This window comes from Mesocryomonas lacus (genome assembly GCF_055730135.2).
The window spans coordinates 225,944-338,083 of sequence record NZ_JBUZWE020000003.1; the positions used below are offsets into that span (position 1 = coordinate 225,944).

At 67.3% G+C, this 112,140-nt stretch carries 101 protein-coding genes, 1 tRNA gene and 1 riboswitch (2 of these 103 only partly in view); of the genes, 59 read left to right on the forward strand and 43 right to left on the reverse strand.

All coding sequences use genetic code 11. The annotated features are described in order from the left end of the window. From ACZLZY_RS06225 to ACZLZY_RS06250, 6 genes are all read right to left on the reverse strand, one after another. Positions 1–32: the 5' end (the start) of a VWA domain-containing protein gene (locus ACZLZY_RS06225; RefSeq protein ID WP_472932740.1), read on the reverse strand. It extends 883 nt beyond the left edge of the window; only the first 32 of its 915 coding nucleotides appear in the window; its start codon is at positions 30–32; the stop codon falls past the left edge of the window. Next, the gene (locus tag ACZLZY_RS06230) at positions 29–1,099 is read right to left on the reverse strand and encodes a VWA domain-containing protein (protein ID WP_472932742.1); all 1,071 of its coding nucleotides are present in this window, start codon (positions 1,097–1,099) and stop codon (positions 29–31) included. The genes ACZLZY_RS06225 and ACZLZY_RS06230 overlap by 4 nt, the downstream gene beginning before the upstream one ends. Continuing rightward, positions 1,099–1,578: a DUF4381 family protein gene (locus ACZLZY_RS06235; RefSeq protein ID WP_472932744.1), complete on the reverse strand. Its 480-nt coding sequence runs from the start codon at positions 1,576–1,578 to the stop codon at positions 1,099–1,101. Before ACZLZY_RS06235 ends, ACZLZY_RS06230 begins: the two co-directional genes overlap by 1 nt. Continuing rightward, entirely contained in the window at positions 1,562–2,470 is a 909-nt protein-coding gene (locus ACZLZY_RS06240) for a DUF58 domain-containing protein (RefSeq protein WP_472932745.1), read from the reverse strand. The genes ACZLZY_RS06235 and ACZLZY_RS06240 overlap by 17 nt, the downstream gene beginning before the upstream one ends. Positions 2,471–2,478: 8 nt before the next feature. After that, entirely contained in the window at positions 2,479–3,477 is a 999-nt protein-coding gene (locus tag ACZLZY_RS06245; protein WP_472933135.1) for an AAA family ATPase, read from the reverse strand. 204 nt (positions 3,478–3,681) lie between these two features. Continuing rightward, positions 3,682–4,833, reverse strand: a complete 1,152-nt coding sequence (locus ACZLZY_RS06250) for an MFS transporter (RefSeq protein WP_472932747.1) — start codon at positions 4,831–4,833, stop codon at positions 3,682–3,684. Positions 4,834–4,992: 159 nt separating this feature from the next. On the opposite strand from ACZLZY_RS06250, the gene ACZLZY_RS06255 reads away from it, so the two are divergent. The 3 genes from ACZLZY_RS06255 to ACZLZY_RS06265 all read left to right on the forward strand — a co-directional run bounded on the left by ACZLZY_RS06255 (position 4,993) and on the right by ACZLZY_RS06265 (position 7,621). Next, positions 4,993–5,607, forward strand: a complete 615-nt coding sequence (locus ACZLZY_RS06255; protein WP_472932749.1) for a TetR/AcrR family transcriptional regulator — start codon at positions 4,993–4,995, stop codon at positions 5,605–5,607. A gap of 115 nt (positions 5,608–5,722) precedes the next feature. After that, the gene (locus tag ACZLZY_RS06260) at positions 5,723–6,619 is read left to right on the forward strand and encodes a CehA/McbA family metallohydrolase (protein WP_472932751.1); all 897 of its coding nucleotides are present in this window, start codon (positions 5,723–5,725) and stop codon (positions 6,617–6,619) included. Between the two features lie 246 nt (positions 6,620–6,865). Further along, the gene (locus ACZLZY_RS06265; RefSeq protein WP_472932753.1) at positions 6,866–7,621 is read left to right on the forward strand and encodes a hypothetical protein; all 756 of its coding nucleotides are present in this window, start codon (positions 6,866–6,868) and stop codon (positions 7,619–7,621) included. Positions 7,622–7,790: 169 nt separating this feature from the next. Here ACZLZY_RS06265 and phnF read toward each other — a convergent pair whose 3' ends face one another. Beyond that, positions 7,791–8,513: a phosphonate metabolism transcriptional regulator PhnF gene (phnF, locus tag ACZLZY_RS06270; protein ID WP_472932755.1), complete on the reverse strand. Its 723-nt coding sequence runs from the start codon at positions 8,511–8,513 to the stop codon at positions 7,791–7,793. Between the two features lie 158 nt (positions 8,514–8,671). Between phnF and phnG the strand changes: the two genes are divergently transcribed. The 4 genes from phnG to ACZLZY_RS06290 all read left to right on the forward strand — a co-directional run bounded on the left by phnG (position 8,672) and on the right by ACZLZY_RS06290 (position 11,960). Beyond that, positions 8,672–9,148, forward strand: coding sequence for a phosphonate C-P lyase system protein PhnG (gene phnG / locus ACZLZY_RS06275; RefSeq protein ID WP_472933137.1), 477 nt, complete (start codon positions 8,672–8,674; stop codon positions 9,146–9,148). Beyond that, a complete protein-coding gene (gene phnH, locus ACZLZY_RS06280; RefSeq protein WP_472932756.1) occupies positions 9,148–9,753 on the forward strand; it encodes a phosphonate C-P lyase system protein PhnH in 606 nt (201 codons plus the stop codon). Before phnG ends, phnH begins: the two co-directional genes overlap by 1 nt. 1 nt (position 9,754) lies before the next feature. Beyond that, positions 9,755–10,933 carry a carbon-phosphorus lyase complex subunit gene (locus ACZLZY_RS06285; RefSeq protein ID WP_472932757.1) on the forward strand — a complete coding sequence of 393 codons (1,179 nt, stop codon included), beginning with the start codon at positions 9,755–9,757 and terminating at the stop codon, positions 10,931–10,933. A 139-nt stretch (positions 10,934–11,072) separates the two neighbouring features. Continuing rightward, positions 11,073–11,960, forward strand: a complete 888-nt coding sequence (locus ACZLZY_RS06290; protein WP_472932759.1) for an alpha-D-ribose 1-methylphosphonate 5-phosphate C-P-lyase PhnJ — start codon at positions 11,073–11,075, stop codon at positions 11,958–11,960. Positions 11,961–12,079: 119 nt separating this feature from the next. Here the strand turns inward: ACZLZY_RS06290 and ACZLZY_RS06295 are convergent, their stop codons facing one another. Then, positions 12,080–12,388, reverse strand: a complete 309-nt coding sequence (locus ACZLZY_RS06295; RefSeq protein ID WP_472932760.1) for an endonuclease domain-containing protein — start codon at positions 12,386–12,388, stop codon at positions 12,080–12,082. A gap of 194 nt (positions 12,389–12,582) precedes the next feature. Here ACZLZY_RS06295 and phnK point away from each other — a divergent pair, with 194 nt between their 5' ends. The 9 genes from phnK (at position 12,583) to phnN (ending at position 20,484) form a co-directional block, all read left to right on the forward strand. After that, a complete protein-coding gene (gene phnK / locus ACZLZY_RS06300) occupies positions 12,583–13,362 on the forward strand; it encodes a phosphonate C-P lyase system protein PhnK (RefSeq protein WP_472932761.1) in 780 nt (259 codons plus the stop codon). Position 13,363: 1 nt separating this feature from the next. Next, the gene (gene phnL / locus ACZLZY_RS06305) at positions 13,364–14,068 is read left to right on the forward strand and encodes a phosphonate C-P lyase system protein PhnL (protein WP_472932762.1); all 705 of its coding nucleotides are present in this window, start codon (positions 13,364–13,366) and stop codon (positions 14,066–14,068) included. Continuing rightward, entirely contained in the window at positions 14,069–14,686 is a 618-nt protein-coding gene (locus tag ACZLZY_RS06310; RefSeq protein ID WP_472932763.1) for a DapH/DapD/GlmU-related protein, read from the forward strand. It begins immediately after the preceding gene. Between the two features lie 226 nt (positions 14,687–14,912). Beyond that, on the forward strand, positions 14,913–15,761 hold the full coding sequence (gene phnC / locus ACZLZY_RS06315) for a phosphonate ABC transporter ATP-binding protein (protein WP_472932765.1): 849 nt from the start codon (positions 14,913–14,915) through the stop codon (positions 15,759–15,761). A 43-nt stretch (positions 15,762–15,804) separates the two neighbouring features. Continuing rightward, a complete protein-coding gene (gene phnD, locus ACZLZY_RS06320; protein ID WP_472932767.1) occupies positions 15,805–16,797 on the forward strand; it encodes a phosphonate ABC transporter substrate-binding protein in 993 nt (330 codons plus the stop codon). Positions 16,798–17,243: 446 nt separating this feature from the next. Then, on the forward strand, positions 17,244–18,053 hold the full coding sequence (phnE, locus tag ACZLZY_RS06325; protein ID WP_472932768.1) for a phosphonate ABC transporter, permease protein PhnE: 810 nt from the start codon (positions 17,244–17,246) through the stop codon (positions 18,051–18,053). 3 nt (positions 18,054–18,056) lie between these two features. Continuing rightward, the gene (locus ACZLZY_RS06330) at positions 18,057–18,728 is read left to right on the forward strand and encodes a DUF1045 domain-containing protein (RefSeq protein ID WP_472932770.1); all 672 of its coding nucleotides are present in this window, start codon (positions 18,057–18,059) and stop codon (positions 18,726–18,728) included. A gap of 54 nt (positions 18,729–18,782) precedes the next feature. Continuing rightward, complete coding sequence (locus tag ACZLZY_RS06335; protein ID WP_472932771.1) at positions 18,783–19,922, forward strand: alpha-D-ribose 1-methylphosphonate 5-triphosphate diphosphatase; 1,140 nt, start codon at positions 18,783–18,785, stop codon at positions 19,920–19,922. Further along, entirely contained in the window at positions 19,915–20,484 is a 570-nt protein-coding gene (gene phnN, locus ACZLZY_RS06340; protein ID WP_472932773.1) for a phosphonate metabolism protein/1,5-bisphosphokinase (PRPP-forming) PhnN, read from the forward strand. The genes ACZLZY_RS06335 and phnN overlap by 8 nt, the downstream gene beginning before the upstream one ends. A gap of 81 nt (positions 20,485–20,565) precedes the next feature. Here the strand turns inward: phnN and ACZLZY_RS06345 are convergent, their stop codons facing one another. Further along, entirely contained in the window at positions 20,566–21,153 is a 588-nt protein-coding gene (locus tag ACZLZY_RS06345; protein ID WP_472932775.1) for a TetR family transcriptional regulator, read from the reverse strand. 109 nt (positions 21,154–21,262) lie between these two features. Here ACZLZY_RS06345 and ACZLZY_RS06350 point away from each other — a divergent pair, with 109 nt between their 5' ends. The 5 genes from ACZLZY_RS06350 to ACZLZY_RS06370 all read left to right on the forward strand — a co-directional run bounded on the left by ACZLZY_RS06350 (position 21,263) and on the right by ACZLZY_RS06370 (position 29,568). Further along, entirely contained in the window at positions 21,263–22,495 is a 1,233-nt protein-coding gene (locus ACZLZY_RS06350; protein WP_472932776.1) for an efflux RND transporter periplasmic adaptor subunit, read from the forward strand. Beyond that, positions 22,492–25,641 (forward strand): efflux RND transporter permease subunit, encoded by a 3,150-nt coding sequence (locus tag ACZLZY_RS06355; protein WP_472932777.1) that lies wholly within the window; start codon positions 22,492–22,494, stop codon positions 25,639–25,641. The genes ACZLZY_RS06350 and ACZLZY_RS06355 overlap by 4 nt, the downstream gene beginning before the upstream one ends. Before the next feature lie 203 nt (positions 25,642–25,844). Continuing rightward, positions 25,845–27,740 carry a potassium transporter Kup gene (locus ACZLZY_RS06360; protein WP_472932778.1) on the forward strand — a complete coding sequence of 632 codons (1,896 nt, stop codon included), beginning with the start codon at positions 25,845–25,847 and terminating at the stop codon, positions 27,738–27,740. A 204-nt stretch (positions 27,741–27,944) separates the two neighbouring features. Beyond that, entirely contained in the window at positions 27,945–28,664 is a 720-nt protein-coding gene (locus ACZLZY_RS06365) for an exopolysaccharide biosynthesis protein (RefSeq protein WP_472932779.1), read from the forward strand. Between the two features lie 154 nt (positions 28,665–28,818). Beyond that, the gene (locus ACZLZY_RS06370; protein ID WP_472932780.1) at positions 28,819–29,568 is read left to right on the forward strand and encodes a Crp/Fnr family transcriptional regulator; all 750 of its coding nucleotides are present in this window, start codon (positions 28,819–28,821) and stop codon (positions 29,566–29,568) included. Between the two features lie 138 nt (positions 29,569–29,706). Here ACZLZY_RS06370 and ACZLZY_RS06375 read toward each other — a convergent pair whose 3' ends face one another. The 6 genes from ACZLZY_RS06375 to ytfQ all read right to left on the reverse strand — a co-directional run bounded on the left by ACZLZY_RS06375 (position 29,707) and on the right by ytfQ (position 36,197). Beyond that, positions 29,707–30,150 carry an NUDIX hydrolase gene (locus ACZLZY_RS06375; protein ID WP_472932781.1) on the reverse strand — a complete coding sequence of 148 codons (444 nt, stop codon included), beginning with the start codon at positions 30,148–30,150 and terminating at the stop codon, positions 29,707–29,709. Positions 30,151–30,513: 363 nt separating this feature from the next. Beyond that, positions 30,514–31,257, reverse strand: a complete 744-nt coding sequence (locus tag ACZLZY_RS06380) for a FadR/GntR family transcriptional regulator (RefSeq protein ID WP_472932782.1) — start codon at positions 31,255–31,257, stop codon at positions 30,514–30,516. Then, the gene (gene yjfF, locus ACZLZY_RS06385; RefSeq protein ID WP_472932784.1) at positions 31,254–32,288 is read right to left on the reverse strand and encodes a galactofuranose ABC transporter, permease protein YjfF; all 1,035 of its coding nucleotides are present in this window, start codon (positions 32,286–32,288) and stop codon (positions 31,254–31,256) included. Before yjfF ends, ACZLZY_RS06380 begins: the two co-directional genes overlap by 4 nt. Beyond that, positions 32,288–33,298: an ABC transporter permease gene (locus ACZLZY_RS06390; RefSeq protein ID WP_472932786.1), complete on the reverse strand. Its 1,011-nt coding sequence runs from the start codon at positions 33,296–33,298 to the stop codon at positions 32,288–32,290. The genes yjfF and ACZLZY_RS06390 overlap by 1 nt, the downstream gene beginning before the upstream one ends. A 199-nt stretch (positions 33,299–33,497) precedes the next feature. Then, entirely contained in the window at positions 33,498–35,012 is a 1,515-nt protein-coding gene (locus tag ACZLZY_RS06395; RefSeq protein WP_472932788.1) for a sugar ABC transporter ATP-binding protein, read from the reverse strand. 207 nt (positions 35,013–35,219) lie between these two features. Continuing rightward, positions 35,220–36,197 carry a galactofuranose ABC transporter, galactofuranose-binding protein YtfQ gene (gene ytfQ, locus ACZLZY_RS06400; RefSeq protein ID WP_472932790.1) on the reverse strand — a complete coding sequence of 326 codons (978 nt, stop codon included), beginning with the start codon at positions 36,195–36,197 and terminating at the stop codon, positions 35,220–35,222. Between the two features lie 293 nt (positions 36,198–36,490). Here ytfQ and ACZLZY_RS06405 point away from each other — a divergent pair, with 293 nt between their 5' ends. Both ACZLZY_RS06405 and ACZLZY_RS06410 read left to right on the forward strand, forming a co-directional pair. Further along, positions 36,491–37,204 carry a hypothetical protein gene (locus ACZLZY_RS06405; RefSeq protein ID WP_472932792.1) on the forward strand — a complete coding sequence of 238 codons (714 nt, stop codon included), beginning with the start codon at positions 36,491–36,493 and terminating at the stop codon, positions 37,202–37,204. A gap of 214 nt (positions 37,205–37,418) precedes the next feature. After that, positions 37,419–38,207: a pyrroline-5-carboxylate reductase gene (locus tag ACZLZY_RS06410; protein WP_472932794.1), complete on the forward strand. Its 789-nt coding sequence runs from the start codon at positions 37,419–37,421 to the stop codon at positions 38,205–38,207. Positions 38,208–38,259: 52 nt separating this feature from the next. Here ACZLZY_RS06410 and ACZLZY_RS06415 read toward each other — a convergent pair whose 3' ends face one another. Together ACZLZY_RS06415 and ACZLZY_RS06420 are read right to left on the reverse strand one after the other, a co-directional pair. After that, positions 38,260–39,522, reverse strand: a complete 1,263-nt coding sequence (locus tag ACZLZY_RS06415) for an ATP-binding protein (RefSeq protein ID WP_472932796.1) — start codon at positions 39,520–39,522, stop codon at positions 38,260–38,262. Beyond that, entirely contained in the window at positions 39,519–40,280 is a 762-nt protein-coding gene (locus ACZLZY_RS06420; RefSeq protein ID WP_472932798.1) for a response regulator transcription factor, read from the reverse strand. Before ACZLZY_RS06420 ends, ACZLZY_RS06415 begins: the two co-directional genes overlap by 4 nt. A gap of 339 nt (positions 40,281–40,619) precedes the next feature. Here ACZLZY_RS06420 and ACZLZY_RS06425 point away from each other — a divergent pair, with 339 nt between their 5' ends. The 4 genes from ACZLZY_RS06425 to ACZLZY_RS06440 all read left to right on the forward strand — a co-directional run bounded on the left by ACZLZY_RS06425 (position 40,620) and on the right by ACZLZY_RS06440 (position 46,720). After that, the gene (locus tag ACZLZY_RS06425) at positions 40,620–41,726 is read left to right on the forward strand and encodes an efflux RND transporter periplasmic adaptor subunit (RefSeq protein ID WP_472932800.1); all 1,107 of its coding nucleotides are present in this window, start codon (positions 40,620–40,622) and stop codon (positions 41,724–41,726) included. Continuing rightward, entirely contained in the window at positions 41,723–44,821 is a 3,099-nt protein-coding gene (locus ACZLZY_RS06430) for an efflux RND transporter permease subunit (RefSeq protein WP_472932802.1), read from the forward strand. The genes ACZLZY_RS06425 and ACZLZY_RS06430 overlap by 4 nt, the downstream gene beginning before the upstream one ends. A gap of 204 nt (positions 44,822–45,025) precedes the next feature. After that, a complete protein-coding gene (locus tag ACZLZY_RS06435; protein WP_472932803.1) occupies positions 45,026–45,856 on the forward strand; it encodes a DUF2076 domain-containing protein in 831 nt (276 codons plus the stop codon). Between the two features lie 84 nt (positions 45,857–45,940). Then, positions 45,941–46,720, forward strand: a complete 780-nt coding sequence (locus tag ACZLZY_RS06440) for an SDR family oxidoreductase (RefSeq protein WP_472932805.1) — start codon at positions 45,941–45,943, stop codon at positions 46,718–46,720. A 585-nt stretch (positions 46,721–47,305) separates the two neighbouring features. Here ACZLZY_RS06440 and metH read toward each other — a convergent pair. Next, positions 47,306–51,079, reverse strand: coding sequence for a methionine synthase (gene metH, locus ACZLZY_RS06445; RefSeq protein WP_472932807.1), 3,774 nt, complete (start codon positions 51,077–51,079; stop codon positions 47,306–47,308). Between metH and ACZLZY_RS06450 the strand changes: the two genes are divergently transcribed. Beyond that, positions 51,078–51,776, forward strand: coding sequence for a DNA-3-methyladenine glycosylase (locus ACZLZY_RS06450; protein WP_472932809.1), 699 nt, complete (start codon positions 51,078–51,080; stop codon positions 51,774–51,776). The two genes, metH and ACZLZY_RS06450, sit on opposite strands and share 2 nt — an antisense overlap. Before the next feature lie 32 nt (positions 51,777–51,808). Here ACZLZY_RS06450 and ACZLZY_RS06455 read toward each other — a convergent pair whose 3' ends face one another. Beyond that, complete coding sequence (locus ACZLZY_RS06455; protein WP_472932811.1) at positions 51,809–52,546, reverse strand: hypothetical protein; 738 nt, start codon at positions 52,544–52,546, stop codon at positions 51,809–51,811. 333 nt (positions 52,547–52,879) lie between these two features. Between ACZLZY_RS06455 and ACZLZY_RS06460 the strand changes: the two genes are divergently transcribed. The 4 genes from ACZLZY_RS06460 (at position 52,880) to ACZLZY_RS06475 (ending at position 56,598) form a co-directional block, all read left to right on the forward strand. After that, positions 52,880–54,253, forward strand: coding sequence for an aspartate aminotransferase family protein (locus ACZLZY_RS06460; RefSeq protein WP_472932813.1), 1,374 nt, complete (start codon positions 52,880–52,882; stop codon positions 54,251–54,253). 117 nt (positions 54,254–54,370) lie between these two features. After that, positions 54,371–55,156, forward strand: a complete 786-nt coding sequence (locus ACZLZY_RS06465; RefSeq protein ID WP_472932815.1) for a nitrilase-related carbon-nitrogen hydrolase — start codon at positions 54,371–54,373, stop codon at positions 55,154–55,156. Between the two features lie 67 nt (positions 55,157–55,223). Next, complete coding sequence (locus tag ACZLZY_RS06470; protein WP_472932817.1) at positions 55,224–55,937, forward strand: HAD family hydrolase; 714 nt, start codon at positions 55,224–55,226, stop codon at positions 55,935–55,937. Positions 55,938–56,079: 142 nt separating this feature from the next. Beyond that, positions 56,080–56,598, forward strand: coding sequence for a L,D-transpeptidase (locus ACZLZY_RS06475; RefSeq protein WP_472932819.1), 519 nt, complete (start codon positions 56,080–56,082; stop codon positions 56,596–56,598). Between the two features lie 22 nt (positions 56,599–56,620). Here the strand turns inward: ACZLZY_RS06475 and ACZLZY_RS06480 are convergent, their stop codons facing one another. After that, positions 56,621–57,301: a Crp/Fnr family transcriptional regulator gene (locus ACZLZY_RS06480; RefSeq protein ID WP_472932820.1), complete on the reverse strand. Its 681-nt coding sequence runs from the start codon at positions 57,299–57,301 to the stop codon at positions 56,621–56,623. Between the two features lie 154 nt (positions 57,302–57,455). On the opposite strand from ACZLZY_RS06480, the gene ACZLZY_RS06485 reads away from it, so the two are divergent. Next, positions 57,456–59,675: an ice-binding family protein gene (locus ACZLZY_RS06485; RefSeq protein ID WP_472932821.1), complete on the forward strand. Its 2,220-nt coding sequence runs from the start codon at positions 57,456–57,458 to the stop codon at positions 59,673–59,675. 61 nt (positions 59,676–59,736) lie between these two features. Here the strand turns inward: ACZLZY_RS06485 and ACZLZY_RS06490 are convergent, their stop codons facing one another. Both ACZLZY_RS06490 and ACZLZY_RS06495 read right to left on the reverse strand, forming a co-directional pair. Then, positions 59,737–60,642: a DMT family transporter gene (locus ACZLZY_RS06490; RefSeq protein WP_472932822.1), complete on the reverse strand. Its 906-nt coding sequence runs from the start codon at positions 60,640–60,642 to the stop codon at positions 59,737–59,739. A 206-nt stretch (positions 60,643–60,848) separates the two neighbouring features. Further along, complete coding sequence (locus ACZLZY_RS06495) at positions 60,849–61,229, reverse strand: RcnB family protein (RefSeq protein ID WP_472932823.1); 381 nt, start codon at positions 61,227–61,229, stop codon at positions 60,849–60,851. A gap of 277 nt (positions 61,230–61,506) precedes the next feature. Here ACZLZY_RS06495 and ACZLZY_RS06500 point away from each other — a divergent pair, with 277 nt between their 5' ends. Further along, a complete protein-coding gene (locus ACZLZY_RS06500; RefSeq protein ID WP_472932824.1) occupies positions 61,507–61,929 on the forward strand; it encodes a hypothetical protein in 423 nt (140 codons plus the stop codon). Positions 61,930–61,994: 65 nt separating this feature from the next. Here ACZLZY_RS06500 and ACZLZY_RS06505 read toward each other — a convergent pair whose 3' ends face one another. Further along, positions 61,995–62,453 (reverse strand): Lrp/AsnC family transcriptional regulator, encoded by a 459-nt coding sequence (locus tag ACZLZY_RS06505; RefSeq protein WP_472932826.1) that lies wholly within the window; start codon positions 62,451–62,453, stop codon positions 61,995–61,997. A gap of 132 nt (positions 62,454–62,585) precedes the next feature. Between ACZLZY_RS06505 and alr the strand changes: the two genes are divergently transcribed. From alr to ACZLZY_RS06525, 4 genes are all read left to right on the forward strand, one after another. After that, on the forward strand, positions 62,586–63,734 hold the full coding sequence (alr, locus tag ACZLZY_RS06510) for an alanine racemase (RefSeq protein ID WP_472932827.1): 1,149 nt from the start codon (positions 62,586–62,588) through the stop codon (positions 63,732–63,734). Between the two features lie 21 nt (positions 63,735–63,755). Continuing rightward, on the forward strand, positions 63,756–65,009 hold the full coding sequence (locus ACZLZY_RS06515; RefSeq protein WP_472932828.1) for a D-amino acid dehydrogenase: 1,254 nt from the start codon (positions 63,756–63,758) through the stop codon (positions 65,007–65,009). 301 nt (positions 65,010–65,310) lie between these two features. Next, a complete protein-coding gene (locus ACZLZY_RS06520) occupies positions 65,311–66,954 on the forward strand; it encodes a flagellin N-terminal helical domain-containing protein (RefSeq protein WP_472932830.1) in 1,644 nt (547 codons plus the stop codon). Between the two features lie 224 nt (positions 66,955–67,178). Next, complete coding sequence (locus tag ACZLZY_RS06525; protein WP_472932831.1) at positions 67,179–68,408, forward strand: MFS transporter; 1,230 nt, start codon at positions 67,179–67,181, stop codon at positions 68,406–68,408. 257 nt (positions 68,409–68,665) lie between these two features. Here the strand turns inward: ACZLZY_RS06525 and ACZLZY_RS06530 are convergent, their stop codons facing one another. Further along, complete coding sequence (locus ACZLZY_RS06530; RefSeq protein ID WP_472932833.1) at positions 68,666–68,929, reverse strand: DUF2934 domain-containing protein; 264 nt, start codon at positions 68,927–68,929, stop codon at positions 68,666–68,668. Positions 68,930–69,123: 194 nt separating this feature from the next. Between ACZLZY_RS06530 and ACZLZY_RS06535 the strand changes: the two genes are divergently transcribed. Beyond that, on the forward strand, positions 69,124–69,324 hold the full coding sequence (locus tag ACZLZY_RS06535) for a hypothetical protein (protein WP_472932835.1): 201 nt from the start codon (positions 69,124–69,126) through the stop codon (positions 69,322–69,324). A gap of 100 nt (positions 69,325–69,424) precedes the next feature. Here the strand turns inward: ACZLZY_RS06535 and ACZLZY_RS06540 are convergent, their stop codons facing one another. Together ACZLZY_RS06540 and ACZLZY_RS06545 are read right to left on the reverse strand one after the other, a co-directional pair. After that, positions 69,425–69,754, reverse strand: a complete 330-nt coding sequence (locus ACZLZY_RS06540) for a hypothetical protein (protein ID WP_472932837.1) — start codon at positions 69,752–69,754, stop codon at positions 69,425–69,427. A 227-nt stretch (positions 69,755–69,981) separates the two neighbouring features. Continuing rightward, a complete protein-coding gene (locus ACZLZY_RS06545; protein ID WP_472932839.1) occupies positions 69,982–70,269 on the reverse strand; it encodes a hypothetical protein in 288 nt (95 codons plus the stop codon). 186 nt (positions 70,270–70,455) lie between these two features. On the opposite strand from ACZLZY_RS06545, the gene ACZLZY_RS06550 reads away from it, so the two are divergent. Then, complete coding sequence (locus tag ACZLZY_RS06550) at positions 70,456–71,118, forward strand: helix-turn-helix domain-containing protein (RefSeq protein ID WP_472932841.1); 663 nt, start codon at positions 70,456–70,458, stop codon at positions 71,116–71,118. Between the two features lie 111 nt (positions 71,119–71,229). Here the strand turns inward: ACZLZY_RS06550 and ACZLZY_RS06555 are convergent, their stop codons facing one another. Further along, the gene (locus tag ACZLZY_RS06555) at positions 71,230–71,688 is read right to left on the reverse strand and encodes a hypothetical protein (protein WP_472932843.1); all 459 of its coding nucleotides are present in this window, start codon (positions 71,686–71,688) and stop codon (positions 71,230–71,232) included. A gap of 167 nt (positions 71,689–71,855) precedes the next feature. Further along, the gene (locus ACZLZY_RS06560) at positions 71,856–72,431 is read right to left on the reverse strand and encodes a hypothetical protein (RefSeq protein ID WP_472932845.1); all 576 of its coding nucleotides are present in this window, start codon (positions 72,429–72,431) and stop codon (positions 71,856–71,858) included. Between the two features lie 172 nt (positions 72,432–72,603). Here ACZLZY_RS06560 and ACZLZY_RS06565 point away from each other — a divergent pair, with 172 nt between their 5' ends. Then, positions 72,604–73,296 carry a CHASE3 domain-containing protein gene (locus ACZLZY_RS06565; RefSeq protein WP_472932847.1) on the forward strand — a complete coding sequence of 231 codons (693 nt, stop codon included), beginning with the start codon at positions 72,604–72,606 and terminating at the stop codon, positions 73,294–73,296. 289 nt (positions 73,297–73,585) lie between these two features. Here the strand turns inward: ACZLZY_RS06565 and ACZLZY_RS06570 are convergent, their stop codons facing one another. After that, positions 73,586–74,983 carry a sensor histidine kinase gene (locus ACZLZY_RS06570; protein WP_472932849.1) on the reverse strand — a complete coding sequence of 466 codons (1,398 nt, stop codon included), beginning with the start codon at positions 74,981–74,983 and terminating at the stop codon, positions 73,586–73,588. Continuing rightward, positions 74,980–75,645 carry a response regulator gene (locus ACZLZY_RS06575; RefSeq protein ID WP_472932851.1) on the reverse strand — a complete coding sequence of 222 codons (666 nt, stop codon included), beginning with the start codon at positions 75,643–75,645 and terminating at the stop codon, positions 74,980–74,982. The genes ACZLZY_RS06570 and ACZLZY_RS06575 overlap by 4 nt, the downstream gene beginning before the upstream one ends. Before the next feature lie 347 nt (positions 75,646–75,992). On the opposite strand from ACZLZY_RS06575, the gene ACZLZY_RS06580 reads away from it, so the two are divergent. The 3 genes from ACZLZY_RS06580 to ACZLZY_RS06590 are packed head-to-tail and all read left to right on the forward strand — an operon-like array spanning position 75,993 to position 78,444. Beyond that, complete coding sequence (locus tag ACZLZY_RS06580; protein WP_472932853.1) at positions 75,993–76,727, forward strand: glycosyltransferase family 2 protein; 735 nt, start codon at positions 75,993–75,995, stop codon at positions 76,725–76,727. Beyond that, entirely contained in the window at positions 76,724–77,005 is a 282-nt protein-coding gene (locus ACZLZY_RS06585) for a lipid-A-disaccharide synthase N-terminal domain-containing protein (protein ID WP_472932855.1), read from the forward strand. Before ACZLZY_RS06580 ends, ACZLZY_RS06585 begins: the two co-directional genes overlap by 4 nt. Further along, positions 77,002–78,444 carry an ArnT family glycosyltransferase gene (locus ACZLZY_RS06590; RefSeq protein WP_472932857.1) on the forward strand — a complete coding sequence of 481 codons (1,443 nt, stop codon included), beginning with the start codon at positions 77,002–77,004 and terminating at the stop codon, positions 78,442–78,444. Before ACZLZY_RS06585 ends, ACZLZY_RS06590 begins: the two co-directional genes overlap by 4 nt. Before the next feature lie 32 nt (positions 78,445–78,476). Here the strand turns inward: ACZLZY_RS06590 and ACZLZY_RS06595 are convergent, their stop codons facing one another. Both ACZLZY_RS06595 and ACZLZY_RS06600 read right to left on the reverse strand, forming a co-directional pair. Further along, positions 78,477–79,232 (reverse strand): methyltransferase domain-containing protein, encoded by a 756-nt coding sequence (locus tag ACZLZY_RS06595; RefSeq protein ID WP_472932859.1) that lies wholly within the window; start codon positions 79,230–79,232, stop codon positions 78,477–78,479. Beyond that, entirely contained in the window at positions 79,229–80,302 is a 1,074-nt protein-coding gene (locus tag ACZLZY_RS06600) for a type III polyketide synthase (RefSeq protein WP_472932861.1), read from the reverse strand. Before ACZLZY_RS06600 ends, ACZLZY_RS06595 begins: the two co-directional genes overlap by 4 nt. 332 nt (positions 80,303–80,634) lie before the next feature. Here ACZLZY_RS06600 and ACZLZY_RS06605 point away from each other — a divergent pair, with 332 nt between their 5' ends. The 3 genes from ACZLZY_RS06605 to ACZLZY_RS06615 all read left to right on the forward strand — a co-directional run bounded on the left by ACZLZY_RS06605 (position 80,635) and on the right by ACZLZY_RS06615 (position 85,934). Then, positions 80,635–82,554, forward strand: a complete 1,920-nt coding sequence (locus ACZLZY_RS06605; RefSeq protein WP_472932863.1) for a methyl-accepting chemotaxis protein — start codon at positions 80,635–80,637, stop codon at positions 82,552–82,554. A 155-nt stretch (positions 82,555–82,709) separates the two neighbouring features. Continuing rightward, positions 82,710–82,786: transfer RNA gene (locus tag ACZLZY_RS06610), tRNA-Ile, on the forward strand. A 520-nt stretch (positions 82,787–83,306) separates the two neighbouring features. Further along, the gene (locus tag ACZLZY_RS06615; protein ID WP_472932865.1) at positions 83,307–85,934 is read left to right on the forward strand and encodes an HWE histidine kinase domain-containing protein; all 2,628 of its coding nucleotides are present in this window, start codon (positions 83,307–83,309) and stop codon (positions 85,932–85,934) included. Positions 85,935–85,987: 53 nt separating this feature from the next. Here ACZLZY_RS06615 and ACZLZY_RS06620 read toward each other — a convergent pair whose 3' ends face one another. The 3 genes from ACZLZY_RS06620 to ACZLZY_RS06630 all read right to left on the reverse strand — a co-directional run bounded on the left by ACZLZY_RS06620 (position 85,988) and on the right by ACZLZY_RS06630 (position 88,289). After that, positions 85,988–86,152, reverse strand: coding sequence for a hypothetical protein (locus tag ACZLZY_RS06620; protein WP_472932867.1), 165 nt, complete (start codon positions 86,150–86,152; stop codon positions 85,988–85,990). Between the two features lie 108 nt (positions 86,153–86,260). Continuing rightward, a complete protein-coding gene (locus tag ACZLZY_RS06625; protein WP_472932869.1) occupies positions 86,261–87,499 on the reverse strand; it encodes an FAD-linked oxidoreductase, L-gulonolactone oxidase family in 1,239 nt (412 codons plus the stop codon). Between the two features lie 22 nt (positions 87,500–87,521). Then, positions 87,522–88,289, reverse strand: a complete 768-nt coding sequence (locus ACZLZY_RS06630) for an SDR family NAD(P)-dependent oxidoreductase (protein WP_472932871.1) — start codon at positions 88,287–88,289, stop codon at positions 87,522–87,524. 559 nt (positions 88,290–88,848) lie between these two features. On the opposite strand from ACZLZY_RS06630, the gene ACZLZY_RS06635 reads away from it, so the two are divergent. Further along, positions 88,849–89,346 carry a Ros/MucR family transcriptional regulator gene (locus ACZLZY_RS06635; protein ID WP_472932873.1) on the forward strand — a complete coding sequence of 166 codons (498 nt, stop codon included), beginning with the start codon at positions 88,849–88,851 and terminating at the stop codon, positions 89,344–89,346. Positions 89,347–89,509: 163 nt separating this feature from the next. After that, a complete protein-coding gene (locus ACZLZY_RS06640) occupies positions 89,510–90,253 on the forward strand; it encodes an SIMPL domain-containing protein (protein WP_472932875.1) in 744 nt (247 codons plus the stop codon). Positions 90,254–90,418: 165 nt separating this feature from the next. Here the strand turns inward: ACZLZY_RS06640 and ACZLZY_RS06645 are convergent, their stop codons facing one another. Next, positions 90,419–90,763: a hypothetical protein gene (locus tag ACZLZY_RS06645; protein ID WP_472932877.1), complete on the reverse strand. Its 345-nt coding sequence runs from the start codon at positions 90,761–90,763 to the stop codon at positions 90,419–90,421. A 406-nt stretch (positions 90,764–91,169) separates the two neighbouring features. Between ACZLZY_RS06645 and ACZLZY_RS06650 the strand changes: the two genes are divergently transcribed. Next, positions 91,170–92,702, forward strand: coding sequence for a putative bifunctional diguanylate cyclase/phosphodiesterase (locus tag ACZLZY_RS06650; protein ID WP_472932879.1), 1,533 nt, complete (start codon positions 91,170–91,172; stop codon positions 92,700–92,702). On the opposite strand, the gene ACZLZY_RS06655 is transcribed toward ACZLZY_RS06650, so the two are convergent. From ACZLZY_RS06655 to ACZLZY_RS06670, 4 genes are all read right to left on the reverse strand, one after another. Continuing rightward, positions 92,666–94,123, reverse strand: coding sequence for an aldo/keto reductase (locus ACZLZY_RS06655; protein ID WP_472932881.1), 1,458 nt, complete (start codon positions 94,121–94,123; stop codon positions 92,666–92,668). The genes ACZLZY_RS06650 and ACZLZY_RS06655 overlap by 37 nt on opposite strands. Before the next feature lie 95 nt (positions 94,124–94,218). Further along, entirely contained in the window at positions 94,219–95,478 is a 1,260-nt protein-coding gene (locus tag ACZLZY_RS06660) for an ABC transporter substrate-binding protein (protein WP_472932883.1), read from the reverse strand. A gap of 40 nt (positions 95,479–95,518) precedes the next feature. After that, entirely contained in the window at positions 95,519–96,574 is a 1,056-nt protein-coding gene (locus ACZLZY_RS06665) for an aldo/keto reductase (RefSeq protein ID WP_472932885.1), read from the reverse strand. Beyond that, positions 96,571–96,933: a TIGR04076 family protein gene (locus ACZLZY_RS06670; protein WP_472933139.1), complete on the reverse strand. Its 363-nt coding sequence runs from the start codon at positions 96,931–96,933 to the stop codon at positions 96,571–96,573. Before ACZLZY_RS06670 ends, ACZLZY_RS06665 begins: the two co-directional genes overlap by 4 nt. Before the next feature lie 290 nt (positions 96,934–97,223). On the opposite strand from ACZLZY_RS06670, the gene ACZLZY_RS06675 reads away from it, so the two are divergent. The 4 genes from ACZLZY_RS06675 to ACZLZY_RS06690 are packed head-to-tail and all read left to right on the forward strand — an operon-like array spanning position 97,224 to position 100,580. Continuing rightward, positions 97,224–97,964, forward strand: a complete 741-nt coding sequence (locus ACZLZY_RS06675) for an ABC transporter ATP-binding protein (protein ID WP_472932887.1) — start codon at positions 97,224–97,226, stop codon at positions 97,962–97,964. Further along, positions 97,961–98,734 carry an ABC transporter ATP-binding protein gene (locus ACZLZY_RS06680; RefSeq protein WP_472932889.1) on the forward strand — a complete coding sequence of 258 codons (774 nt, stop codon included), beginning with the start codon at positions 97,961–97,963 and terminating at the stop codon, positions 98,732–98,734. The genes ACZLZY_RS06675 and ACZLZY_RS06680 overlap by 4 nt, the downstream gene beginning before the upstream one ends. Continuing rightward, the gene (locus tag ACZLZY_RS06685) at positions 98,731–99,639 is read left to right on the forward strand and encodes a branched-chain amino acid ABC transporter permease (RefSeq protein WP_472932891.1); all 909 of its coding nucleotides are present in this window, start codon (positions 98,731–98,733) and stop codon (positions 99,637–99,639) included. The genes ACZLZY_RS06680 and ACZLZY_RS06685 overlap by 4 nt, the downstream gene beginning before the upstream one ends. Next, the gene (locus ACZLZY_RS06690; RefSeq protein WP_472932893.1) at positions 99,639–100,580 is read left to right on the forward strand and encodes a branched-chain amino acid ABC transporter permease; all 942 of its coding nucleotides are present in this window, start codon (positions 99,639–99,641) and stop codon (positions 100,578–100,580) included. Before ACZLZY_RS06685 ends, ACZLZY_RS06690 begins: the two co-directional genes overlap by 1 nt. Before the next feature lie 39 nt (positions 100,581–100,619). Here ACZLZY_RS06690 and ACZLZY_RS06695 read toward each other — a convergent pair whose 3' ends face one another. Further along, positions 100,620–101,579, reverse strand: coding sequence for a 2-hydroxyacid dehydrogenase (locus ACZLZY_RS06695; protein ID WP_472932895.1), 960 nt, complete (start codon positions 101,577–101,579; stop codon positions 100,620–100,622). Between the two features lie 207 nt (positions 101,580–101,786). Here ACZLZY_RS06695 and ACZLZY_RS06700 point away from each other — a divergent pair, with 207 nt between their 5' ends. The 5 genes from ACZLZY_RS06700 (at position 101,787) to ACZLZY_RS06720 (ending at position 109,711) form a co-directional block, all read left to right on the forward strand. Continuing rightward, positions 101,787–103,067, forward strand: coding sequence for an NAD(P)/FAD-dependent oxidoreductase (locus ACZLZY_RS06700; RefSeq protein ID WP_472932897.1), 1,281 nt, complete (start codon positions 101,787–101,789; stop codon positions 103,065–103,067). Between the two features lie 121 nt (positions 103,068–103,188). Next, a riboswitch (guanidine-I (ykkC/yxkD leader) is annotated at positions 103,189–103,301 on the forward strand. 228 nt (positions 103,302–103,529) lie between these two features. Then, positions 103,530–104,360 carry an urea amidolyase associated protein UAAP1 gene (locus tag ACZLZY_RS06705; RefSeq protein ID WP_472932899.1) on the forward strand — a complete coding sequence of 277 codons (831 nt, stop codon included), beginning with the start codon at positions 103,530–103,532 and terminating at the stop codon, positions 104,358–104,360. Positions 104,361–104,370: 10 nt separating this feature from the next. Beyond that, positions 104,371–105,024, forward strand: a complete 654-nt coding sequence (locus ACZLZY_RS06710; RefSeq protein ID WP_472932901.1) for an urea amidolyase associated protein UAAP2 — start codon at positions 104,371–104,373, stop codon at positions 105,022–105,024. A gap of 2 nt (positions 105,025–105,026) precedes the next feature. Continuing rightward, complete coding sequence (gene uca / locus ACZLZY_RS06715; RefSeq protein ID WP_472932903.1) at positions 105,027–108,551, forward strand: urea carboxylase; 3,525 nt, start codon at positions 105,027–105,029, stop codon at positions 108,549–108,551. Positions 108,552–109,267: 716 nt separating this feature from the next. Continuing rightward, positions 109,268–109,711, forward strand: coding sequence for a DoxX family protein (locus tag ACZLZY_RS06720; RefSeq protein ID WP_472932905.1), 444 nt, complete (start codon positions 109,268–109,270; stop codon positions 109,709–109,711). A gap of 88 nt (positions 109,712–109,799) precedes the next feature. On the opposite strand, the gene rpoD is transcribed toward ACZLZY_RS06720, so the two are convergent. After that, positions 109,800–111,776, reverse strand: a complete 1,977-nt coding sequence (gene rpoD, locus ACZLZY_RS06725; protein ID WP_472932907.1) for an RNA polymerase sigma factor RpoD — start codon at positions 111,774–111,776, stop codon at positions 109,800–109,802. Between the two features lie 338 nt (positions 111,777–112,114). After that, positions 112,115–112,140: the end of a DNA primase gene (gene dnaG, locus ACZLZY_RS06730; RefSeq protein WP_472932910.1), read on the reverse strand. 1,936 nt of this gene lie beyond the right edge of the window; only the last 26 of its 1,962 coding nucleotides appear in the window; its start codon lies off the right edge, out of view; its stop codon occupies positions 112,115–112,117.

Genomic DNA, 112,140 nt, shown 5'->3' on the forward strand with positions numbered 1-112,140 from the left:
CGGAGCAGCCCGGCATGCTCGACCGCGATCATGCCGCCCTCCCCATGTCCTGCCGTCCGGCACGGGTCGGTCCGCCGGCGCCGCTCGCGCCACGGCGGCGGCGTTTCAGCCCGCCGCCGAGACGCGCGAACGCAGCGAGCGACGGGCGCCGCCGGCCGAGCATCATCGCGGCCACCACGAGAAGCGCAAGCAGGCCGGGAATGGGCCAGAGGCTGGCATGGACGATGGTCGCGGGCGCAGCGCTCGGGCTGGTCTCGAGCGCGTCGATCGCGTCCATGACCTCGCGCAGCTGTTCGGTGTTGCGCACGCGGAACGTCTGCCCGCCTGCCTCGCTCGCCACCGCCGACAGCGTCGCCGTGTCGACCCCCTCGTCGCCGCGCTCGCCCTCGGCAAGGTCCAGCGGGCCCATGGCGATCGTATCCACTTTGATCCCCAGTGCCTTCGCCAGCGCGGCCGCCGAATCCGGCTGCACCGTGCCGGCATTCTGCGCGCCGTCGGAGAGGAGGATCACCACCTTGGCCTTCGCGTCGCTGTCCGACAGCTTCTTCAGCGCCAGCCCGAGGCCCTCGCCGATCGCCGTCGAACGACCGGCGAGGCCGACGTCGATGCCGTCGACCACCTTCGCTACCGCCTCCACGTCGTAGCTTAGCGGTGAGGCGACGTAAGCGCGCTCGCCGAAAATCACCAGCCCCACCCGGTCTCCCGCTCGCCGCAGCACGAAGTCGCGCGCCAAAAGCTTCAGCACGTCCATCCGCCGCCGCTTGGCGCCATCGAGTTCAAAGTCCGGCCGCTCCATCGAGCCCGACACGTCGAGCGAAAGGATGATGTCGCGGCCCGATGCGGGCGCTGCCGGCACCGCCACCACCGTTCGCGGCCCGGCGATGGCCGTGACCAGCAGGATCCACAACAGCCAGGCGAGCAGCAGGCGCCGCTTTTCCGCCGAGAGCACGGCATCGCCGGCGGCAAAATCGGCCGTCAGCGTCGCCGGCACGCGCAGCGCGCCGCCTGCCTCGCCGACCGGCTTCAGCCAGCGAAGAGCGAGGAAGGGCAGCGGCAGGAGCAGAAAGGCGAGCGGGAAGGCGAAGTCGAAATTTCCCATCAAGCGCGAACCCCGCCAAGAAGGTCTTTCAGCCCCTGCCCCACCACGTCTGCCTCGGCGCGGTCCGGCGTGTCCGGCGCATAGAGGGCGATCAGCCGCCGCCCGGCGCCCGCGGTGAAGAAGTCGGTGCCGAAACGCTGGTCGAGATGGGCGGCATAGGCCGCGCCCTCGAGACGTGCTGCCGCCGCGCCATCACGCAGCGCGACGAAGCGCCGGATGAGGCGCGCTTCGGCCAGGATAGCGTCCGCCGGCGGCAGCGCCCGCGCCGCCTCGAGCTCGCTCAGAACCCGCAGCGACACCCGACGGCGTCCCTTGATCCGCCGCGGCCAGAGAAGCGCGACGAGAAGCGCCAGCAGGAGGCCGAGCGCCACCGGCAGCATGAGGTCGGCCCAGCCGAAGGCGGCCGCCGGCGGCAGGTGCGCCGGGCGCAGGGCTTCCAGGATCTTCGCCGTCTCCGGCAGCTCAGCGGCGTCTGGCATCGAACCCCTCGATCAGGCCGGCCAGCGCCAACGGCTCCTCGGCCGCCGGCAGCACGATGACGCGGGCGCCGAGCCGTTCCAACTGCCGGACACGCCGGTCAAGGTCGCGCTCGGACGGCCGCCCCGAGACCTCGCCGGTCTCCCGCCGGCCGGACGGCGCGAGGTAGGGATAGCGCCCCGCCGGCATCGCCGCCTCGAAGGCGTCGGCGATCAGAAACACGTCGAGCGCCGCCCGGTGCACCACGTCGCGCATCACGGCCTCGAAGTCGGCACCGGGATGGTCGAGCGCGGTGGCGAGCAGCAGCGTGCCGTCGTGCGGCAGCGCCCGCGACGCCGCCTCGAGAATGCGGTCGAGCGGCGGATCCTCCACGGGCTTGGCATCGAGGGCTGCGGCATGCGCAGCCGACAGCCGCCCGGCCACCGCCTTCATCGCCCGGTCGCCGGCGCCCGGCCGCTGGAAGAAGGTTTCCGCCGCGGTCGCCGCGAAGACGCCGACGCGCCCGCCTTGCCCCGCCGTCCGCCAGCCGGCCAGCGCCAAAGCCTCGGCGGCCGCCACCGAACGGAACGCCCGCTGCGTGCCGAACAGCATCGACGGGCGGAAGTCGGCGACGAGCAGCACCGAGCGCTCGCGCTCGTCGCGGAAGGTGCGCACATGCAGCTTGCCGGTCCGCGCCGTGGTGTTGCGGTCGATGTGGCGGACGTCGTCGCCATAGAGGAAGGGGCGGATGTCGTCGGTCTCGAGCCCGCGCCCGCGCCGCCGCGTGACGATGCCGCCCGGCAGCATCATGGTGCGCGCCCCCGCCCCCGCCTCGCCGGCGTCGATGAGGTGGCGCATCCACAGAAGCCTGTCGGTCGGGAGCGTGACGCCGTCGCTGATCGCCTCGTCGAGCATGTCTCGCCTCAGAGCGGCCGGACGCGGTCGAGCAGCATCTCGATCACCCCGCGCGGCGTCGCCCCGTCGGCGGTGGCGCGCCAGGTCAACAGCGTGCGGTGGGCGAGGATGTCGGGTGCGAGGTCCGCCACGTCCTCGGGCACCACGAAGTCCCGACCATAGAGATAGGCCCGGGCCTTGGCAGCCGCCGCCAGCGCCAGCGTGCCGCGCGGCGAGGCCGGGTGCTCGATGATCCGGCCGATCTCAGAATCCTTGGCGGCCTCCCGCGGCGCCGTCACCAGCCGCACGATGAAATCCTTCAGCGCCGGCGACAGGTGCACGCGCATCGCCGCATCACGAGCCGCCCGCACCTCGGCAAGGCTGAGCTTCATCGCCATCGCCCCGGAATGCGTCACTGTCTCGGCCTCGACCAGATCGAGGATCTTTCGCTCCGAGGCGGCATTCGGCAGGCCGACGACGACGTGCATCAGGAACCGGTCGAGCTGCGCCTCGGGCAGCGGGAACGTGCCTTCCTGGTCGATCGGGTTCTGCGTCGCCACCACCATGAACGGGTCGGGCAGGACATGCGTCTCACCGCCCGCCGTCACCTGGCGCTCGGCCATCGCCTCGAGCAGCGCCGACTGCACCTTCGGTGGCGCGCGGTTGATCTCGTCGACCAGCACCAGCGAGGCGAAGACTGGCCCCGGCGCGAACTCGAAGCCGCCCTTGTCGGGCTGCCAGATCGGCGTTCCCGTAATGTCGGCGGGCATCAGGTCGGGCGTGCACTGGATGCGGTGGAAGGTGCTCTCCAACCCCTCGGCTAGGCGCTTGACGGCGCGCGTCTTGGCCAGCCCCGGCATGCCCTCGACCAAGAGATGCCCACCTGACAGAAGCCCGATCAACAGCCGCTCGACCAGCGCCTCGCAGCCGATCAGCCCGTCCTGCAGGCCTTCCTTCAGCTGCAAAATCCGCCCCCGGATCGCCGCGTCCGCGCCAGGCCTGCCGGCCGTCGCCGCGCCGCCCGCCATCTGGCCGGGATCCGTCAAAGGGGCACGCACCGAGGGTGAATCCACCACATCGCCTCCATCCGGGTGCCCAATCCGGACCTATGGCTTACGAAGGGATAAGCCGTAGGTCAACAGGCGGGGATGGGGATCGCGGCGAGTTGAGGGCGCGGGGGCGGTTGGAAGAGCGAGGCGCCCCATCCTCAACGGGGTTGCGACGATGGCGGATCACGCGACGGCGCGGGCGCCCGGCTTGAAGCCGTGATGGCGCGAGACGGTGACGAGGGCGAGCGCCGCACCGACGAGGACGAGCATGGTCCAGGGAAACGCCCCGGCGCCCCAGCGGTCAAGAAGGATGCCGCCGACAATGCCGCCCGCAGCGATCGCCGTGTTCCAGACCGTGGTGATCATCGCATTGGCGATATCGACGCCGTCCCCGGCCGCATCGGCGGAAGCCGTCTGGAGAAGCGTGGCGGCGCCGCCGAACGACAGGCCCCAGAGGATGATTCCCGTGACGGCGACGGGCGCGATGTCCCCGGCGACGCCGAGGAGAAGCGTCACGCCCCCGAAGGCGGTGAGGCTGATCAGCACCAGCGCGCGCAGCATGCGGTCCACCAGGATGCCGGTGACCCAGATGCCGGCGAGCGCGGCGATCCCGAAGGCGAGCAGCAGCAGGTCCACCCGTTCCGCCAAGCCACTGCGGGCGGCGAAGGGCGCGACATAGGTGTAGAGGATGTTGTGCGCCGTCATCCAGGCGAGGATGGTGAGGAGGATGGGCCGGATCCCCGGCGTCCGGAACACCTGCCCGACGGAGAGCCGCTCGCCGCGGGGCTGACCGGCAAAGTCCGGAACCTTCCACATCACCCAGGCGACGAGGGCGATGGTGGTCGCCGACATTACCAGGAAGGACGATCGCCAGCCGACCGCCGCTCCTAGAAAGGAGCCCGCGGGCACCCCGAGCGAGAGGGCGATGGGCGTGCCGACCATGGCAATCGCCAGCGCCTTGCCCTTCAGGCGATCGACGACCATCCGGCGCGCATAGCCCGCCAGGATGGCCCAGGCGAGGCCCGCGGCGACCCCGGCGATGAAGCGCGCCACCAGCGTCAGGGCATAGTCGCCGGACAGGGCGGTGACCGTGTTGAAGACGAGGAAGCCGACGATGGCGGCCAGCAGCGTCGGCTTGCGCCGCAGGCCCTGCGTCAGAAAGGTCAGGGGAATCGCGGCGATGAGGGATCCTGCCGCGTAGAGGGTGACGAGCTGTCCCGCGAGCGCCTGGGACACGTCCAGTCCCTCGGCGATCTGCGGTAGGAGACCCGCGGGCAGGGTTTCGGTGAGGATCGCGGTGAAGCCGGTCATGGCGAACGCCAGCAGCGCTGCCATCGGCAGCCTCTCCTGTTCGGCATATGGCTCGGGTGGCGACGTGACGGATGACATGAAGCAAAACCTTTGTGGATTGATTGATCCAGAAGTGAGCGAAGGCCTCCCGCTTGTCAACGATTTCTGGAACGTTTAATTCAGAAGTCAACAATGGGAGGTTTCATGGCCCGGACCGGTCGCCCCAGAGGCTTTGATCGCGATGATGCGCTGACGAGCGCCATGCATCTGTTCTGGCAGCATGGCTATGACTTGACCTCGCTGGATCAGCTAAAGCGGGCCATGGGGGGAATCTCATCGGCCAGCTTCTACGCGGCGTTCGGCTCCAAGGAGTTGCTCTACCGCGCGGTGCTGGCGCGCTACCGCGAAACGCACGGCCAGGTCACGGCGTCGCTGCGGGATGAGACCCTGGCGCCCCGCGTGGCGATCGAACAGGCGCTGCGGCTCTCGGCGCGCATGCAGACGGATCCCTCGCATCCGACGGGATGCCTGATTGTCCTGTCGATGAGCGTTTCCGCTGGGGAGAGCGAGGTCCTTGGGGCGCTGTCCGCGGCCGAAAGGCTGGTCAACCGCACGGCGATCCACCGCTGCGTCGTGAGGGCGATCGCCTCCGGGGAATTGCGGGAGGAGACCGATCCCGTGGGCCTTGCGACCCTGATCGAGGGCCTGCTCCTCGGCTTCTCGCTCCAGGCGCGCGACGGCATTGCGCCGGAGGCCCTCGACGCCGCGGTCAGCACCGTCCTCGCCGTCTGGGACGCCCAGCGGCCCGTCGCTCCCTGATGCTCCCGCCACCGGCTGTCGACGATCGCCGCCGGCCCATCTCCCCGCCCGCCGTCATACCCCCGACAACACCCGGCGCTATTGCCCCGTCATCGCTGGATTCGAGGACATTGCCATGGGCCAGACCGCCTTCACCGCCGCCGGCACCTTCTGGCGCGGCAACATCCACACCCATTCCACCGCCTCGGACGGCGTGCTGTCGCCCGAAGCCGTCTGCCGGACCTATGCCGAGGCCGGCTACGACTTCCTCTGCCTCTCCGACCATTTTCTGGAGCGCTTCGGCTTCCCCGTGGTCGACACCACGCCGTTCCGCACGAAAACCTTCACGACCATTTTCGGCGCCGAGATCCATGCACCTCAGAACAGCCATGGCGAGATCTGGCACCTTCTCGCCTGTGGCCTGCCGCTGGATTTCGCGCCGCTTGGCGAGAATGAGGATGCCGTGGCGCTGGCCAAGCGCGCGGTGGCGGCCGGCGCCTTCCTCGGCATCGCGCATCCGCAATGGTCGCAGCTGACCATCGAGGACGGGCGGCAGATGGCCGGCATCGCCCATGCGGTGGAGATCTACAACACCGGCTGCCACCTCGAATGCGACCGGCCGGACGGCACCGCCCTCCTCGACGCGCTGCTCTCGGAAGGGTTCCGCCTCACCGGCTACGCCGCCGACGACGCGCATTTCAAGATCGACGATGCGCTCGGCGGCTGGATGATGGTGAAGGCGGAAGTGAACGAGCCGCAGGCGCTCCTCGCCGCCATCAAGGCCGGCGCCTTCTACTCCTCGCGTGGCCCGGTGATCACCGACATCGCGGTCGCCGGGAAGATGCTCTCGGTCGACTGCGAACCCGCCGCAGGCATTGCCCTCGTCGGCCGCGGTTCCCGCGCCGAATACCGCGGCGGCCCCGGCATCACCCATGCCGACCTGCCGATCGAACGCTTCGCCGGCGACTGGTGCCGCGTGGTGGTGATGGACGCGGCGGGAAAGCAGGCCTGGTCGAACCCGATCTGGCTTTAGAAACGCGCCGCTGCCGCGAATGTGATGGCCGTGCCGCGCCTGCCTGAAGGAGCCCTGCGAAGGGCATTTTGAAAGCTTCGGCTGGCGTGCCATCCGTTCGGAAAAGGCACGAAGGGTCCGCCCCCACCTTGATTTCAAAGCGTCTTTCCTCGATGGGGTGGACCTATTCAATCGCGAATGTTCTTCGGCAGAGCAGCGATCAGACGAGTGGCCAGGATGCTATCGACAAGCCTTCGAACGAACGAAATGGGAGCGGCCGGAAACGACTGGCAGACGCCAGCAAACGGGCTCCGCATCCATCAGGCCTTGCCCCGGCCGGTGCGACAGATCCAGATCTTCGGGCAGCGCTGTAGCGGAACGAATGTCCTCACCAAACTGCTCGCCGCCAACTTCGGCTGGGAGACCATCACCGATCGCTACGGCTTCAAGCATTGGTTCGTGCCGGATCAGATCCTGTTTCCGAGCGACGTCCTCGTCTGCGTCGTCGCACGTCATCCGGTCAACTGGATCCGCAGCCTCCACCGGCAGCCCTGGCACGCGCACGCCGATCTCAAGGCCATGCCCTTTTCCGACTTCATCCGCGCGGAATGGCACAGCTATTGGGATCACGAGGTTGGTGGCATCGATGAGCACCATCCGATGTACAACCGGGAAATGCTGCACGAGCGCGATCCCGCGACCGGCCGTCGGTTTGCCAATCCGCTGCGCAAGCGGACTGCCAAGCTGCACGCCTGGAGCGGGCTCTACGCGCGCAGCGCCAATCTGTGCCTGCTCGACCTGGCGCTCCTGACCTCCGCCCCCGACACCATCCTTTCGGTTTTCGGCGATCTCCTGCAGCGCACCCCCGCGGGAGATCTCGGCGCCCTCCAATCCTACAAGGGCAACGGGTTCAACCGCTTCGTCGAGCGGCAATACGAGCCTCTGTCGCCGGCGGATGAAGCTTTCGTACGCTCGCAACTCGATCCCGACGTCGAGCGGCAGTTCGGCTACGCCCTCGGCTGATCCGCCAGGACTGGCCGCCGCAAAGCTGGACCTTGGTTTTCGACAGCCGCAACGGGAGTCCAGCTCGCCCGGCAACCGCGAGTATCCGTCCACCGGCGCTGGACTGCGACCGATGCCGCGACGGAATCGCCGGGGTGGCAAATCGCCAGCGCCTTGCCGTTGATGGTTCTCACGTCCGGAACACCAGCTCGATCCGCTCCGCCAGGAAACGCGCCCGCGACAGCTGGATCGGCGTGTCATCGGGATCGCAGTTCAGCGAATCGGTCACCAGCACCACCGCGTCGCGCGGGCAGCCGAGATGTTCGGCGTCGGTGGGGGTGACCCGCGATGCGGTGACGCGCGTCTCTTGGCGGCGGTAGTCGGCGACGCCCTCGGCGGCGAGCGCCCGGGTGATCGAGCCGCTCTCGGCATAGGCGGCGACGATGCCGGGAAAGCGCTCGGCCGGAAACCAGGAGGTGGCGAGCGACATCGCCACGCCGTCGGCGACGCTCAGCGTCTCCAGCCGGTGCAGCGGCGCGCCGGTGCGGATCTTCAGCGAGGCGGCGATCCGGGCGGTCGCCGCCTCGCGTTTCGAGGCGATCAGCCGCCCCGCCGGCTGGCGCGACTGGCTGGTGATGTTCTCGGAGAAGCGCGTGCGGGCGCCGACGGGGTAGGCAAGCCGCTCCGGCAGCCGGTCGACGAAGGTGCCGCGCCCCCGCTCGGCGCGCACCAGGCCCTCGGCCGAGAGCGCGGCGATCGCCCTTCGCACGGTGTGGCGGTTGACCTGGAAGCGCTCGGCCAGTTCCGCCTCCACCGGCAGCTTCTCCATCGCGCCCGCCGCGTCGGAGATTAGCGCGCGGATGCCGTCGGCAACGCTGCGCCAGCGCGCGATCCCCTCTTCGCCCCCGATCATGCCCGTCCTCTCCTGCGTCCGCCGGCAAAACCTTGCGGCGTCATTGTCCTGTCACGTCTCGGGGTGTAGATATCAGGATATAGATATAGTTGTCTATACCAATAGACAACTGGCTGCAGAAGCAGGCGGCCGAAGACGCAGAGACAACCGAGGGCGAGATGATCGAAGAGAGCAACGCCATTCCCGAGACCGACGCGACGGCGGCCCGCCAGCGCGCCATCGGCGCCTTCGCCGCCGCGGCCACGCCGGTGCTGGCCGAAGGTTGGCAGGCCATTGGCGGCGGCATGGCGGCGCTGCCGGTGCGCGGGCCGGAGGCCGGGCTCGTCATGCTGCGCGGCCGCATCGGCGGCGGCGGCGCACCGTTCAACCTCGGCGAGGCCAGCGTCACCCGCGCGACCGTTCGCCTTCCCTCCGGCGAGGTCGGCCACGCGATGGTGCTCGGCCGCGACGCCGACAAGGCGCGCCTCGCCGCCACGCTCGATGCCGCCTGGCAGCGGCCGGACTGGCGCGCGGCGATCGAGGCCGAAATCGTCGGCCCGGTCCTTGCCGCGCAAGCCGAGGACGACCGCAAGGCCGCCGAGGAGACCCAGGCGACGCGGGTCGATTTCTTCACCGTCGTACGCGGAGACGATTGATGGGCAAGGATATGAACGGCATCGACGGGGGCTTCACCGACCCGGTCTTCGACAGCCAGGCGGTCTTCGCCGGGGTCATGCAGGCCCTGTCGCGGCCGGGCACGGCGGTCGAGCTCGGCGCGCGCGTCAAGGCGCCCGGCGCCCTCGCGCCGGCCGCCGCCAGCATCCTCGCGGCGCTCGCCGACTACGACACGCCGGTCTGGCTCGACGCCTCGCTGCGCCAAGCGCCGGACGTCGTCCAATGGATCGGCTTCCAGACCGGCGCGATCCAGGTGAAGGCGCCGGGCCAGGCGCGCTTCGCCGTCGCAAGCGCCGGCGAGGACCTTCCCAACCTCTCCGACTTCGCGCTCGGCACCGCCGACTATCCCGACCGCTCGACGACGCTGATCCTGGTGCTGGACGACCTCGCCACCGGCGCGCCGCTGACGCTTTCCGGTCCCGGCATCGAAGCCTCAGTGACGATCCGCCCGCGCGGGCTGACGCCGGCCTTCTTCGCCGACTGGGCGATCAACCAGGCGCTGTTCCCGCGCGGCATCGACGTGCTGCTCGTCGCCGGCAGCCAGGCGCTCGGCCTGCCGCGCACCACCCGCATCCGGAGCGCCTGACATGTACGTCGCCGTGAAGGGTGGCGAAGCCGCCATCCAGAATGCCCACCGCCTCCTTGCCGACCGCCGCCGCGGCGCCCGCGACGTCCCGGCCCTGACGCTCGAGCAGATCGCCGGCCAGCTCGCGCTCGGCCTCGACCGGGTGATGGCCGAGGGCTCGCTCTACGACGTCGAGCTTGCCGCCATGGCGGTGCGCCAGTCGCGCGGCGACCTGATCGAGGCGATCTTCCTCCTGCGCGCCTACCGCACCACGCTGCCGCGTTTCGGCAACTCCGTGCCGGTCAATACGGGCAAGATGGCCATCGAGCGCCGGGTCTCGGCAACCTACAAGGACCTGCCGGGCGGGCAGTTGCTGGGGCCGACCTTCGACTACACCCACCGGCTGATCGATCCCGCCATGGCCGGCGACGAACCGGTCGAGACCGGGCTTCGCCGCGCGCTGTCCGGCGACGAGGGTTTTTGCCCACGCGTCACCGACCTTCTCGGCGACGAGGGGTTGATCGAGCCGGACCGACGCGCCGACGCGCCCGCGACCAATGTCAGTCCCGACGCTGGCGCCGGCGAGCACGAGAACGACACCCTCGGTCTTCGCACGACTGAAGACGCCGAGCCCGGCGACCTCACCCGCGAGCCCCTCTCTTTTCCCGCCGGCCGCGACCTCCGGCTGCAGGCACTCGCCCGCGGCGACGAGGGATTTCTCCTCTCGCTCGCCTATTCCACCCAGCGCGGCTTTGCCCGCACCCACCCCTTCGTCGGCGAGATCCGCATCGGCCTCGTCGATGTCGAGGTCGAGATGCCCGAGCTCGGCTTTCCCGTCACCATCGGCCGCGTCCGCCTCACCGAATGCCAGATGGTCAACCAGTTCTCCGGCTCGGCCAAGGAGCCGCCGCAGTTCACGCGCGGCTACGGGCTGGTGTTCGGCCAGTCCGAGCGCAAGGCGATGGCGATGAGCCTCGTCGACCGCGCGCTTCGGGCCGACGAGTTCGGCGAGGAGCGCATCGCGGTGGCGCAGGACGAGGAGTTCGTCATCGCCCACTCCGACAACGTCGCCGCCACCGGCTTCGTCGAGCACCTGAAGCTGCCGCACTACGTCGACTTCCAAGCCGAACTCGACCTCGTCCGCCGCCTGCGCGCCGAGCACACGGCGTCGGTGGTCGAGCTGAAGGACGCGGCGGAATGAGGCCCGCTTTAATGCCCGCCGCGCCGCAAGAAATACCAGGCGGCGGCAAGGCCGATCAGGATCACCGTCAGCTCGCCGAGCACGATCCAGCCACTCATTCCCGCTTCCTCCCCGACGCCCCGCAGCAAGGTCCGGCATCATGACCGCAGCCCTTCCCGTCTACAACTTCGCCTATCTCGACGAGCAGACGAAGCGGATGATCCGCCGGGCGATCCTGAAGGCGATCGCCATTCCCGGCTACCAGGTGCCGTTCGCCAGCCGCGAGATGCCGATGCCCTACGGCTGGGGCACCGGCGGCGTGCAGGTGACGGCGGCGATCCTCGGGCCGGACGACGTCCTGAAGGTCATCGACCAGGGCGCCGACGACACCACCAATGCCGTCTCGATCCGCGCCTTCTTCCAGAAGACCGCGGGCGTCGCCACCACGACGAAGACCGCGGAGGCGACGATCATCCAGACCCGGCACCGTGTCCCCGAGACCGCGCTGACGGAGAACCAGACGCTCGTCTACCAGGTGCCGATCCCCGAGCCGCTGCGCTTCCTCGAGCCGCGCGAGACCGAGACGCGGGTGATGCACGCCCTTGAGGAATACGGCCTGATGCACGTCAAGCTCTACGAGGACATCGCCCGGCACGGTCACATCGCCACCACCTACGCCTACCCCGTCAAGGTCGAGGACCGCTACGTCATGGACCCCTCGCCGATCCCAAAATTCGACAACCCGAAGCTCCACCGCTCAGCCGCCCTGCAGCTCTTCGGCGCCGGCCGCGAGAAGCGGATCTACGCTCTGCCGCCCTTCACCGACGTCGTCAGCCTCGACTTCGAGGACCACCCTTTCGAGATCCAGCATTTTGCCAAACCCTGCGCGCTCTGCGGCGGCACCGGCGCCTATCTCGACGAGGTCATCACCGACGACCGCGGCGGGCGCATGTTCGTCTGCTCCGATACCGACCATTGCGAGACGCGCCGGGCCGAGGGGCACGTCGGCGACGGCGGGCCGAAGGGCTACGAGGAGGCGGCGGAATGAGGGCCGGATCGGTAAAGCCCGGCGCCCGCAACCGCCGATCTCCCCCCTTGAGGGGGAGATGTCCGGCAGGGCAGAGGGGGGTGAGTGCCGCATCCCCGCCGACGGGTTGGGTTACATCTTCACCGATCCTCCGCCTCGATCACCGCCAGGATGTGCCGGCAGACTCCCTCGATATCCTGCAGGACGTCGTCGTTCCAGAACCGAACAACCGTCCAGCCGGCCATCTCGAACCTCGCCGTGCGCGCGGCGTCGCGCACCACAATGGCCTCCCCTCCATGCTGCACGCCGTCGATTTCCACAATGAGGCGATGCGCGGGACAAGCGAAATCGACGATATGGCCCGCGATCGGCACCTGTCGGCGAAAGCCGAGGTTCATCAGGCGATGGGCGCGGACGGCCGTCCAGAAGCGCAGTTCGGCCTCGGTCATGGCGTGGCGCATCGTCTTGGCATGGGCACGGTGCTTCGTCGGAACGAGATGATGCGCCATGTCCCTCGCCCTGCCCGTGGGTCCGGCACCGAGCTTACACAGGTTCCCGCCGCGATCACCCCCCTCTGCCTGCCGGCATCTCCCCCTCAAGGGGGGAGATCGGCGGTGTCTTCAGCGCCGCGAAGGAGTTCCGTATGAGCGACGACACCCCCATCCTCGACGTCCGCGGCGTCACCAAGCGCTATGGCGGCAGGATCGGCTGCGAGGACGTCTCGTTCCAGGTCCATCCCGGCGAGGTGCTGGCGATCGTCGGCGAGAGCGGGTCGGGCAAGACCACGCTGCTCAACTGCATCTCCGCCCGCCTGCCGCGCACCTCAGGCGCAGTGCTCTACCGCATGCGCGACGGTGAGGCGCGGGACCTCGAGGACCTCAGCGAGGCCGAGCGGCGCTTCCTCGCCCGCACCGATTGGGGCTTCGTCCACCAGAACCCGGCGGACGGCCTGCGCATGCGCGTCTCGGCCGGCGCCAATGTCGGCGAGCGGCTGATGGCGGTGGGCGAGCGGCACTACGGAGAGATCCGCGCGACGGCGACGGACTGGCTCGGCCGCGTCGAGATCGCCGGCGACCGGATCGACGACCAGCCGGTCGCCTTCTCCGGCGGCATGCGCCAGCGGCTGCAGATCGCCCGCAACCTCGTCACAGCACCGCGCCTGGTCTTCATGGACGAGCCGACCGGCGGCCTCGACGTCTCGGTGCAGGCACGGCTTCTCGATCTCCTGCGCCAGCTCGTCGCCGATCTCGGCTTGTCGGTGGTGATCGTCACCCACGACCTCGCGGTGGCCCGCCTCCTCTCGCAGCGGATGATCGTCATGAAGGACGGCCGCGTCATCGAGACCGGCCTCACCGACCGCGTCCTCGACGACCCGCAGCATCCCTATACCCAGCTGCTCGTCGCCTCGATCCCGGAGAGCTAGAATGTCCGCTCAGCCTATTCTCGTCGTCGAGAACGTCGCGAAATCCTTCACCGTGCACTTGCGCGGCGGCATCCGCTTGCCGGTGGTGGAGAACGTCTCCTTCCAGCTTGCACCCGGCGAATGCGCGGTGCTCGGCGGGCCGTCCGGGGTCGGCAAGTCGTCGATCCTGCGCATGGTCTACGGCAATTATGCCGTCGACACCGGCCGGATTCTCGTCGGAGAGGCGGGCGAGGACCTCGCCTCCGGCGATCCGCGCCTTGTCATGCGGCTGCGGCGCGAGCGCATCGGCTATGTCAGCCAGTTCCTGCGCGCCGTGCCGCGGGTGCCAGCCGTTGACGTCGTCGCCGAGCCATTGTTCGCCCGCGGCGTCGACGCAGACGAGGCCCGCACCCGCGCGGCCGACCTGCTTCGCCGGCTGAACCTGCCGGAGGCGCTGTTCGACTTGCCGCCCGCCACCTTCTCGGGCGGCGAGAAGCAGCGCGTGAACATCGCCCGCGGCTTCATCACCGATCATCCGATCCTCCTCCTCGACGAACCCACCGCCTCGCTCGACGGCGTCAACCGCGACACCGTGGCGGCGATGATCGAGGAGAAACTCGGCCTCGGCGTCGCCATCCTCGGCATCTTCCACGACGAGGTGGTGCGCGCCCGCGTCGCGACGCGGGTCATCGACGTCACCGGTTTCTCCGCCCGAAAGGCCGCCTGAATGCCCCGCCTCTCCGAACACGTCCCGCTGATCCACGAGACCGCCATCGTCGAGACCACGCGCCTTGGCCGCTATGTCGAGGTCGACGAGCGGTGCCGCGTCGCCGAGTCGGAGATCGGCGACTATTCCTACATGATGCGCGATTGCGGGGTCTGGGGCACAACGATCGGCAAGTTCGTCAACATCGCCGCGAGCGCCCGTCTGAACGCCACCAACCATCCGGTCGAGCGCGCGACGCTGCACCATTTCACCTACCGCGCGAACGATTATTTCGACGATGCCGAGGAGGAATTGCCGTTCTTAGCCGCGCGCCGGGCCCGCCGCGTGACCATCGGCCACGACGTCTGGATCGGGCACGGCGTCACGGTCCTGCCGGGCGTTTCCATCGGCAACGGCGCGGTGGTCGGGGCCGGGGCCGTCGTGTCGAAAGACGTCGCCCCTTACACCATCGTCGGTGGCGTTCCGGCCAAGAAAATCCGGGATCGCTTCGCCCCGGGCATCGGTGAGCGCATGGACAAGCTCGCCTGGTGGGACTGGCCGCACGACCGTCTTCGGACCTGTCTCGACGATTTCCGGACCCTTGGCGCCGAAGCCTTTCTCAACCGCCACGAGCACTGATTCAGAAGGGGCTGGAACCCTTGCGGCGCGGGGCTTTCGGGCGTCACTGAACGGTCACCCTGGCGTCACGCGCAGTACATCGAAGGAGGCTAGGCCTAGCGGCAAGACAGCCGGAAGAGACCGGCGAAACGGCCAGACAGCGGATGAATTCGGACGGCGTTTCCGACCGGTTCGTCACCCGTGACGGAAGCGCAGTCCGGCCTGGTTTTCGCAAAAGGGACACCGCATGAACGCGATCCGCGTCAGCACACTCTCCAAGCGCTTCGGCAAGAAGCAGGCGCTGAAGAGCATCGATATCGAAATCTCAGCCGGCGAGATGGTGGCGCTGATCGGCGCCTCCGGCTCCGGCAAGTCGACCTTGATGCGGATCATCGCCGGGCTGGAATTTTGCGACAGCGACGGCGGCAAGATCGAGATCCTCGGCCGCACGCTGCAGCAAGGCGGCAAGCTCGATCCCAAGGCGCGGGAAATGCGACGAGAGATCGGCGTGATCTTCCAGCAGTTCAACCTCGTCGGCCGCCTGCCGGTGCTGACCAATGTCCTCACCGGCCTGCTCGGCCGCATTCCGCGCTGGCGGGGCACGCTCGGCCTGTTCAGCAAGGCGGAAAAGCTTCTCGCCCGCGATGCCCTCGGGCGCGTCGGCATTCCGGAAGTCGCCTGGCAGCGCGCCTCCACCCTTTCCGGTGGCCAGCAGCAGCGCGCCGCGATTGCCCGCACCTTGGTGCAGAAGTCGAAGATCCTCCTTGCCGACGAGCCGATCGCCTCGCTCGACCCGTCCTCCGCCCGCCGCGTGATGGACGTGATCGCCGACATCAACCGGACCGACAAGATCACCGCCGTCGTCTCGCTGCACCAGGTCGAATACGCCCGCCGCTACTGCCCGCGCACCATCGCGCTCCGGGACGGCATCGTGGTGTTCGACGGGCCCTCGCTGGCGCTGACCAACGATTTCCTGCGCGAGCTCTACGGCACCTCGTCGGAAGAGCTGATCCTGCCCGATGCGGCCGAGCCGCCGCGCGAGCTGCGCCCGACCCAGGACCTCACCGCGGCCTTGCGCGCGCTCGCCTCGGCCTGACCCTTTCCACGCAGACCCAACCCAATCCACCCAGGAGCTTTCGATGAACCTCTTCGCCAAGGGCCTCGCCGCCCTCTCGCTGGCCGCCGTGTTTGCCACGCCGGTGATCGCCGAGCCGATCAATTTCGGCATCATCTCGACCGAGTCCCAGTCGAACCTCCGCCCGCTTTGGGAGCCCTTCCTCGCCGACATGGCCAAGGAGACCGGCCTGGAGATCAAGCCCTTCTTCGCCTCCGACTATGCCGGCGTCATCGAGGGCATGCGCTTCAACAAGGTGCAGGTCGCCTGGTACGGCAACAAGGCCGCGATGGAGGCGGTCGACCGCTCCGACGGCGAGGTCTTCGTGCAGACCGTCGCCGCGAACGGCGAGGCCGGCTACTACGGTCTCATCCTCGCCCCGGCCGACAGCAAGCTGAACTCTGTCGACGACCTCCTGACCTGCGACAAGTCGATGAACTTCGGCATCGGCGACCCGAACTCGACCTCGGGCTATCTGGTGCCGATGACCTTCATCTTCGCCGCCAAGGGCATCGACCCGAAGAACTGCTTCAAGAACGTCACCAATGCCAACCACGAGACCAATGCGATGGCCGTCGCCAACAAGCAGGTCGATGCCGCCGCCAACAACACCGAGAACCTCGCCAAGATCGAGATGAACCGTCCGGACGACTTCAAGAAGATCAAGGTGATCTGGAAGTCGCCGCTGATCGCCTCCGATCCGATCGTCTGGCGCAAGGACCTGTCCGCTGAGACCAAGGAGAAGCTGAAGACCTTCTTCCTCGACTACGGCACCGAGCGCTCGAAGGGCGATGCGACCGCGGAGAAGAAGACCCTCGAGGGCCTTCAGTGGGCGCCCTTCCGCGCCTCGACCGACGCCCAGCTGCTGCCGATCCGCGTGATGGAGTTCACCAAGAAGATCGCCGGCATCGAAGCCGACACGACGCTCGCCGCCGACGCCAAGAAGGCGCAGATCGACGAACTGACCGCTAAGAAGGCCAAGGTCGAGGCCGAGATCGCCAAGAACCCGCAGAGCTGAGGCTGGGTTTTTGAAACGGCACGCGGCCGGCGACGGCCGCGTGCACTGCTGCCGCCGTGAGGATGCGCAACACGTCCGGTCAGGCGCAACGGCCACGCTGCTTCTTCTCCCCTCCGGGGAGAAGGTCGCGGCAGCGGGATGAGGGGCGTTTCGAGGCGAAGATAGTGCGTTGCGCGCTGATACGACGCGTCTCATGAGAACGTCCGTCAACTTTTCAGAACGTCGCCCACCCTTTCAGATCGTCATCCCGGACTTGATCCGGGATCCATTCCTCTCCGCGTCAACCCCACTCCGGTGCGGAAGGGAATGTCCACCGTCCTCGACGGGGACGGCGATTTGGAATGGATCCCGGGTCAAGCCCGGGATGACGAAGCACCTAGTTCCCGCTCGTCGCGTCCGCCTGACTTACGCAAGCCCCCTCGCCATCACCGCCAGGAACCACCGCCATGTCCGACGCCGCCCACACCGCCCCCGCCAAGTCGATGATCGAGCGGAACTGGTCCGAGGCCGCCTGGGGCTATGTGATCTGGATCGCGCTCATTGCCTTGCTCGTCTGGAGCTGGGGACCGGCCGAGATGGGGCGCTGGACCTATCTGTTCACCGATGCCGACAACATGGCGCAATACGCCTCCGGCTTCCTGTCGCCGGACTTCAAGGACTGGAACTATTACGTCCGCGAGATGATCGTCACCATCCAGATCGCCCTCTGGGGCACGGTGCTGGCGACGCTTCTGTCGATCCCCTTCGGGATCCTGTGCGCCCACAACATGGTGCCTTGGTACATCCTGCAGCCGACCCGCCGGCTGATGGACGCCTTCCGGGCGATCCACGAGGTGGTGTTCGCCGTGCTGTTCGTCGTCGCCGTCGGCCTCGGTCCGTTCGCCGGCGTCATGGCGCTGTTCATCCACACCACCGGCATCCTCGCCAAGCTGTTTTCGGAAGCCGTCGAGGCGATCGATCCGCGCCCGGTCGAGGCGATCCGCGCGACGGGGGCATCCAAGCTGCAGGAGATCGTCTACGGCGTGATCCCGCAGGTGCTACCGCTGTGGATGTCGTACACGCTCTACCGCTTCGAATCGAACGTCCGCTCGGCGACGATCCTCGGCCTGATCGGCGCCGGCGGCATCGGGCAGGTGATGTTCGAATCGATCCGGGGGTTCTACTACGCGCAGGCAGCCGCCATCCTCCTGCTCGTGGTGATCAGCGTGACCTTGACCGACCTTCTCTCCCAGCAGCTGCGCAAGCGGGTGATGTAGCCCTTGCGCACTGCCATCTACTTCACGCCGCCGGCGGGTGCGCCGCTGACGCGCGCCGCCGCCCTCTGGCTCGGCCGCGACGCCTTCACCGGCGAGGCAACGCGCGAACCGGACGCCGAGATCGACCCGGTCGTCGCCGAGCCGGCGCGCTACGGCTTCCATGCGACGATGCGCGCGCCGTTCCGCATTGCCGAGGGTTTCGACCTCGCCGATGTCGACGAGCGGCTGGCACGCTTTGCCGCGTCGCGCCCGGTGGTGACGCTGCCGGAGATGGCGCTGCGCCGGCTCGGGCCGTTCTTCGCGCTGGTGCCGGCGACGCCGAGCGAGCCGCTCGCAGTGCTCGAGGCGGACCTCCTGGAAGCCTCCGACGGCCTCCGTGCGCCGCTGACCGAGGCTGAGATCGCCCGCCGCCGTCCGGACCGGCTGAGCGAACGCCAGCGCGCGCAGCTGGACCGCTGGGGCTATCCGCACGTGCTGGAGGATTTCCGCTTCCACATGACCTTGACCGGCCCGGTCGAGGCGGCGAGGATCGATGCCGTCGACGCCTTGCTGCGCGAGCGCTTCGCCGACTTCGATGGCGCGCCGCTGGCCATCGACGGCCTTGCGGTCTTCATCGAGCCCTCCCCCGGCGACGCCTTCCGGGTGCATTCGCTTCACACCTTCGGCGGCGCCTGACCGCGCCGCGCCCGGGCTCTCCGCCGAGCGCCCCTCTTATGGCAGACCCCTCCCATGCCCCATGAAACCGTCCTGTCCAACGCCCGCATCGTCCTTGCCGACCAGGTCATCCACGGCCATGTCGTGCTGCGCGACGGGCTGATCGCCGAGGTCACCGAGGGCAACAGCGTCATCGGCGAGGACCTCGGCGGCGAGACGCTGGTGCCGGGCTTTGTCGAGCTGCACACCGACCACATCGAAGGGCACTACCTGCCGCGGCCGAAAGTGCGCTGGAACAAGCTCGCCGCGATCCAGGCGCACGACGCGCAGATCGCCTCCTCCGGCATCACCACCGTGTTCGACGCGCTGCGCGTCGGCATGGACGAGAACGCCGACATCGGCGCCACCGACATGCGTGACATGGCCGACAGCATCGCCCGCTCGGTCGACGAGGGCCGGCTGAGGGCCGACCACTTCATCCATCTGCGCTGCGAGGTTTCGGCCGCCGACGTCATCGAGGGCTTCGAGGCGATGCTGGGCAATCCGCTGATCCGGCTGGCCTCGCTGATGGACCACGCGCCGGGGCAGCGCCAGTTCGTCAACATCGACACCTACCGTATGTACTACCAAGGCAAGATGAAGCTCACCGACGCCGAGTTCGACCGCTTCTGCCAGCGGCGGACCGAGGAGTCAGAGGCGAATGCGCCGAGAAGCCGCGACCACATCGCCGCCCGGGCCCATGAAGTCGGCATCGCCCTCGCCTCGCACGACGACGCGACGCTCGCCCATGTCGAGGAGGCCGTGAACTACGGCATCGCGCTCGCCGAATTCCCGACGACGCTCGAGGCGGCGCGCGCCTCGCACGCCGCCGGGCTCAAGGTGCTGATGGGCGCGCCGAACGTCGTGCGCGGCGGCTCGCATTCCGGCAACATCTCGGCCGCCGAGCTGAAGGCGGCCGGGGTGCTCGACATTCTCTCCTCCGACTATGTCCCGTTCAGCCTGATGCAGGCGGTGTTCCAGCTCGGCGAGGAGAGCGACGCCGCGCTGGTCGACGCCGTCCGGCTGGTGACGCGCAACCCCGCCGATGCCGTCGGCCTTGCCGACCGCGGCGAGATCGCCACCGGCAAGCGGGCCGACCTCGTGCGGGTGCGGGCGGTCGCGGGCGCACCGCCGGTGGTCGGCGCCGTCTACCGCGAAGGCCGGCGCGTTGCCTGATCAGCCCGGCGCCTTCATCGCCGTCGTCGGCCCGAGCGGTGCCGGCAAGGACACGATCCTCGGACTGGCACAGCAGTCCCTCTCGGAAGAGACCCGGCTGCGCTTCGCCCGGCGGGTGATCACCCGGGTGTCGCAGGTCGAGGCGGAGGACCACGACTGCCTCAGCGAGACCGAGTTCGCGGCGGCGGAGTCGGCGGGCGCCTTCTGCCTCACCTGGGGCGCCCATGGCCTGCGCTATGGCCTGCCGGCCGCCCTCGCCTACGATTGCAGCGGCGGCACGACGGTGATCGCCAATGTCTCTCGCCGCGCCCTGGTGCCGGCGACGCTGCGCTTCGGAAATGTTCATGTCGTCGAGATCACCGCGCCGCGCGAACTCCTGGTGCAGCGCATCGCCGGGCGCGGGCGCGAGAGCGCCGAAGAGATCGAGGCGCGGCTGGCGCGGAGTGTCCAGCTGACGGTGCCAACGTCCGCGCACGGTCCCCACCGCATCGACAATTCCGGCGCAGCCGAGGATGCCGCGGCGTCCTTCGTGGCGCTGGTGCGGCGGGTGATGGCGGGCTGATCTCAGATCATCAGGGGCGTCCCGAACGCCTCGGCGCGCCGAACTCCACTGCGGAAACCGCCGCTGCCGCCTCGACGGCGATCAGCCGCGATAGCTGGCGAACAGACTGTCGATCAACGGAGTCGCGGTCTCCAACAGGTCGAACTCACCTTCGAGCCGCAGCCATTCCGAAAACAGGCCGACCACGGCGCAGAGATAGGCGTTGGCCGCGGTCGAGGGCTGCCAAGGGCGCGACAGCTGCTGCAACGCGCTGGCACGGTCGAAGACGGCCAGGATCGTGTCCTTCATCTGATGGTCGGCTTCGCGCCGCTTGAGCAGCGCATCCCCCATCTCGCCCACATATTCACAACGGAATAAAATGATCGTGTAGACCCGCTGGGCGCGTGTGTCGGCTGCGAAGCTGCGCAGCGCTTCCAGCGTCGTCTCCTGAAGCAAGTCGAGACACCGGTCGGAGCGGGACATCTCCCGGCTCTGAAAGAACTCTTCCTGCGGCATGCGGACCCTGTCCTGCATGGCCTTGAACAGTTCGACCTTGTTGGCGAAGTGCCAGTAGATCGCGCCACGGGTGACGTCGGCGGCTGCGGCGATCTGGGCAAGGCTGGTCTGGCCGACGCCGCGCTCGTGGAACACGGCTTCCGCCGCGTCCAGGATCGCTGCTCGCGTTTCCATCGCTTCCTGCTTGGTTCTGCGCAACCCGAGGCTCCTTGCTTACATGCATCTATGAATGTAAGGATGCTGCATTGCAATAGGCCGCGTGCCGTATCGTCTGGACCCTTCCATGAGTTCGTTCCGTCTTCCGGCCCTCGGCACCGTCCTGGCTTCCCTCCTTGCAACCGCCGGCATCGCCGTGGCCCAGGCACCCGGTGGCGCCGCGCCGCCGCCGCCCGTGGTGAGCGCCGAGACGGTCGAGGCGAAGACGTTGCCGATCTCCTATGAATATGCCGGGCGGGTCGCCGCCTCGCGCGAGGTCGAGGTGCGGGCGCGGGTCGCCGGCATCCTGCTCGACCGGACCTTCGAGGAAGGCGCGGTGGTGGCGCCCGGGCAGACCCTGTTCAAGATCGACGCGCGCGAGTTCGAGGCCCAGGTGGCGCTGGCCGAGGCGCAGCTGCGCCAGAGCCAGGCGACCCTTGGCCAGGCCCAGCGCACTGAGGACCGCCAGCGCTCGCTGACCCGAAGCGGCGCGGTCTCGACCGCCCAGCTCGACGATGCGACCTCCAGCCGCGAACTGGCGGAAGCCCAGGTCTCCGCCGCGCAGGCGACACTCGAGACGGCCCGGCTGTCCTTGACCTATGCCACCGTCAACGCACCGGCCGGCGGCATCACCAGCCTCGAGCAGGTGCCCGAGGGCAGCCTGCTCAGCGTCAACACGCTGCTGACCCGGATCAGCCAGCTCGACCCGATCTACGTCAACTTCTCGGCCGCCGACACGGAGGCGATCGCCATTCGCCGGCTGATCGAAAGCGGCGCGGCCGGCGGCGCCGCGGCCAACCTCTCGGTCGAGGTGCTGTTCGGCGATGGCAGCGTCTACGACAAGAAGGGCTCGATCGACTTTACCTCGGCGTCGATCGACGCCGAGACCGGCACCATCCTGTCGCGCGCCGTTCTCGCCAATCCCGAGAGCCAGCTGCTGCCGGGACAGTTCGTGCGGGTCAAAGTCGACGGCCTCGTCCTGCCGGATGCCATCACCATTCCCGATGCCGCGCTGATGCAAGGCGCGCAAGGGACCTTCGTCTACACCGTCGACGACAAGAGCGTCGCACAGGTCCGCCCCGTCGAGGTCGGTCGCCAGCTCGGCGACCGCATCGTCATCTCCAAGGGCCTGAAGACCGGTGACAAGGTAATCACCGTCGGCGTCATCAAGGCGCGGCCGAACGCCCCCGTCAACGTCGACAGCACGCCGGCCTCCGTCCCCGCCGCCGAGCCTGCGCCGGCCGCCGACGCGCCGACAGGCGACGCGCAGAAGCCGACCGCGACCGTCGCACCGGCCAATACCGAGGGCTCGGCCCAATGAATTCCCGCTTCTTCGTCGACCGGCCGGTCTTTGCCGCCGTCATCTCGATCGTCATCGTGCTCGCCGGCGTCATGGGCCTGCGCGCGCTGCCGATCGAGCAGTACCCGCAGCTGGTCCCGCCGGAAGTGGTGGTGACCGCGACCTATCCCGGCGCCAGCGCCGAAACACTCGCCCAGACCGTGTCCGCGCCGCTCGAAGAGCAGATCAACGGCGTCGAGGACATGATCTACATGAAGTCGACGAACTCCTCGTCGGGTTCGGCCTCGGTGACCGTGACGTTCCAGAGCGGCACCGATCCCGACCAGGCGACGATCAACGTCAACAACCGCGTGCAGCAGGCGGTCTCCTCACTGCCGTCCGAAGTGCAGCGCCTCGGCGTCACCGTGGTCAAGCGCTCCTCGTCGATCCTCTCGGTGCTGACGATGACCTCGTCGGACGAGCGCTACGACGCGACCTACGTGTCGAACTACGCCCTCCTCTACGTGCTCGACGAGCTGAAGCGCCTGCCGGGCATCGGCGAGGCGCAGCTGTTCGGCCAGCGCGACTATTCCATGCGCATCTGGCTGCGGCCGGACCAGCTGGCGCAGTACAATTTGACGCCGACCGATGTCGCGACCGCCATCCGCGAGCAGAACGCGCAGTTCGCCGCCGGCCAGTTCGGCGCCGAGCCGAACCCGAACCCGCTCGCCTTCACCTATTCGGTGACCACCGGCGGGCGCCTGCCGGACGCCGCAGCGTTCGAAAACATCATCCTGAAGTCGGACGCCAACGCCGCATCGCTCCTCCTCAAGGACGTCGCGCGGGTCGAGCTCGGCGCCCAGGACTACGGCTTCAACGCGACCTATAACGGCCGCTCGACCGTCCCGATCGGCATCTACCTGCAGCCGGGCGCCAACGCGCTGGACACGCTGGCCGGCGTGCGCACCCGCATGGACGAGCTGACCAAGCAGTTCCCCGACGGCATCACCTACGCCATCCCCTACGACACCACGAAGTTCATCTCGGCCTCGATCGAGGAGGTGATCCACACCTTCATCGAGGCGATGGTGCTCGTCTTTATCGTCGTCTTCGTCTTCCTGCAGAGTTTCCGGGCGACGCTCATCCCGATGATCGCGGTGCCGGTGTCGATCATCGGCACTTTCGGGCTGCTCTTGGCCTTCGGCTTCTCGATCAACCTCCTCACCCTCTTCGCGCTGGTGCTGGCGATCGGCATCGTCGTCGACGACGCCATCGTGGTGCTGGAGAACGTCGAGCGGATCATGACGACGGAGAAGCTGCCGCCGAAGGAGGCGACGGCCAAGGCGATGGGCGAGGTGACGAGCCCGGTCATCGCGATCGTCTTGGTGCTCTGCGCCGTGTTCATCCCGGTCGCCTTCCTCGGCGGTCTCGCCGGCACCATGTACCGCCAGTTCGCCATCACCATCGCGGTGTCGGTGACGATCTCCGGCATCGTCGCGCTGACGCTGACCCCGGCGCTGTGCGGCCTGATCCTGCGCGAGACGCATTCCAAGCCCTGGGCGCCGTTCCGCTGGTTCAACGCGGGCTTCGACAAGGTGACCAACGGCTACGGCCATGGCGTCGCCTTCCTGATGCGCCATTCGATCATCGCGCTGGTGCTGTTCGCCGGCGTCTGCGGCGGGACCTACTATCTCTTCACCGCGCTGCCATCGTCGCTGGTGCCCGACGAGGACCAGGGCTCGAACTTCGTCGTCGCCATCCTGCCGCCGGCGGCCTCCCTGGCCCGCTCGACGGCGGCGATGGCGACCGTCAGCGAGAACCTGCGCGAGAACCCGGCCGTCGCCGACGTCGTCTCCTTCGCCGGCTTCGACCTTCTCGCCGGCACCCAGAAGACCTCGGCCGGCGTCGCCTTCGTGACGCTGAAGGACTGGGGCGAGCGCACCGATCCGGCCCAGGACGGCCGCAACCTGCCGGGCGCCTTCATCGGCGCCAATGCCGGGGTGCAGGATGCCATGGTGCTCGCCTTCAACCCGCCGCCGATCCAGGGTCTGTCGACCACCGGCGGCTTCGACCTGTACGTCCAGGACCGCACCGGCGGCGGCGCCGACAAGCTGATCGAGGCGACCAACGCGCTGGTGGCGGAAGCCGCCAAGCGGCCGGAACTTGCGGGCGTGCGCACCACCTTCACCGCCGCCGTCCCGCAGTACAAGATCGATGTCGACCGCGAGAAGGCGAAGGCGCTGGGCGTGCCGATCGAGCAGATCTTCACGACCATGCAGGCGACCTTCGGCAGCCTCTACGTCAACGACTTCACGCTGCTCGGTCGCAACTACCAGGTCAGCCTGCAGTCGGAAGCGCGCTTCCGCGAGCGGCCGGAGGACCTGAAATACACCTTCGTCCAGGCGACGTCGGGATCGATGATCCCGCTGGATTCGCTGCTCAAGGTCACCCGCATCGTCGGTCCCGACCTCATCGAGCGCTACAACGCCTTCACCGCGGCCAAGGTCAGCGGCGGCCCCGCCCCGGGCTTCTCGTCCGGACAGGCGCTGCAGGCGATGCAGGAGTTGTCGACCTCGATGCCGGAAGGCTACGAGATCGCCTGGACCGGCTCGGCCTATCAGGAGATTGAGACCAGCGGCACCGGCGCCATCGCCATCGGCTTCGGCATCTTCATGGTGTTCCTGATCCTCGCGGCGCAGTACGAGAAGTGGTCGCTGCCGATCGCCGTCATCCTGGCGGTGCCCTTCGCGATGCTGGGCGCCCTCGGCGCGATCTGGCTGCGCGGGCTCGAGAACGACGTCTACTTCCAGATCGGTCTGGTGACGCTGGTGGGCCTTGCGGCGAAGAACGCCATCCTGATCGTCGAGTTCGCGGTGCTGAAACGGGCCGAAGGCCTCAGCGCCTTCGACGCGGCGCTGGAAGGCGCAAAACTGCGCTTCCGGCCGATCGTGATGACCTCGCTCGCCTTCATCCTCGGCGTCGTGCCGCTGGCGATCTCGAGCGGTGCCGGCTCGGCCAGCCGTCACTCCATCGGCACCGGCGTGATCGGCGGCATGCTGTTCGCGACCTTCATCGCGATCTTCTTCATCCCGCTTTTCTACATGCTGCTGTCCGGCCGCGACAAAAAGCCGAAACCGACCGACACGGCCATCGAGAAGGGCCCGGCCACAGCGCCTGCCGCGTCCTGACAGGTACCCGACAGGCGCCATTTGTGTTGCAGTGCGGTATCGCGGGCTGGTCCCGGCGATACCGCCGGTTCGCATCACGGTTGCGATTCCCCGCGACTGCCGCTAGCAAGCTCGCCCAAGGTGGTGTCCCGGCCAATCGTTCAATGCGATGATGCCGCCCGGACCACGGGCCGCTCCCTCGGGAGCGCGGCGGAGAACAACGCTTGTCGGCTACACAAGAGACGATGCATCCGGCTGCGGTGCAGCACCAGACCAGCGGGTTCTGGACCTTGCTTCTCGGCTGCATCGGCGTCGTCTACGGCGACATCGGCACCAGCCCGCTCTACGCCCTGCGCGAAGCGCTGGTGCATTCCGCCTCCGACGGGCTGCTCAACTCGGAGATCGTCGGCGTCGTCTCGATGCTGCTCTGGGCGCTGACGCTGATCGTCACGATCAAATACGTGCTCTTGATCCTCAACGCCGACAACAACGGCGAAGGCGGCACGCTGTCGCTGCTGGCGCTGGCGCAGAAGGTGATGGGTCGGCGCAACTTCCTGATCATCGTCGGCATTCTCGGCGCCTCGCTGTTCTACGGCGACGCGGTGATCACCCCGGCGATCTCCGTCCTCTCCGCGGTCGAGGGCCTAAAACTCGTCGCGCCGAGCCTCAGCGAGTGGGTGCTGCCGATCACCACGGTGATCCTGGTGGTGCTGTTCATGGTGCAGAGCCGCGGCACCGGCAAGATCGCCGCCTATTTCGGCCCGATCACCCTCGTCTGGTTCGTGGTGATGGGCGTCCTCGGCATCATGAACATCGGCGACGAGCCGGCGATCCTCGCCGCGGTCAACCCGCTCAACGCCATCAGCTTCGTGATCGACCACGGCTGGATGGCGCTGATCATCATCGGCTCGGTCTTCCTCGCCATCACTGGCGCCGAGGCGCTCTATGCCGACATGGGCCATTTCGGCCGCAAGCCGATCCAGCTCGCCTGGTTCTCGCTGGTCTTCCCCGCACTGGCGCTGAACTATCTCGGCCAGGGCGCGCTGATCATGGCGCGGCCTGAGACGCTGGAGAACCCCTTCTACCTTCTGGCCCCGGCCTGGGCGCTGCTGCCGCTGGTGATCCTCGCGACCATGGCCACCGTCATCGCCAGCCAAGCGGTGATCACCGGCGCGTTCTCGCTGACCCAGCAAGCGATCCAGCTCGGCTTCATCCCGCGGCTCGAAATCCGCCACACCTCGGAGGAGCAGTTCGGCCAGATCTACATCCCGAAGGTCAACTTCATCCTCTTCGTCGGCGTGATGGTCCTCGTCTGGACCTTCCAGTCCTCCGGCCGCCTCGCCAGCGCCTACGGCATCGCCGTCACCGGCAACATGGTGGTCACCTCGATCCTTGGCTTCGTCGTCTTCTGGAAGTGCTGGAAGTGGTCGCCCTGGCTGTCGGGCATCGTCGTGCTGCCGTTCATCCTCATCGAGTTCATCTTCCTCGGCTCGAACATGCTGAAGGTGCTGGACGGCGGCTATGCCCCGCTTGGCCTTGCCGCCGTGCTCTCGCTGATCATGTGGACCTGGATCCGCGGCACCCGCATCGCCTATTCCAAGGCGCACCGCGAGAGCATTGCGCTCACCGACCTCACCCGCATGCTAGAGCGCTCGACGCCGATGCGCGCGCGCGGCACGGCAGTGTTCCTGACGTCGGATACGACGCTTGCGCCGAGCGCCCTGATGCACAACCTCAAACACAATGGCGTCATCCACGAGCGCAACATCATCATGACCATCAAGGTCGAGAACACGCCGCGGGTGGCCCCGGAGGACCGCGTGCAGATCGAAGAGGTCTCGGAACTCTTCACCCGCGTCTTCCTGACCTTCGGCTACATGGAGGAGCCGAACGTGCCGAAAGCGCTGACGCTCGCCAAGAAGAAGGGGCTGAAGTTCGAGATCATGTCGACCTCGTTCTTCCTGTCGCGGCGCGCTTTCCGCGCGACCTCGGCCAACGGCATGCCGCTCTGGCAGGACCGGCTCTACATTTCCATGGCACTCTCGGCCGCCGATACGTCAGGATTCTACTGCCTCCCGACAAACCGGGTGGTTGAGATGGGACAACAATTCACCATTTAGAGCGAGCATATCCCGGTCGACGGCGCGGGCGGCCGGGAGAAGATGATGGATGCAGCAGATCACGAACGGAAGCGACGTGCCGAGGAGGCGCCGGTGAGCGCGGCAGCTCAAGATGCCTTGGCGTCGAAGAGCACTGCCGTCTTCCCCCAAGATCGCAATGCTGCAGCCGGCACAGGAAACGTCGGGCCGCGAACGGCTTCGGCGATGCTCCCGGGGGAGGTCGCCGGTTCGACCGAGCCTGATCCGTCGGCTTATACCCCTTCCCCCCTCACGGAAGCAGACTCGGCCCTAGCCGTCCCGTCGGATACTGAAACCGTTCCGATCAAGCGGACGCTCGCGGCGATACTCATCGCGCTGGCGGACGACACCTCGCGCGAGCGCGTCTCGGTCGCCGATCTTGTCGCCGTGATGAAGGACCGGGCCTTCGGGGCGCTGATGCTGATCTTCGCCATGCCCAACGCCTTGCCGACGCCGCCCGGCACCTCGGCCATCCTCGGCGCCCCGCTGGTCTTCCTGGCGGCGCAGCTGATGCTCGGCCGCAAGCCGTGGCTGCCGAAGATCATCGCCAACAGATCGATGGCCCGCGGCGACTTCGCCACGATGATCGGCAAGGCGGCGCCTTGGATCGCCTGGGCGGAAAAGCTGCTGAAGCCGCGCCTCGAGGGACTGGCGCTGCCGCCGGCCGAATATGTCGTCGGCGCGGTCTGCCTCTTGATGGCGACAATCCTGTTCCTGCCGATCCCACTTGGCAACATGCTGCCGGCGCTGGCGATCTGCCTCTTTTCGCTCGGCCTGCTCGAGCGGGACGGGGTCTGGGTGCTGGCGGGACTCGTGGCTTCCGTCGTTTCCTGCATCCTGGTGTCCGGCGTAGTCTTCGCCCTCGTCAAAGGCGGGCTCTTCCTGTTCTCCCAGGCCTTCGGCTGACGGACCGCCGCCAGGGCGACGTCGATCTGCCACCGACATTTCCGTTTTTGCCGAGAAAGACTGGCCGATGAACCGGCACACCTTGCCGTCAGACGGCGTGTGCGGCATGCATCGGGCCCGCCGTCTTCGGCGCTGCGAGATTGGGGAGCGCCCCTTGAGCAAGACCACTCCCCTCGGCACGAGCCATATGTTCGCCCGGCTGTCGAACATTTTCGACCTCTCGCCGGAGGACCAGGCGGCGATCGAGACGCTGCCGGTGACGGTGCGCGAGTATGCCGCCGACCAGGACATCGTGCGCGACGGCGAGCGGCCGACGCATTGCTGCATCGTGCTCGATGGCTTCACCTGCCGCTACAAGGTGATCAGCGACGGTCGCCGGCAGATCCTCGCCTTCAACATTCCCGGCGATGTGCCGGACCTGCAGAGCCTGCATCTCGACGTCATGGACCACAGCCTCGCGACCGTGGTGGCAAGCCGTCTCGGCTTCGTCGCGCATTCCGACATGCGGACGCTCTGCGAGGCGCGCCCGGGGGTGGCAGCGGCGTTCTGGCGCGAGACGCTGATCGACGGGGCGGCGTTCCGCGCCTGGATTACCAATATCGGCCGGTTGTCGGCGCGCGCCCGGCTTGCCCACCTCCTCTGCGAACTGCTGCTAAGGCTCGACGCGGTCGGCCTTGCCGACGGGTTCCGCTACCGGCTGCCGCTGACCCAGGCCGAGATCGGCGATGCGCTCGGCCTCAGCGTCGTCCACGTCAACCGGCTGCTGCAGGACCTCAAGGCCGAAGGGCATATCGTCACGGAGAAGAAGACGGTGACGATCCAGAACTGGGAGACGTTCAGCGCGATCGCCCAGTTCGACCGTGACTATCTCCATCTGAAGCCGCGGGCGACATCGATCCGCTAAGCGGCCGGCGGGGGCAGGAGAACTGTGCCCAGCCAGAATTCACGGCATCCGGGCATCGGGTCTAAAGAGGACACACAGCCTCGTCCGTCGGGAAAATCTCCTCGGCGGGGTCATTTCGCCCCCCCCCGCGCGGATGCCTCAGGAGCCCGCCAAGGCCTTGTTTCCGGGCCGGTAGTTCTCGAGAAGAGCACTCAGCTCCGGCTCGGCCACCAGCCTTGCCGCCTCGCCGGGCGTGAACCACTGCCGCTCCCGCTCCAGGGCTTCCTTCCACCGCTTGTCGAGCGAGCGTACTTCCAGCGGAAAAACCGTCACGGTGCACCGGATCGACAATCCGTCATCCGTCAGCTTGTCGTACTGGTAGTCGCCGATCGGGCGCTTCTGCGGCTTGCCGACGACGCCAGCTTCCTCCAGCGCTTCCTGCGCGGCGGCCTGGTGCGGCCGGCGGAGCTTCATCGGCCAGCCTTTCGGGATGATCCAGCGACGGGTCGTCCGCGACGTCACGAGAAGGATGCGCAGCTCGCCATCCTTGCCGACAGCGTAAGGCAACGCGCCGTATTGAACGTTCCCTTTCTTCTGCGGCACGTGATGACTCCTTCGGCTTCCGGCGACTCGCCATGCGATCATATACTTAGCCGCATATGCCAAATGTCCGTTTACGACATTAAGCTTGCCTGGCACCTAATTTAATGTTTGCTGATTTTTGCAGCAGACGGCTCCCCGTTCTTCACGGAAAGCAAGCTCGTCACACTAATTAGGTGGATGGCTAGATATCGCAAGAGCGCAAGCTGTGCGCTTTTTGCCGGTCTGCGATGCACAGAGTGCGCTTTCTCGGTTCACCACCGTCCAGACAAGGCGTTTCCGGCACGGAGCAGCGACCCGATCAAACAAAGATGATCCAGTTGCGAGAAAATGGGATCGTCTGCGCGGTTCCGGACACAGGCGGCGCTATGCGGGGCCGAACGTCCGGCGGGCGCGCTCTACGCCGACGTCGATGACATGCAGCATGGCCTGCCGCGTCGCTTCCTCGTCGCGTGACGCGATCGCGTCAACGATTTTCAGGTGGTTGGCGGCGCATTCGGCGATCTTGTCGAGATCGGAAGCCGGCGAGCTCAGCTTGAACGAGATCGCCAGCGCCGCCTCGATGAGGCTCGACACCGAGCGCATGAACGGGTTTTTCGACACGTCGGCGATGGCGAGGTGAAACTCGAGGTCGACATTGGCGATGCTGACCCTGTCATGGCAGGGGTCCCCCAGCCGCCGGGCGATCTCGTAGAGTTTTTCGATGTCCTCCGGCGTCGCACGGCGGGCCGCCATGGCCGCGGCCGCCGGCTCGAAGGCGGCCCGCATCTCGGCGAGATCCCGCACCAGTTCCTCGTCCAGCCCCACTTCGAAGCGCCAGATCAGGATGTCGGAATCAAACAGGTTCCAGCGGTTGCGCTCCAGCACCCGCGTGCCGACGCGGGCTTTCGAGAGGATCAGGTTCTTGGCCGCCAGCGTCTTCATCGCCTCGCGCAGCACGGTGCGGGAAAAGCCAAAACGCGCGCAAAGCTCCTCGTCGCCCGGCAGGATCGAGCCGACCTCGAACACGCCGGAAACGATGTTGCGGCCGAGTTCGCCAACGACGTGCGCATGGCTGTTGCCGGGCCGTCCGCCGGTGATCGCCGTGTGCAGGAGGCCGCTCTCGCTCATCTCACAGCGCCTCCCGGCAAGGCTGCAGCCTTCGGCAGGGGGCCGGCCGGCAAGGGGTCGGCACGGGCGGGCACCGGCTGGCGGGCGGAGGCCCACAGCATCACCCGCTGCAGCGCGATGAAGACGAAGAGGAGGACGCCGATGACGATCTTCGTCCACCAGCTCGAGAGCGTGCCGTCGAAGACGATGTAGGTCTGGATCAGCCCCTGGATGAGGACGCCGAGCAGTGTGCCGGCGACGAAGCCGGAGCCGCCGGTGAGCAAGGTCCCGCCAATCACCACGGCAGCGATGGCGTCGAGCTCGACGCCGACGGCGGCGAGAGAGTAGCCAGCCGAGGTGTAAAGCGAGAAGACGATGCCGGAGAGGCCAGCGAGAAAGCCCGACAGCGCGTAGATACCGATCGTCGTGCGGGCGATCGGCACGCCCATCAGCTGCGCCGACTGTAAGTTGCCGCCGAGCGCGTAGACATTGGTGCCGAAGCGCGTGCGCTGGGCGATGAGCGCCCCGACGGCGAAGACCACCAGCATGGTGATGCCGACGAAGGTCAGCCGGCCGCCGCCGGGCAAGCGGATGTAGAGCTGCTGCAGCGTCTCGTAGAAGGGGTGCAGCACTGGCACGGAGTCGGTCGACAGCACAAAGGCCATGCCGCGGGCGAAGAACATGCCGGCAAGCGTGACGATGAAGGCCGGCATCTGGAGGTAGTGGATGATCGCCCCCATCAAGGCGCCGAAAGCGGTTGCGATCATCAATGCCAGGGCGAAGGCCAGCAGCGGGTGTATCGAGGTGTCGCGCAGCACGACGGCGAGGAAGACGCCGGTGAAGGCGATGACCGAGCCGATCGAGAGATCGATGCCGCCCGACAGGATGACAAAGGTCATGCCGACCGCGGCGATGCCGAGGAAGGCGTTGTCGGTGAGGAGGTTGCCGACCACCCGCGTCGACAGGATGTTCGAAAACTGCAGCGCGCAGGCGGCATAGGCGAGGACGAAGATCAGCGCCGTCGTCGCCAGCGGCAGATAGCGGGACTTCATCACGACGGCACCTGCTTCGTCTCGGCCGGCTTGCGGCGCTCGACCTTGAAATAGCCGAAGAGCACGCGGCTCGCCGGCGACTGGATCACCAGGATGACGACGATGATCGCGGCCTTGATGATCAGGTTGAACTCCGGCGGGAAGCCCGACAAGAGGATGCCGGTATTGACCGACTGGATGATCAGCGCGCCGAGCAGCGAAGCGATGATCGAGAAACGGCCGCCGAACAGCGAAGTGCCGCCGATGACCACCGCAAGGATCGCGTCGAGTTCCAGCCAGAGGCCGGCATTGTTGGCGTCGGCGCCGCGGATGTCGGCGGTGGCGATGATGCCGGCGACCGCGGCGCAAAGGCCGGACGCGGCGTAGACGGCGAAGAGCAGCAGGCCGGCACTGACGCCGGCAAGGCTCGACGCCCGGCGGTTGACGCCGACGGCCTCGATCAGCAGGCCGAGCGCGGTCTTGCGGACGAGCAGCGTCACGAGAAGCGCCAGCGCCAGCGAGATCAGGACGGGGAGCGGGAAGCCGAGGAAGGCGCCGGAGCCGAGATAGATGAAGCTCGGCTCGTTGAAGGTGAGGATGACGCCCTCGGTGACGAGCTGCGCGATGCCGCGCCCGGCGACCATCAGGATCAGCGTCGCGATAATCGGCTGGATGTCGAGAAGCGCCACCAGCGCCGCGTTCCAGAGGCCGCAGACGAGGCCGACGCCGAGGGCGGCGGCGATGGTGACAGGCAGAGGATAGCCGGCGGCGACCAGCGAGGCGGCGACGGCGCCGGCGATCGCCATGACGGCGCCGACGGAGAGGTCGATGCCGCGGGTAGCGATCACCAGCGTCATGCCGATCGACAGGATCGCCACCGGCGCGCCGCGGTTGAGGACGTCGATCACGCTGCCGTAGAGCCGGCCGTTCTGCACGACGACATCGAAGAAGCCGGGGAAGAGGATGCCGTTGAGGGCGAGCACGACGGCGAGCACGACGAGCTGCGGGGCGAGGCGTTTCAGCGTGGTCATGGGCGCTCCGCGGTGGCGGTTGTTGGCGGGGCGTGGCGGCAGCTCACCCCCCTCTGGGCTGCCGCCCATCTCCCCCTCAAGGGGGGAGATCGATAGAAGCCGGCCTTGGCGCGCTTGATCTCCCCCCTTGAGGGGGAGATGCACGGCAGGGCAGAGGGGGGTGTGCACCGCGTCGTGTCCGACATCGTCAGATCCGCCGTCATGCCGCCGCCCCCACAGGCGCCGCGATGGCCTGCATGATGCGGCCGGGCGTCACGGCCGCGCCGGTGAGCTCGGCGACGTGGACGCGGTCGGCCAGCACGACGATGCGGCGGGAATAGACGACGAGTTCTTCCAGTTCGGAGGAGATGACGAGGAGCGACATGCCGTCCGCGCAGAGGCTATTGATCAGCCGGATGATCTCGGCATGGGCGCCAACGTCGATGCCGCGGGTCGGCTCGTCGAGGATCAGGAAACGCGGTTCGGTGGCGAGCCAGCGGGCGAGGATCACCTTCTGCTGGTTGCCGCCGGACAGGAATTTGATCGGCTGCTCCGGGCCCGAGGTGCGGATGTCGAGCGCCTTGATGTAGCGGTCGGCGAGCTCTCCTTGCTCGCGGCGCGAGAGCGGCTTCGACCAGCCGCGGCGGGCCTGCAGCGCGAGGATGAGGTTCTCGCGCACCGAGAGCTCGGCGATGATGCCGTCGGTCTTGCGCTCCTCCGGGCAGAAGCCGAAGGCGTGGCCGATGGCCTCGCGCGGCGAGGACAGCGTGACGGGCTTGCCGTCGATCTCGGCGGTGCCCGTGTCGGCGCGGTCGATGCCGAAAAGGAGGCGCGCCGTCTCGGTGCGGCCGGAGCCGAGGAGGCCGGCGACGCCCACCACCTCGCCGCGGGCGATGTCGAGGTCGAAGGGCTGGATGCTGGTGCGGCGGCCGTAGTTCCGGAAGCGGATGGCGGGCGTGCCGGTGGTCGCGCCGGAAGCGGGCGTCGTCGCGTCGTGCTCCTCGGTCAGCGCGCGGCCGAGCATCAGCTGGACGATGGCAAGCCGGTCGAGGCCGGCGACGGGATTGGTCGCAATCAGCCTTCCGTTGCGCAGCACGGTGACGGTGTCGGCGATCTCGAACACCTGGTCGAGGAAATGCGTGATGAAGACGACGGCCAGGCCCCGGGCGCGCAGCCCGCGGACGACGTCGAACAGCACCTTCACCTCGGCGGCGTCGAGGCTCGCCGTCGGCTCGTCGAGCACCAGCACCTTGCCGGACAGCTCGACCGCGCGGGCGATGGCGATGATCTGCTGCACGGCGACGGAATAGCGGCCGAGCGGCGCGCCGACATCGATGTCGAGGCCGTACTGGGCGAGGATTTTCCGCGACAGGCGGCGCATTTCGCCGTGGCGTGTCAGGCCGAAACGCGTCGGCTCGCGGCCGAGGAAGAGGTTCTCGGCGACGGTGAGGTTCGGCAGGAGGTTGACCTCCTGGTAGACGGTGCCGATGCCGAGATCCTGCGCATCGGAAACGCTGCGCGGATCGATCGGCGCGCCGTCGAGGAAGACGTCGCCGGCATCGCGGCGGTAGGCGCCGGTGACGATCTTGATCAGCGTCGACTTCCCCGCCCCGTTCTCGCCGAGCAACGCATGCACCTCGCCCGCGCGGATGACGAGGTCGATGCCGGAAAGCGCGGGAATGCCAAGAAAGGATTTCGAGACGCCGGCGATGCGCAACAAGGGGGTGTCTGTCATGGGTCCTCGCGGGGTGGGACGCGCGTCAGCTGACAGGCGGCGGGCGGCACCCCCCTCTGTCCTGCCGGACATCTCCCCCTCAAGGGGGGAGATCGGCGGTGTCGACGCCGGCGATGATCGATCTCCCCCCTTGAGGGGGAAATGAGCGGCAGCCCAGAGGGGGGTGTGCGGCACGACGCCCAAAAGCGCCCGCCGCACAGATGCCTCTTAGTAGCCGAGACCCTTCTTGGACTCGTACACCGCTTTCGGATCATCCGCCGGGGTATAGAGCTTCGACTCCGTCTGGATCCACTTCGCCGGCAAAGTGCCGTCGGCCTTGAACTTCTCGATCACGTCGAAGGCGGGGCCCGCCATGTTCGGGGTCAGCTCGACGGTGGCGTTCGCCTCGCCGTCGACCATGGCCTGGAAGATGTCCGGCACGGCGTCGATCGAGACGACCTTGATGTCGGTGCCCGGCTTCAGGCCGGCTTCCTTGATCGCCTGGATGCCGCCGACGGCCATGTCGTCATTGTGCGCGTAGAGGGCGCAGATGTCCTTGCCGCCGTTGGAGGACTTGATGAAGCTCTCCATCACTTCCTTGCCCTTGGTGCGGGTGAAGTCGCCAGTCTGGCTCTTGACGATCTTGATGTTCGAGGCCGCCGCGATGCCCTCCTCGAAGCCCTTCTTGCGGTTGATCGCGGGCGAGGAGCCGGTCGTGCCTTGCAGCTCGACGACGTTGCACGGCTTGTCGCCGATGTCCTTGACTAGCCAGTCGCCGGCGACCTTGCCCTCGTGCACCTGGTCGGAGGTGACGGCGGTGAGGTAGAGCGAGTCCGGCGCGTCGATCTGGCGGTCGAGCAGCACGACCGGGATCTCGGCCTCCTGCGCTTCCTTTAGGACGGCGTCCCAGCCGGTGGCGACGACCGGCGCGATCAGGATGGCGTCGACGCCCTGCGCGATGAAGCCGCGGACGGCCTTGATCTGGTTTTCCTGCTTCTGCTGCGCATCGGCGAACTTCAGCGTGATGCCGCGCTTCTCGGCTTCCTGCTTGGTGACCGAGGTCTCGGCGGCGCGCCAGCCGGACTCCGAGCCGATCTGCGAAAAGCCGACGGTCAGGCCGGCGGCCATCGCGGTCGAGGCCATCAACGTCGCGGCCGTCAAGGTTGCGGCCACGAGCGTACCCGCCCGGAGTTTCCAGGTGTTCATGCGTGTTCCTCCCAAAACTGTTCTCTTTCGAGACCGATCCTCCAACCGGTGGCCATTGATAGTATTATATGACTTTTCACGTCCAGTGAAAAGAAATGCGACTTTGGGTGGAGGCTATGGGTTCCCTGCACGCGGTCCCCGGCTTCTGCAAATGCCTCCGCGGCGAGGTTTGTCGGCGCCAGCGATGTTCCGTAACAAAACACCGGGATCCCGCCACAAAACGCTATCTGAAGGCCCGACTTTCGCCGCGCCCTCCGCCCAGTCTGGCTGCACCGGACGCGAAGGAGACAAGGATGAACAGGACGACATTCAGGCAAGGTCTCGGCGGCGTTGCAGGGCGCGCTTCGATCACCATCGCCGCTTCGGCGGTGCTGATGGCCGGGCTGCACTACGCTCCGCTGCGTGGCTTCTCCCCGGGCAAGATCCTGCTCGGGCACGAGAGCGAGACGGCAGCGGTCCAGAGGCCACAGCCGAACATCCGCTTCGTCGCCATTCCCGCCCGTGACGCGTTCCCGCCCGCGGCCGCGGCAGCCGCCGTGGCGCCGGCCGTCGAGAGCCCCTCGGCCGCGCTTCCCACCGAACCAGCCGCCGCCACCGTCATCCCGACGCCGCGGCCAGCCTTCGTTGCAGCGACGGTCCGGCCGAGAACGCCGGCAACGGCAACGCCGCCCACAACGCTCGCCCGGACGGCAACGCCTTCCACCGCCGTGCCGGACCGGCAGGCTGCCGTTCCTGGCGACGCCGCGACACCCTTGAGGCAGCACCGCCTGCCGGCGGACGACGCGCTGATGGCGTCGGCCGGTTCCGCGCCGGAACTTCAACGCACCGAAAACCCCGTCCCCTACCCCGCAGGACCGGAGGATCGTAGTTTTGAGCTCGCCGATCTCGTGCCGAGTGGTACCGGCGTCCTCAACGGCGTCGTCTCAGTTGGCCGGACCGTCGGCGACGGCGCGATGTTCGCGGTAAACGGCATCACCGACGGCGCGCTCGCCATCGTCGGGCACTGACGGCCTCGTCGGAACGCGCACCGAAAAGCGGAGCGGGTGCGGCTGGTTGCTGTCGCGGGACCAACGTCGCGACGCTAGACGTCTCCGCCGCCGGCTGCCGCGACGGTTTACCTGCCGTGCCAGCCGTGAAACATTTCGCCGCCGCCGTTCGCGCGAATCCGGGCAAGCGGCAACGGACGCGCAGCGCGCGCAGGCATCGCAGAGGCGGAACATCATGAAGCTGGGTTTCATCGGCACGGGCGCGATCGTCGAGGCCATGGTCACCGGGTTGCTGACTGCCCCCTCCCCGGACCTTGCCGTCCTCCTGTCGCCGCGCAATGCCGAGACGGCGGCGCGGCTCGCCGCCCGCTTCCCCGACCAGGTCCGCATCGCCGCCTCCAACCAAGCAGTGCTCGACGGCTGTAGCCTTGCCGTGATGGCGGTGCGCCCGCAGATTGCCGCCGACGTGCTGCCGAGCCTCAGCTTCCGGGCGGATCACCACGTTCTCAGCCTAATCGCCACCTTCTCGCTGGCGACCCTCTCCGGCATGGTCGCGCCGGCAACGCTGATCACCCGCGCGGTGCCCTTGCCCTCGATGGCGCTGGGCGCCGGACCGACGGTGCTGACCCCGCCGGATCCGACGGTCAAGGCGCTGTTCGAGCGCGCCGGCGTCGCGATCGAGGTGCCGGACGAGCCGGCCTACGACGCACTCACCGCCTCCTCCGCAATCATGGCCGCGCATTTCACCGCGGGGCAGACGATCGTCGACTGGCTGGCCGGCCAGGGCATTCCCGCCGAGGACGGGCGCCGCTACATCGGCCAGGTGTTCTCCGGGCTTGCCAAGACCGCCGACCTCCACGCCGGCTCGAGCTTCCACGCGCTCTCGGTCGAACACCGGACGGTCGGCGGCATCAACGAGCAGGTCGAGCGCCACCTCTCCGAGCACTGCGCCTATGCCGCGCTGAGCGAAGCGCTCGACGGCGTGCTTGCGCGGCTGCGGGGCACGCCGCGGGCGTCAACCTAACCCGGCCAGGCTTGCTCTGCGGGAGGCCGGGCGACGGGACGGATCCGCCCCCTCACCCCGCCATCTCCACCGTCTTCAGCCGAACCGTCTGGCGCAGGCCACCCTCGGGCCGGTTGGCGATGTCGATGGTGCCGCCGACCTGATCGAGGATCTCCTTGGCGATGGCAAAGCCGAGGCCGGCGCCGGGAACGGTCTGGCGGCGGCCGGCATCGACGCGGAAGAACGGCTCGAACACGCGCTCGAGTAGGTTGTCCGGAATGCCGGGTCCAGAATCGTCGATCTCCAGCACCGTCGTCTCGCCGTTGAGTCGCAGCCGGACGCTCGCCCCTCCACCATGGGTCGCGGCGTTGTCGATGAGGTTGCGCAGCGCTCGCTTCAGCGCCAGCGGCCGGGCCTCGACGCAGGCCGGCTCGTCCGCGACCACGCTGACGCTCCGGCCGACTTCCGTCAGCTCGCGGCCGATCTCGGCCACCAGCCGGTCGAGCCGCACGCCCTCCTCGCCGGCTTGGTCGGCGACCTCCTCGCGCACAAGGCGAATGGCGCTGTCGGCGATCCGGTCGAGTTCCTCGAGATCCTTCAGCCAGGTCTCCTGCTCCTCCGGCGGCAGGAACTCCGCCCGCAGGCGCATCCGCGTCATCGGCGTGCGGAGGTCGTGGCCCGCCGCCGCGACGAGCCGCATGCGGCTGTCCATCGCCGACCGCAACCGCGACGACAGCCGGTTCAGCGCCTGGGCGGTCGCCCGCACCTCGACCGGCCCCTTCTCGTCGATGCGCAGGAGGTCGCCGTCCGGCCCGACCGAGGCGATCGCATGCTCCAGCATCTTCAGCGGACTGACGATCTTGTTGGCGGCGAGGATCGCGACGGCGATTGAACCGATCACGACGATGGCGAGATAGGCAAAGAGCGGCGGGATCGGCGACGGCGGCAAGGTCGGGAACGCAAGGTAAATGAAGACGCCGGCCGACAGCGGCACCACGAGATAACCCGTCTCGGCGTCGCTTGGCAGACCGAGGACCACGCTGACTTCAAAGCCCGCACCGTCCTCGGCGAGCTGCCGGTTGACCCCCTCGGTCTGTTCCGCAACGATGCGCGCGGGGTCGGGCGGACCGCCGAGGGTCAGGCCAATCATCCGCGCCCGCTCGACCGAGCCGCCGAGCAGCGTCGTCGTCACCCGCGCCTCCTCGGCGAAGGCGCGGTCGAAGCTCTGGCGCAGCGGGCGGCCGATGATGTTGTAGGTGACGAGAGCGGCCAGCATCGCGACGGCGACGATGGCGACCATCAGCAGCAGGACCAGCCGGGCGCGGAGCGAGTTCACGTGTTGGCGTCCAGGCTGGCAGGGCTCACAGGGCCAGCCGGATCGATGCGCTCGACCCGGGCGGCGAACTGGTAGCCGCCGTTGCGCACGGTCTTGAACAGGCGGAAGACGCCGTTGTCGCCGAACTTGCGCCGGAGCCGGCTCATGGTGACGTCGATCGAGCGGTCGAACGGGTCAATGGCACGGCCATGCAGGAGGTCCAGCAGCACGTCGCGCGACAGGACGCGGCCCGGGCGTTCGAGGAAGATCTGCAGCAGATCGAACTCGGCCCCCGTCAGATCGACCTCGCTGCCATCGGCGGCCGAGACGCTGCGGCGCTCCGGATCGACGCCGTAGCCCTCGAACCGGTAGCCGGCAGCCGGCGGTGCGGCGGACTCGGTGCCGCCGCCGCTCCGGCGCAGCACGGCCTTGATGCGCGCCGAGAGCTCGCGCGGGTTGAAGGGCTTGCCAAGATAGTCGTCGGCGCCGAGCTCGAGGCCGACGATGCGGTCGACGTCTTCCTTCAGGGCGGTGAGGAGGATGATGGCAAGGTCCGGCCGGCGGTCGCGCAGCTCGCGGCAGATGTCGAGGCCGGAGCCGTCGGGCAGCATGACGTCGAGCACCACAAGGTCGATCTCGGCGTCGGCAAGCTTCTGCTCGCACTCTCGGCGGCTGCCGGCGAGCACGGTCTGGAAACCCTGGCCGTCGAGATACTTGCCGAGCAGGCGCCGGATTTCTAGATCGTCGTCGACGACCAGCACTTTGATCTTGGGGTCCATGGCAACGTCCTCGGCTTCACCACCCTCTATCCCGCATCGCCGGCGGAGGGGCGACCGGAAACTTGTTGCGAACTGTTTCGCCTAATTGGCTGCCGGGACAGGACTGAAGACCTTGGCCGCCGCCCTGATATCTTTCGTAACACATTGACATTGCCGGGCCATACTGCCGCCCGGCAGGACCGCTTATGTCAGGGCCACGAGATCGAGCGGAGCCGGGCCCTTGCCTGCCGCAGCACAGTTCGGCGTGTCGCCTGACCCCTCAAGGCACGCCGAAAAACGCCGGGACGTTCGCCACCGAGCGTCCCGGCACTCCTTTTCCGCGACCCTGGAAAGACCCTGATGTCGACACCCGCCGCGCTGCTGCTCGCATCCGCCCTGCTGCTTGCGCAAGGCCTTCCGGCTGCGGCACAGGGCAGCGCGGCCGCAGCCGCGCCGCCGGCACCCGCCAGCCTGACGGTGACGGTCGACCCGGTGCGGCGCGAGACGGTGGCGCAGGCGATCACCGGCACCGGGCTCGTCATCGCCTGGCAGGAATCCACCATTTCCGCGACCACCAGCGGCGTCGCGCTGACCGAGATGCTGGTGCGCGAGGGCGACCGGGTCGCCGCCGGTCAGGTGATCGCGCGCCTCGACGACGCGCTGATCAAGGCGGAGATCGCCGAGCAGCAAGCCGCCATCGAGAGCGCCGAGGCGAGCTTTGAGACCGCGGTTTCGTCCAACACCCGCGGCCAGCGCCTGTCGAAGACCGGCGCGCTGTCGGCCGAGACGGCGGAGGAGCGCGAGACAACGGTGAAGACTGCCGCCGCCACCGTCGCAAAAGCGAAGGCCGCGCTGAACACGCTTGCCGTGCAACAGGACCGCACCGTCATCCGCGCGCCGTTCGCCGGCATCGTCTCGTCACGGCCGGCGACGCTTGGCATCACCGTGCAGACCGGCACGGAAATCGCCAAGATCCAGCGCGACGGCGCACTCCGGGCCGCGATCGACGTACCCGAGCACTATCTGCCGAAGCTGTCGGCGGGCGATGCCGCCGAGGTCTCCGGACCATCGGGAACCGCCATCCCCGGCGAGATCGCCGATATTGCCGAGACGGTGGATTCCGCCACCCATCTCGGCCGGGTCGAGATCGCGCTGCCGGCGGGCTCGGGCCTGCGCGCCGGCATGTTCGTGCGCGCGACGATCTCGGCCGGCGGTGCCGAAGCGATGACCGTCGCCGACAGCGCGCTCACCTGGCGCGACGGCAAGACCGCGGTCTTCATCGTCACCGACGCCAATGCCGTCGCCATTCGGCCCGTCACCGCCAGCGAACGGCGCGATGGGCGCGTCGCCGTGACAGGCGACCTCGCCGAGGGCGAGCGCGTCGTCACCACCGGTGCCGGCTTCCTCAACGACGGCAACACGGTGCGCGTCGTCTCCGAGCAGGCCGCCGCGGGAGCCGCCCGATGAACGGCATCTCCGCCTGGTCGATCCGCAACCCGGTCCCGACCATCGTGATGTTCCTCGCGCTCGCTTTCGCCGGCTGCTGGGGCTTTACCCAGCTGCGCATCAACAACATGCCGGACATCGACTTTCCCATGGTGACGGTGACGGTGACGCAGACCGGTGCCGCGCCGACCGAGATCGAGACGCAGGTCACCGACATCGTCGAGAACGCGGTCAACACGCTGTCGAATGTCGAGAGCGTGACCTCGACGGTCAGCGAGGGCGCCTCGACGACCACCATCGAGTTCGCGCTGGGCAGCGACCTGACGCAGGCGACCGACGACGTGCGCAACGCCGTGACCTCGGTCGAGAGCGACTTGCCGCCCGCCGCCGACACGCCGCTGGTCGCCCGCGTCAACGCCGGCGACAATTCGGTGCTGACCTATGTCGTCGACGCCCCGTCGAAGAACCCCGACGATCTCTCCTGGTACATCGACAACGACATCTCGAAGGCGCTGCTGAAGGTCGACGGCGTCTCCAAGATCACCCGCTCGGGCGGCGTCAGCCGGGCGATCCTGGTCAAGCTCGACCCCGACCGGCTGACCGCCCTCGGCGTCACCGTTCAGGACATCTCGCAGGCGCTGGCCGCGCAGAATGCCAACCAGTCGGGCGGCCGCACCGTGGTCGGCCGGTCGGAGCAGTCGGTGCGCACGCTCGGCCGCGTCGACACCATTGCGGGCCTTGCCGATACGCCGATCGCGCTCGCCAACGGCAAGTCGATGCGGCTCGCCGACTTCGGCGAGATCGAGGACAGCTGGGAGGAGCCACGCTCGCGCGCCCGGCTCGACGGGCGCGAGGTGGTCGCCTTCTCCGTCTACTCCGCCAAGGGATCGAGCGAAATCGGCGTCACCCACGCCGTCCGCGACGCCATGCAGGCGATCGACGCCACCGATCCCGAGGCCAGCTTCACCGAGGTGACCTCGTCCTCGACGTTCGTCGAGGAGAGCTACGACGCCGCCATCGAGGCGCTCTGGCTCGGCGCGGTACTGGCGATCGTCGTCGTCTTCCTGTTCCTGCGCGACCTCCGCGCGACGCTGGTCGCCGCGACCGCGCTGCCGCTGTCGCTGATCCCAACCTTTGCCGTCATGGCCTGGCTCGACCTCTCGCTGAACAACATCACGCTGCTCGCGCTGTCGCTCGTCGTCGGCATCCTCGTCGACGATGCCATCGTCGAGATTGAGAACATCGTCCGCCACATGCGCGAAAGCGGCCGCACCGCCTACCAGGCGGCGATCGAGGCGGCCGACGAGATCGGCCTCGCCGTCGTCGCGACCACCATGACCATCGTCGCCGTCTTCGTGCCGGTGGCCTTCATGCCCGGCATTCCCGGCAAGCTGTTCACGAGCTTTGCGATCACCGTCTGCGTCTCCGTGCTGTTCTCGCTGCTCGTCGCGCGCACCCTCACGCCCCTCCTCGGCGCCTTCTTCGTCAAGGCGAGCGATGCCAGCCACGACGACACGCCGGCCTGGGTTTTTGGCTATCTCGCGGTGCTCCGCCAGGCGATGCGCTTCCGCTGGCTGACGGTGCTCGCCGGCATCCTCTTTTTCGCCGGCTCGATCTTCCTCGCACTGCAGCTGCCGACCGAGTTCATGACCGCCGCCGACCGCGGCCGCTCGATCGTCTCGGTCGAGCTGCAGCCCGGCTCGACGCTCGCCGAGACCGACGCGGCGGCGATGGCGGTCTCGGCGAAGCTGAAGGCGCAGCCCGAGGTCGCCTCGGTGTTCACCGCCGTCGGCGCGACCACCGAAGGCGGCGGCGGGCCGGTGCGCGTCAGTACGGCGGCCTCGGTCACCGCCGCGACGGTCACCGCCAACCTCAAGCCGCGGGCCGATCGCGATGTCAGCCAGCAGGCCTTCGAGAAGCGCTCGGCGCGGCTGTTCGACGATATTCCGGGCGCCCGCATGCAGTTCGGCGCCGACGGGCAATCGGGCGCGAAGGTCTCGATCACCCTCGTCGGCGCCGACAGCGCGCTCCTCGAGACGACGGCCTCGCAGCTGGCGACCGAGATGCGCGGCATCGAGGGGATCAGCAACCCGATCTCCTCGGCCGCTGCCGCCAAGCCGGAACTGGTGATCACCCCGGACAAGCAGCGCATGGCGAGCGCCGGCGTCACGTCGAGCCAGATCGCGACGCTCGTCAACGTCGCCACCATCGGCGACGCCGACCGGTCGTTGGCGAAATACAATCTCGGCGACCGGCAGATCTATGTCATCCCGACGCTGTCGGACGCGGCGCGCGGCGATCTCGCCCGTCTGAAATCGCTGATGGTCAAGGGCACGGCGGCGACCGTTCCGCTCGATGCGGTGGCGACCTTCTCTTTCGGCGCCGGGCCGACCAGCATCTCGCATGTCGACGGCGACCGGACGATCGCCGTCGAGGCCGAGCTCACCGGGCTGACGCTTGGCGAGGCGCGCGCGGCAGTGGCGGCGCTGCCGGTGATGCAGAACCTGCCGGCCGGTATTTCCGAGCGGGCCGAGGGCGATGCCAAGCGAATGGCCGAGCTGTTTTCCGGCTTCGTCATGGCGATCGCCGTCGGCATTCTCCTGATGTTCGCAACGCTGGTGCTCCTGTTCAATTCCTTCGTCCAGCCGATCACCATCCTCACCGCTTTGCCGCTCTCGATCGGCGGCGCCTTCGGCTTCCTCTACCTCACGGGGTCGACGGTGGCGGTCTCGGTGCTGATCGGCGTGCTGCTGCTGATGGGCATCGCCGCGAAGAACTCGATCCTGCTGGTCGAATACGCCATCATCGCCCGGCGCGGCGGCATGGCGCGGACGCAGGCGCTGGTCGAGGCGGCGACCAAGCGAGCGCGGCCGATCGTGATGACCTCGATCGCCATGGCCGCCGGCATGGCTCCGATCGCACTCGGCATCGGCGCCGACGCCGAAAGCCGCGCGCCGATGGCGATCGCGGTGATCGGCGGCCTCCTGTCCTCGACGGTGCTCAGCCTCGTCTACGTGCCGGTGGTCTACACGGTGATGGACGATTTCGAGCGCGTCCTCGGCCGACTCCTGTCGAAGCTGCTGCCGACGCCGGCGAAGGTGCAGCCGGCGGAGTAGCAGGGCCGGCGGCCGCGGTAGAAAGACGCGACGCAAGCGGTGGGACAGGCCGCCCGGCAGCCTGACGAAAGCGTCAAAGGAATGTCAGCCGAACGGTGCGCGCGGCGCCTTTCCAGCCGTTGCGCAACGGCGCCGGCGTTCTCATCTCTTGCTCATCGGCACGCCAACGTGCCGCCCGATCAACGGTAGTGGGAGCGACAGACGATGGACAACAACGACCGCCAGGCGATCCAGGGCCTCTTTTCCAAGCTCGGCGACGTCGAGCGCCAGGCCGGCCCGCGCGATGCCGAGGCCGAGCGTTTCATCGCCGACAGCCTGAACCAGCAGCCGGGCGCGCCCTACTACATGGCGCAGACCATCGTCATGCAGGACATGGCGCTCGCCAACCAGCAGAAGCGCATCGAGGAACTCGAGCGGGCGGCGCAGTCGGCAAGCCAGGCTTCGCAGGCCTCTTCCGCCCCGCAGTCCTCGGCCTTCACGCCGGCCGCCCCGGCGGCACAGGCGGCCGCAGCCCCCGAAAGCGGCGGCATGCTCTCGCGCATCTTCGGCGGCGGCGCCTCGCGCTCGGTCCCGTCGGTCGGCGGTGCCCGCCCGGGTGAAGCCCGTCCCGGCGGCGCCTGGGGCAATGCCGGCGGCCAGCAGGGCGACCCCCAGACCACGCCCGCCGGCTACGCCCCGCAGGGACGCGGCTTCGGGGGCGGCATGGGCGGTGGCATGGGCGGCGGCGGCTTCCTGGCCGGCGCGGCGCAGACCGCCATGGGCGTCGCCGGCGGCGTCCTCCTCGGCAATGCCATCGGCAACATGTTCGGCGGGCATGAGGCGAAGGCCGCCGAGCCGGCGGCCGATGCGACACCCGCGGCCGCCGACACCGCTGACGCCGACAAGGCCGACACCAACACGGCTGACAGCAACACCGCGGATACGGGCCAGGACGCCGGCAACGAGCCGGAGGTACAGAACGCCTCGGACGATGGCGGCTGGTTTGGCGGCGACGATGGCGGCAGCTTCGACGATGGCGGCTTCGACGACATCTGACCGGCATTGCCAGACCGGGGCCGTCCGCCGTAAGCCGTGGCGCACCGCCGCGCCCGCCGGGCGGCCCCGTCTGGAGACTTCGCCATGGATCTCGGTCTGATCGGTCGCAACGCCATCGTCTGCGCGTCGAGCCGCGGTCTCGGGCGCGCCTGCGCCATGGAACTGGCGCGGGCCGGCTGCCGCGTGGTGGTGAACGGCCGCGACGCGGCAGTGCTCGCGGAAACCGCCGAGGCGATCCGCTCCGAGACCGGCGCCGAGGTGGTCGCCGTGGTCGCCGACGTCAGCACGCGGGAGGGCCAGGACGCGCTGCTCGCCGCCCTCCCGCACGTCGACATCCTCGTCAACAACAATGGCGGTCCGCCGCTGCGCGACTTTCGCGAGATCGACCGCGACGCGATGCTCGCGGGCGTCACCGCCAACATGGTGGCGCCGATCGAGCTCGTGCAACGGGTGATCGACGGCATGGTCGAACGCAAATTCGGGCGGATCGTCAACATCACCTCCGCCTCGGTGAAGATGCCGCTCGCCGGCCTCGACCTTTCCAGCGGCGCCCGCATCGGCCTCACCGGCTTCCTCGCCGGCGTCGCCCGCACCGTGGCGCACGCCAACGTCACCATCAATTCGCTGCTGCCGGGCTCCTTCGACACGCGGCGGCTGCAGTCCGGCCAGCAGGCGGCGGCCGAGCGGACAGGTGTTAACATCGAGGTGATCCGCGACGAGTGGCGGTCGGAGATTCCGGCCAAACGCTTCGGCGACGCTGCCGAGTTCGGCACGGCCTGCGCGTTCCTCTGCTCGGCGCAGGCCGGGTACATTACCGGCCAGGCGCTGCTAATCGACGGCGGGGCCTATCCGGGGGTGCTGTAGGGAAGCGGCCTCGGAAAACCTCTGCGAAGAGCGACGTCGGACCGAACCGCCGCGACGACGACGCGCCTTCTTCGCCCCTCCGGGGAGAAGTGCCCGGCAGGGCGATGAGGGGGCGCCACCGCGGATCGCCTCAAGCGCCGCCCCGCCGCTGCGCGGCGGCCCCTCACCCGCCTCGCTGCGCTCGGCACCCTCTCCCCGTCGGGGCGAGGAAGGGCGCCATGTTCGGCAATGGAGCGCTGTTCGATCGGTTGTCCCGGGAGCGACCCGCCGCGTCGAAACACCGGCAACCCATCAGAACTTTCGTCATCCCGGTCTTGAACCGGGATCCATGCCAAGCCGTCGAACAAGCGGAGTAACGGTCGACATTCCCGAGTGTTCTGAACCGGAGGGCTATTGACGCGGAGAGGAATGGATCCCGGATCAAGTCCGGGATGACGAAGCTTTGGCTGTTGCGGCCTGTCCTTTGAGGTCGCCAGGCTTAACGCCGGGACGATGAGATTTCAGGTGTCGCGGCAGCTTTTTCGGGGCCTCTAGAGCAAGAGGGATGACGACGCGGTGGGAGCCGCGCCTTCTTTTGCAACCTTCCTACTCCGCTGCCTCCGCCACCGGCACGTAATTGAGGATCGGCCCGAGCCAGCGTTCCACCTCCGCCAACGGCATCTTCTTCCGGGCGGCGTAATCCTCGACCTGGTCCCGCTCGACCTTGGCGACGCCAAAGTAATGCGACTCGGGGTGGGAGAGGTAGAGGCCGGCGACGGAGGAGCCGGGCCACATGGCGTAGCTCTCAGTCAGCGTCACACCGATCGCCGCCTCGGCGTCGAGGAGGCCGAAGAGCGTGCGCTTTTCGGTGTGGTCGGGCTGGGCGGGATAGCCGGGCGCCGGGCGGATGCCGCGATAGGGCTCGCCGGCGAGCTCGTCGGGCTTGAACGTCTCGTCGGCGCCATAGCCCCAGAACTCGCGCCGGACTTTTTCGTGCATGGCTTCCGCGAAGGCCTCGGCGAAGCGGTCGGCGAGCGCCTTGACGAGGATCGCGGCGTAGTCGTCGTTGTTGCGGGCGAAGCGCTTGGAGATTTCCTCCTCCTCGATGCCCGCGGTGACGACGAAGCCGCCGACATAGTCCGCAGGGCCCGAACCCACAGGCGCGACGAAGTCGGAGAGCGCCATGTTGGGGCGGCCGTCGCGCTTGGAGAGCTGCTGGCGGAGGGTGTAGAAGGTCGCCTTCTCCGCCTCGCGCGTCTCGTCGGTGAACAGGCGGATGTCGTCGCCGACCGCACCCGCCGGCCAGAAGCCCACCACGGCCTTGGGGTGGAACCACTTCTCCGCGATGATCTGCTTCAGCATGGCCTGCGCATCGGCAAAGAGGGCCCGCGCGGCCTCGCCTTGCTTCTCGTCCTCGAGGATCGCGGGATAGCGGCCCTTCAGCTCCCAGGTCTGGAAAAAGGGCGTCCAGTCGATGTAGTCGGCAAGGCCCGCGAGGTCGTATTCCTCGAAGACGCGGGTGCCGAGGAAGCTGGGCTTGGGCGGAGCATAGGCCGCCCAGTCGAGCTGCATGGCGTTCTCGCGGGCACGCTCCAGCGGCAGGCGCTTCTTCTCGGATTCGCTGCGGGCGTGGTTCGCCGCGACCTTCACGTATTCGTCGCGGATGCCGGAGATGTAGGCGTCCTTGCCCTCGGGCGAGAGGAGGTTGGAGACGACGCCGACGGCGCGGCTGGCATCGGTGACGTAGATGGTCTGGCCGGCATTGTAGCGCGGGTCGATCTTCACCGCGGTGTGGACGCGGCTGGTCGTCGCCCCGCCGATGAGGAGCGGGATGTTGAAACCCTCGCGCTCCATTTCGGCGGCGACATGCACCATCTCGTCGAGCGAGGGCGTGATCAGGCCGGAGAGGCCGATGACGTCGACATTGTGCTTCTTCGCCTCCTCGAGGATGCGCGTCGCCGGCACCATGACGCCGAGGTCGATAATCTCGTAATTGTTGCAGGCCAGCACGACGCCGACGATGTTCTTGCCGATGTCGTGCACGTCGCCCTTGACGGTTGCCATCAGCACCTTGCCCGCGGCCTGGCGCTCGGCGCCGCCATTGGTGAGCTTTTCCGCCTCCATGTAGGGGAGCAGGATCGCCACCGCCTGCTTCATCACGCGGGCCGACTTCACCACCTGCGGCAGGAACATCTTGCCGGCGCCGAAGAGGTCGCCGACGACGTTCATGCCGGCCATCAGCGGACCCTCGATGACGTGCAGCGGGCGGGCAACGCCAAGCCGCGCCTCCTCGGTGTCGACGTCGATGTATTCGGTGATGCCATTGACGAGGGCGTGCGCCAGACGCTTGTCGACCGGCCATTCGCGCCAGGCGAGATCCTGAACGCGGGCCTCCTTGCCGGCGGTGCCGCGGTATTTCTCGGCCTGCTCCAGGAGGCGGTCGGTGGCGTTGCCCTCGCCCTTCGGCGTGCGGTTGAGGACGACGTCCTCGCAGGCCTCGCGCAGCTCGGCGTCGATGGTCTCGTAGACCGCGAGCTGGCCGGCATTGACGATGCCCATGTCCATGCCAGCCTGGATGGCGTGGTAGAGGAAGACCGCGTGCATCGCCTCGCGCACCGGCTCGTTGCCGCGGAACGAGAAGGAGAGGTTGGAGATGCCGCCGGAAATGTGGACGTGCGGCAGCGTCTCGGTGATCCGCCGGGTCGCGCCGATGAAGTCGACGCCGTAATTATTGTGCTCCTCGATGCCGGTGGCCACCGCAAAGACGTTGGGATCGAAGATGATATCTTCCGGCGGGAAGCCGATCTCCTCGGTCAGGAGCTTGTAGGCGCGGGTGCAGATCTCGACCTTGCGTTCCTCGGTATCGGCCTGCCCCTCCTCGTCGAAGGCCATGACGACGACGGCGGCGCCATAGGCGCGCACCAGCCGCGCCTGGTGCAGGAAGGCCGCCTCGCCCTCCTTCATCGAGATCGAATTGACCAGCGGCTTGCCCTGGACGCATTTCAGCCCGGCCTCGATGATCGACCATTTGGAACTGTCGATCATCACGGGGACGCGGGCGATGTCGGGCTCGGCGGCGACGAGGTTCAGGAACTCGACCATCGCGCGTTCCGAGTCGATCAGGCCCTCGTCCATGTTGATGTCGATGATCTGGGCGCCGTTCTCGACCTGGTCGCGCGCGACGACGAGGGCGGCGTTGAAGTCGCCGGCGGTGATCAGCTTGCGGAATTTCGCCGAGCCGGTGACGTTGGTCCGCTCGCCGACGTTGACGAAGGGAATGTCCGAGCTCAGCGTGAACGGCTCGAGGCCGGACAGGCGCATGACCGGGACGTGCTCGGGCACCGCCCGCGGCGGCTTGCCGGCGACGGCCGCGGCGATGGCGCGGATGTGGTCAGGCGTCGAGCCGCAGCAGCCGCCGACGATATTGAGAAGCCCCTCGTCGGCAAAACCGGCGATCTGCGCGGCCATCTCCTCCGGGCTCTCGTCGTACTGGCCGAACTCGTTGGGCAGACCGGCATTCGGATAGGCGCAGACCAGCGTGTCGGCGACGCCGGAGATCTCGGCGAGGTGCTCGCGCATGGCGGCGGCACCCAGAGCGCAGTTGAGGCCGACGGTGAACGGCCGGGCATGGCGCACCGAGTGCCAGAATGCCGTCGGCGTCTGGCCGGACAGGGTACGACCGGACAAGTCCGTGATGGTGCCGGAGATCATCACCGGCAGGTCGACGCCCTTTTCGAGGAAAATCTCGTTGCAGGCGAAGATCGCAGCCTTCGCGTTCAGCGTGTCGAAGATCGTCTCGATCAGGATGAGGTCGGCGCCGCCGTCGATGAGGCCGCGCAGCTGCTCGCCATAGGCGAGGCGCAGCTCGTCGAAGGAAGTGGCGCGGAAACCGGGATTGTTGACGTCGGGCGAGATCGAGGCGGTGCGGTTGGTCGGCCCGAGCGCGCCGGCGACGAAGCGTCGCTTGCCGTCCTCCTGCTCGGCGCGGAGGCAGGCGCGCCGAACGAGGCGCGCGCCGTCGCGGTTGAGCTCATAGACCTGGTCCTCCATGCCGTAATCGGCCTGGGCGATCGAGGTGGAGGAGAAGGTGTTGGTCTCGATGATATCCGCGCCGGCAATGGCGTAGGCGTAGTGGATCGCCTCGATCGCCTTCGGCTGGGTCAGGATCAGGAGGTCGTTATTGCCCTGCAGGTGGCAAGCGCAGCCCTCGAAGCGATCGCCGCGGAAATGGCTCTCCTCGTAGCCGAGCCCTTGGATCTGCGTGCCCATGGCCCCGTCGAGGATCAGGATGCGCTCCGACGCCGCCTTCATCAGCGCGGTCCGGGCGTCGTCGCGCGGCGCTTGGGCAGCGTCGAACAGATGATCGGTGATGTCGGTCATGGGTCACCTCGGCGCAATGCCACTTCATATAAACATATCCTTATATCACTATAAGGCCTATGGCGAGCCGTCTCGACGACGCTATCTCGCTGGCAACATTACGTCGGCGCGGCCGGGGGGAAAAGAGCGGGTGCTGGAACGGGACTTCTTCGATCGGCCGGCGGCCGTGGTGGCGGCTGACCTCATCGGCTGCACTCTGACGGTGGACGGGGCCGGCGGCGTGATCGTCGAGACCGAGGCCTATGACGGCACCGACCCTGCCTCGCACAGCGTCAACGGCATGACGCCCCGCAACGCCGCGATGTTCGGACCGCCGGGCCACGCCTATGTCTACCGCTCCTACGGCATTCATTGGTGCCTCAACTTAGTGTGCGAGCCGGAAGGCGACGGCGCGGCAGTGCTGATCCGGGCGCTCGAGCCGACCGCCGGGATCGACGCGATGCGCGCGCGACGGCGCATGGAAGACGTGCGCAAGCTCTGCGCCGGTCCTGGGCGGCTGTGCCAAGCGCTGGCGGTCGACCGCGGGCACGACGGGATGGCGCTCGATGCGCCGCCTTTTGACATATCACCCGCAATCTCGCCGCCGCTTGTCATAAGCGGTGTCCGTATTGGTATCACGCGTGGCGTCGATAGGGCTTGGCGCTTTGGAGGCTCTGGATCACGCTTCCTTAGCCGGCCGATGCCGAGCAGCATTTGAAGCGCTAGCAGCGTGCGGACCACAACCACCGATTAATATACGCTTCCGCACTGAATAATGTTTTCACCAGTTGGTTGCCCGCCGACGCACCATGAGCCGAGATCGACGACATAAGCGTCAGGCCGGTGCATTCTGGAACGAACGTCCTGAAGGTTTCCACCAGCCTCTTGGCGCGTGCCGAACGGAATAACCGTCCTGTAGGAATTCAGCCGTTGGTAAAGCTTCGCTTGCGGATATCCGGCCGAAAGCGCGCGCCTCAGTTCAATGCTGGCCGCCGATTCCGCTGAATTGCCGCCAGCGACGATGCCCCATTGCGACAAACCGGCTTCATTCCCGATAAGCGCCGTATTGGCGGTGAATGTGTTTTCGGCGGCCGCCACAGCTTGGTTGGCCGCGTCGATCGCTGCTGCGTTATCTTCGACAAGTTTTCGGTCAGCTTGAACGGCGGTAGCACTCTGGTGGATGGTAGACGTTGTCGCCTCCCCGCTGAGGGTCGACATCGAGGGCGAGATCGATAGCGCCTTGCTGGATTCTTTCAGTTGGGCCGACAAATCAATGACATTACTTTTAAGATTTGCAACAGTAGCGTCATTAATTGCCAGTTGCTTCTTCCACTTGAATCCCCAGACGTCTCCCTCCACCAATCCCATTCTATCTAAAGCATTCCCGATCGATGCGGGGTATAACAATAGAAAGGCAATTAACGCAAATACTACAACACGCTGAAGCAATTCAAAGACTGCTATCGCAATGTCTAAAGCGCTCTTCATGCCATAAACTCCGCCAGTCCAGAACTAGACAAATCGTACGCGGACTGATTTTCAGCACAAGATCTTTATAGGATTTCTATTATTAGGTAGCAACGAGCTTACGTTGCAAGCTCGACAAGCCGCACTCAATACACCGGCCGTTGCGCGACAAGAGAATGCGTTCAGCGCATGTCGCATGACGTTTTGACTGGACGCAGTCGCGCTTTTTCAGCCCCCGATTCCAAATATTGGGCGACGCCAAAAAATAGGCAGGAAATAGTTCCGGGAGGTTTTGCGGAGCCGCGGGCGGCAGTGCTAGGATCGCTTGATCGAAGCGTTGGAAAGCCCTGTCCCATGAAGCCGCTGCCGAATTCCATCTATGCCCGCGACGTCGAATACGTGCTGCATGCCGCCACCAATGCACGCAAGCACGAGGAGATCGGGCCGATTGTCATCGACCGCGGCGAGGGCATCCATGTCTTCGACGACCAGGGCAACAAGTATATCGAGGCGATGGCGGGCCTCTGGAGCGTCGGCGTCGGCTTCGGCGAGAAGCGGCTGGCGGATGCTGCCTACAAGCAGCTGCAGAAGCTGCCCTACTATCACTCGTTCAGCCACAAATCGAACGAGCCGGCGATCAACCTCGCCGAGCGCCTGGTGAAGATGAGCCCGGAGAAGCTCACCAAGGTGTTCTTTACGAATTCCGGCTCGGAAGCCAACGATACCGTCGTCAAGCTGGTCTGGTACTACAACAATGCCCGCGGCAGGCCGGAGAAGAAGACCTTCATCTCCCGCGTCAACGCCTATCACGGCATCACCATGGCGTCGGCCTCGCTGACCGGCCTGCCGACCAACCACCGCGACTTCGACCTGCCGATCATTCCGGTCAAGCACGTCACCTGCCCGCATTTCTACCGCTACGGCCTTGCCGGCGAGACCGAGGCCGAGTTCACCGATCGCCTCGCGGCAGAACTCGAGCAGACGATCCTCGACGCCGGCCCGGAGACCATCGCCGCCTTCATCGGCGAGCCTTTGATGGGAGCGGGCGGCGTGCTGCCGCCGCCGGAAGGCTACTGGGCGAAGGTTCAGGAGATCTGCCGCAAGTACGACGTCCTCATCGTCGCCGACGAGGTAATCAACGGTTTCGGCCGCCTCGGCACCATGTTCGCCTGCGAGTATTACGGCATCGAGCCGGACATGCTGGTCGTGTCGAAGCAGATCACATCGTCCTACCAGCCGCTCGCCGCGGTCCTTTTATCGGACGAGATCTACCAGGGCATCGCCGACAACACCGCCAAGATCGGCACGCTCGGCCACGGCTACACCGCCGGCGCGCACCCGGTGGCGACGGCGGTCGGCCTCGAGAACCTCGACATTATCGAGGAGAAGGGTCTTGTCGCCAACGCCAAAGCGATGGGCGAAATCCTGCAGTCGGAGCTGCGCCGGCGTTTCACCGACCACCCGCTGGTCGGCGAGGTCCGCGGCGTCGGCCTGATCGCGGCGCTGGAGCTGGTCGCCGACAAGGCGAACAAGACCCGCTTCGACCCGGTCGGCAAGGCCGGCGGCTTCGTCTTCCAGAAGGCGCACGAGCACGGCCTGATCATCCGCGCCATCGGCGACCAGATCGCCTTCTGCCCGCCGCTGATCATCACCGAGGCGGAGATCATGGACATGCTCGACCGGTTCGCCCTGACGCTGCAGGATACGGTAACGTTTCTGCGGGGCTGACGGCCACGATCCCGACGCAAGGCGACGGTAGTCCGGCGCCATCGGCCCGCACTGCGGGCCATCGGTTCGCGCTGCGGGCCATAGAGACCGGGTGCGCCTGGAGACAAGGACCTTTCGATGCAGGTGCGTGCCTGTCAGCTCGGCGCCGACATGGGCGATCCCGTCGCCCGGCTGGCTGCCATCCGGTGGATGATCATCGATGCCGCGTCGGATGGCGCCGACGTCATCGTCCTGCCCGAGCTCGCCTTGACCGGCTACGGCGCCGGCGACCCGATCCGCGACGCCGCCGAGACGATCGACGGCGAGACGGTCCGCGAGCTCAGCAAACTCGCCGATGCGAACGGCATCACGGTGGTGACCGGCATCGCGCTCCGCGAAGGCGAGGGCGTGATCAACGCCGCGGTGATCGTCCGCCCGCGGCTGCCGCCGCTCGTCTACGCCAAGCAGCACCTCTTCGGACCCTACGAGAAAACGCTCTTCGTCGCCGGCAACCGGTCCTGCGAGGTGTTCGAGGTCGGCGGCCTGAAGGCGGCCGCGCTCGTCTGCTTCGACGTCGAGTTTCCCGAGCGGGTGCGCGAACTCGCCCAGGCCGGCGCGCAGGTGATCTTCGTGCCGACCGCCCTCCCCGCCGGCGGGTCGGGGCGGATGGTCGCGGAATACGTCGTGCCGACGCGGGCGTTCGAAAGCCAGGTCTTCATCGTCTACATCAACCATGTCGGACATGACGGCCGCTTCGTCTACCAGGGCCTCTCCTGCATCGCCGCCCCCGATGGCAGCCGCATCGTGGTGGCGCCCGACGACAAGCCGCAGCTGTTGAGCGCAACGCTCGATCCAGAGGACTTCGCCCAGAGCATCGCCGACAATCCCTACCTTGCCGAACTCGCGCTGCACCGCCGCCCCTGAAATGTCCGGAGAGAGTTGCCGGGCCCCTGAGCCCAACAGGGGCAGGACCGGTCGACAGGATGAGAACATGAGAGAGATTTCCGGCGTGTTGTTCGACAAGGACGGCACGCTTCTCGACTTCGAGGCGACCTGGGGACCGGCGACGGCAGCGGTGCTCGGTGAACTCGCCGGCGGCGACGCCGCGTGCCTTGCCGACATGGCGGCGGCGGCCGGCTTCCTGCCGGCAACGCAGCGCTTCACCGCGACCTCGCCGATCATCGCGGGCGCAACGAGCGACTTCGCACCGCAATGGGCCGCAAGGCTGGGACTCGCGCATGACGATGCCTTCGATGACCGCGTGAACACGCTCTACCGCGCTGCGAGCCTTGCCTCGCTGACCGGCTATGACGACAACGCCGAAGCGCTTGCCGCCCTCCAGCAGCGCGGCATCGCCATCGGCCTTGCCACCAATGACTCCGAGCAGAACGCCCGCGCGCATCTTTCCGCGCTGGGGATCGAGCAATGGTTCGGCTTCGTGGCAGGCTATGATTCAGGCCATGGCGCCAAGCCCGGCCCCGGCATGGTGACGGCCTTCGCCCGGCATGTTGGCGTCGCGCCGTCGGCGATCGCCCTGGTCGGCGACTCCACCCACGACATCGATGCCGCCCGGGCCGCCGGCGCGCTCGCCATCGGCATCGCGCGCACCGAGGCGGCTGCAGAGGCCCTCGGCACGCATGCCGATCACCGCGTGGACGATCTCAGCGCCTTGCTGGCTCTCCTCGGCACGCCGTCTGAGGACTGATCTTGGGATGCCTATGCCCGGCCAGGTGTCCTGCGGGCATCACGGCTGCGGCGAAGAGTTTGCTTTTCAGCTGCGCCCGGCCCATGTGGAGGGCTCCCGACCGCACGACGGCCGCGGAAATTCCCACAGAAACCGGTTCCGTTTGCCTCTTCGCTCTTCCCTCGTAGCGCTCGGCCTGTCGGCAGCCTTGCTATTGGCGATCAGTGCCGACGCGTCCCATGCCGGCGAGCGCGTCACGTTCGAGGATACCGGCATCGCCCGCGGCACCATCGTCATCCACACCACCGAACGCCGGCTGTTCTTGCTGCTGGGATCCGGCAAGGCGATGGCCTATCCGGTCGGCGTCGGACGGGCGGACCGGCAGTGGACGGGCCTGTCGTCGATCACCGGCAAGTATGTCCGTCCCAACTGGGCGCCGCCGGCCGCGGTGAAGCGCGACAGCCCGAACCTTCCCGACGTGATCCCCGGCGGCGCGCCGAACAATCCGCTCGGCGTTGCCGCACTGACGCTCGCCGGCGGCGAATACGCCATTCATGGTACGAACAGACCGAACTCGGTTGGCGGATTTGTTTCCTACGGCTGCATCCGCATGACAAACGAGGACGTTATCGACCTCTATGACCGCGTCCGCGTCGGCACGCCGGTGATGGTCCAGCGCTAGGGCGCTTGGCGGCGCGCCCGGATCAGAGTTCCAGGCTGCCCTCGGACGAGCGGTCGTAGAGGATCACGGTCAGCAGCGAGGGATGGACCTCCAGCGTCTCGCCATAGCTGATGAAGCCGAGCCGGCGGAACTTGTTCATGAAGAAGCTGACCCGCGAGCGGGTCGTGCCGATCATCTCGGCAAGCGTCTCCTGGCTGACCTTGGCGACCACCGCCGAGGAGTTGCCGTCAATGCCGAAGTTCGCCAGCATCATCAACGTGCGGGCCAGTCGCTTCTCGCTGGAATTGAACATCTGGTCGATCAGGCTCTCCTCCACCCGGATCGTCCGGCGCAGGAGATAGGCAACGAAGAACTCGGAAAACACCGGCTCGGTCTGAAGCAGGCGGGCGAACACGGCACGGTCAATCCGGATGAGATCGCAGTCGGTCATGCCAGCAGCGGTCGCCATCCGGTTGGGCTGACCCGCAAGACACCCCTCACCGCAAAACTCCCCGACGTTCAAGATAGCAACGACGGCATCCTTGCCTTGCTGCGAAACGACGGACAGCTTTACCTGTCCGCGCGAGATGAAAAAGATCGTGTCGGCGACCTCGCCCTGCACGAAAATTCTCTCGTTCTTTAAAAATTTTGCTGGATTCTTAGCCAGACCGGCTTGGACTAGAAAATTCTTCACATCAAAATCGTCCGGCAAAATATCTTGCACGTTACGACCTCCCGAAAATGTTAACCTAGACTCTCGGAAAATTATTTCGAGTGAGCAATTTTGCTCAGACGAATCTAAAAGGAAATCTAAAAAAGACAGGAATTACTACGTCTTGGAGCAGGGCATGCGCAGAAATTCAGTAAAAAAACTTGGTATGGCAGGATTGGTTCCACTTGCCGTGGCGGCAGGTTTTTCGAGTGTCGCGCAGGCGGAAGATCTGACGAGCTTTGCCATTCTCGCCGGATCAACGGTGACGAACACCGGTCCGAGCGTCATCACCGGCAATATCGGCCTCAGCCCCGGCACCGCCGTCACCGGCTTCTTCTCGCCGGGCATCGTCACCGCGCCCTACAGCATCTTCATCAATGACGGCGTCGCGGTGCAGGCGCAGATCGATCTTGTCGCCCAGTACACCGATCTCGCCAACCGGCCGGCGACCCGCAACCTGACCGGCCGCGACCTCGCCGGCCTGGTTCTGGCACCCGGTGTCTATTCCTACGACACCTCCGCCCAGCTGACCGGCACGCTGACGCTCGACGCCCAGAACAATCCCAATGCGGTCTTCGTGGTGAACATCGGCAGCACGCTGACCACCGGCAGCGCCTCGCGCGTCGCGCTGATCAATGGCGCGCAAGGCGCCAACGTCTTCTTCGTCGTCGGCAGCTCGGCAACGCTTGGCACCGGTTCGGTCCTGTCCGGCCAGGTCCTTGCGCTGACCAGCATCGCGCTGAACACCAGCGCCAGCATCAACTGCGGCGCGGCGCTCGCCCGCAACGGCGCCGTGACGCTCGACACCAACACGATCTCGGTCTGCACCGCGACGACGGCGCCGATCGCGCCGATCGTGTCGCCGACGACGCCCGTCGTGACCGTCCCGGCGGGAACGCCCGTCACCACCACCCCCGACGGCACGCCAGTGGTCACCTTGCCCGACGGCACCCCCGTCACCGTTCCCGCGGGCACACCCATCGTCACCGCGCCGGATGGCACACCGGTCGTCAGCACGCCGGTGGTCGTACCCACACCCGTTGTCGTGACACGGCGCGCAACGCGCAACGAACTCGCCGTCGCCCGCGGCATCGACAATGCGGTCCGCCGCGGCGGCCGACTGCCGCTGGTGTTCGCGCTCCTGACACCCAACCAGCTGCTGGACGTGTTGGGCCAGCTGACCGGCGAGATCGGCACCTCCGTTGCACCCGCCGGCCGGGAGGCGATGAACTCGTTCCTGACCCAGATCTTCGACCGCATCAACGGCGACCGTGGCCCGTTCGGCGATCGCCCGGGTGCGCCCGGCGGCCCTCGCGGCCCTGGCCCCGACGGTGGAAACGCGCCGCCGGAGGACGATGGCCTCATCCCGGCCAACGAGCGCTTCAACAGCCAGCAGCCGACCGGACCGTCGCCGACGATCCGCGCGCTCGGCTACGGTCCTGGCGACGCCGCGCCGCTCGGCGCTATGGCGACGCTGCAGTCGCGCGAGCCGCTGCTGCCGCTGACACGGCCAGATCCCCGGCTCTGGAGCGCGTGGATTTCCGGCTATGGCGGCACGACGTCGACCGACGGCGACAACCGCATCGGCAGCCATGACCGCGACATCAACACGGCGGGCTTCGCCGGCGGTATCGATTACCTCATTGATCCCGACACGCTGGTCGGCTTCTCGATCGGCGGCTCGAACAGCCAGTTCGATCTTTCCGGCGGGAACGGCTATGGCAGCATCGATACGGTGAGTGCCGCGCTCTACGGCCGCAGGAACTTCGATGCGGCCTACGTGTCGGCGGCTCTGGCGGCCAGCTACAACGACGTCTCGACCGAGCGGAGCGTCATCATCGGCGCCATCGACCGGTACAGCGCGGACTTCTCCGCCTATGACGTCGCCGCGCAGATCGAGGCGGGCTACCGGTTCGACGTGCCGGACTTGATCGCCTTGCCCGGCTCGGGCTGGGTCACGCCTTACGCCTCGCTGCAGGTGCAGACCTTCTTCACGCCCTCCTACGGCGAGAAGACGTCGGCCAGCGGCGCGCTGTTCGCGCTCGACACCTCCTCCGACCAGACGACGTCCACCCGCACCGAACTCGGCGCGCGCTTCGGCCGGAGCATCGTGCTCGACGACACCGCGATGCTGGCGCTTCGGGGCCGGCTGGCCTGGGCGCACGACGAAGGCGAGGACGCTGAATCCGATGTCAGCTTCCGGGCGCTGCCAGGCTCGAAGTTCCGCGTCGAGGGCGCTGACGACAGTGGCGATGCGCTGCTCGCCTCAGCCGGGGCAGAGGTCCGCTTCACCAACGGCTTTGCCGTTGCGGGCTTCGTCGACAGCAAGCTGTCGGGAGACAGCCAGAGCTATTCCGGAACGGGACGGCTTAGCTACAGCTGGTAAATCGCCGGCAGCGAACCTTACACCGTCGGCGGCGAAGGCTGCCGGCGGCCTTCCGGCCCCATCAATCGGCGGCCATGGCAGGAGCCCGCCGGGAATCGGCGTGCTCGCGCCAGATCAGCACGAGGCTGGAGGCGACGATGACCAGCGCGCCCGCCACCACCTGCAGCGTCGGCACGTCGGCCCAGACGAGATAGCCGTAGAGGAAGGCCCAGACGAGGCCGGTATACTCGACCGGGGCCACCGCCGAGGCCGGCGCGAACCGGAAACCCTCGTACAGGAAATACTGGCCGAGCCCGCCGGCGAGCCCGAGCCCTGCCAGCATGGCGAGATCCGCTGCGCCCGGCGTGACCCAGACGAAGGGCAGCATGGCGAGGGTCGCGAGGACGAACAGGATGTTGCTGACGACCATCTGGTTGGTGGTCGACTCGGTGCGGCTGATCATCCGCACCAGGATGACGCTGAGCGCCCAGCAGCAAGCGGCGAACAGCGCTGACAGCGCGGGGTAGAGCACGAGATCGCCGCCCGGATCGGCCGCTAGGACCACGCCACCGAAACCGGCGATGACGCAGACCCAGCGGACCAGCGTCACCTTTTCCTTGAGGATCAGCACCGAGAGCACCACGACGACGATCGGCGCGGCGAAGTAGATCGTGGTGAGCTGGGCAAGACCGAGATCGCGGGCGGCGGAATAGAAGCACAGCCAGGCGACCAGCATCAGCCCGGCCCGGACCGCGAGGGCGCGCTTGTTGGGGCTGTGGGCGACGGCGCGGAGACCGGACCGGCCGCCGATGGCGAGCGCCATGGCGATGATGATGAGGCTGCGGAAGAACAGCACCTGCGGCACGGCATAGGTGGTGACGAGGAGCTTCACCAGCACGTCCTGCACCGAGAACAGGCTGTAGCCGAGGGCGCAGTAGCCAATCCCGCCGAGACGGCGGGCGGGGTCGTCTTGTATGGCGGCGGTCAAGCAAGGCTCCCTGCACCCTTCGGCGGGGGAGCCGGGCATGTCCGACCCCTTGCGTCCGATTCGGCGGGCCTCACGACCAGCGTTCAGAGAGATGCCATTCCGATACCGGCAGGAGAAGGGGTCTTCTCGCCGCGGTTGAGGCGGGCGCATGAAAAAGGCCGCCGTCATCCTCTGATGACGGCGGCCCGCGGGTCGTTGCGGCGGCTTTACCGGCCGGCGATGATGCTGGCGATGACGCCGCTGGTGATGCCGACGAGGATGTAGGTGTTGTCGACCTTCACCCAGCGCTGGTTGCGGCCCGGCGCGCGCAGGCCGTAGCGCTTGTAGTCGCTGACGCGGGTGCCGCCGCGCTGGTAACGGCCTCCCTGCTTCATCCAGGCCGGGCGACGCGACTCGCGGACTTCCTTGCGGCTCTGACGAACCTCACGCTTGCTGTCGCGGACGTCGCGCCGGTCCTCACGCAGCTCGCGCTTGTCCTGGCGCAGTTCCTGAACCTGCTGGCGGCTCTGGGCGGAGGCCTCGACTGCGGTCAGCACCGGCGCGGCAAAGAAGGAGAGGGCAAGGGCGACGATGAGCGATTTCTTCATGGGAGGTGGTTCCTGTGGGAGCGCCGGAAAAGCCCGGCGCTGCTGTTTCGATGAGGGGACCATGGACCTCAGGAGATGAACGCGGGGTGAGGATGACATTAAGATATCGTAAGTTTTGCTGACGAGTGCGGTGGAGTCGCGCTGTGGTTGCCGGGGGCGGCTCACTGCGGGCTCGCCGATGCTGCGAAAGCGAGCCTCGCGGAGCCGGCAGGACAGTTTCAGGCAATGGTGTCGCGCGAAGGTTGTGCTTTCGAAGGGCATCCATGCGAGGGGGACCATGACCAGCAAGCCAGGCTCGACCTTGGTCGGCGTCGGCCGCAAGGGTGCGTGGGAGATTCTCGAGGCGCCGCCGCCTGCGCCGGTCCCGTCGCTGCCACGCCTGTCGAACGACGAGGTGGTCGCGATCTTCAGCCCGGACAGCCCGCCGATGTCGGCGATCAAGCTGGTCTGGGACAATCCGGAGAAGCTGGACCTCGAGAAGATGCGCCAGCGCCTGCAGGAACTGGCCCGCATCCTCCGGGCCAAGCCGCTCAACGACAGCATCGACGTGATGATCGCCGCCGTCGACGTCGCCATCGCGCAGATCGAACGCGATCCGGCCGGGCTGACGCTCGAACAGGCGCGCGCGCTGCGCACCGCTGCCGAACAGCTGCGCCATCTCATCGCCGGCGGCGCGCCTTTCGCCAACAGCAACGGTTGACGGCAGCGGCGCACAGGCGAGGAGAATTGCCCCTCGCCGGCCGTGACAGAACGGCAAGCCTTTCCTCAGCCAGGGCGGCGCGAGATGCCGACCTTGCGGATGGTGAAGTTGGACTGGATGCGCGACACGCCCGGCAGCCGCGAGAGCACGTCGGTATGGATGCGCTCGTAGTGGCCGAGGCTGCGCGCCTCGACCTTCAGCAGATAGTCCGCGGACCCGGTCATCAGGTAGCATTCGAGGATCTCGCCGCATTTGCGCACGGCCGCCTCGAACTTGCGCAGAAACTCCTCGGTCTGCCGCTCCAGCGTGATCTGGATGATGATCACGGTGGCGTCCTCGGGACCCGGCAGATCGATCAACGCGGTATAGCCGCGGATGACGCCGCTGTTTTCCAGCGCACGCAGCCGGCGCAGGCAGGTCGAGGGCGACAGGCCAACGGCCTCGGCAAGCTTCGCATTGGTCATCCGCCCATCTACGCTCAGCTGGTCGAGGATCCGGCGGTCCGCTTCGTCAACGATGGCCATGGCAGCATTCTCCAAACAGGTGGTACTAATTGCCAACCAGGCGCCAAGATTGGCAGAACCTGCGATAGTTCGGCGTGAAATGCCAGGATGGAGCCAATAGCGTAGGTGCTGGAATTCATCCAGGAGTGCGCGATGGCCGTCGACGACCAAGCTCTTGCCGAAACGGCCGGGAGCCTTGCCGGAAGCGGTGAGGATTGTCGCACCGCGGGCGGCGTTTTGCGCGTCGATGCCGATGCGGTGGCGGAGAATTTTCGGCGTCTCGAGGCCAAGGTCGGTGCGGGTCGCTGTGCCGGCGTGGTGAAGGCGGACGCCTATGGTCTCGGCATCGATGTCGTCGTGCCCGCTCTCGTCGAGGCCGGTTGCCGCGACTTCTTCGTGGCGCAGCTGAACGAGGCGCTGGCAGTGCGGCAGATCCTGCCGCTGCCGACGCGGATTTTTGTCCTCAACGGGCTGATGCCCGGGGCGGAGGAGGCTTGCGCAGCCGCCGGCATCATCCCCGTCGCCAACCATTTCGGCCAGGTCGCCGCCTGGGCCGCCCTCAGCCGGCGCACAGGCCAGCGCCTGCCGATGGCGCTGCAGCTGGACAGCGGGATGTCGCGTCTCGGCCTGTCCTTCGACGAGGTCACGCGTCTTGCCGCCGAGCCCGGCCTGCTCGCGGCGGTCGACCTGCAACTGGTGATGAGCCACCTCGCCTGCGCCGACCAGCCGGACCATGCCGCCAGCCGCGAGCAGCTGGCCGCCTTCGATGCCGCCCGGGCGCTGCTGCCGGCGGCCCCGGCCTCGCTCGCCAACTCCGCCGGCATCTTCCTCGGCGACGAATTCCACCTCGACCTCTGCCGGCCGGGCGCGGCGCTCTACGGGATCAGCACCGGCCCCGCCTCCCCGCGCCTTCGCCCGACGGTCGCGCTCTCCGGCCGGGTCGCGCAGGTCCGGGAGATCGAGGCCGGCCGCCATGTCGGCTACGGCTACGCCTTTCATGCAACGAGACCGATGCGGCTCGCGACGATCGCGGTCGGCTATGCCGATGGCTGGCCGCGGCACCTCGGCGATGTCGGCGCGGCGTTCTGGGGCGATGCGCGCCTGCCGATCGTCGGGCGGGTGTCGATGGACAGTTTCGTCGTTGACCTCGCCGCCACTGGGAACGCGCCGCCGGTGCCGGGTGACTTCGTCGAACTGATCGGCGAACATCAGAGCGCCGACGACGTGGCCGAGGCCGCCGGCACCATCGGCTACGAGATCCTCACCCGCCTCGGACACCGCTTCCACCGCATCACCGCCTGATCCTTTCCCGGAGCGCCTGCCATGCAAGTCCTGATCCTCGGTGCCGGCGTCATCGGCGTGACCTCCGCCTACGAACTCGCGAAAGCCGGGCACGAGGTCACCGTCGTCGATCGGCAACCGGCGCCGGCGCTGGAAACGAGCTTTGCCAATGCCGGCGAGATCTCGCCCGGCTACGCCTCGCCCTGGGCCGGGCCGGGCGTGCCGATGAAGGCGCTGAAATGGCTGTTCATGCGCCACGCGCCGCTGGTGCTGCGGGCCAATCCCGACCCGAAGATGTGGCTCTGGATGGCGCAGATGCTGCGCAACTGCACGGCGGAGCGCTATGCGGTGAACAAGGGGCGCATGGTGCGCGTCGCCGAATACAGCCGCGACCGGCTGATCGCGGTACGGGCCGAGACCGGCATCGCCTATGACGAGCGCACACGCGGCACGCTGCAGCTGTTCCGCACGCAGAAGCAGGTGGACGGCACCGCCGGCGACATCGCCGTGCTCCGGGACTACGGCGTGCCCTACGAGGTGCTCGACGCCGACGGCTGCATTGCCGCAGAGCCGGGCCTTGCGGGCGTGCGCTCCCTCGTTGCCGGCGGGTTGCGCCTGCCGAACGACGAGACCGGCGACTGCCACATTTTCACCCAGCGCCTCGCCGCCGAGTGCGAGCGGCTCGGCGTCACCTTCCGGTTTAACACCTCGATCGAGGCGATCGAGGCGTCCGGCGGCAGCGTGACGGGGGTGCGCACCGACAAGGGCATGATGACGGCTGACACCTACGTCCTGGCGCTCGGCAGCTATTCGCCGCTGCTGACGCGGGCGCTCGGCTTCGCGCCGCCGGTCTATCCCGTGAAGGGCTATTCGATCACCGTGCCGATCGCCGATGCCGCGACGGCGCCGGTCTCCACCATCATGGACGAGACCTTCAAGGTGGCGATCACCCGGCTCGGCGACCGGATCCGCGTCGGCGGCACGGCAGAGCTGTCGGGCTTCAACTCGGCGCTCTCGCCGGCGCGCAAGGCGACGCTGGTGCAGTCGCTGACCGACTTCTTCCCGACCGCGGGGAATGTCGAGGCTGCGACCTTCTGGACGGGCATGCGGCCGATGACGCCGGACGGCACCCCGGTGATCGGCCGCTCGCCGGTGGAGAACCTCTTCCTCAACACCGGCCACGGCACGCTCGGCTGGACCATGGCCTGCGGCTCGGCACGGGTGCTGTCGGACATCGTCTCGCAGAAGAAGCCGGACATCCAGACCGACGATCTCGACCTGTCGCGCTACGGCTGACGCGCACGGCCCCCCTCTGGCCATACGGGACGACGGACAGATCGCTCTCGTCGCCTTGGCGGCAACGCTCCTTTAGCGCGAGATCTGACGTGACCTGCCGTGCGATGCACAGCGCAAATATGCAAGTCAAAAGAGGCCAATTGCTGCGCGGCAACTTTCATTAGCAGATTATTCAAATTTGATCGTTAGCTTCCTACGTGAAGCAGCGCAACGACCGGAGACCCCGGCGGCGCAGGCATGAAGCCGATGTTTCAGACGGTTCGCCGTCATGTCCCACGTATCTCCTTACGGGACTAAACCTATGACCTCGATCAATTTTAACGTTGCCGCCACCACCGCTCTCCGTACCCTGCAGCAGACCAACAGCGCCCTCGAGACGTCGCAGAACCGCGTCGCCACAGGCCTGAAAATCGGCGAAGCCAAGGACAGCGCAGCCTACTGGTCGATCTCGACCACCCTGAAGTCCGACAACAAGTCGCTCTCGACCGTCAAGGACGCACTGAACCTCGGCGGCGCCACCGTCGACGTCGCCTACCAGGGCCTCAACAAGACCCTCGAAGTCGTCAACGAGATCAAGTCGAAGCTCACCGCCGCCACCCAGGACGGCGTCGACCGCGTTGCCATCCAGTCGGAAATCACTCAGCTGCAGAACCAGCTGAAGTCGATCGCGACCTCGTCGAGCTTCTCCGGCGAAAACTGGCTGTCGGTCAATTCCGGCGTCTCCGGCTACACCGCGCAGAAGACCGTCGTGTCCTCGATCAACCGCGACCTCGCCGGCAACTTCTCCATCGGCACCATCGACGTCGACACCAGCTCGTTCGCGCTGATCGACGGCTCGGCCAATGCCGAGGGCATCCTCGACGCCGGCAAGGTCGGCAACTCGCTCGTCGGCGGTCTGGCCTCGATGTCGGCGAAGGTTTCCGGCACAGCCACGAACGGCACGTCGACCCAGGCCGTGGCTTTTGCCTACACCGCTGGCTCGGGCGCCGGTTTCGACAAGACGGCTGAGACCTTGGCTCTGACGATCAGCGTCGACAGCTCGAACTTCGCGTTCACGATCACCGACTCCAACAGGTTCGACACGATCGGCGAACTCGCCAACGAGATCAACCAGCGTCTCGGCTCTGCCGGTACGGCGAGCGATGTCGGCGGTTTCCTGACGATCAAGAGCGCCACCACCGGTGCAACGTCGATCGTCGACGTCACCGCCGCAACTTTCACCGGCACGGGCGCGACTCTTTCGACCCTTGCTGGCGTTGCGACGAACACCGGTGTCGTCGGCACGGCGACAGCCGCGACCACGACCATGTCCGGTTCCTTCGGCACGACGCCGATCGTCCTCGACAATAATGACTCGCTCACCTTCCAGCTCGAGCTGAACGGCGCCGCGTCCAAGACCATCACGGTCAACCGCGACACCATCACGTCCGCCCTCGGCACTGCTTCCGCCGGCCGGATCACCACCGCTTCTGAATATGCTTCGGTTCTGAACAAGGCCATTCAGGGCGCTGGCTTCACGACGCTGACCGCCGACGTCGCCGGTAGCAACATCCGCCTGACCAGCACGGTTCTGGGTGCCAACTCGGACATCCGCATCAGCTCGGTGACCCCGAACAAGGGCACCAGCATCCTGAACCTCGACGTCACCAACGCCACCGACGTCGATCTCGCTAAGTACCTCAACGTCGTCAACGACGCCGCGATGTCGGTCACCACGGCCGCCTCGACCCTCGGTGCCGTCTCGGCGCGCGTCACGCTGCAGAATACCTTCGTCGACACCCTGATGGACACCATCGACAAGGGCGTTTCGGGCCTCATCGACGCCGACCTGTCGGAAGAGTCGACGAAGCTGCAGGCCCTGCAGACCAAGCAGCAGCTGGGCATCCAGGCGCTGTCGATCGCCAACTCCTCGACCCAGAACATCCTGGCGCTCTTCCGCAGCTAATCCCTGCGCGAAAGGCTCTGAGACCGCACCTCCCGACCGCTCACGCGGCCGGGGGGTGTTTTCGTTTGCGGTCCGGGCAGTGGTTCGCAGCAGCCCGGGCCTCGACAAGTCGGCCGGGAACGCTCACAGCAGCGGTACGACGCAATGCTTCCCTTGCCGCTTCCGCTCGAAGGCCTGCCGCCACGCTCGAGGCGGCGGCCCGGGAGATTCATCCCGGAAGGTCCATGTCGGATAGCACCCTCCCCCGCATCGCCCTCCCCCGCATCGCCCGTAGCACGCCGGCTTTCTGGAAGGCCAACATCGCGCTCTTCCTCGGGGCCATGTCGGTCTTCGCTTTGCTCTACTCGGTCCAGCCGCTGCTGCCGCTGTTCAGCGAGGAGTTCGGGCTCAGCGCCGGTGCGAGCTCGCTGTCGCTCTCGGTGACGACGGCGGCGCTGGCCGTGGCGCTGCTCCTCGCGAGCTGGGTCGCCGACCGTTTCGGCCGCAAGATCCTGATGGCGGCCTCGCTGGTGGCCGCGGCCCTCCTTGGCCTGCTCACGGCCGCGGCGCCGGACTGGTCGCTGGTGATCGCCGGCCGGCTGTTCACCGGCTTTGCACTCGGCGGCGTGCCGGCGGTGGCGATGGTCTATCTGTCGGAGGAGATGGAGCCGGAGGCGCTCGGCTTCAGCATGGGGCTCTATATCGGCGGCAACGCCCTTGGCGGGATGGCGGGCCGGCTGTTCGTCGGCATTCTGGCGGACCACACCTCCTGGCGGGTGGCGCTGACGGCACTGTCAGTCTTCGTCATCGCCAGCACCGTCGCCTTCTGGCTGCTGCTGCCGGCCCCCCGCCATTCCGTCAAGAACCGCTTTGGCCCAAGAACCTTCGCGCAGCTGATCACGGTGCAGTTCAAGGATTCGGCCTTGCCCTGGCTGTTCGCCGAGGCCTTCCTGATCATGGGCGCCTTCGTGACGCTCTATAATTACGCTGGCTTCCGCCTGGTCGCGCCGCCCTACGCCCTCAGCCACAGCGCGATCTCGGCGATCTTCGTGATCTACCTCATCGGCACGGCGAGCTCGACCTGGATCGGCGCGCTGGCGGGGCGGCTCGGGCGGCGCAAGGTGCTCTGGCTGATGGTGGTGGTGCTGCTCCTCGGCATCGCCATCACCTGCGCCGAACCGCTGCCCTGGATCATCATCGGCCTCGCGGTCGCGACCTTCGGCTTCTTCGGGGCGCATTCGGTGGCCAGCAGCTGGGTCGGCCGGCGGGCGCGCACCGGGCGAGCGCAGGCCGCGGCACTCTACCTCCTCGGCTACTACCTCGGCTCGAGCATCATCGGCACGCTCGGCGGCTTTGCGTGGAATACCTATGGCTGGGGCGGCGTCGTCGCGGTTGCCGGGATGTCGGCGGCCGGCGCGCTGGCCGTCTCGCTCCATCTCGCCCGGGTCATGCCGCTGGCGAAGCTGTCACCCTGACGTCGGCGCACGAAAAAGCCGCCTGGAGATGTCTCCGGCGGCTCCGCGTCTCTTTCGAGAATGTGCGACCCTCAACTCCAAACTCGCCAGTACATCCGTGGTCGGCTTGAGGCTAGAAGATCTCGGCGCATTCGACCGGTTTCCCGGGATGCCGTGCACCACCATTAGATGGATAGGCCCGTTGGCTTGCGCAAGGCTGTCCTCGCAGAAATCGCTCTGGGCGCGAGGCCGGCCCTTCTATAAATCCACCCAAGAATTCAGCTTTTGGCGCTGCGGACGCCGTCGACCTTGTCCATCTCGGCCGCACTCGCGCCGCCCAGTTGACTCTCGCGGCTCTCATCCTCCGGCCCGACTTTCACGCGTTTGCCGCTAACTGGTTCCGGCGAGGCCGGCGGCGTCCCCTCGATTTCACGCGACGCCTGCGCCCAGAACTCGTGCTCTCGGCCCATGGGGCGACCGGCGAGTTCCCAAAGAATATAGGCGCGATCGCGAACGGCGGCGTCGTTGTCGACAGGAGACATATCAAATTCCCACGCTTGCAGAGTTCAGGTCGGCCGATAACGTTTGAGCACGCCCTTCGATCCTCGCATGCCGGCGTGCTCAGTGGATAATATTCGGACCATCGACTGTTTAGGCGGGGTAACCTTGCCATGAAAGCGCCCGATGCGATCGCCAAATGCGCGCCCGGATCAACAAGCAGAAGGAGAGATCCCCCATGCCCACCATCCGCTGGAATGACATCGGCTTTACCGAGAAGACGGGCGAGATCGCCTATAACGACATGATCTTGGCTGTCGAACCCAATCAGATCGCGCGCTGGAAAGATGATCCGGAGGGCCGCTTCGCGCTTTCCGTGCAGGCTGCAGCCGATGGTCGGAAGCGCGCGGCGCTGTCAAAGTTCTATCCTAGCCTCTGAGCTCATTCGCCCCGGCCTCCTCCGCCGAGGCAAACAAAAGCCCGCGCGAAGCGGGCTTTTGTCGTTCAGAGTCACAGCCGGTCGACGGGCCGGAGCAAGTTTAGTTCAGGCGGATCACGACCCCATTGCCGCGGTGATGGCGACGGTCGTAACGACGCTCGCGATCATAACGCGAATATCGGCTGTGCCGACGGCCATCATAGTACCTATCGCGATAATAGCGGCGCTCGGCGCGGTGATGCCGGCGCTCCGCGCGATGATATCTGCGCTCGGCGCGGTGATGACGACGCTCGGCCCGATCGCCGCGGTAACCGTCTCGGACCATCACGACATCCGACTGCGAGAAGCCCTGCGCCGTCGCGGGGGCGGCGGTGAAGCCAGCGGTGACGATGGCAACGGCCATCGCGACAGACTTGAATGATATACGCATGCAATCCTCCCAATGATGCCGAAGAACACGCCGGGTTTGCTAAGGTTCCGCCGAGCATTGAGACCGGACCGCGCCGGACCCGAGGCTGTCGCCCACTGTTCTGGGGTCAGCCGGCCACGGGGCGCCAAAGCGTTGCGGCAATCGTGACCCTCGGCTGGATCGGCAAGAGACGCTGCAGGATCGACAGAGATAGAGGGCTCGCGTCCCTCCGTCGGGAGAAATAGCGCCTAGCGCTGTTCCTCCAGCCGGACGCGAAGACCATCGGCGAACAGCCGCAGCGCAGCCTGAACGTCGGCGAGATGCCGTTCCTCTCCCTCATAGCCCGCGCGCGGCGCCCGCTCGATCGAGGTGGCAAGGGCAATCACCTCCTCCTCCGCCTCGACGGGAAAGATTTCCCGCTGTGTCGCGCGCTCGGCATAGAGCGCTTTCAGGAGAAGATCCTGCGCCTGCGCCTGGCTCTGCAGCTTCATGATGGCGCCGGCCATGAACTTGAGGGCGGTCTCGCTGGCGGACATGGCGATCTTTCCGGAAGAGGCTTGTCGGGTGCGGCCACGAACGGCCGTCGGAGGGCCTCAAATGGGCCGGCACACCGCGGGAAGCAAGCGCCGATGCGGAAGCCGCCCTCCGTGCTGTGGTTGCGTCCGGCGGCGCCGGTCTCCATCCTTGCGCGGAACTGGACCTGAACCAACAAGCGAGACGGAATGATCGACGAGACCACAGCGGCCGGCCAGACCGGAGAAGCGGGCGAAGCGGACCTTGCCACCGGATCGAACGCGCCGCGCACCGAGCACCGCAACCTCGAGCGGGCACTCGGCGCCCATGTCCGGCGACTGCGCCGGCAGAAGGACCTGTCGATCGCCGACCTGTCGGCGACCGCCGGCATCTCCAGCGGCATGCTGTCGAAGATCGAGAACGGCCAGATTTCGCCATCGCTCTCGACGCTGCAGTCGATCGCCTCGGCGCTCGCGGTGCAGATGTCGACGCTGTTCGCCGAGTTCGAGGAGCAGCGCGACTGCTCCTACGTCAAGGCGGACCAAGGCGTCGTCATCGATCGCCGCGGCACCAAAGCCGGGCATGTCTATCGCCTGCTCGGACACGGGCTGCGCACCGATGTGGTGGTCGAGCCCTATCTCATCGAGTTGCACGAAGATGCGATGCCCTACACCAACTTCCAGCATGCGGGCACCGAGTTCATCTTCATGCTGACCGGACGGGTCGATTACCGGCACGGCGAGCGGACCTATGAACTTTCACCGGGCGACGCCATGCTCTTCGACTCCGCGTCCCTGCATGGACCGGAGAAGCTGATCGAGCTGCCGTCGACCTACTTGTCGATCATCGTCTACAGCCGCGAACAGACCTAGCCGCGCCCGATGACACACCCATTCGGCAAAGCTCGAATTGAGCGGCGCCGAAAACACAAAAAAAATCCCGGCGGCTTTGCAGCCGCCGGGATCCATCAGATTAGACCGGGGTCAGGGTGTCAGCGTGGTGCCGTCCTCAGTGCCCGGCACCGGCGGGGCCGGTGGCGCCATCCCGCCTGCCGGGGCCATCGGAGCTGGCGGTGCGGGGGGCATCGTGAGGTTCGGGAGCTTGTCGAGGATCGGCTTGGCCGCGTCGAGGCAAGCGCGCAGCGCCTCGTCGCCGCACTCGATCCGGATGCCGGTATCGCGGCCCATGCGGATGTCGATACCCTTCATCATCGGCGGCGGCGCAGGCGGTCCGCGGCGACCGTCGGGACGTGGGCCCTTGCCGGGAGGCAGCGGGGGCATGTCGCCCGGCATCGGTGCCATTTCGCCACCGGGAGGCGGCGGCGGGGCAGCCTGGTCCATCGGCGCAATCGCGCCGCCGGGAGCCGGGGGCGGCGCCGGCTGGGCGGCCGCGAGCGAGGTCAGGCCGACCGCGAAAGCGGTAGCAAGCAGGGCTTGTTTCATCATTAGTTTTAAGCCTTTAAGAGAATGAATTCCGGATTGGAGAAGAGCCGATCGGCCGTCACAGTTCCGGAACGATTGCGGAAAAAATTCTCGTCTTTGTCCGTCCGGGTGACGGCCTTGCGGCCGCCGTTCCGTCGAACCTCTTGGGAGGAAAACCGGCCGCTGGCTCAGTTGTCCTCGATGGGGCCGCCCTCGAGGGGCGCAGGATCACGCGGGCCATGCTTGTGACCGGGGCCATGGCCCGGGCCACGCGGCGGCGGAGTCAGTTCGTCGATGCGCTGGTCGGCATGGCGGATGGCATAGGCATGCAGCGACCCGTCGTCGAAGCGGCCCTGCACCGTGATGTTCTCGCCGACCTCGACGAGTTTGGCGCCCTCGCCGGCCGGACCGGTCTCGACCAAAGCGCGGGCGGCGCCGTCGGTGATGACGAACTTGTTGCCGTAGATCTCGGCGACCTTGCCCTCGATGCCGACGGCGGAAGTATCGGTGAGCGCGGCGATGGCGGTCGGGGCGAGAGCGGTGTCAAAGGATGCCTCCTGGCCGCGCACTGCGCTCCAGGCAGCGGCACCGCCGGCCGCACCGACGGCGAGGAGAACGAGGGCACTCACGCCGAGAAGCGCATTGCGCGAGCGGGAGCCGGCCAGGCGGGAGCGCTTTGCGGTCGCCTTCGTGCCGGCAGCAGTCGTGCCGTTGTGGGTGCCGGCAGGGGTCTGCGGGGTGGAGGGCTGGTCTTGGTCGGTCATGTCGTCACCTCTGTGATTGCGATGACCCTTTCTAGCGACCCCCTGCCCACGGCAGCCTGAACCGGCCCGTTCAGTTTCGGTTCAGCCCGCTCCGACAGCGCGTCTTGCGGGCGGGGCCTTTGCGGGCGATACGGCCCCGGCGTAGACTGGTGAACGGTAGATCTCGAAGGACATGACCGGCATAAAGGAACTCTGGGGGCGCGTCAGACAGCGTTATCTGTCGGTTCCGACCCTCCTTCGCCTGATCCCGATTAGCGTGGTCCTCGTCACCGGCATCGTCGCGACGGGCTGGACGCACCGCCTGCTGAACGACCAGCGGGATCTCGTCGTCCACACCCACGAGGTGATCGAGACCACCAAGGACGTCCTGATCGGACTCGACGACGCCGAGACGGGACAGCGCGGCTATCTCCTCAGCGGCGACCGGCGCTACCTCGATCCCTACGACAAGGCGCTGGAGCGCCTGACCGGCATGCGGGCGACACTCGCGCGCCAGGTTTCCGACAACACCGACCAAGGCGCCCGGCTGGACCGCCTGGGGGTTCTGATCGACACCAAGCTCGCGGAGTTGCAGGACTCGATCGCCTTGCACGACAGCGAAGGCTTCGAGAGCGCCAGGGCGCGCGAGATCCAGATGATGGAACGCGCGACGATGGACCGGATCCGCCACGAGATCGGCCTGCTGACCGAGAGCGAGAAGGCGCTGCTGAAGGTGCGCGACGCCAATGTCGAGACGGACGAGAATCGCGTCCGCTGGGTAGCGATCCTGATCGCGATCGGCTCGTTCCTGACCCGTGCCGCAGTCGAAATGTACCTCACCCGCAAGGGTCTCGACGTCCGCACCGAGCCGCTCGACGGGGTATAGTCGGCACGGGGTTTGCATTTCCCGGCCGCACCCGCATGGAGCCTTTCCAAACCGGCCGCGACCAAGGCTGCAGGCTGACCGCGGCGCGAGCGAGGATCAGCGCCAGCGACATGATGAGGGCACCGAGATTCAGCAAGCGCCAGGCACCGACGGTCAGCCCTTCGCGGCAGAGCGCGGCCAGCCAAAGCATGGTCTTCAGCGATCCGGTGACCGAGAGGTTGGGGCTGATGTCGATGCCGAACAGGATGGAGTAGCGAAAGCCCGCTGAAGCGCGAGATGCGCGAATGCGTCACCCCAAGGTGCCCGGGAGTGCGAGACTCGCCGAGAAACCGCCGAGCTTCGCGCGGCCGACCGTCAGCGCGCCGCCGTAGAGCTCTGCCAGCTCGCGGGTGATCGGCAAGCCGAAACCGTGGCCGGGCGTCAGCTCGTCGAGCCGCCGCCCCGGGCGCAGCGCCTCGGGCATCTCGTCGGGCTCAAGGCCCGGGCCGTCGTCTTCGACAAGGATGGCGATAAGCGGCCCCGCGGCTTCGCAACGGACCGAGACAGATGCGCTTGCCCATTTGCAGGCATTGTCGAGGAGGTTGCCCAGCATCTCGTCGAGATCCTGTGGCTCGACGGCGGCGACGGCCGACGGCGGGATTGCCGTCTCGATCGCCAGCCGGCGTTCCGCGTGGATACGCTGCAGCACGTCGACGAGGTCCCCGACATGCGCGCCGACCGGCGTCGCGGCGCGTGCGGCACCGCCGATGGCGGCGACACGGGCCCGGGCGAGATGATGACGGATCCGCTGGTCCATCGCCTCGACGAGCGCGCTGGCCTCGCCGCCGGGATCGCGCCCGGGCGTGCGAAGCGTCATCGCGAGTTCGGCCAAAGGCGTCTTCAGCCCATGTGCCAGATTGGCGACGTGCCGGCGCGCGCGGGTGAGGCTTTCGGCGCCATCGTCGATCAGCCGGTTCAGCTCGGCCGCCAGCGGTGCCACCTCGCGCGGCTGCGCTGACGGGACGTGCGCCCGCCGGCCGGAGCGCACATCTTCCAGCGACCGGCGCAGACGCTCGAGCGGCGCAAGGCCGGTGCGGACCTGCACGACGGTCGCCAACAGAAGGACGAGACCGAGGAAGAGCATCGAGGCGAGCAATGGCAGCAGCGCGTCGCGCAGCGGATCGTAGATCGCCCGCATCGGTGCCGTCACCACGATGGTCAGTTCCTCGCCGGCGATGGTGACGGAAAAGCTCCTGACATGGAGCGGAGGAAGGCGGTCCGCCCGGTCTGGTCCGTGAGGCCGCGCGTTTGCGTCATTGTCCACGTCGTCCAGCGGCGGCGGCGGCGGGGCCGGCCCGTCGAGAGGGCGAAAATCCAAAACCGCCTCGCGGTCGATCCGGCTGGAATCGGCGATCGGCCCACGCGGCCCCTCGACGCGCCAGGTCCATCCCGACCGTGGCCGATCGAAGGGCGGCGCGTCGAAGCGCGGCAGCATCGCGCCGGCCCCCGTCGGCGTGCCGTCGCTTGCCCGCAGGGCGGCGGCGATGGCGAAGGCCTGCGCATCCAGTCGCTGGTCGATCTGGCCGACGACGAAGCGTGACAGGAGAATGCCCATCACCAGGCTGACGAGCGCGATGGCGCCGAGCGTCGAAACACCCGCCACCGCCAGCAGGCGCCCGGACAGCGAGGAGGGCAGCCGCAGCCTCATGCCGTGGGCTCGGCCAGGCGATAGCCGTGGCCGCGGACGGTCTCGATGAGGTCGGCGCCGATCTTGCGCCGCAGCCGCGCGACGATGACCTCGACAGAGTTGGAATCGACCTCGGCATCGCCGTCATAGACCCGTTCCATGAGGTCCGGCCGCGAGACGACGTGGCCCTTGCGCAGCGCCAGACACGACAGGACTCGCCATTCGAGGCCGGTCAGCCGCAGCGGCAGACCGTCGAGGTCGAAGCTGCCGAGCTGGGCATCGAAACCGAGCGGGCCGCATTCGATCCGGGTCTCGGCATGGCCGTTCGCCCGCCGCACCAGCGCGCGCAGGCGCATCACCAGTTCCTCGTTGCGGAATGGCTTCATCAGATAGTCGTCGGCGCCCGCCTTGAACCCCTCGACCTTTTCCGACCAGCCGTCGCGGGCGGTGAGGATCAGCACCGGATGACGGCGTCCCCGCTTTCGCCATTCCTTCAGCACCGCGATCCCCGGCACCAGCGGCAGGCCGAGATCGAGCACCGCCACGTCATAGGCGCCGGTCTCGCCGAGATGCTGCCCGTCCTCACCATTGCCGGCGATGTCGACGGCAAAATCCTCGCGCCGCAGCATGTCGGCGAGCTTTTCCGCCAGCGAGGCGTCGTCTTCGACGAGGAGGACCTTCATGAGAGACGCGCCTTGGGGTTGAAAGCTGTGGTCAGCGGGTGAAACCAGCCGCAATGCTGTAGAACCAAAGGCGCTTACTAGGCCCGGCGGTTGAACCGAAACTGAACGAGACGGGACTGACTCGGTTGCTTGCGGTCTGAAGCAACCGCCTTCACCACCTTCAGCAGACATGGTCCGTTCGCCTGACAGTCGGCGGCGCCGAGAGGCGATCGGCCGCATGGCACCGGAATTACGCATTCGTATAGTTCCAGCAACGTCCTGCGGAGCCCAACGCAGTAGAGCCTCGGCCACGGCGCCGCTCCCTTGCGTGACGACACCGGACAGGCTCGTTATCGGCAAGGATGCGCATGCTCTCCATCATCGTTCCCGCGTTCGACGAGGCCGAGAACATCGAGAGCCTGGTGACGGAGATCCTCGCGGCGGCAGAGAACGTTCCGATCACCGAGATCATCTACGTCGACGACGGCAGTACCGATGCCACCGTGGATATTCTGCGGCAGCAGCAGGCGCGCTGCCCTCACCTCCGCATCATCCGGCACGGGCGACGGATGGGCCAGTCGGCCGCCTTCCTCAGCGGCGCGCGGGCGGCGACCACCGAGCTTCTGGTGTTCATGGACGCCGATGGCCAGAACGATCCGCAGGATATCGCCAAGCTGCTGCGCACGTTCCAGGGAAACCTTCCGGCCGCCGCCGCTGTCCTCGGCCAGCGGGTCGGACGGCGCGACGTCTGGAGCAAGCGCATTTCGTCCAAGCTCGCCAACCGGCTGCGCCGCGCGATCCTCCATGACAACACCCGCGACACCGGGTGCAGCCTGAAGCTGATCCGCCGCGCCGACTATCTGGCGCTTCCCTATTTCGACCACATGCACCGCTTCCTGCCGCCCATGCTGATGCGCAACGGCGTCGAACTGCGCCATGTCGACGTGTCGCACCGCCCGCGCGCCCGCGGCGTCTCGAAATACGGCTTCCGCAACCGTGCCTTCGTCGGGGCGGTCGACCTCCTCGGCAGCGCCTGGCTGATCCAGCGCGGCCTTCCGCTCGACTATTCCTCGACCGAAATCGGCAAGGGCAGCCCGCTATGACCAAGGAGCATCTCTGGCTCGGCATCGGCCTTCTCGGCCAGAGCCTCTTCTTCATGCGCTTCCTGGTGCAGTGGATCGCCTCCGAGCGGCAGCGCATCAGCGTCGTGCCGCGGGCCTTCTGGTATTTCAGCCTGCTCGGCGGCACGACGCTGCTGGTCTACGCCATCCACCAACGCGACTTCGTCTTCACCCTCGGCCAGGCGCTCGGCCTCCTGATCTACGGGCGCAACCTCTCCTTCGGGCGCAAGCCGAGCGCGATGGCGGGCGACGCCGCGTGACGACGAAGACCGACCGCTTTCTGCCCTACGCCGTCCTCTTCCTGTTCTGCCTCGCCTCGCTCGCCTTCCGGCCGATCCTGCCGCCGGACGAGACGCGCTATCTCACGGTCTCGTGGGAGATGTTCCTGTCGAGGGACTGGTTCGTCCCCAGCCTCAACTTCGCGCCCTACCATCACAAGCCGCCGCTGCTGTTCTGGCTGATCAATGCCGCCTGGGCGCTGTTCGGCGTCGGGCGGCCGGCGGTGGCGGCGGTGATGTTCACCATCGCGTCGCTGGCAATGCACCTTACCTGGCGGCTCGGCCGTGCGCTGTTCCCAGACCGGGCAGACATTGCCGCGCGCCTGCCCTGGCTGATGCTGGGAAGCGCACCCTTCCTCATCTATTCCGGCCTGATCCTCTTCGACCTCCTCCTCACCTGCTGCATCCTTGCTGCCGTTCTCGCTTTCCTCGCCTTCGCGCGGGGGCAAGGCCTGCGCTACGCCATCCTCGCTGGCCTGTTCATCGGGCTCGGGGTGCTGGCGAAGGGACCGGTGGTGCTGATCCATCTGGCTTGGCCGGTCGGCTTCTACGCCTTCTGGCGATCGGACCGGGAAATCTTGCCGACGGGCGCCTTCCTGCGCGGGGCGGGACTTGCCGTCCTCGCAGGCCTGATCCCCGTCGCCGTCTGGCTCGTGCCGGCGCTGGTGGAGACCGACGGATCCTTCGCCTACGCGCTGATCTGGGAGCAGTCGGCCGGGCGCATCTCCGGCAACATGGAGCAGTCGCACCCGCGGCCGTTCTACTTCTACCTTCTGCTGCTGCCTTTGCTCGGCATCCCCTGGATGCTCCTGCCGGATTTCTGGCGAGGTTTTGCCGCGGCGCGACGCACTCTTCGCAAACACCTCGCAAGCGGCGACCGGGACATCCGGGCGCTGCGGCTGCTGCTCGTCTGGTCGCTCGGCGTCGTCGCCACCTTCAGCCTGATCTCGGGCAAGCAGCCGCATTATCTCGTGCCGCTGCTGCCGCTGGTGGCGATCGCCCTCGCCTACGCCATGGCCAATGCCCCGCTGAAGGATATCCGCCGCGGTGCCGTGATCACCGCCGCCGTGCTCCTCGTCGCGCAAGGGGTCGCCGCCAGCCTGTTCTTCCCGAAATTCGACCTGTCGCCCGTCGCCGCCTTCATTGCCGACAGGCCGGAGGCGAGTTTTGGCTACAGCGGCACCTATTCCGGCGAGTTCGGCTATCTCGCGCGCCTGCACAGGCCGATAGAGGTGGTCGACCGCGCCGCCGCGCCCGGCTGGCGCGCCGCCCATCCCGGCGGCTTCCTCATCAATTATAACCGGCATATGAGCCAGCCGGCGGACGGCGAAGTGATGGCGATCCCCTACCGCGACGGACGCCTGACGATCGTTACGGCCGGGGCGCCCTTCTCCGTCCTGCCGGACACGACCGAGAACTGATCGCGCCCGCGTTCCTTTAAAATCCGCAACCGTCAGCGAACGGGCCGCGCCTCGTCTTCGCCGCCCGGGCTGACGGTGAAGACATGCGTGAACAGGCCCCGTCGGCGTTCCTCGAGCCGAACGGCGGGCGCTGTCGGCCAGAGCGCCGAAATCTCCCGCCCGCGAAAACCGGCGCGGACGCTCGCCGGCGCGTCGTTGCGCGTCACGTCGTTGGCGCCGACGACCCGCAGCATGCTCGAGGCGAGAAGCGGAAACCGCGCACGCAACGGTTCGGTGGCGACGAAGACTGGCGCCCGCCGTGCCAGCCCGTGCAGCAGTCGGGAGAGCGGCGCATCCTCAAAATGATGCAGGAACAGGTTGGTCGAGATGGCGTCGAAGGGTCCGCCCTCGGCGCCGTCGCCGCGCGGACGGTCGAGCCATTCAAAAATGTCGGCGGTGACGACCTTCAGGCGCCAGCCGAGCGCTTCAAAGCCGCCGTGGCACGCCTCGGCGACGAGGTCCTGACGGTCGAGCAGCGTCACCTCGACGCCCGGCCAGTCGCGCGCGAGCTTGCGCGCGACCCGCAGCATGAACGTGCCATCGCCGGAGCCGATCTCCAGCAGCCGTTTCGGCGGCTGCTGCACATTGGCCCGAAGGAGGCCGGCGGTGATGCCGGGCTGGCCCATCAGGATATTCACCCGGCGAAGGTCGCCGCGCGAGGCGATGGCGCGCGGATCGTTCTCGGCGAGATGATCGAGGATCTCGTCCTCCACCTGCCGCGTCGCGAGACCCTTCTTTTCCCCGCTCATCCGACCGCCTCGAACAGCATCGTCTCGGCGGTCAGGCCCGGCCCGAAAGCCATGCCGCATCCCTTGCTGCCGGCGGACGCGCTCGCCAGCATCTTCTCCAGCACGAACATTACAGTCGCCGACGACATGTTGCCGTTGTCGCGCAGCACGTTGCGGGAGGGGTCGAGCGCGGTAGCCGGCAGATCGAGGGCGCGCTCCACCGCATCCAGCACGGAGCGCCCGCCGGGATGCACGGCCCAGAGATTGATCTCGTCCGTCGGGACATCGCCGATGACCTCGGCGCGCTGATCGCCGAGCGTGCGCTGGATCGCCGTCGGAACCTGGCCCGACAGCACCATGTCGAAGCCGTCGTCGCGCACGCTCCACGTCATCAGGTCGCGGCTTTCAGCCGCGAGAAGCGCCCGGAAACTGTCGAGCCGGAAACCCGCGGGGTCGGCGCTGACAAGCGAGGCCGCGCAACCGTCGCCCCAGAGGCAGAAGGACAGGAGACGCTCGAGATCCGTGGTCTCTTTGAGATGCAGCGTGCAGAGCTCGATGTTGACGACGAGCACGCGGGCGGCAGGTTCAGACCGGACGATGTGGCGCGCTACCTTCAAGGCGTTGATCGCGGCGTAGCAGCCCATGAAGCCGATCATCGTCCGCTCGACGGAAGCGCTGAGGCCGCAGCGCGCGACGATCTCGAGATCGATGCCCGGCGCTGAGAAACCGGTGCAGCTGGTGACGACGAGGTGGGTGATGCCGGCGCGCTCCGAGGCCGGCAGCAACTTCTCCACCGCCTGCTGCGCCAACGCCGGCGCATGCTGCTCGAAGAGGTCCATGCGCCGCCCGGTGCCCGGGAAGCTGCCGCGGGCATAGACGCCTTCCGCATCGACCGACGGGCCTTGCGGATCGTCGGTCGGAATGAGGCAGGAATAGCGGTGCTCGATGCCGCCCTTGTCGGCCATGCGCCGGAACACGGCTTGCCGTCGCGGATCGCCGTCGAGCTGCGCGGTGGCGAAATCGAGGAAATAGCGATGGACTTCATGCGCGGGAACGGCGGTCGCCGTCCGGTTCAGATAGGCGGTTTGCAAAGGCGTCTCGATCCGAATGAGTCTGCAGGGCCCAAACGTTGGAGATGACGCCCGGTCGCATGCCAATCGCTAAGTTACCGATATGTATAGCAGCGTCCACCAGGCGTTTTGGGGCATCGCCGGGCGACGGGCACGCGGCGCAGAACCGACGGCGCAATCAACGGAGGCACATACCCATCTCCCGGTAGTAAAGCGCCTTAGTTCCATCACGCTTTCGTTTGCCACTCACTGAATATCTTCCGGATTCTTTTAAGTCGGCCTTATGAATAGGGGGCTACTGGCTCTGGCCAACGGGGCGGCTGATCGCCCTTTTCCTTTATGGCGGTGGCAAAATGGCATTACGGGTCGGGCAGACACTTTACGCATTTTTTCTGGTGGTAAGTCTGGGCATCGGCGTCGCCGGCACGATCGGCGCCTATCAGCTGAACGAACTGAAGGTCGGTGGGCCCGTCTACGAACAGGTGGTCGACGGCAAGGATCTGCTCGCCGACATCATGCCGCCGCCGGCCTTCCTGATCGAAGCCTATCTCGACCTCGCCCTTAGCCATGAGGGCGCGACCTCTGTCGACGCGACCCAGGCAGAACTCGCCCGACTGAAGACAGCCTATGACGAGAGACTCGCCCACTGGCGGAACTCGGCGCTTCCCGCCGACATCAAGGCTGCGCTTGAAGAAGCGGGCCGCCCGGCCCAGCAATTCTGGTCGATGCTCGACACCGCCTACCTACCGGCAGCGCGCAGCGGGAACGCGGCGGCCGAGCAGAAGATTTATGCCGACCTGCAAGGGCTCTACGCCGAGCACCGCAAGGGCATCGACGCGCTCGTCGCAGCGGCGGTGCAGCTGAACGGAACGCTGGAGGACGGTTCGCGGGCCCGCGCTTTCGGCGCCACCCTTTGGCAGCTGGGCTCGGTCGCGCTGGCGCTGACCGTGCTGCTTCTCGGCGTGCTCGCCCTCCGCCGCCGGGTCATCGCGCCGCTGGTGGCCGTGACGTCTGCGATGCGCGCACTCGCCGGCGGACGGCTCGAGGCCGAAATCCCCGCGACCGGCCGGGACGACGAGATCGGCGCGATGACGAATGCGCTGACGGTGTTCCGCACCGCCGAAACCGAGCGCCGGGCGCTCGCGGCACAGACCGAGACGCAGCGCGCCGAGGCAGACGCCGAGCGCGACCGGCGGGCCTTGGCCGACCAGGCGCGGACCGACGAGCTGAAGGCTTTCGTCCTCGACATCGACCAGGGCTTTGCCGCGCTGTCCTCCGGCGACCTGACCGCCCGGATGACCAAAGCCGTCGCACCCGAATTCGAGCCGATCCGCGAGAAGTTCAACGGCACCGTCGAGACGCTCGACCAGACGATCGGCGCGGTGGTCAGGGCGTCCGGCACGATCCGCACCGGCCTGCACGAGATCTCCGTCGCCTCGAACGACCTCGCGACCCGCACCGAACAGCAAGCCGCGAGCCTCGAGGAGACGGTCGCCGCGCTCAGCGAAGTCACCGGCACCATCAACGAGACGGCTGCCGGCGCCCGCCATGCGCAGGCCGCCGCCGAAACGACGCAGAAGACCGCCGAACGGGGCAGCGACGTCGTCGGCCGCGCCGTCATCGCCATGACCGACATCCAGAAGTCCTCCGACGAGATCGGCAAGATCATCGGCGTCATCGACGAGATCGCCTTCCAGACCAACCTCCTCGCGCTCAACGCCGGGGTCGAGGCGGCCCGGGCCGGCGAGGCAGGCCGCGGCTTTGCGGTGGTGGCGCAGGAAGTGCGCGGCCTTGCCCAGAGATCGGCCGAGGCGGCAAAGCAGATCAAGGAACTGATCTCGACCTCGAAAGGCCAGGTCGTCCAGGGCGTCTCCCTCGTCACGACCTCGGGCGAGTTGCTGTCGGAAATCATGGAACAGGTGGTGCGGATGAACGATCTCGTCTCGCAGATCGCGGTGCGCGCCGCCGAGCAGGCCGTCAGCCTGCGCGAGGTCTCGGTCGCCGCCGACCAGATGGACAAGGTGACCCAGCAGAACGCCGCGATGGTCGAGGAGACCACGGCCGCCGCGGAAAGCCTGACCAGCGAGACCGAGGAACTGGCCGGTCTCGTCGAGCGCTTCCGGACCGCCGGCGGCGGCGGCAGGGTGACGCAAGCCCTGCGCCCCGCCGCAGCAGTGCGGCCTGCGGTCGCCCGGCCCGTGACCCAGCTGCGCACCGTCGGTCAAGGCGGCGCGGCTCAGAGGCATAGCACGGACGAATGGGCAGAGTTCTGAACGGCGACGCCCGGCGTTGATTTCACCCTGGGGCGGACCACGGTCCGCTCCAGCCCAACCTTCCCAGCTACCGCGTTCCCGCAGGTGCAGGAAACCCTCGATCCCACCGGCTCCCCTTGAGACCGCCCGAACTTTCCGCTACGCCACTGAAAGGCGGGCCTGTAGCTCAATTGGTTAGAGCCGGCGGCTCATAACCGCTTGGTTGGGGGTTCGAGTCCCTCCGGGCCTACCAATTTTCAGAGCGAGCGAAGTTGCGAGCGGCGCTGGTGCGGCGGCACGCCCTTTGCCCTCGACGTCATCTGGTACCGGCTGGATGACGCTGGCCAAGAGCCTCGGCTTTGACATTGTCGTAGACGTGTCGGCGCGCGCTCTTTCCAGGGCGTCGTCGCAGCGCTCGATCCGCCGGAGCGCCGGCAGAGACTGGTCATCTGCCGCGACGATCCGACCCCAATTTCGCGGCGCTTGCATCGAACGTCTTGGCCGGGTGGGCCGGCTCATCCGATGTGAGGCGATTGCCTCAGAAGAACTGAACGCAAAGCTAAAAAACATCGAATGTAGATGGGCACAAAAGGAATTAATTCGCCAAAATAATATTAGGCTGTTCTCTATTTTATCTCAAAATTATTCGCATTCTTTAGTAATTTAATCTGGCTGGCGTCAGACAATGAACTGACATATACTGCGCCGCCAGCCGTAGGGCGGCTCTTCATTCCACATGTGCGTGCCTTCAGAGTTGGCGCGGGAGACGCGGCATGCAGGTGACAGAAAATACAGCCAGCGTGGAGATGGGGTCGGTCGACCTTACTGCCTGCGATCGCGAACCCATCCACCTCATCAGCGCCATCCAGCCAACCGGCTTCCTGGTTGCCGTCTCTACCGACTGGTTGATCTCGCGGGTATCGGCCAATGCGCCGCAGTTCCTAGGTCTGCCCGTCGAGCAGCTCTTGGGCTCGTCGCTCCGCGAACTGTTCGACCCGGAAGCCGTCCATACCTTGCGCAACCGGCTGGCACGATTCAGGCACGACGATTCCGTCGAGCGCGCTTTCGGCGTGTCCTTGCTGCCGCAAGGCGACCGGTTCGACATCGCGGTCCACATGTCGAATGGCGAGGTGGTGATCGAGGCCGAGCCGAGCGAGGCCGTGGGCGAGATGAACCCCTCGGCCATGGTGCAGTCGATGCTCGGTCGGCTGAACGGCGTCACCGACCTCGGCAAGCTTCTCGGCGAGGCGGCGCGGCAGGTGAAGGCGCTGACGGGGCACGACCGGGTGATGATCTACCGCTTCCATCCGGACGGCTCCGGCGAGGTGGTGGCCGAGCGGATACGCGCCGGTCTCGTGCCGTTTCTCGGGCTGCGCTATCCGGCATCGGACATCCCCCGGCAGGCCCGCGCGCTGATGGAGCGCAATCTGGTTCGCGTGGCCGCCGACATCTCGGCAGAACCGGCGGCGATCCTGCCCCGGCTGGGCGCGACCGGCGCCCCGCTCGACCTGTCCTTGAGCACACTGCGCGCGCATTCCCCGATCCATGTCGAATACCTGAGGAACATGGGCGTCGAGGCGACGCTTACCATCTCGCTGCTGCGCCGCGGGCGGCTCTGGGGCCTCATCGCCTGTCACCATATGGCGGCACGGGCCGTCAGCTACGAACGCCGCACCACGGCCGAGCTGTTCGCCCAGTTCCTGTCCCTCTTGATCGAGAACCGCGAGCGCGACGAGATTTCCGACTACGAGCAGCGCACCCAGCGCCTGCACGAGGGGCTGATGGCGGCGATCGCGGAAAACGGCTCGACCGCCGCAAACCTTGCGGCGATGTCCGAGCGGATCAGCGAGATCGTGCCGTGCGACGGACTGGCGATCCGCATGGGCGACGAGACGGTCCTCGTCGGCCTGACACCGTCGGGCGACGAGGTCGTCGCTTTGACGCGCTTTCTCGACCAGGCCGGGGCGAGCCAGATCTTTTCCGCCAACTCGCTCGGCCTCGTGCACCCGCCCGCGGAGGCCTATGCGGAGACCGCGGCGGGCGTCCTAGCGATCCCGATCTCCCGCAACCCGCGCGACTACCTGATCTTCTTCCGCCGCGAGATTGCCCAGTCGGTGATCTGGGCCGGAGACCCGGCCAAGCCCGTCGAGGCAGGCCCCGGCGGCATGAGGCTGACGCCGCGCAAGAGCTTCGAGGCCTGGCGCGAGATCGTGCGCGGCCATTCGGCGCCCTGGACCGATCCCGAGCTGCGCGCCGCAGACGCGCTGCGGGTGACAATGCTGGAAGTCGTGCTGCGCATCACCGGCTTTGCCGAGAACGAGCGAAAGGCGGCAACGCAGCGCCAGGACCTGCTGATCGCCGAACTCAACCACCGCGTCCGCAACATTCTTGGCCTGATCCGGGGGCTAATTTCGCAGAGCAAATCCGGCGCGACGAATGTCGAGAGTTTTGCGGCGACCATCGGCGGCCGGGTTCAGGCGCTGGCCCGCGCCCATGACCAGATCACCGAAAGCGACTGGGGACCGGGATCGCTGCAGACCCTCATCGCCACCGAGGCCGCCGCCTATCTCAACGGCAATGCGCACCGGGTCCGGACGACAGGACCCGGCGTCCTGCTGCATCCAGAAGCCTTCGCCACCATGGCTCTGGTCATCCACGAGATGGTGACCAATGCCGCGAAATACGGCGCGCTGTGCGATCGGAACGGCGGTGTCGGCATCCACTGGGACGTCGATCCCCAAGGCGACCTCGTGATCGACTGGAGCGAGACGGGCGGCCCGCCCGTCCAGGCGCCGGCGAGACGCGGTTTCGGAACGACGATCATCGAGCGCTCCGTACCGCATGATCTCAACGGCAACGCGACCGTCGACTACTTGCTTCACGGGCTAAGGGCGCGCTTCGTCATTCCCTCGAAGTTCGTTCAGCCGGAAACCGAGATGACCCCCGTCCAGATCGTCGAGATCGTCCCGCCGGAGGCGTTCAGTCTTTCCGGCTGTGTTCTGCTGTTGGAGGACAGCATGATCATCGCGATGGATGCAGAGGAGATGCTGTATTCGCTCGGGGCCGAGCGGGTGCAGATCGGGAACGACGTGCGAGAGGCGCTGCGCCTCATTGCCCTTGATCCGCCAAGCTTTGCCGTGCTCGACGTCAATCTGGGAGACGAGACGAGCTTTGCGGTCGCCGACCGGTTGCGGGAGGCCGGAATCCCCTTCGTGTTCGCGACCGGTTACGGCGATGCAGCTGACCTGCCGGCGATCCACCGCGACCGCGTCGTTATCAAGAAGCCCTATACGTCGGCATCGATCGCGGAGGGAGCCTCGAGGGCGACAGCGGGACCGGACAAGCCGAACTCGTCAGACGAGGCTGCCTCGAGCCCTTGCACCGAGGAGGCGCTATCCTAAACAGGATCGGCAGTTTCCCCTGATCACGGATGCGACCGTCCTATCACCATGCCCTAGCCGAGAATATCACGCCGGGCGCGGGCTTTGCGCGTTGCCCGGGCGACCCGTGCGGCGACGGCTTCCTTCTGCTGGAGGCGCAAAGCCTTTAGGCGGGCGGTCTTGGCTGCAGTGGTTTCCGGGATTGGGGGCGGTGGTGCAGTCTTCTCGTCGTCCGGCATTGGTCTTTCCTCAAGCGGCCGCCTGTCGACCTATAGTTCGCCATAAAGGTGGCGCCCGTCTCCGCGCAAGACTTGATCGCCGCGCGAGGAAGCCGGTATCGGTCGGTCTCAGCCAAGCAGCATCCGGACGTGATCGTTAAGAAAGACCCCGTTCGGGTCGAGCCGGCGCCGCAGCGCGCGAAAATCGCCCGCGCGGGGGTATAGTGCCGTTACGTCGTCGGTATCCAGGAAATGCAACTTGCCCCAATGCGGGCGGGAGCCGAACGCGCGCAGGATCTGGTCGACGTCCTTCAGGAAGTCCCAGTAGTCGATGCCAGGCTGGCCGGAGACCGAGAGAGAGATCGAGTCGCGCTCGTGGAACGGGCTCAGCCAGGCCCCGTCACCGGCGGTGAAACGGTACTCTATCGGGAAGATGCAGTTGGTGTGCCGCGTCAGCATGAGCGTGCGAACGGCGCGGACGGCGTCCTTTCCGTGCTGGACGGGGACGGCATATTCGAGTTCATGGAAGTTCGGCACGTATTCGATGGGATAGATGTCCGAGGAATAAGCGATCTTCTCGTAGCGCGACTTCATTTCCGGTCGCTCGGTCATGTCCATCACCTTCATCTCGCAGATGTCGGCGGACTTGGTCGTGGTCGACCACGGCGCCTCGGACGTGTCGTCAAGGCAGTAGAGATGGCGGCTCTCCGCAACGGGGCACCAGAAGAAGCCGAAATGCCGATGGTTGGCGGCCAGTTCATCATGCCGCGCCATGCAGGTTTCGAAATCATCGCGCCAGAGGTGTTCGTGCAGACGGTAGGCCGGCAAGGTATCGAGCGTCATCTCGGAGATCACGCCGAGCGTGCCGAGCGACACGCGCGCCGCGAGCAGCAGGTCACGGTCCGTCCCGTCGACGACGAGGATACTGCCGTCCGGCTGCACCAGGCGCAGCGCGGCGACCTGGGAGGCGAGGCAACCAAGCCGCGCGCCGGTGCCGTGCGTGCCGGTGGTGAAGGCGCCGGCCACCGCCTGCGTGTCGATGTCGCCCTGGTTGGCGAGCGACAGGCCGTGCTGCTTCAGCGCCCTGCCGATATCGCCGATCCGGGTGCCCGCGGCCACCCTCACCCGGCTGCCGTCGACGCCGAGGACGCCGCTGAGGCCGGCCAGCGACAGCAGCAGGCCGCCGGTGCCGACCACTGGCGTGAAGGAATGGCCGGAGCCGGCGACGCGGACGTTGAGGCCGCGCCCGGCGGCTTCATTGACCATCTCGGCGAGCTGGTCCTCGCTCTCGGGTGCGGCCTTGTAGCGAGCGATGCAGGACTGGTTGCCCACCCAATTGCGCCAGAGGCCACCCTTTTCGAAGGTCATGCAGCTCTCCCCGGTATAGCGGTCAGGCGGCGGTGAAGCCGTTGTCGACGAACAGATGCGTGCCGTTGACGAAGCTCGCCTCGTCGCTGAGCAGGAACAGCGCGGCGCTCGCCACCTCTTCCGGCCGGCACATGCGGCCCTGCGCCGCCGCGATCGCGGCATCGGACACGTCGACGCCGTAGCGCGTCAACTCCTCCACCTCGCGGCTGCCGTGCGCGGTCTGAATGAAGCCGGGGCAGACGGCGTTGCAGCGGATGTTGCGGTCACGGAACTCGACGGCGATGGCGCGGGCGAACATGTGCACCGCGCCCTTCGTCGCCCCGTAAAGCACTTCCATCGGCGTGCCGGCGACGGCGGAGATCGACGAGGTGCAGACGATGCGGCCGCCGCCCGCGGCCAGCATGCCCGGCAGAACGGCGCGCGTCATCAGGAACATCGAGCGCACGTTCACGTCCATCAGCCAGTCATAGTCTTCATCGGTGGTCTCGAGGAACGGCTTCACGACGATCGAGCCGGCATGGTTGAAGAGGAGCGTCGGCGCGCCGAAGGCCTCGCCCGCCCGCGCCACCGCCGCCTCGACCTCGTTGCGGCGGGAGACATCGGCATGGCAGAAAATCGCTTCCCCGCCGCCAGCCCTGATGTTGTCCGCGAGTGCCTCGCCAGCCTCGCGCTGCCGGTCGACGATCGAAACCCTTGCGCCCTCAGCAGCAAACAGCGTAGCGGCCGCGCCGCCGCATCCCGTCGCGCCACCGGAGATCAGCGCGTGACAGCCTTGCAGACGTCCGGACATGTCAGCGCTCCCTATCCCGTACAGTAAACGACTTGACAAAAACTCGGCGCCTTGGCCGGCGCGCAGTTGCGCATCGCCGGCAAGATGAAGAGTGACAGGCAATTTTACGCAGCGAAAGCGGGAACCTCGACATTCGCCAATGAGTTTTGCCGCGAGAAAACCACAAAACAGCATTAGCCGGCGGACCGATACTGTAGTGCGGCTTCTTATTTAAACGGCAAACAACCCAACAGCGCCCGCTGCAAAAAGGGGCATCAGTCAATCGCTTGGCGCCTCAACCTTGTCGGCTAAAGCTTGGCCTTAGTAATTTTGCGATGCATCGGCATCATGATTCGGATCGGCAGAGATATGCTGATCCGCGGACAGGGTCGCAGCCTTCGGTATCAGGCGGCAAAGACCGAACATCCCCTGTTACGGCGCAGACATCGGATTATTTTGATTTGAGCACGAACTTTGGCGTGAAATAATTCAAGTATTGGATTGATCCGGCGTCAATCGATGATACATACGAGACATGTCCACCGGGACAACCTAGTCAAATTTTCCAGAAAGCATCCTTATGGACTACGAGATCGACAGCTCTACCAACACAGTCGAACTGGCAGCGAGTATCATTGCCGCATATGTCGCCAATAATCACGTAGCGGTTGCAGACCTACCTGCAGTGATTGCAAGCGTCTACAGCGCGTTGACGGCGATCGGCACGAGCACACCGGAGCCCGTCAAGGAAGCTGTGGCGTTGGTACCGGCCGTTCCGATCAAGAAGTCGATCACACCCGAATACATCATCTGCCTGGAAGATGGTAAGCACTTCAAGTCTATGAAGCGCCACCTTGCCACCAAGTTCGACATGAGCCCTGACGAATACCGCCGCAAGTGGGGCCTCCCGAACGATTATCCGATGGTTGCGGCCGGCTACGCCGCCAAGCGCTCGGAACTCGCCCTGAGCCTCGGCCTCGGCCGCAAGAAGACCGCCGATGTGGCGGAAGAGCCAGCGCCCGCAGCCAAGCCTGCCCGCGCAAAGAAGGCCAAGGCCCCGGACGCCGAAGCCGCCTGAGGCGACTGATCCCTGCGCCGCCGGCTGGAGCCGGCGGTTTGGGTTATGAGTGCCAAGCGACGAATGAATTGAAGTTTGGGTACCGGCGGGAGACTGCGCGCAGGCTCTCGCCTTTGGCCACAATCGCGTGACATCAGGGGCAATCCTCACTGGAGACCGCCCCATGATTCGTTCATCCCTTCTGGCCCTGACCGTACTGCCGCTCGGTTTCGCCGCCCTCCCCGCGCAGGCCGAACAGACGACGCCGCCGCGGCAGATCGTCGTCACCGGCGTCGGAGAAGCTTCGGCAAAGCCTGACATCGCCGTAACCAACCTCACGATCCTACGGGTCGGCGAGACGGCCCGCGCCGCACTGGACGACGCTAACAAGGCGATGAGCGAGGTCACCGAGGCGATCAAGAGCCTCAAGATCGAGAGCCGCGATCTGCAAACATCTGGCTTCGCAATCACCCCCCAATACCGCTACGACCAGACCCAGGACGGGACCCAGAAGCCGCCGGTTCTCGTCGGCTACGAGGTGCGCAACACGCTGTCGGTGCGGATCCGCGACATCGCCGCGGTCGGCGCCGTGCTCGACAAAGCAGTGAGCCTCGGCGTCAACCAGGGCGGCGACATCAGCTTCACCGTCTCCGATCCCGCGCCGCTGCGCACGGCGGCCCGGCAGGATGCGGTGAAGGATGCAACGGCGACGGCGACGGCGCTTGCCGAGGCCGCGGGTGTTCCGCTCGGCGCCGTCTTCTCGATCGACAGCGCAGACCAGGGCCCCCCGCCGCAGCCGATAGAGATGGGCCGGATGGCTTTGGCAGCCGCGCCCATGGACAAGAGCGTGCCGGTCGAGGCGGGCGAGAATACCGTCCGCGCGACGGTGCGGATGGTGTTCGACATCGGTGCCCCCTCCGGAAACTGAACCCAAATCGCACAGCACCAAAGAGAAAAGGCCGCGTCTCTCAGGAGACGCGGCCTTTTGCTTGGACGCGGTGACTTTGAACTGTTCTCGCCAGGGGCAGAGCCCTCCCCAACGGAATGGCACCGCGACGGGAGGCCGCTCGCGATGCCCTTACCGGGACGCGGGTTAGCGGACGTTGATGACCGGGCAGCCGCGCTCCTGCGCGAACGACACGGAGATGTAACGACCGCGCTTGCGTCCGTCGACCACGACGGCCCGGCGGTTGTCGCGGACGATGCCGGCGCGGTTGATGCCCATGCGGGAGGCCTTGCGGAGCGCCTGGCGCGGCGAGCAGCCGCGCTCGTAACGGCGGTCGTCGCGGCGATCATAACGCTGCGCCAACAGGACGTTGCCACCCTGGGGAGCGATGACGGTCACGCCGGTCGGAGCAGCAAGGGCGGGCGCGGCGATGGCGGCACCGCCGGAAAGCGTCGCGGCGACAAGGACGGTGCGGAAAAAGTGGCTGAACATGGTGGTTCTCCCGTTGCAATCGATCTGCCGGCCCATCGCCAGCGATGAGACGACCATCGGCTCTGGCACCTGAATGAAGCCGGAAAGCGGCGTTCATCAGCCATTCAGGCAAAGCGGCCGAGGACGCATTCCGCCTGCCGGTCCGCAGGATGAGGCCAACGAGTTGCGGATGTCTCCGCGCTGACTTCGAATCGCTTCCTGAAGACCCATCTGCAGGACGGTCTTCAGCTACCTAAATATTCCTGCCCGGCCTAAGAACGCACAGAGTGCTTCTATGTATAAGCATCTCACAATAGCAGGTTCCTATTAGTAATATTTTAGGGTGCGCTGCCGCAAAGACAGCACAAGATAGACCTTCGCAGCAGGTGACCGAGTGCCCAGCCTTGGACGACATCCCCGACAGGTGATGCGCTTCAGCTATTACGCCCTGATGATCTGTTTCATCACCGGCCTCTGCCTTTCAATGCTGGGCATGATGCATCCCGCCGGCGCCAAGGCGGCGCTGCCGGTCTCGGGCCTCTGCTTCGCGCTGGGGCTGGTCGGCCTGCTCTTGCTGCACCGCTTGCGCGCCCAGATCGTGGCGCTGTTCGTCGACGCCGAGCGCAGCAAGATCGCGCGGGACGCTTTCCTGACGGAGGATGAGATCACCGGCGCGATGACCCGGCGGGTCTTCCTGTCGGCCTCCGCGCAAGAACTGCAGCGTGTCGGGCCGGGGCGAACGTCGGCGCTGTTCGCTGTCGACATGGACTATTTGAAAACGCTGAACGACAGCCTTGGCCATACCGCAGGCGATTTCGCCTTGCGGCACCTCGCAAAAACCCTTCGCCGCAGCTTTCCGGATTCGATCGTGGGCAGGCTCGGCGGCGACGAATTCGGCGTCTTCGCGCCTGTCGCTGATGCCGCTGCCGCCGAAGCCCTCTGCCGGGTCTGCCTCGACGCCTTGCACCAGCCGGTCTTCTTCGACGGGCGGGCGATCACCTTGTCCGCCTCGATCGGCATCGCGCTGACGCCGCTGCACAGCGTCTTCTTCAACGAGCTGATGCAGTGTGCCGACCTCGCGCTCTACCAGGCCAAGCGCAAGGGCCGCGGCCAGGCGACGCTGTTCCACGATGACATGCTGCGCGACCGCCGCCACCACCGCTTCATCGAGCGCGAGCTGCGCGCCGCGATTCTCCTCGACGAGCTGCATCTCGTCTACCAGCCCATCACCGATCCCAGCGGCGCGGTACGCGGTTACGAGAGCCTGCTGCGCTGGAACCACCCGGTGCGCGGCGCGATCGCGCCCAGCGATTTCATTCCGGTGGCCGAGCGATCGCATGTTATCGACCTGCTCGGCGAATGGGTGTTCCGGCGTGCCCTCAGCGACGCCCGCGACTTCGGCGACCTCGGCGTCGCCGTGAACATTTCGCCTTGCCAGCTGAAGCGCGACGACGTCGTCGACATGGTCGCGCGGACGCTTGCGGAGAGCGGCGTCTCGCCGTCGCGGATCACCCTCGAGGTGACGGAGTCCATGGCGATGAGCGCCAATTCAGACGTTCTGCGGCGCATCGAGGCCCTGCGGGCCCTCGGGCTGCGGATCTCGCTCGACGACTTCGGCACCGGCTATTGCGGCTTTGCTTACCTCAGGACGTTTCCCATACACACCATCAAGATCGACCGCAGCTTCATCGCCCGGCTTGGCGAAACTCTCGCCGACAACGTCCTTGTCAGCGCGATGGTCAACGTCGCCGCCGCCATGCAGCTTGGCGTGGTCGCCGAGGGCATCGAGACCGAGGCGCAGTTCGTCCTTGCCAAGGCCGCGGGCTGCACACTTTTCCAAGGCTACTTCATCGCGCGACCCATGCCGAAGGAAGCGCTGGTGGAGTGGCTCGCCCGGCGGGACGAGGCACCCGCCCAGGAGGTTCACACGACGGCTTCGGCCTCGATCTCTACCCTGTAGTCGCCGACGAGATTGCCGACGGCATAGAGCGTATTGGCCGGCCGGGCCTCGGCGAAGTAGCGGCCATGGACCCGCGAGACCGGCTCCCAGTCGTCGGCATCCCTCAGATAGACCCGCGTGCGCACGACATCGTCGAGGCTGCCACCGAGGGCGGCGATGCTGGCGGCGATCTTGTCGAGGATGAAGACGGCCTGACCCGCGGGATCGCCGGGGCAGACGACGCTGCCGTCCGGGGCCGTCGCGGTGGTGCCGCTGACGAGGATGCGCTCGCCGACGCGCACCGCCCGGCTGAAGCCGCAGATCTCCTCCCAGATGCTGCCGCTGTCGACGCGCAAGCGGTCCGGCCGGTTGGCGATGGGAACCGCGGTGTAGAACTTCGGCAGCGCGCCGAGATGGTGGCTGAGATCGCCGGAGGCGGTGAGGAAGGGCGGCTTGCGGTACTCGTCGCCGCAGTCGCCGGGCAGCATCCGCGTCTCGGCAAATGCGGCGTCGAGCAGCGCATGGTCCTCGGCGTCCAGCGCCAGGGCAAACACCGCAGCATTGTCCTCGCGGTGCTGGCGCTCGCCGAGCCGGGCACCGACGATGACGGCGGCGACCGCCTTGCGGTCGAGGATCAGGCGTGTCGCGACGTTGGGGATCGAGGCGCCATGCCGATCGGCGACGGACTTCAGCGCCGCCAGCACCGACTGGAACACATCCCAGCCGCCGATCTCCTCGACGAAGCGCTTGTACTTCATCTTGCTCCAGTCGGAGAGCGCATCGGGCTCCGCGGCGCCGAGCCACCGCTCCGAGAGCAGCCCGCCGGCCAGCGTGCCATAGGCGAGGAGGCGAATGCCGTTGGCGAGGCAGAACTCGCTCATGATCCCGCTCGCCCGCCGGTCGAGCACGGAGAACGACACCTGGTTGGAGACGACCGGAATGCCCTCGCCGACCAGCACGCGCAGATGGTCTGTGTTGAAGTTGGTGACGCCGATGGCGCCGATCAGCCCCTCGTCGCGGAGTTTGGCGAGTTCCTTCATCGCGTCGATGTAGCCGGGGTGCTCGAAGGTCCACCAGTGGAACTGCATCAGGTCGATGCGGTCGAGCCGCATCCGGTCGAGGCTGCGCTTGACGCCTTCGCGCACCGTCTCGGCGGTCATCGGCCCCGGCGTCGGGCACCATTTGGTGAAGGCGGTCGAGACCGAGAGACCGTCGCGTCGCTGCTGCGCCAGCAGCTCGCCGGTGATCACCTCGGCGCTGCCGTAGTGATCGGCCATGTCGAACGTGTCGAAGCCGTCGGCCGCATACGCCGCCATGTCGGCGGCAGCCTTGACCGAGTCGAGCAGCGTGCCGCCCCGCTCCATGTCGGCCACCTGCCAGAGGCCGGTGACGATCCGGCTGATCTCGAGGCCGGGGGCGAGTTCGGTGCGCTGAAGGGTCATGTCTATTCCATTCCGGCGGGGCCGCGCGGCGCGCCGCTGTTGGGTCCGGGCGGGCGGCGCTGCCGTCCGTCCGGAAGGTTGGTACGATCTGGCGATCAGCCGCCGATCTTGGTCTTCAGCGCGTTGACCTCGTCGGTCGAGATCTCGCCGGTGGTGGCGACGGCGCCGTCGGTGATCTTCCACAGCCGGAAAGGCCCGGTAATGTCACCGTACTGGTCGAAGGCGACGGGGCCGATGACGCCCTCGTAGCGGATCGGCTTGCCCTCGGAGAGGAGCTTTAGGCCTTTGGCGAACTCTTCCTTGCCGGCGTAGATCACCTCGCCCTTGGGGTCGACCACCTTCGCGATGGCGTCGCGAATCTCAAGCGGCTTCTCGGAGCCGGCGGCGGCAATGGCGAGGCCAAGGATCGCGCCGGCATCGTAGGAGCGGTCGGCGGCGGGGTTGCTGGCGGCAATGCCGCCGGAGAAAGCCTCGTAGTTCGCCGTGAAATACTCGGTCGACTTGGTCGGGCTGGTGCCGGACGAGGTGCCGTAGGCCTCGTTCAGATACTGCGCGCCGACGCTCTTGATGAAGTCCGGGCTGTTCATGCCGTCGTTCAAGAGGAACTTCGGCGTGCCGCCGCCGGAGATCCAGGCGCGGGCGATGGTGGCGCCGTCGACCGGCGTCGAGATGAGGTAGAGCCCGTCCGGCTCGCCCTCCATCGCGGCGGTCGCCTCCGACTGGTAGCTCGCCTGGTTCTCGTTGTAGGGCGTGGTGGACACGATCGTGCCGCCGAGCGCCTCGTAGGCCTTCTTGAACTCGCCGAACATGTTGACGCCGAAGTCATTGTTGACGTGGACGACGGCGATCTTCTTGAATCCCTGGTCGAGCGCGTATTTCGCGGCCGCGGTGCCTTGCAGCGCATCCGAGGTAATGGTGCGGAAGAAGATGCCGCCGGTCTTGCCGTCGCGGCCGAGCGCGGTCAGCGTGGGCGACGAGGAGGCCGGCGAGATCTGCACCACCTTGGCCGGTGCGGTCACCGAGGTAAGGATCGGGATGGTGACCGAAGAGATGATCCCGCCGATGATCGCCGGCACCTTGGCGATCTGGACGAGCTGGGTGGCGACGTCGACGGCGACGCTGCCGGTGCTCTGCGAGTCGCGGGTGTCGGTGGCGAGTGAGCAGCCGCGGATGCCGCCGGCCTCGTTGATGTCGCGGAAGGCCATCTCGACGGACTTCGCACCGGCCTGGCCGTACTCGCCGGCAGGTCCCGTCAGTTCCATCACCACGCCGACGGTGATCTTGCAGTCGGCGGCGAAAGCCTGCGCCGATAAGGCGAGGCCGGCGGCGGTCGTCAGCAGCAGCAGTCTGTTCATTTCATCCCCCCGTGACGGAAAAGCTGAGGTCCCCACGGCCTCAGGCTTTGGTGTTGAGCTCGTATTTCATGATCGAGCCATGCCGCCCCGTGCGGTCGCGCTCGAGCGCATAGATGTCGCCCTCCGGCCCCTGCCGCTCGGCCAGCACAGCGTCGATCGCGGCGACGTCGGCGGCGGAAAGGGTCAAGGCGGAAACGGCGGCGTTGGCGGCGACATGGGCGCGGTTGCGCGCGCCGACGATGATAGCGGCGACCCCGGCGCGGTCGAGCACATAGCGCCCGGCAACGGTCGCGATATCCGCGCCGTGCCGCGCGCCGACGCCGGCCAGCGCCCGCAGCAGTTGCTGGAACAGATCCCAACCGCCGAAATCATCGATGATCAGCTTGTACTTGGTGAGCGAGCGGTTCTCCATCGGATGTTCTGGCTCCGCCACGCCCAGCCAGCGCTCGGACAGGAAGCCACCGGCGACCGAGCCGTAGCAGAAGAGGGCAATGCCCTCGTCGCGCGCCAGCGGCACGAGATGGCTCTCCGGCCGCGCGTCGAGCACGGAATACTGCACCTGCATCGAGAACAGCGGAATGCCGGCCTCACGCACCGCTTGGATGCGCGGCGCATCGAAATTCGTGCCGCCTACGTGGAGGATGCGCCCGTCCCGGCGGATTTCGTCGAGCCAGTGAAACACGTCCAGCCAGAGAGGCGCGTCGTAGTCCCACCAGTGGAACTGCACGAGGTCGAGCCGCTCCATGCCGAGCCGGGCGCGCGAGCGGTCGACCAGCGCCTCGATGTCGCGCTTGGTGACGCGCGTCAGCAGCGACAGGTCCGGTACCATCTTCGTGTGGATGCGCACGCTTGCCAGCGCCTCGGTGCCGCGGGTTTCGGCGAGCTTCCGGCGAAAGGCGCCGTAGATCTCCTCGACGCCGGTATAGATGTCGGCGCAGTCGAAGGTAGTGATCCCCGCATCAAAAGCGGCAATCAGGTCGTCGACGGCCCGGTCGGTGTCGATCTCGCCGTGACCGCCGGCGAGCTGCCAGCCGCCGCGGATGACGCGGGAGATCTCGTAGCCGGGGGCGAGACTCAGCCGCTCGGGCGCGCTCACGCCGGCTCTCCCGACGGCAGCGGCACGGCCGTTGTCTCGCTGTGGCGGAAGCGGCGCTTGCCGAGGCGGGTGATGCGCAGCCGGCTGGAACAGTGGGGGTCCGGACAGGCAATCTCGGCGTCGCTCGCCATCCAGTCGTTGGCGTGCAGGGCCCGCTGCTTGGCCGGGAGCAGCGGCAGCACCGCAGCGATCGAGTAGAGCGAGAAGCCCTGGCCGGCCGGCATCGACACCATCTCGCCGCGCACCTCGAAATGATCCCCGGCCTTGGCGCCGCAATACACCGCGCCGCCGGGCGGGATGATCGCCTCGACCCTCAGGTCGTAGAGCTCGAAGCTGTCGTCGCCGCCGTCACCGGCCATTGTTTCCGTCACGCGATACGCCCTGTGAAGAAGTCCTGTGCGGCAGCGGCCGACACTGCCCGCGGGTTGCGAGACCCGGCGTTGCTGCCTAATGTGCCCGGAGTTTGATCACAGATAATCCGGCGGCACAATCATATGCAGGCCCAGATGCGCGCAGCCTGTGCGCTCTCGCTTCGGCGACCGAAAGAGGGCCGAGGCCTGTGGAAATAACGGCCTCCCCGCCTCCTCACCCAGCGCATGCCGCGGGCGTATCGCCGGCCCGCGCCGGGAGCCGCCTGTCGGCCCGCGCCGTGGTGAAGCGCTTCGGCGGGGTGGCCGCGGTCGACGGCGTCTCCTTCGACCTCGCCGCGGGCGAAATCCTCGGCCTGATCGGGCCGAACGGCGCCGGCAAGACCACGCTGTTCGACTGCCTCGCCGGCAGCCAGACCCCGACCGCCGGCACCATCTCGCTCGGCGACCGGCGGATCGACACGCTGGCCCCGCACCGGCGGATCGGCGCCGGGCTCGCCCGCACCTTCCAGATCCCCCGCCCCTTTCCCGAACTCAGCGTGCTCGACAACGTGCTGCTCGGCCGCCAGCACCAAGCCGGCGAGCACATCCTGCCGAACTGGTTCGCGCCCGGTCGCGTCCGCCGGGAGGAACGCGAGGCGCGGGAGAAGGCACGGGCGCTGATCGACTTCGTGACGCTGTCGCGGCTGGCGGACCAGCCGGCGCGCATGCTCTCCGGCGGCCAGCGCAAGCTCTTGGAACTGGCCCGCGTGCTGATGGCGGACCCATCGGTGATCCTCCTCGACGAGCCGGCGGCGGGCGTCAATCCGAGCCTCCTCGAGACGATCATCGAGCGCATCGCCGAGCTCAACCGCTCCGGCATGACTTTCCTCCTGATCGAGCACAACATGGACATGGTGGCGCGGCTCTGCGGCCGGGCGATCGTGATGGCCGCCGGCACGGTGATCGCCGAGGGGACACCCGACGCGGTATCGCGCGATGCCGCGGTGATCGACGCCTATCTCGGCGGCGTCGCGGCATGACGATTCTTGAGATCTCCGGCCTCGTCGCCGGCTACGAGCCGGGCGTGCCGATCGTCAACGGCGCCAGCCTCAGCATCGAGAAGGGCGAGATCGTCGCCATTCTCGGGCCGAACGGCGCCGGCAAGTCGACGCTGATCAAGGCCGTCGCCGGCCTCGTCCCGATCAGCGCAGGCACCGTGCGGCTGCGCGGCGAGGACATCACCCGGCTGCCGGCGCACCAGATGGTCCGGCATGGCCTCGGTTTCGTGCCACAGACCGAGAACGTCTTTCCCTCGATGTCGATCATCGACAATTTGAAGCTCGCTGCCGGCATCGTGCCGGCCGCGGAGCGCGCCGGTCGGATCGCCCGGGTCGAGGCGCTGTTCCCTGACCTTGGCGGCCGCCGCACGCTCGCCGCCGGCCGGCTGTCGGGCGGGCAGCGGCAGATGCTCGCCGTCGCCCGCGCGCTGATCGTCGAACCGGACGTGCTGATGCTCGACGAGCCCTCCGCCGGCCTATCGCCGAAACTCGTCTCGCTGGTGTTCGCCAAGCTCGCCGAGATCCGCTCCGAGGGGGTGACTATCCTCCTCGTCGAGCAGAACGCCCGCGCCGCGCTCGCCATCGCCGACCGTGGCGTGATCCTCGCCGAAGGCCGCGAGCGGCACGAGGGACCCGCCGCCGCCTTGCTGGGCGATCTCGCGATCGCCGAACTCTACCTTGGCGGCCGTCGCGCCGTGCTCGCGCCGGCACCGCCACTTGTGCCGATGACGTCGCAAGGGGGCGCGGCATGAGCCTGCAATTCATCGTCGACGGCCTCCTCACCGGCCTGATGATCGGCCTCGGCGCCATCGGCGTGACGCTGACCTATTCGATCCTGCGCTTTGCCAACTTCGCCCATGGCGAGCTGATGACCTTCGGCGCCTATGCCGCCTGGAGCATCAGCTTCGCCCTCTCGGCGCTGCTCGGCGCGGCGCTGCCGCCGCTCGCGCCCTTCTCCTTCGCCTGGAGCGTGCTGGTCGCCGGCGCCCTCGCCATGGTGCTGACGGCGGGCCTTGCGGTGCTGCTCGACCTCGCCCTGTTCAAGCGACTGCGCGAGAAGTCGACGACCATCGTCGTCGTGATGGCAAGCTTCGGCGCCTCGATCGCGCTGCGCAGCCTGATCGAATTCGCCTTCTCGTCGAGCCCGGTCTATTTCAGCCGCGACCTGCAGATCGCCACGCGCCTGGGGCTCGGGATGCGGGTGACGCCCGACCAGGGCGCGCTGATCGCCGTGACGCTGCTGCTCCTCGTCCTCGTCCACCTCTTCGTCACCCGCAGCCAGGCCGGTCGCTCGATGCGGGCCGTCGCCGAAAACCCGGCGCTGGCGAAGGTGGCGGGGATCGACGTCGACCGGGTCGTGCGGCTGACCTGGATCCTCGGCGGATCGCTCGCCGCCGCGGCCGGCACGATGACCGGCATCCTCGTCCAGATCCGCCCCTATATGGGCTTCGACCTCCTGCTGCCGCTGTTCTCGGCGGCGATCCTCGGCGGCATCGGCAGCGTGCCGGGCGCCATCCTCGGCGCGGTGATCATCGGCATTTCGGAAGCCGCGACGGTGCAGTTCATCGGCGCCGAATGGCGGGCGGCGGTGTCCTTCGTCCTCCTGATCCTGATGCTGCTGATCCGGCCGAGCGGCCTGTTCGGGGGACGCGCCTGATGCTCGCTTTTGCTGCCTATGGTGCCTTCTTCCTGACGACGGCGCTGGCCTTCGCCGTCGTCTGCATCGGCTTGAACCTGCAATGGGGCATGACCGGCCTGTTCAATGTCGGCATTGCCGGCTTCGTGGCGGTCGGCGCCTATACCTCGGCGATCCTGACGACGCCGGAGACCGCCGGCCATCTCGGCGGCTTCGCGCTGCCCATGCCGCTCGGCTGGCTGGGCGCGATGCTGGCGAGCGGACTGATCGCGGCGGCCGTCGGCGGCATCACGCTCCGGCTGCGGTCGGACTATCTCGCCATCACCACCTTCGGCGTCGCGGTGGTCATCCATCTCGTCGCGCTGAACGCGCAGGCCCTGACCGGTGGCCCCTTCGGCATCGGCTTCATCCCACGCGGCTTCGAGAGCTTTGCCGACCGGCCGCTGCTCTTCGGCGTTGGCAACCTCGCGCTCGCCGCCATCACGACGCTTGCCGTCTACCTCGTGATGGAAAAGCTCGCGCGCAGCCCCTGGGGCCGGGTGCTCCGGGCCATCCGCGAGGACGAGACGGCCGCCGCCTCGCTCGGCAAGAGCCCGGTGCGCTACCGGCTGCAGGCCTTTGCCATCGGCGGGGCGATCATGGGGCTGGGCGGGGCGATGCAGGCGCATTTCATCGGCTTCATCGCGCCCAACAACTACCTGCCGAACTTCACCTTCCAGGTCTGGGCCATGCTGATCATCGGCGGCGCCGGCAGCAACCGCGGCGCCATCGCCGGCGCGATCCTCGTCTGGGGGATCTGGAGCCTGTCGAGCGCCGGCGTCTCGGCCTTCGTGCCGGCCGAGTACCAGGCGCGAGCGAGCGCGCTGCAGCTGGTGCTGATCGGCGTCATGCTCTGCACGATCCTTGCCGTCCGTCCGCGCGGCCTGTTCGGCGAAAAGCTGCGGCCGGCCCCCAAGGCTTAAGCTGCAGCCTGTCTCCGACGCTGATGGGCCTTCTTCCGCCTACGCCACGAGGTTCGGGGGCGTCTCGCCGCGCAGCACGGCATCGATGCCGTCAAGGGCGAGAAAACCCATGGCGTCCCGGGCGGTCGCGGTGGCGCTGCCGAGATGCGGCAGCAACACGACGTTGTCGAGCGTGAGGTAGGCCGGGTTCACTTTCGGCTCGCCATCATAGACGTCGAGGCCCGCCGCGGTGATGCGCCCCGACTTCAGCGCCGCGACGAGGGCGGCATCGTCGACCAGCGTGCCGCGTGCGGCGTTCACCACGATAGCACCCTTCGGCAGGCGCTCGATCCGCTCGGCGTTGAGCCAGCGATAGGTGTCCGGCGTCGAGGGCGCGTTCAGCGAGAGCACGTCGGAGACGGCGAGCAGGCTGTCGTCACTATCGTGGAAGATGGCGCCGGCCTCGAGCTCGGGCGCAAGCCGCGTGCGGTTGCGGTAGTGCACCTCCATCGAGAAGCCGCGCGCCATGGCGGCGACCTCGCGGCCGATGCGGCCCATGCCGTAGATGCCGAGGCGGCGCCCCGAAATCTGCGTGCCGATCAGCTGCGTCGGCGCCCAGCCGGTCCACTCTCCGGCGCGCAGCAGGCGCTCGGCTTCGCCGGCGCGGCGGGCGGCCGCCAGAATTAGCAGCAAGGTGACTTCGGCAGTCGCGAGCGACAGCACGTCCGGCGTGTTGCAGAGGGCAATGCCACGGGCGCGCAAGGCTTTGGCATCGACGTGGTCGTAGCCGACCGAAAACGTGCCGATCACCTTGATCGTTTCGGGCAGCCGGGCGATCAGCGCGGCGTCGATCTTGTCGCCCGGCGCGCACAGGAGCGCATCGGCGCCGTCGGCCAACTTTAGCAGCGCATCGGCGCCGTAGACTGCGTCGCTTTCGTTGAGGACGCCCTCATAGTCGCGTTGCCAGCGGGTTTCCACCGCCTCGGGCAGGCGGCGGGTGACGACGATTTTCGGGCGCATGCTCTGCCTTCTCGAGAGGAAGTTCCGGGTGACGGTGCCTGGACCGTTCCCCCATTTCTATACGCTTGGCGGCGGCGGGAAAGCGCCAACCAGCGATTATTCCGATGCGGCACCCCTTCACGCCTGCCGCCGGCCTGTACAAGCACCGCGGTGCAGTGCTGTCATGACCCGTCGCCGTTGCCGCGACTCCCACCCTTTGGAGCCCGCATGCAGAATGATCCCCGCTCGCACGGTCTGTGGGAGCGCACCGCGCCAAAAGCCCCGGAGACGGCGCGCCTGGCCGGCGACCGCACGGCAGACGTCGTCATCATCGGCGCTGGCTTCACCGGCCTTTCCGCGGCGCTGCATCTGGCCGAAGCGGGGGCGCGCGTCATCGTTCTGGAGGGCGCGGAGATCGGCTTCGGCGGGTCGGGCCGCAATGTCGGCCTCGTCAATGCGGGGCTGTGGGTCATGCCGGACGACGTACCGAAGGCGCTCGGCACGGAGCATGGCGAGCGGGTGCTCGACCTTCTCGGACAGGCGCCTCGGCTCGTCTTCGACCTCGTCGCCCAGCACGCCATCGCCTGCGAACCCGAGACCAACGGTACGCTGCACTGCGGCGTCGGCGAGCAGGGCCGGACGGAACTTGCCGAGCGCGCACGGCAGTGGCAGGCCCGCGGGGCCGACGTAGAGCTTCTCGACGCGGCCCAGACCGCGTCCGTCGTCGGATCGAGCGCCTACTCGTCCGCCCTCCTCGACCGGCGCGCCGGCATGATCCAGCCGCTCGCCTATGTCCGCGGCCTCGCGGCTGCCGCGCTCGCCGCCGGCGCCGAGATCTTCACCGCAAGCCCGGTCGAGGGCTTCGAGGAGAAGGGCACGGGCTGGCAGGTGAGGACGCCCGGCGGGTCGGTATCGGCCGACTGGATCGTCGTCGCGACCAACGCCTATACCAGCGCGCCCTGGCCGGAAATCCGCGCCGAGATCGTGCATCTTCCCTATTTCAACATCGCGACCGTGCCGCTGTCGGACAATCTCAAGCGGTCAATCCTGCCGGGCCGGCAAGGCGCCTGGGATACCAAGGACGTGCTCTCCTCCTTCCGTTTCGACCGAGCGGGGCGGCTCGTCATCGGCAGCGTCGGCGCGCTGCGGGGCAGCGGCACGGCGATCCACCGGCGCTGGGCGAAGCGCAGCCTGCAGCGCCTGTTTCCGCAGATCGGCGACATCGCCTTCGAGGCCGAATGGTACGGCAAGATCGGCATGACCTCCGACTCGCTGCCGCGCTTCCACCGCCTCGCCCGCAACGTCGTCTCCTTCTCCGGCTATAACGGCCGCGGCATCGGGCCCGGCACCGCCTTCGGCAAGGTGCTGGCGGAGCACATCGGCGGCAAATGCCCCGAAGCGGCGCTGCCGCTGCCGGTGACGCCGGTGGTGCCGCAGCACCTGCGGGCCGCGCGCGAGGCCTATTACGAGGTCGGCGCGCAGATCGCACACCTCTCCTCCCGCCTCTGAACCTTCTGCCGATTTCCGGGGCACACTGCCCAGGGAAGCGGCCACGCGCGACGCGACATTGCCCGCGACGCGCCAACGCCCTGCATCGGGCGAACTGGCACGGCATTTGCACATGTTCTGACGAGTTGGCAGCTAGGGTTCCGGCTCTTCCCGCGGGAAGAGCGCTGGTCCGAGAGCTGCCGCTGCGTCGGGAGACATCCGCGCAGCGCACGGCGGGATAAAAACCCGGGAGACCTCACCAGCCCAGCGGACCGGCTTGCCCGGACGCGACTGCTTGTCAGGGATGCCGATGCCAAGACTCGAGACTGCGCCCCTCCTCCCTTCCGCCATGCCGCCCGGCCGCGCCCCGACGGCCGTCGCGTCATTCGCCGCGCCCGCCGTCGCCGTCCCGCCGCGGGATCGTCGCGGCTGTTGCGCCGACCGCGCTCCCCTTTACCAAACGCCAGCCTGAAGGATCACGCGATGGATCTTACGCCACAGGACCGCGCCGAAATGGACGCGCACCGCCGCCGCTACGACGCGCTGAAGGCGGCCGGAACCGGAGCCTCTCCCCAGGCACTGCCATCGCCGACCGCCCTCGGGGCGGCGGCGATCGATCCGGCGGCGACCATCGCCACCGAGACCATTCCCGGCGGCTGGTACACGACATCGATCCTGAAACGCGGCGAAACGCTGCGGCTGGTCGACGTCGAGGGCACCGGCGCGGCCGCGCTGCTCGCCTGGAACGCCGCCGATCCCTCGGAACGGCTGAACCACGCCGACACGCTGAAGATCCAGTGGACCGCGCGGCTGCAGAAGGGCCGCGTGATCTTCTCCGACATGGGCCGCGTGCTGCTGTCGATCGTCGAGGACACGTCCGGCGCGCACGACGCCCTCGTCGGCGGCTCGAACGCCGCCTCGACCCTCGCGCAGTACGGGCCCGGCGCTTTCCGCAACAGCCGCGACAACTTCATCCAGGGCGCGCTGAAGCTCGGCCTGTCGCGCCGCGACATCGCGCCTTGCATCAGCTTTTTCTCGCCGGTCTCGGTGGCCGACGCGACGGGGGCCGTTGCCTGGAATGGCAGCGCGAAGACCGCCGGGGCGTTCGTCGACCTCCGCGCCGAGATGGATCTCCTCGTCGTCGTCTCGGCAGCGCCGCACCCGCTCGATCCCTCCCCTACCTATGCGCCGGGCGCGGTCGATCTTGTGCGGTTCCGCCGGCCCGCGGTCGATTCTGCGACCGACCTTTGCCGCACCGCCTCCGCAGAAGCTGCCCGCGGTTTCGAGAACACCACCCGCTACCTCGCCGTCTGAAGGGATCGCCATGACCACGCTTTTCGACGGTTCGCCGGCGCATGCCGCCTCCCTCCCCCGGCTCGACCAGGTCGTCGCCGCCCGCGCCCCCTGGTCGGGGATCGTGCGCCGCGGCGAGACGCTGCGGCTGATCGATTCGGAAGGACAGCAGGCGATCGACACCCTGTTCTACCGCGCCGACGACCATGCCGAGCGCTACAGCGCGCAGGACACGATCCGGGCGCAAGGTGTGGCCTATGTCGGCACCGGAACGCGCCTCCTCTCCAATGAGGGCCGGGTGATGCTGACCGTCACCGCCGACAGCTGCGGCCGGCACGACACCTCGGCGGGCGCCTGCTCCTGCGAGTCCAACACCGCCCGCTTCGGCCACGAGACGAAGTTCCTGCACGCCTGCCGCGAGAACTTCATCCTCGAGGTCTCGCGCTACGGCATGACCAAGCGCGACGTCGTGCCGAACATCAACTTCTTCATGAACGTCCCTATTTCGCCGAGCGGCGACCTCGTCATCGCCGACGGGATCTCGGAGCCGGGCGGCACGGTGGAGATGGTGGCGGCGATGGACGTCCTCTGCATCATCTCGAACTGCCCACAGGTCAACAATCCCTGCAACGGTTTCCATCCGACGCCGATCCGTGTGCAGATCCTGCCGGCGCCGGGGTTTTGAGCATGTTCCGAAAGGTCCTCATCGCCAACCGAGGTGAGATCGTCGGCCGCGTCGCGCTCACGTTGCGGAAGATGGGCATCGCCTCGGTCGCCGTCGCGTCAGAGGCCGACCGCTTCCACCGCGCGGTGCTGGAGGCCGACGAGCACGTGGTGATCGGCCCGGCGCCGGCGGCGGAGAGCTATCTCCTCACCGAGCGCATCCTCGACGCCTGCCGCCGGACCGGCGCGGACGCGGTGCATCCCGGCTACGGCTTCCTGTCCGAGAATGCCGGGTTTGCCCGGGCGCTGGCGGCGGAAGGCATTGCCTTCATCGGCCCGCGGCCGGAGCACCTCGAGGCCTTCGGCCTGAAGCACACGGCGCGCGCGCTGGCGGAAGCCTCCGGCGTGCCGCTGCTGCCGGGTTCGGGCCTTCTCGGCGATGTCGCGGCGGCCTTGGCGGCGGCCGAACGCATCGGCTTTCCCGTGATGCTGAAATCCACCGCCGGCGGCGGCGGCATCGGCATGCAGCTTTGCTTCGATGCGGCCGAACTGGCGGAGAAGTTCGAAGTCGTGCAGCGCATGGCCCGGCAGAGTTTCGGCGATGCGCGGGTCTATCTCGAGCGCTTCGTCGCCGAGGCCCGGCACATCGAGGTGCAGATCTTCGGCAATGGACGCGGCGGGGTGATGGCGCTCGGCGAGCGCGACTGCTCGCTGCAGCGCCGGCACCAGAAGGTGGTGGAGGAAACGCCGGCGCCCGGCATTTCCGATGCAGTGCGCCGGGCGCTGGCCGACGCCGCCGTGGCGCTCGGTCAAAGTGTCTCCTACGAGTCCGCCGGCACGGTCGAGTTCGTCTACGACGTCGCCCGCGGCGACTTCGCCTTTCTCGAGGTGAACTCGCGGCTGCAGGTCGAGCACCCCGTCACCGAGGCGGTGACCGGCATCGACCTCGTCGAATGGATGATCCGCCAGGCCGCCGGCGAGGACATGCTGGCCGGGCGGCCGCAGGTGATCCCGAGGGGTGCCGCGATCGAGGTGCGGATCTATGCCGAGAGCGCGCTGCAAGGGTTCCGCCCCAGCGCCGGCCGGCTGACCGAGGTGGCGTTTCCGGACATGCCGGGCGTGCGGGTCGACGGCTGGATCGAGGCGGGCAGCGACGTCACGCCCTTCTACGACCCGATGCTGGCCAAGCTGATCGCCACCGGCCCCGACCGCTCCGCCGCCCTCGCGACTCTCCAGGCGGCACTCGCCGCCACCAAGATTTCCGGCATCGAGACCAATCTCGGCTATCTCCGCGCCATCGCCGCCAGTCCGATGTTTGCAGATGGCGCGGTCGCTACCTCTGTGCTCGGACAGTTTCCCTACCGGCCGACGGCGGCCGAGGTGATCCTGCCGGGCGCCCAATCGAGCCTGCAGGAACTGCCGGGCCGCCTCGGCCTGTGGCATGTCGGCGTGCCTCCGAGCGGGCCAATGGACGCCGTCGCCTTCCGTCTCGCCAACCGCATCGTCGGCAATCACGAGGATGCCGCGGCGCTGGAGATGACCGTCTCCGGCCCGACGCTGAGATTTCACGCCGGCGCGGTGATCGCGCTGGCGGGGGCGGCCATGCCGGCGGATGTCGGTGGGCGCGTCGCCCCCTATGGCGAACCGGTGTCGATCGCCGCCGGGGAGACGCTGACGCTCGGCGCCATCGCCGGGCCCGGCCAACGGACCTATCTCGCGGTCCGCGGCGCCTTCGACGCGCCAAAGGTTTTCGGCTCCCGCGCCACTTTCGCGCTCGGCGGCTTTGGCGGCCATGCGACGGGGACGCTGACGCCCGGCGACATCCTGGCTTTCGGCAGCACGCCGCCGGTCACAGAGCCGGCGCCGCTCGACCTTCCGCTGCTCACCCATGCCTGGGATCTCGCGGTCGTCACCGGGCCGCACGGCGCACCCGACTTCTTTACCGACGGCGATATCGACACCCTGTTCTCCGAGCCTTACGAGGTGCACTTCAACAGCGCCCGCACCGGCGTCCGGCTGATCGGACCGAAGCCCGAATGGGCGCGCGCGGACGGCGGCGAGGCCGGCCTTCATCCCTCGAACCTCCACGACAACGCCTATGCCATCGGCGCGATCGACTTCACCGGGGACACGCCGATCATCCTCGGCCCCGACGGCCCGAGCCTCGGCGGCTTCGTCTGCCCGGCGGTGGTCGCGGCCGAAGACCTCTGGAAGATCGGCCAGCTGAAGCCGGGCGATAGCGTCCGCTTCCGCCCGGTCGCCCGGCCGGACGATCCCGTCGCCGGGCCGACGATCCTCACCCGGCAGGATGCCGGCTCGCCGATCCTCGCGCGCGGGGAAGACGTCGTCTACCGCCGGCAAGGCGACGCCAATCTCCTCGTCGAATACGGCGCCATGTCGCTCGACATCGGCCTGCGGCTGCGGGCGCACGGGCTGATGCAGGCGCTGCAGGAAATGCGCCTGCCGGGCGTGATCGACCTGACGCCGGGCATCCGCTCGCTGCAGGTCCACTACGATCCCGGCACGCTGTCGCGCCAAAAGCTGCTCGGCGCACTGGCGGAAATTGAACAGGGCCTGCCCTCGGTCGAGGACGTCGTGGTGCCCAGCCGCATCGTGCACCTGCCGCTGTCCTGGAACGACCCGGAGATCCAGCTGGCAGCCCGCAAGTACCAGGAGCTTGTGCGGCCAAACGCGCCCTGGTGCCCCGACAACATCGAGTTCATCCGCCGCATCAACGGCCTCGACGACGAGGCCGCGGTGAAGCGCACGATCTTCGATGCCAGCTATCTCGTGATGGGGCTCGGCGACGTCTATCTCGGCGCGCCAGTGGCGACGCCGCTCGACCCGCGGCACCGGCTGGTGACGACGAAGCACAACCCCGCCCGGACCTGGACACCAGAGAACGCCGTCGGCATCGGCGGCGCCTACATGTGCATCTACGGGATGGAGGGACCGGGCGGTTACCAGCTGTTCGGCCGCACGATCCAGATGTGGAACGCCTGGCGGCGCACGCGCGACTTCGAGAACCCCTGGCTGCTGCGCTTCTTCGACCAGATCCGCTTCCACCCGGTCGACGGGGCGGAACTCGCCGAGGCGCGCGCCGCCTTTCCGCATGGCGCCTATCCCGTCCGCATCGAGGAGACCGCCTTCCGCTACCGAGACCATCTCGCCATTCTGGCCGCGAACGACCCGGCAATCCGCGCCACCAAGACGCGCCAGCAGGAGGCGTTCGACGCCGAGCGGCAGCGCTGGAAGGACAGCGGCATCGACGACTTCGTCGAGCCCGCCAACACCGCCGATGTCGACCACGCCGCCCTCCCCGCCGGCTGCACCGCGCTGACAACGCACGTTCCCGGCAGCGTCTGGAAGCTCATCGCCGAGCCCGGCGCGATGGTCGAGATCGGTGACACCATTGCGATCCTCGAATCGATGAAGATGGAGATCGCCATTCCCGCGCTCGCGCGCGGCAGGCTGGTCGACTACCGCGTGAAATCCGGCCGCCAGCTTCGGGCCGGCGACGTTCTGGCCGTTGTCGAGACGGTGCCGTGACGGGGCAGCCCGTCGGCCGCGGCCGCTGATCGGTGCTCTGCTGCCCATGGGGAGAGTGCTATGACGACGAGATCGAGAAGGACATCGGCGCCCCGTAGCCGAGCCGGCGCACGACGCTAAGCGGACGCCCAGAGATCAGGATTAGAAGATGGCGCGCGAGGTAAACCTCGACGACACCGTTGAAGACAATTTTCTGGGATGTTTATTCGAACTGGATAAAATAGCACAAACAATGAGGACGAACTGCCTCTAAGGAGAGGCGCAGCCCTCTCCGCTTCGTCATCCCGGCCTTTAGCCGGGATCCATTCCTCGGCGTTTCATCCGCAGTCCTGTTCCGGAATGTCCACCCACTGCGCTGTCCCCGCCGGTTGGGAATGGATCCCGGCTAAAGGCCGGGATGACGAAGCGGAGAGGGCTGCGCCTTCGGGATCGTCCGGCGCTCCGCGCCCAGCGGGCGAACCCTCAAAAGAACTGGAAACGAGGCCCTGATAAGAGACAGCCGCGCGGGCTGACCGGATCGATCTAATTACAATAGAGCGCCGCGAGTTCGAGTTTCTCGCGAATGATGCGGTGAGTTTCCGCCGTCACTGCCGGTCTCCTTTCCCGACAGGCGTTCCCACGGAGCGTGCGTCCCTAAACAAACTCCGGCCTGCCCATTCTTGACAGGCATCGGGTTCGGCATGACCCTTCGGGCTCAACCGAGGGGGGAATGCAGCATGCCGCAGTCCATTGCCCATCTGCTCGCCCAGCGCTGGTTCGCCGTCCTTGCGCGCATCGTCCTGACCTTCGCCTTCTGGGGCGGCGGCCTGTCGAAGCTGATCGACTTTCAGGGCGGCATGGCCGAGATGTCGTCCTTCGGCCTCGAACCCGCGATGGCCTTCAACATCGCCGTCATCATCGTCGAGATCGGCGGGTCGCTCCTGGTGATCCTCAACCGCTGGACCTGGCTTGGCGCCGGTGCGCTCGCCGTCTTCACGGTCCTGACGATCCCGATCGTCCATCACTTCTGGACGATGCAGGGGGAGGAGGCGATGATCCATTTCTTCTTCGCCACCGAGCACGTCAGCCTGATCGGCGGCTTGATGGTGGTCTCGATCCTGTCGCGCCCGCAGACCATCGCAATGCTGGTTGGCAGCCCGCCGCGTTACGCCAAGGCCTGACCGCGCCGCCTGCATAAAAAAGGGCGACCCTTCCGGGCCGCCCTTTGTACAATTGTTCTTAGTACTTGGCCGGAACGAGTGCCGGCGCTTAGCTGTCGAGGAACGAGCGCAGCTTCCGGCTCCTGCTCGGGTGCTTCAGCTTGCGCAGCGCCTTGGCCTCGATCTGGCGAATGCGCTCGCGTGTCACCGAGAACTGCTGGCCGACTTCCTCGAGCGTGTGGTCGGTGTTCATGCCGATGCCGAAGCGCATGCGCAGCACGCGCTCCTCGCGGGGCGTAAGGGAGGCGAGCACGCGCGTGGTGGTCTCGCGCAGGTTGGCCTGGATCGCCGCATCGATCGGCAGGATGGCGTTCTTGTCCTCGATGAAGTCGCCGAGATGCGAATCTTCCTCGTCGCCGACCGGGGTCTCGAGCGAGATCGGCTCCTTGGCGATCTTCAGGACCTTACGGACCTTTTCGAGCGGCATGGCGAGCTTCTCGGCCAGCTCTTCCGGAGTCGGCTCGCGGCCGATCTCGTGCAGCATTTGGCGCGAGGTGCGAACGATCTTGTTGATCGTCTCGATCATGTGCACCGGGATGCGGATCGTGCGCGCCTGGTCGGCGATCGAGCGGGTGATCGCCTGGCGGATCCACCAAGTGGCGTAGGTCGAAAACTTGTAGCCGCGGCGGTACTCGAATTTGTCGACGGCCTTCATCAGGCCGATATTGCCCTCCTGGATGAGATCCAGGAACTGCAAGCCGCGGTTGGTGTACTTCTTGGCGATGGAAATCACGAGGCGCAGGTTCGCCTCGACCATTTCCTTCTTCGCCTGACGGGCCTCGCGCTCGCCCTTCTGCACCATGTGGACGATGCGGCGGAACTCGGTGATCTCGAGGCCGGTCTCGGTCGCAAGGTTTTGGATGTCCTGCCGAAGGGTCTTAATTGAGTCCTTCTCGCTCTGGACGAACTTCAGCCAGCCTTTGCCGGCGAGGTTGGCGATGTGCCGGGTCCAGTTCGGGTCGAGCTCGGAGCCCTGATAGCTCTTCAGGAACTCCTCGCGCTTGACGCCATAGCTTTCGGCGAGGCGCAGCAGCTTGCCCTCGTTGCCCACCAGCCGCTTGTTGATGTCGTAGAGCTGGGCGACCAGCGCGTCGATGCGGTTCTGGTTGAGCGACAGGCTCTTGACCGCCGTGATCAGCTCTTCCTTGAGCTTCTTGTAGCTGCGCTCCTGGGAAGGCGAGAGCGTGCCGGTCGCGGCCAGCCGGTTCTCGACCTGCTGGTCCTGCAACTTGCGCAGGCGCTTGTAGCTGTCGGCAATGACGTCGAAGGTCTCGATGACCTGCGGGCGGATCTCGGCTTCCATCGCGGCGAGCGACAGCGAGTTCTCGAACTCGTCGTCGTCATCGTCGTCATCGTCGCCACGCGGTGCGCCCGGCACCGGAACCGCCTCCGGGGCGGCATCGGCCTCGGGGATCGCGACAACCGGAAGCTTCGCCTCGGGGCCGGCATAGGTCGCCTCGAGGTCGATGACCTCGCGCAACATGATGTTGCCCTCGTTCAGCTCGTCGCGCCAGATGATGATGGCCTGGAAGGTCAGCGGGCTCTCGCAGAGCCCCGCGATCATCGTCTCGCGGCCGGCCTCGATGCGCTTGGCGATGGCGATTTCGCCCTCGCGGGACAAGAGCTCGACCGAGCCCATCTCGCGCAGGTACATGCGGACCGGATCGTCGGTACGATCGGTCGCTTCCTTCTTGGTGGTGGTGGCGACGGCGGAAGGACCGGCCTCGGCGACTTCCGTCGAGCCCTCTTCCTTCTCTTCCTTCTCCTCGGCGTCGTCGCTCTCTTCTTCCTCGACGACGTTGATGCCCATGTCGTTCAACATGGCCATCGTGTCCTCGATCTGCTCCGAGGTCACGTCTTCGGCGGTGAGCACCGAGTTCAGCTTGTCCATCGTCACAAAGCCGCGCTTCTTGGCGGCCTTGATCATCTTTTTGACGGCATCATCGGACAGGTCGAGCAGAGGGCCGTCCGGCGTCTCCGGACGCTCTTCGACGACCGCTTCGCTTTCTTTGACCTTAGTTGCCATGCGTTTTCTCTCCAGTTCGCGTGCCGTGCCCGCAAAGGTCGCTCCGGATCGCACGACTGCGCTCCCGTACCTTGCCTTAGGCGCCGACCGTAAACGTTCGCTTAACCCTACCGACAGGCAACCCTCAAATGTCTCGGGAAACCTGTTCACGCCCTGGTTAAAAGGCGCGTCTTCCATTCATTTCAAGCTCGAACGATGTAAAACCGTTACAAACCAGTCGTCTAGGCGGGCAGCTGGGCTGGAAATCCGGCATTTCAATGCCGACCCGCCTGCAAAACCACAGATTTTCCCCTGGTATGACAGGCCCCATAGCGCTTTTCGAATCAGATTGCGATTCTTTAGTAGGCCTTTGTCGCGCGACCCG

What these genes read in the sequence shown, in the direction of transcription:
- ACZLZY_RS06230 (WP_472932742.1), bottom strand. Translation starts at nt 1,099, where the DNA reads ATGGGAAATTTCGACTTCGCCTTCCCGCTCGCCTTTCTGCTCCTGCCG.
- ACZLZY_RS06235 (WP_472932744.1), bottom strand. Translation starts at nt 1,578, where the DNA reads ATGCCAGACGCCGCTGAGCTGCCGGAGACGGCGAAGATCCTGGAAGCC.
- ACZLZY_RS06240 (WP_472932745.1), bottom strand. Translation starts at nt 2,470, where the DNA reads ATGCTCGACGAGGCGATCAGCGACGGCGTCACGCTCCCGACCGACAGG.
- ACZLZY_RS06245 (WP_472933135.1), bottom strand. Translation starts at nt 3,477, where the DNA reads ATGGCGGGCGGCGCGGCGACGGCCGGCAGGCCTGGCGCGGACGCGGCG.
- ACZLZY_RS06250 (WP_472932747.1), bottom strand. Translation starts at nt 4,833, where the DNA reads ATGGCAGCGCTGCTGGCGTTCGCCATGACCGGCTTCACCGCGATCCTC.
- ACZLZY_RS06255 (WP_472932749.1), top strand. Translation starts at nt 4,993, where the DNA reads ATGGCCCGGACCGGTCGCCCCAGAGGCTTTGATCGCGATGATGCGCTG.
- ACZLZY_RS06260 (WP_472932751.1), top strand. Translation starts at nt 5,723, where the DNA reads ATGGGCCAGACCGCCTTCACCGCCGCCGGCACCTTCTGGCGCGGCAAC.
- ACZLZY_RS06265 (WP_472932753.1), top strand. Translation starts at nt 6,866, where the DNA reads ATGGGAGCGGCCGGAAACGACTGGCAGACGCCAGCAAACGGGCTCCGC.
- phnF (WP_472932755.1), bottom strand. Translation starts at nt 8,513, where the DNA reads ATGATCGGGGGCGAAGAGGGGATCGCGCGCTGGCGCAGCGTTGCCGAC.
- phnG (WP_472933137.1), top strand. Translation starts at nt 8,672, where the DNA reads ATGATCGAAGAGAGCAACGCCATTCCCGAGACCGACGCGACGGCGGCC.
- phnH (WP_472932756.1), top strand. Translation starts at nt 9,148, where the DNA reads ATGGGCAAGGATATGAACGGCATCGACGGGGGCTTCACCGACCCGGTC.
- ACZLZY_RS06285 (WP_472932757.1), top strand. Translation starts at nt 9,755, where the DNA reads ATGTACGTCGCCGTGAAGGGTGGCGAAGCCGCCATCCAGAATGCCCAC.
- ACZLZY_RS06290 (WP_472932759.1), top strand. Translation starts at nt 11,073, where the DNA reads ATGACCGCAGCCCTTCCCGTCTACAACTTCGCCTATCTCGACGAGCAG.
- ACZLZY_RS06295 (WP_472932760.1), bottom strand. Translation starts at nt 12,388, where the DNA reads ATGACCGAGGCCGAACTGCGCTTCTGGACGGCCGTCCGCGCCCATCGC.
- phnK (WP_472932761.1), top strand. Translation starts at nt 12,583, where the DNA reads ATGAGCGACGACACCCCCATCCTCGACGTCCGCGGCGTCACCAAGCGC.
- phnL (WP_472932762.1), top strand. Translation starts at nt 13,364, where the DNA reads ATGTCCGCTCAGCCTATTCTCGTCGTCGAGAACGTCGCGAAATCCTTC.
- ACZLZY_RS06310 (WP_472932763.1), top strand. Translation starts at nt 14,069, where the DNA reads ATGCCCCGCCTCTCCGAACACGTCCCGCTGATCCACGAGACCGCCATC.
- phnC (WP_472932765.1), top strand. Translation starts at nt 14,913, where the DNA reads ATGAACGCGATCCGCGTCAGCACACTCTCCAAGCGCTTCGGCAAGAAG.
- phnD (WP_472932767.1), top strand. Translation starts at nt 15,805, where the DNA reads ATGAACCTCTTCGCCAAGGGCCTCGCCGCCCTCTCGCTGGCCGCCGTG.
- phnE (WP_472932768.1), top strand. Translation starts at nt 17,244, where the DNA reads ATGTCCGACGCCGCCCACACCGCCCCCGCCAAGTCGATGATCGAGCGG.
- ACZLZY_RS06335 (WP_472932771.1), top strand. Translation starts at nt 18,783, where the DNA reads ATGCCCCATGAAACCGTCCTGTCCAACGCCCGCATCGTCCTTGCCGAC.
- ACZLZY_RS06345 (WP_472932775.1), bottom strand. Translation starts at nt 21,153, where the DNA reads ATGGAAACGCGAGCAGCGATCCTGGACGCGGCGGAAGCCGTGTTCCAC.
- ACZLZY_RS06350 (WP_472932776.1), top strand. Translation starts at nt 21,263, where the DNA reads ATGAGTTCGTTCCGTCTTCCGGCCCTCGGCACCGTCCTGGCTTCCCTC.
- ACZLZY_RS06355 (WP_472932777.1), top strand. Translation starts at nt 22,492, where the DNA reads ATGAATTCCCGCTTCTTCGTCGACCGGCCGGTCTTTGCCGCCGTCATC.
- ACZLZY_RS06365 (WP_472932779.1), top strand. Translation starts at nt 27,945, where the DNA reads ATGCTCCCGGGGGAGGTCGCCGGTTCGACCGAGCCTGATCCGTCGGCT.
- ACZLZY_RS06380 (WP_472932782.1), bottom strand. Translation starts at nt 31,257, where the DNA reads ATGAGCGAGAGCGGCCTCCTGCACACGGCGATCACCGGCGGACGGCCC.
- yjfF (WP_472932784.1), bottom strand. Translation starts at nt 32,288, where the DNA reads ATGAAGTCCCGCTATCTGCCGCTGGCGACGACGGCGCTGATCTTCGTC.
- ACZLZY_RS06390 (WP_472932786.1), bottom strand. Translation starts at nt 33,298, where the DNA reads ATGACCACGCTGAAACGCCTCGCCCCGCAGCTCGTCGTGCTCGCCGTC.
- ACZLZY_RS06395 (WP_472932788.1), bottom strand. Translation starts at nt 35,012, where the DNA reads ATGACAGACACCCCCTTGTTGCGCATCGCCGGCGTCTCGAAATCCTTT.
- ytfQ (WP_472932790.1), bottom strand. Translation starts at nt 36,197, where the DNA reads ATGAACACCTGGAAACTCCGGGCGGGTACGCTCGTGGCCGCAACCTTG.
- ACZLZY_RS06405 (WP_472932792.1), top strand. Translation starts at nt 36,491, where the DNA reads ATGAACAGGACGACATTCAGGCAAGGTCTCGGCGGCGTTGCAGGGCGC.
- ACZLZY_RS06410 (WP_472932794.1), top strand. Translation starts at nt 37,419, where the DNA reads ATGAAGCTGGGTTTCATCGGCACGGGCGCGATCGTCGAGGCCATGGTC.
- ACZLZY_RS06420 (WP_472932798.1), bottom strand. Translation starts at nt 40,280, where the DNA reads ATGGACCCCAAGATCAAAGTGCTGGTCGTCGACGACGATCTAGAAATC.
- ACZLZY_RS06425 (WP_472932800.1), top strand. Translation starts at nt 40,620, where the DNA reads ATGTCGACACCCGCCGCGCTGCTGCTCGCATCCGCCCTGCTGCTTGCG.
- ACZLZY_RS06430 (WP_472932802.1), top strand. Translation starts at nt 41,723, where the DNA reads ATGAACGGCATCTCCGCCTGGTCGATCCGCAACCCGGTCCCGACCATC.
- ACZLZY_RS06435 (WP_472932803.1), top strand. Translation starts at nt 45,026, where the DNA reads ATGGACAACAACGACCGCCAGGCGATCCAGGGCCTCTTTTCCAAGCTC.
- ACZLZY_RS06440 (WP_472932805.1), top strand. Translation starts at nt 45,941, where the DNA reads ATGGATCTCGGTCTGATCGGTCGCAACGCCATCGTCTGCGCGTCGAGC.
- ACZLZY_RS06450 (WP_472932809.1), top strand. Translation starts at nt 51,078, where the DNA reads ATGGGTCACCTCGGCGCAATGCCACTTCATATAAACATATCCTTATAT.
- metH (WP_472932807.1), bottom strand. Translation starts at nt 51,079, where the DNA reads ATGACCGACATCACCGATCATCTGTTCGACGCTGCCCAAGCGCCGCGC.
- ACZLZY_RS06455 (WP_472932811.1), bottom strand. Translation starts at nt 52,546, where the DNA reads ATGAAGAGCGCTTTAGACATTGCGATAGCAGTCTTTGAATTGCTTCAG.
- ACZLZY_RS06460 (WP_472932813.1), top strand. Translation starts at nt 52,880, where the DNA reads ATGAAGCCGCTGCCGAATTCCATCTATGCCCGCGACGTCGAATACGTG.
- ACZLZY_RS06465 (WP_472932815.1), top strand. Translation starts at nt 54,371, where the DNA reads ATGCAGGTGCGTGCCTGTCAGCTCGGCGCCGACATGGGCGATCCCGTC.
- ACZLZY_RS06470 (WP_472932817.1), top strand. Translation starts at nt 55,224, where the DNA reads ATGAGAGAGATTTCCGGCGTGTTGTTCGACAAGGACGGCACGCTTCTC.
- ACZLZY_RS06485 (WP_472932821.1), top strand. Translation starts at nt 57,456, where the DNA reads ATGGCAGGATTGGTTCCACTTGCCGTGGCGGCAGGTTTTTCGAGTGTC.
- ACZLZY_RS06495 (WP_472932823.1), bottom strand. Translation starts at nt 61,229, where the DNA reads ATGAAGAAATCGCTCATCGTCGCCCTTGCCCTCTCCTTCTTTGCCGCG.
- ACZLZY_RS06500 (WP_472932824.1), top strand. Translation starts at nt 61,507, where the DNA reads ATGACCAGCAAGCCAGGCTCGACCTTGGTCGGCGTCGGCCGCAAGGGT.
- ACZLZY_RS06505 (WP_472932826.1), bottom strand. Translation starts at nt 62,453, where the DNA reads ATGGCCATCGTTGACGAAGCGGACCGCCGGATCCTCGACCAGCTGAGC.
- alr (WP_472932827.1), top strand. Translation starts at nt 62,586, where the DNA reads ATGGCCGTCGACGACCAAGCTCTTGCCGAAACGGCCGGGAGCCTTGCC.
- ACZLZY_RS06515 (WP_472932828.1), top strand. Translation starts at nt 63,756, where the DNA reads ATGCAAGTCCTGATCCTCGGTGCCGGCGTCATCGGCGTGACCTCCGCC.
- ACZLZY_RS06520 (WP_472932830.1), top strand. Translation starts at nt 65,311, where the DNA reads ATGACCTCGATCAATTTTAACGTTGCCGCCACCACCGCTCTCCGTACC.
- ACZLZY_RS06525 (WP_472932831.1), top strand. Translation starts at nt 67,179, where the DNA reads ATGTCGGATAGCACCCTCCCCCGCATCGCCCTCCCCCGCATCGCCCGT.
- ACZLZY_RS06530 (WP_472932833.1), bottom strand. Translation starts at nt 68,929, where the DNA reads ATGTCTCCTGTCGACAACGACGCCGCCGTTCGCGATCGCGCCTATATT.
- ACZLZY_RS06535 (WP_472932835.1), top strand. Translation starts at nt 69,124, where the DNA reads ATGCCCACCATCCGCTGGAATGACATCGGCTTTACCGAGAAGACGGGC.
- ACZLZY_RS06540 (WP_472932837.1), bottom strand. Translation starts at nt 69,754, where the DNA reads ATGCGTATATCATTCAAGTCTGTCGCGATGGCCGTTGCCATCGTCACC.
- ACZLZY_RS06545 (WP_472932839.1), bottom strand. Translation starts at nt 70,269, where the DNA reads ATGTCCGCCAGCGAGACCGCCCTCAAGTTCATGGCCGGCGCCATCATG.
- ACZLZY_RS06550 (WP_472932841.1), top strand. Translation starts at nt 70,456, where the DNA reads ATGATCGACGAGACCACAGCGGCCGGCCAGACCGGAGAAGCGGGCGAA.
- ACZLZY_RS06555 (WP_472932843.1), bottom strand. Translation starts at nt 71,688, where the DNA reads ATGAAACAAGCCCTGCTTGCTACCGCTTTCGCGGTCGGCCTGACCTCG.
- ACZLZY_RS06560 (WP_472932845.1), bottom strand. Translation starts at nt 72,431, where the DNA reads ATGACCGACCAAGACCAGCCCTCCACCCCGCAGACCCCTGCCGGCACC.
- ACZLZY_RS06565 (WP_472932847.1), top strand. Translation starts at nt 72,604, where the DNA reads ATGACCGGCATAAAGGAACTCTGGGGGCGCGTCAGACAGCGTTATCTG.
- ACZLZY_RS06570 (WP_472932849.1), bottom strand. Translation starts at nt 74,983, where the DNA reads ATGAGGCTGCGGCTGCCCTCCTCGCTGTCCGGGCGCCTGCTGGCGGTG.
- ACZLZY_RS06575 (WP_472932851.1), bottom strand. Translation starts at nt 75,645, where the DNA reads ATGAAGGTCCTCCTCGTCGAAGACGACGCCTCGCTGGCGGAAAAGCTC.
- ACZLZY_RS06580 (WP_472932853.1), top strand. Translation starts at nt 75,993, where the DNA reads ATGCTCTCCATCATCGTTCCCGCGTTCGACGAGGCCGAGAACATCGAG.
- ACZLZY_RS06585 (WP_472932855.1), top strand. Translation starts at nt 76,724, where the DNA reads ATGACCAAGGAGCATCTCTGGCTCGGCATCGGCCTTCTCGGCCAGAGC.
- ACZLZY_RS06595 (WP_472932859.1), bottom strand. Translation starts at nt 79,232, where the DNA reads ATGAGCGGGGAAAAGAAGGGTCTCGCGACGCGGCAGGTGGAGGACGAG.
- ACZLZY_RS06605 (WP_472932863.1), top strand. Translation starts at nt 80,635, where the DNA reads ATGGCATTACGGGTCGGGCAGACACTTTACGCATTTTTTCTGGTGGTA.
- ACZLZY_RS06615 (WP_472932865.1), top strand. Translation starts at nt 83,307, where the DNA reads ATGCAGGTGACAGAAAATACAGCCAGCGTGGAGATGGGGTCGGTCGAC.
- ACZLZY_RS06620 (WP_472932867.1), bottom strand. Translation starts at nt 86,152, where the DNA reads ATGCCGGACGACGAGAAGACTGCACCACCGCCCCCAATCCCGGAAACC.
- ACZLZY_RS06625 (WP_472932869.1), bottom strand. Translation starts at nt 87,499, where the DNA reads ATGACCTTCGAAAAGGGTGGCCTCTGGCGCAATTGGGTGGGCAACCAG.
- ACZLZY_RS06630 (WP_472932871.1), bottom strand. Translation starts at nt 88,289, where the DNA reads ATGTCCGGACGTCTGCAAGGCTGTCACGCGCTGATCTCCGGTGGCGCG.
- ACZLZY_RS06635 (WP_472932873.1), top strand. Translation starts at nt 88,849, where the DNA reads ATGGACTACGAGATCGACAGCTCTACCAACACAGTCGAACTGGCAGCG.
- ACZLZY_RS06640 (WP_472932875.1), top strand. Translation starts at nt 89,510, where the DNA reads ATGATTCGTTCATCCCTTCTGGCCCTGACCGTACTGCCGCTCGGTTTC.
- ACZLZY_RS06645 (WP_472932877.1), bottom strand. Translation starts at nt 90,763, where the DNA reads ATGTTCAGCCACTTTTTCCGCACCGTCCTTGTCGCCGCGACGCTTTCC.
- ACZLZY_RS06650 (WP_472932879.1), top strand. Translation starts at nt 91,170, where the DNA reads ATGCGCTTCAGCTATTACGCCCTGATGATCTGTTTCATCACCGGCCTC.
- ACZLZY_RS06655 (WP_472932881.1), bottom strand. Translation starts at nt 94,123, where the DNA reads ATGACCCTTCAGCGCACCGAACTCGCCCCCGGCCTCGAGATCAGCCGG.
- ACZLZY_RS06660 (WP_472932883.1), bottom strand. Translation starts at nt 95,478, where the DNA reads ATGAACAGACTGCTGCTGCTGACGACCGCCGCCGGCCTCGCCTTATCG.
- ACZLZY_RS06670 (WP_472933139.1), bottom strand. Translation starts at nt 96,933, where the DNA reads ATGGCCGGTGACGGCGGCGACGACAGCTTCGAGCTCTACGACCTGAGG.
- ACZLZY_RS06680 (WP_472932889.1), top strand. Translation starts at nt 97,961, where the DNA reads ATGACGATTCTTGAGATCTCCGGCCTCGTCGCCGGCTACGAGCCGGGC.
- ACZLZY_RS06685 (WP_472932891.1), top strand. Translation starts at nt 98,731, where the DNA reads ATGAGCCTGCAATTCATCGTCGACGGCCTCCTCACCGGCCTGATGATC.
- ACZLZY_RS06690 (WP_472932893.1), top strand. Translation starts at nt 99,639, where the DNA reads ATGCTCGCTTTTGCTGCCTATGGTGCCTTCTTCCTGACGACGGCGCTG.
- ACZLZY_RS06695 (WP_472932895.1), bottom strand. Translation starts at nt 101,579, where the DNA reads ATGCGCCCGAAAATCGTCGTCACCCGCCGCCTGCCCGAGGCGGTGGAA.
- ACZLZY_RS06700 (WP_472932897.1), top strand. Translation starts at nt 101,787, where the DNA reads ATGCAGAATGATCCCCGCTCGCACGGTCTGTGGGAGCGCACCGCGCCA.
- ACZLZY_RS06705 (WP_472932899.1), top strand. Translation starts at nt 103,530, where the DNA reads ATGGATCTTACGCCACAGGACCGCGCCGAAATGGACGCGCACCGCCGC.
- ACZLZY_RS06710 (WP_472932901.1), top strand. Translation starts at nt 104,371, where the DNA reads ATGACCACGCTTTTCGACGGTTCGCCGGCGCATGCCGCCTCCCTCCCC.
- uca (WP_472932903.1), top strand. Translation starts at nt 105,027, where the DNA reads ATGTTCCGAAAGGTCCTCATCGCCAACCGAGGTGAGATCGTCGGCCGC.
- ACZLZY_RS06720 (WP_472932905.1), top strand. Translation starts at nt 109,268, where the DNA reads ATGCCGCAGTCCATTGCCCATCTGCTCGCCCAGCGCTGGTTCGCCGTC.
- rpoD (WP_472932907.1), bottom strand. Translation starts at nt 111,776, where the DNA reads ATGGCAACTAAGGTCAAAGAAAGCGAAGCGGTCGTCGAAGAGCGTCCG.